This window comes from Bacillus sp. FSL K6-2869 (assembly GCF_040869405.1).
GTDB lineage: Bacteria > Bacillota > Bacilli > Bacillales > Bacillaceae > Bacillus > Bacillus altitudinis.
On record NZ_CP152035.1, the window covers coordinates 690,368 to 805,710 of the forward strand.

General features: G+C 41.8%; 106 protein-coding genes (2 of these 106 running past the window's edge). 68 read left to right on the plus strand and 38 right to left on the minus strand.

Annotated elements, in window-relative coordinates; genetic code table 11:
• The 3 genes from ligA to MHI58_RS03435 form a co-directional block, all read left to right on the plus strand.
• Nucleotides 1–1,902: the 3' portion of an NAD-dependent DNA ligase LigA gene (ligA, locus tag MHI58_RS03425; protein WP_330547069.1), read on the plus strand. Its footprint begins 105 nt before the window's first position; 1,902 of the gene's 2,007 nt are visible here — the last part of the coding sequence; its start codon lies off the left edge, out of view; the stop codon is at nt 1,900–1,902.
• A gap of 42 nt (nt 1,903–1,944) precedes the next feature.
• Nucleotides 1,945–3,105 carry a CamS family sex pheromone protein gene (locus MHI58_RS03430; RefSeq protein ID WP_223255677.1) on the plus strand — a complete coding sequence of 387 codons (1,161 nt, stop codon included), beginning with the start codon at nt 1,945–1,947 and terminating at the stop codon, nt 3,103–3,105.
• 359 nt (nt 3,106–3,464) lie between these two features.
• Nucleotides 3,465–4,472: a phosphotransferase enzyme family protein gene (locus MHI58_RS03435; RefSeq protein ID WP_368004371.1), complete on the plus strand. Its 1,008-nt coding sequence runs from the start codon at nt 3,465–3,467 to the stop codon at nt 4,470–4,472.
• A 44-nt stretch (nt 4,473–4,516) separates the two neighbouring features.
• Here MHI58_RS03435 and MHI58_RS03440 read toward each other — a convergent pair whose 3' ends face one another.
• Nucleotides 4,517–5,215 (minus strand): MgtC/SapB family protein, encoded by a 699-nt coding sequence (locus MHI58_RS03440; RefSeq protein ID WP_169476135.1) that lies wholly within the window; start codon nt 5,213–5,215, stop codon nt 4,517–4,519.
• Nucleotides 5,216–5,377: 162 nt separating this feature from the next.
• Nucleotides 5,378–6,859, minus strand: coding sequence for a sodium/proline symporter PutP (gene putP / locus MHI58_RS03445; RefSeq protein WP_039168534.1), 1,482 nt, complete (start codon nt 6,857–6,859; stop codon nt 5,378–5,380).
• A gap of 410 nt (nt 6,860–7,269) precedes the next feature.
• Between putP and gatC the strand changes: the two genes are divergently transcribed.
• Genes gatC through gatB form a run of 3 tightly spaced genes read left to right on the plus strand, consistent with a single transcriptional unit; the run spans nt 7,270 to nt 10,476 of the window.
• Complete coding sequence (gatC, locus tag MHI58_RS03450; RefSeq protein WP_003213898.1) at nt 7,270–7,560, plus strand: Asp-tRNA(Asn)/Glu-tRNA(Gln) amidotransferase subunit GatC; 291 nt, start codon at nt 7,270–7,272, stop codon at nt 7,558–7,560.
• Between the two features lie 14 nt (nt 7,561–7,574).
• Nucleotides 7,575–9,032, plus strand: coding sequence for an Asp-tRNA(Asn)/Glu-tRNA(Gln) amidotransferase subunit GatA (gene gatA, locus MHI58_RS03455; RefSeq protein ID WP_007496857.1), 1,458 nt, complete (start codon nt 7,575–7,577; stop codon nt 9,030–9,032).
• 13 nt (nt 9,033–9,045) lie between these two features.
• Nucleotides 9,046–10,476, plus strand: a complete 1,431-nt coding sequence (gene gatB, locus MHI58_RS03460) for an Asp-tRNA(Asn)/Glu-tRNA(Gln) amidotransferase subunit GatB (protein WP_007496855.1) — start codon at nt 9,046–9,048, stop codon at nt 10,474–10,476.
• A 183-nt stretch (nt 10,477–10,659) separates the two neighbouring features.
• Here the strand turns inward: gatB and MHI58_RS03465 are convergent, their stop codons facing one another.
• The gene (locus MHI58_RS03465) at nt 10,660–11,505 is read right to left on the minus strand and encodes a TetR/AcrR family transcriptional regulator (protein WP_368004372.1); all 846 of its coding nucleotides are present in this window, start codon (nt 11,503–11,505) and stop codon (nt 10,660–10,662) included.
• A gap of 131 nt (nt 11,506–11,636) precedes the next feature.
• Here MHI58_RS03465 and MHI58_RS03470 point away from each other — a divergent pair, with 131 nt between their 5' ends.
• Nucleotides 11,637–14,861, plus strand: a complete 3,225-nt coding sequence (locus MHI58_RS03470) for an efflux RND transporter permease subunit (RefSeq protein WP_368004373.1) — start codon at nt 11,637–11,639, stop codon at nt 14,859–14,861.
• Between the two features lie 231 nt (nt 14,862–15,092).
• Here MHI58_RS03470 and MHI58_RS03475 read toward each other — a convergent pair whose 3' ends face one another.
• Nucleotides 15,093–16,046, minus strand: coding sequence for a nucleoside hydrolase (locus MHI58_RS03475; protein ID WP_368004374.1), 954 nt, complete (start codon nt 16,044–16,046; stop codon nt 15,093–15,095).
• 181 nt (nt 16,047–16,227) lie between these two features.
• Between MHI58_RS03475 and MHI58_RS03480 the strand changes: the two genes are divergently transcribed.
• The 6 genes from MHI58_RS03480 (at nt 16,228) to MHI58_RS03505 (ending at nt 23,800) form a co-directional block, all read left to right on the plus strand.
• Nucleotides 16,228–17,136: a diacylglycerol kinase gene (locus MHI58_RS03480; RefSeq protein WP_007496845.1), complete on the plus strand. Its 909-nt coding sequence runs from the start codon at nt 16,228–16,230 to the stop codon at nt 17,134–17,136.
• A gap of 61 nt (nt 17,137–17,197) precedes the next feature.
• Nucleotides 17,198–18,574 (plus strand): 23S rRNA (uracil(1939)-C(5))-methyltransferase RlmD, encoded by a 1,377-nt coding sequence (rlmD, locus tag MHI58_RS03485; RefSeq protein WP_249855815.1) that lies wholly within the window; start codon nt 17,198–17,200, stop codon nt 18,572–18,574.
• Between the two features lie 336 nt (nt 18,575–18,910).
• A complete protein-coding gene (locus MHI58_RS03490) occupies nt 18,911–20,698 on the plus strand; it encodes a hypothetical protein (RefSeq protein WP_249855816.1) in 1,788 nt (595 codons plus the stop codon).
• A complete protein-coding gene (locus MHI58_RS03495; RefSeq protein WP_024718619.1) occupies nt 20,691–21,629 on the plus strand; it encodes a hypothetical protein in 939 nt (312 codons plus the stop codon). The genes MHI58_RS03490 and MHI58_RS03495 overlap by 8 nt, the downstream gene beginning before the upstream one ends.
• Nucleotides 21,630–21,865: 236 nt before the next feature.
• On the plus strand, nt 21,866–22,840 hold the full coding sequence (locus MHI58_RS03500; RefSeq protein WP_035391414.1) for a tRNA-dihydrouridine synthase: 975 nt from the start codon (nt 21,866–21,868) through the stop codon (nt 22,838–22,840).
• A gap of 105 nt (nt 22,841–22,945) precedes the next feature.
• Nucleotides 22,946–23,800: an SMI1/KNR4 family protein gene (locus MHI58_RS03505; protein ID WP_203144173.1), complete on the plus strand. Its 855-nt coding sequence runs from the start codon at nt 22,946–22,948 to the stop codon at nt 23,798–23,800.
• 53 nt (nt 23,801–23,853) lie between these two features.
• Here MHI58_RS03505 and MHI58_RS03510 read toward each other — a convergent pair whose 3' ends face one another.
• Nucleotides 23,854–24,225: a hypothetical protein gene (locus MHI58_RS03510; RefSeq protein WP_007496834.1), complete on the minus strand. Its 372-nt coding sequence runs from the start codon at nt 24,223–24,225 to the stop codon at nt 23,854–23,856.
• 180 nt (nt 24,226–24,405) lie between these two features.
• On the opposite strand from MHI58_RS03510, the gene MHI58_RS03515 reads away from it, so the two are divergent.
• Together MHI58_RS03515 and MHI58_RS03520 are read left to right on the plus strand one after the other, a co-directional pair.
• Nucleotides 24,406–24,843 (plus strand): Rrf2 family transcriptional regulator, encoded by a 438-nt coding sequence (locus tag MHI58_RS03515; RefSeq protein WP_024718615.1) that lies wholly within the window; start codon nt 24,406–24,408, stop codon nt 24,841–24,843.
• A 64-nt stretch (nt 24,844–24,907) separates the two neighbouring features.
• Complete coding sequence (locus MHI58_RS03520; RefSeq protein WP_173407831.1) at nt 24,908–25,822, plus strand: NAD(P)/FAD-dependent oxidoreductase; 915 nt, start codon at nt 24,908–24,910, stop codon at nt 25,820–25,822.
• A gap of 10 nt (nt 25,823–25,832) precedes the next feature.
• On the opposite strand, the gene MHI58_RS03525 is transcribed toward MHI58_RS03520, so the two are convergent.
• The gene (locus MHI58_RS03525) at nt 25,833–26,033 is read right to left on the minus strand and encodes a hypothetical protein (protein ID WP_160758099.1); all 201 of its coding nucleotides are present in this window, start codon (nt 26,031–26,033) and stop codon (nt 25,833–25,835) included.
• 113 nt (nt 26,034–26,146) lie between these two features.
• Here MHI58_RS03525 and MHI58_RS03530 point away from each other — a divergent pair, with 113 nt between their 5' ends.
• Complete coding sequence (locus tag MHI58_RS03530) at nt 26,147–26,794, plus strand: DUF3885 domain-containing protein (protein ID WP_138278198.1); 648 nt, start codon at nt 26,147–26,149, stop codon at nt 26,792–26,794.
• A gap of 33 nt (nt 26,795–26,827) precedes the next feature.
• Here the strand turns inward: MHI58_RS03530 and MHI58_RS03535 are convergent, their stop codons facing one another.
• Nucleotides 26,828–28,156, minus strand: coding sequence for a 6-phospho-beta-glucosidase (locus tag MHI58_RS03535; protein WP_056408143.1), 1,329 nt, complete (start codon nt 28,154–28,156; stop codon nt 26,828–26,830).
• A 204-nt stretch (nt 28,157–28,360) separates the two neighbouring features.
• On the opposite strand from MHI58_RS03535, the gene MHI58_RS03540 reads away from it, so the two are divergent.
• Nucleotides 28,361–29,092 carry a MurR/RpiR family transcriptional regulator gene (locus MHI58_RS03540; RefSeq protein WP_045034443.1) on the plus strand — a complete coding sequence of 244 codons (732 nt, stop codon included), beginning with the start codon at nt 28,361–28,363 and terminating at the stop codon, nt 29,090–29,092.
• 13 nt (nt 29,093–29,105) lie between these two features.
• On the opposite strand, the gene MHI58_RS03545 is transcribed toward MHI58_RS03540, so the two are convergent.
• Nucleotides 29,106–30,308, minus strand: a complete 1,203-nt coding sequence (locus MHI58_RS03545) for an MFS transporter (RefSeq protein ID WP_268382438.1) — start codon at nt 30,306–30,308, stop codon at nt 29,106–29,108.
• 146 nt (nt 30,309–30,454) lie between these two features.
• On the opposite strand from MHI58_RS03545, the gene MHI58_RS03550 reads away from it, so the two are divergent.
• Nucleotides 30,455–30,934, plus strand: a complete 480-nt coding sequence (locus MHI58_RS03550) for an aminoacyl-tRNA deacylase (RefSeq protein WP_073414509.1) — start codon at nt 30,455–30,457, stop codon at nt 30,932–30,934.
• Between the two features lie 32 nt (nt 30,935–30,966).
• Here MHI58_RS03550 and MHI58_RS03555 read toward each other — a convergent pair whose 3' ends face one another.
• The gene (locus MHI58_RS03555; protein WP_058336478.1) at nt 30,967–31,875 is read right to left on the minus strand and encodes a LysR family transcriptional regulator; all 909 of its coding nucleotides are present in this window, start codon (nt 31,873–31,875) and stop codon (nt 30,967–30,969) included.
• Nucleotides 31,876–31,978: 103 nt separating this feature from the next.
• On the opposite strand from MHI58_RS03555, the gene MHI58_RS03560 reads away from it, so the two are divergent.
• Nucleotides 31,979–33,178 (plus strand): MFS transporter, encoded by a 1,200-nt coding sequence (locus MHI58_RS03560; RefSeq protein ID WP_368004375.1) that lies wholly within the window; start codon nt 31,979–31,981, stop codon nt 33,176–33,178.
• Between the two features lie 63 nt (nt 33,179–33,241).
• Here the strand turns inward: MHI58_RS03560 and MHI58_RS03565 are convergent, their stop codons facing one another.
• Nucleotides 33,242–34,321 (minus strand): DUF3900 domain-containing protein, encoded by a 1,080-nt coding sequence (locus MHI58_RS03565; protein WP_017360425.1) that lies wholly within the window; start codon nt 34,319–34,321, stop codon nt 33,242–33,244.
• A gap of 200 nt (nt 34,322–34,521) precedes the next feature.
• A complete protein-coding gene (locus tag MHI58_RS03570; protein WP_008344201.1) occupies nt 34,522–34,671 on the minus strand; it encodes a DUF1540 domain-containing protein in 150 nt (49 codons plus the stop codon).
• 354 nt (nt 34,672–35,025) lie between these two features.
• Between MHI58_RS03570 and rfbF the strand changes: the two genes are divergently transcribed.
• From rfbF to MHI58_RS03600, 6 genes are all read left to right on the plus strand, one after another.
• Entirely contained in the window at nt 35,026–35,790 is a 765-nt protein-coding gene (gene rfbF / locus MHI58_RS03575; RefSeq protein WP_368004376.1) for a glucose-1-phosphate cytidylyltransferase, read from the plus strand.
• A 4-nt stretch (nt 35,791–35,794) separates the two neighbouring features.
• Nucleotides 35,795–36,766: a GDP-mannose 4,6-dehydratase gene (locus tag MHI58_RS03580; RefSeq protein ID WP_025092661.1), complete on the plus strand. Its 972-nt coding sequence runs from the start codon at nt 35,795–35,797 to the stop codon at nt 36,764–36,766.
• Between the two features lie 12 nt (nt 36,767–36,778).
• Nucleotides 36,779–37,690, plus strand: coding sequence for a putative nucleotide-diphospho-sugar transferase (locus tag MHI58_RS03585; RefSeq protein WP_045034449.1), 912 nt, complete (start codon nt 36,779–36,781; stop codon nt 37,688–37,690).
• Complete coding sequence (locus tag MHI58_RS03590; RefSeq protein WP_025206894.1) at nt 37,687–38,877, plus strand: glycosyltransferase family 2 protein; 1,191 nt, start codon at nt 37,687–37,689, stop codon at nt 38,875–38,877. Before MHI58_RS03585 ends, MHI58_RS03590 begins: the two co-directional genes overlap by 4 nt.
• Complete coding sequence (locus MHI58_RS03595; protein WP_212361123.1) at nt 38,878–39,807, plus strand: putative nucleotide-diphospho-sugar transferase; 930 nt, start codon at nt 38,878–38,880, stop codon at nt 39,805–39,807. It abuts the gene before it with no gap.
• Between the two features lie 127 nt (nt 39,808–39,934).
• Nucleotides 39,935–41,287 (plus strand): IS1182 family transposase, encoded by a 1,353-nt coding sequence (locus MHI58_RS03600; protein WP_045035328.1) that lies wholly within the window; start codon nt 39,935–39,937, stop codon nt 41,285–41,287.
• Nucleotides 41,288–41,411: 124 nt separating this feature from the next.
• Here MHI58_RS03600 and MHI58_RS03605 read toward each other — a convergent pair whose 3' ends face one another.
• Both MHI58_RS03605 and MHI58_RS03610 read right to left on the minus strand, forming a co-directional pair.
• Nucleotides 41,412–42,650, minus strand: a complete 1,239-nt coding sequence (locus tag MHI58_RS03605; RefSeq protein ID WP_039168572.1) for an MFS transporter — start codon at nt 42,648–42,650, stop codon at nt 41,412–41,414.
• A 146-nt stretch (nt 42,651–42,796) separates the two neighbouring features.
• Nucleotides 42,797–44,836 (minus strand): penicillin-binding transpeptidase domain-containing protein, encoded by a 2,040-nt coding sequence (locus MHI58_RS03610; RefSeq protein ID WP_255816935.1) that lies wholly within the window; start codon nt 44,834–44,836, stop codon nt 42,797–42,799.
• A 231-nt stretch (nt 44,837–45,067) separates the two neighbouring features.
• Between MHI58_RS03610 and MHI58_RS03615 the strand changes: the two genes are divergently transcribed.
• The gene (locus tag MHI58_RS03615; protein ID WP_024718600.1) at nt 45,068–46,498 is read left to right on the plus strand and encodes a DASS family sodium-coupled anion symporter; all 1,431 of its coding nucleotides are present in this window, start codon (nt 45,068–45,070) and stop codon (nt 46,496–46,498) included.
• Here the strand turns inward: MHI58_RS03615 and MHI58_RS03620 are convergent.
• Nucleotides 46,430–46,834: a hypothetical protein gene (locus MHI58_RS03620; protein ID WP_056705609.1), complete on the minus strand. Its 405-nt coding sequence runs from the start codon at nt 46,832–46,834 to the stop codon at nt 46,430–46,432. The genes MHI58_RS03615 and MHI58_RS03620 overlap by 69 nt on opposite strands.
• A gap of 91 nt (nt 46,835–46,925) precedes the next feature.
• Between MHI58_RS03620 and MHI58_RS03625 the strand changes: the two genes are divergently transcribed.
• A complete protein-coding gene (locus MHI58_RS03625; protein WP_056705606.1) occupies nt 46,926–47,153 on the plus strand; it encodes a hypothetical protein in 228 nt (75 codons plus the stop codon).
• Here the strand turns inward: MHI58_RS03625 and MHI58_RS03630 are convergent.
• Nucleotides 47,134–47,613, minus strand: a complete 480-nt coding sequence (locus tag MHI58_RS03630; protein WP_008344182.1) for an Hsp20/alpha crystallin family protein — start codon at nt 47,611–47,613, stop codon at nt 47,134–47,136. The genes MHI58_RS03625 and MHI58_RS03630 overlap by 20 nt on opposite strands.
• A gap of 65 nt (nt 47,614–47,678) precedes the next feature.
• Between MHI58_RS03630 and MHI58_RS03635 the strand changes: the two genes are divergently transcribed.
• Nucleotides 47,679–47,936: a hypothetical protein gene (locus tag MHI58_RS03635; protein WP_008344180.1), complete on the plus strand. Its 258-nt coding sequence runs from the start codon at nt 47,679–47,681 to the stop codon at nt 47,934–47,936.
• A gap of 6 nt (nt 47,937–47,942) precedes the next feature.
• Nucleotides 47,943–48,176, plus strand: a complete 234-nt coding sequence (locus MHI58_RS03640; protein WP_008344178.1) for a hypothetical protein — start codon at nt 47,943–47,945, stop codon at nt 48,174–48,176.
• A 35-nt stretch (nt 48,177–48,211) separates the two neighbouring features.
• Here the strand turns inward: MHI58_RS03640 and MHI58_RS03645 are convergent, their stop codons facing one another.
• A complete protein-coding gene (locus tag MHI58_RS03645) occupies nt 48,212–49,603 on the minus strand; it encodes an amino acid permease (RefSeq protein WP_061418304.1) in 1,392 nt (463 codons plus the stop codon).
• A 179-nt stretch (nt 49,604–49,782) separates the two neighbouring features.
• Nucleotides 49,783–50,856, minus strand: a complete 1,074-nt coding sequence (locus tag MHI58_RS03650) for a glycosyltransferase family 2 protein (RefSeq protein WP_041090656.1) — start codon at nt 50,854–50,856, stop codon at nt 49,783–49,785.
• 132 nt (nt 50,857–50,988) lie between these two features.
• On the opposite strand from MHI58_RS03650, the gene MHI58_RS03655 reads away from it, so the two are divergent.
• The gene (locus tag MHI58_RS03655) at nt 50,989–52,881 is read left to right on the plus strand and encodes an ABC-F family ATP-binding cassette domain-containing protein (RefSeq protein WP_041506629.1); all 1,893 of its coding nucleotides are present in this window, start codon (nt 50,989–50,991) and stop codon (nt 52,879–52,881) included.
• A 28-nt stretch (nt 52,882–52,909) separates the two neighbouring features.
• On the opposite strand, the gene folE2 is transcribed toward MHI58_RS03655, so the two are convergent.
• A complete protein-coding gene (gene folE2, locus MHI58_RS03660; RefSeq protein ID WP_368004377.1) occupies nt 52,910–53,806 on the minus strand; it encodes a GTP cyclohydrolase FolE2 in 897 nt (298 codons plus the stop codon).
• A gap of 143 nt (nt 53,807–53,949) precedes the next feature.
• Between folE2 and MHI58_RS03665 the strand changes: the two genes are divergently transcribed.
• The gene (locus MHI58_RS03665; protein ID WP_017366797.1) at nt 53,950–54,375 is read left to right on the plus strand and encodes a MerR family transcriptional regulator; all 426 of its coding nucleotides are present in this window, start codon (nt 53,950–53,952) and stop codon (nt 54,373–54,375) included.
• A gap of 260 nt (nt 54,376–54,635) precedes the next feature.
• On the plus strand, nt 54,636–55,826 hold the full coding sequence (locus tag MHI58_RS03670; RefSeq protein WP_251185451.1) for an MFS transporter: 1,191 nt from the start codon (nt 54,636–54,638) through the stop codon (nt 55,824–55,826).
• A 46-nt stretch (nt 55,827–55,872) separates the two neighbouring features.
• On the opposite strand, the gene MHI58_RS03675 is transcribed toward MHI58_RS03670, so the two are convergent.
• The gene (locus MHI58_RS03675; RefSeq protein WP_024718592.1) at nt 55,873–57,426 is read right to left on the minus strand and encodes an ABC-F family ATP-binding cassette domain-containing protein; all 1,554 of its coding nucleotides are present in this window, start codon (nt 57,424–57,426) and stop codon (nt 55,873–55,875) included.
• Nucleotides 57,427–57,578: 152 nt separating this feature from the next.
• Between MHI58_RS03675 and MHI58_RS03680 the strand changes: the two genes are divergently transcribed.
• Complete coding sequence (locus tag MHI58_RS03680) at nt 57,579–58,721, plus strand: DEAD/DEAH box helicase (RefSeq protein ID WP_045034456.1); 1,143 nt, start codon at nt 57,579–57,581, stop codon at nt 58,719–58,721.
• A 36-nt stretch (nt 58,722–58,757) separates the two neighbouring features.
• Here MHI58_RS03680 and MHI58_RS03685 read toward each other — a convergent pair whose 3' ends face one another.
• Both MHI58_RS03685 and MHI58_RS03690 read right to left on the minus strand, forming a co-directional pair.
• Nucleotides 58,758–59,762 carry an NADP-dependent oxidoreductase gene (locus MHI58_RS03685; protein WP_045034457.1) on the minus strand — a complete coding sequence of 335 codons (1,005 nt, stop codon included), beginning with the start codon at nt 59,760–59,762 and terminating at the stop codon, nt 58,758–58,760.
• 121 nt (nt 59,763–59,883) lie between these two features.
• The gene (locus MHI58_RS03690) at nt 59,884–60,261 is read right to left on the minus strand and encodes a YfmB family protein (RefSeq protein ID WP_045034516.1); all 378 of its coding nucleotides are present in this window, start codon (nt 60,259–60,261) and stop codon (nt 59,884–59,886) included.
• 221 nt (nt 60,262–60,482) lie between these two features.
• On the opposite strand from MHI58_RS03690, the gene MHI58_RS03695 reads away from it, so the two are divergent.
• From MHI58_RS03695 to MHI58_RS03750, 12 genes are all read left to right on the plus strand, one after another.
• Entirely contained in the window at nt 60,483–60,830 is a 348-nt protein-coding gene (locus tag MHI58_RS03695) for a general stress protein (RefSeq protein WP_017360406.1), read from the plus strand.
• A 934-nt stretch (nt 60,831–61,764) separates the two neighbouring features.
• Entirely contained in the window at nt 61,765–62,421 is a 657-nt protein-coding gene (locus MHI58_RS03700) for a class I SAM-dependent methyltransferase (protein ID WP_008343184.1), read from the plus strand.
• Nucleotides 62,422–62,938: 517 nt separating this feature from the next.
• Nucleotides 62,939–63,664 (plus strand): GTP cyclohydrolase II, encoded by a 726-nt coding sequence (locus MHI58_RS03705; protein WP_017360404.1) that lies wholly within the window; start codon nt 62,939–62,941, stop codon nt 63,662–63,664.
• A 32-nt stretch (nt 63,665–63,696) separates the two neighbouring features.
• Nucleotides 63,697–64,500 (plus strand): SUMF1/EgtB/PvdO family nonheme iron enzyme, encoded by an 804-nt coding sequence (locus MHI58_RS03710; RefSeq protein ID WP_024718589.1) that lies wholly within the window; start codon nt 63,697–63,699, stop codon nt 64,498–64,500.
• A gap of 4 nt (nt 64,501–64,504) precedes the next feature.
• A complete protein-coding gene (locus MHI58_RS03715) occupies nt 64,505–66,262 on the plus strand; it encodes a WD40 repeat domain-containing protein (RefSeq protein WP_035391378.1) in 1,758 nt (585 codons plus the stop codon).
• Between the two features lie 281 nt (nt 66,263–66,543).
• Nucleotides 66,544–67,626: a bifunctional diaminohydroxyphosphoribosylaminopyrimidine deaminase/5-amino-6-(5-phosphoribosylamino)uracil reductase RibD gene (ribD, locus tag MHI58_RS03720; RefSeq protein WP_255816938.1), complete on the plus strand. Its 1,083-nt coding sequence runs from the start codon at nt 66,544–66,546 to the stop codon at nt 67,624–67,626.
• 116 nt (nt 67,627–67,742) lie between these two features.
• Nucleotides 67,743–70,436 (plus strand): exosporium glycoprotein BclB-related protein, encoded by a 2,694-nt coding sequence (locus MHI58_RS03725; protein WP_368004378.1) that lies wholly within the window; start codon nt 67,743–67,745, stop codon nt 70,434–70,436.
• Between the two features lie 142 nt (nt 70,437–70,578).
• Nucleotides 70,579–72,174 carry a sensor histidine kinase gene (locus MHI58_RS03730; protein ID WP_045034458.1) on the plus strand — a complete coding sequence of 532 codons (1,596 nt, stop codon included), beginning with the start codon at nt 70,579–70,581 and terminating at the stop codon, nt 72,172–72,174.
• Nucleotides 72,175–72,177: 3 nt separating this feature from the next.
• On the plus strand, nt 72,178–72,876 hold the full coding sequence (locus MHI58_RS03735) for a response regulator (RefSeq protein ID WP_045034459.1): 699 nt from the start codon (nt 72,178–72,180) through the stop codon (nt 72,874–72,876).
• Between the two features lie 4 nt (nt 72,877–72,880).
• Nucleotides 72,881–73,858 carry a tripartite tricarboxylate transporter substrate-binding protein gene (locus MHI58_RS03740; protein WP_045034460.1) on the plus strand — a complete coding sequence of 326 codons (978 nt, stop codon included), beginning with the start codon at nt 72,881–72,883 and terminating at the stop codon, nt 73,856–73,858.
• A 191-nt stretch (nt 73,859–74,049) separates the two neighbouring features.
• Complete coding sequence (locus MHI58_RS03745) at nt 74,050–75,348, plus strand: citrate:proton symporter (RefSeq protein ID WP_017366804.1); 1,299 nt, start codon at nt 74,050–74,052, stop codon at nt 75,346–75,348.
• Between the two features lie 181 nt (nt 75,349–75,529).
• Entirely contained in the window at nt 75,530–77,161 is a 1,632-nt protein-coding gene (locus tag MHI58_RS03750) for a M14 family metallocarboxypeptidase (RefSeq protein WP_045034461.1), read from the plus strand.
• Between the two features lie 73 nt (nt 77,162–77,234).
• Here MHI58_RS03750 and MHI58_RS03755 read toward each other — a convergent pair whose 3' ends face one another.
• Complete coding sequence (locus MHI58_RS03755) at nt 77,235–77,720, minus strand: phenolic acid decarboxylase (protein ID WP_008341777.1); 486 nt, start codon at nt 77,718–77,720, stop codon at nt 77,235–77,237.
• Between the two features lie 113 nt (nt 77,721–77,833).
• Here MHI58_RS03755 and MHI58_RS03760 point away from each other — a divergent pair, with 113 nt between their 5' ends.
• The 3 genes from MHI58_RS03760 to MHI58_RS03770 all read left to right on the plus strand — a co-directional run bounded on the left by MHI58_RS03760 (nt 77,834) and on the right by MHI58_RS03770 (nt 80,128).
• On the plus strand, nt 77,834–78,391 hold the full coding sequence (locus MHI58_RS03760; RefSeq protein ID WP_045034462.1) for a PadR family transcriptional regulator: 558 nt from the start codon (nt 77,834–77,836) through the stop codon (nt 78,389–78,391).
• A gap of 104 nt (nt 78,392–78,495) precedes the next feature.
• On the plus strand, nt 78,496–79,602 hold the full coding sequence (locus MHI58_RS03765; protein ID WP_045034463.1) for a nitric oxide synthase oxygenase: 1,107 nt from the start codon (nt 78,496–78,498) through the stop codon (nt 79,600–79,602).
• 100 nt (nt 79,603–79,702) lie between these two features.
• Nucleotides 79,703–80,128: a hypothetical protein gene (locus MHI58_RS03770; RefSeq protein ID WP_045034464.1), complete on the plus strand. Its 426-nt coding sequence runs from the start codon at nt 79,703–79,705 to the stop codon at nt 80,126–80,128.
• Nucleotides 80,129–80,142: 14 nt separating this feature from the next.
• On the opposite strand, the gene MHI58_RS03775 is transcribed toward MHI58_RS03770, so the two are convergent.
• Nucleotides 80,143–80,415, minus strand: coding sequence for an acylphosphatase (locus MHI58_RS03775; RefSeq protein WP_045034465.1), 273 nt, complete (start codon nt 80,413–80,415; stop codon nt 80,143–80,145).
• A 123-nt stretch (nt 80,416–80,538) separates the two neighbouring features.
• Between MHI58_RS03775 and MHI58_RS03780 the strand changes: the two genes are divergently transcribed.
• Nucleotides 80,539–81,189, plus strand: coding sequence for an MOSC domain-containing protein (locus MHI58_RS03780; protein ID WP_045034466.1), 651 nt, complete (start codon nt 80,539–80,541; stop codon nt 81,187–81,189).
• Between the two features lie 41 nt (nt 81,190–81,230).
• On the opposite strand, the gene MHI58_RS03785 is transcribed toward MHI58_RS03780, so the two are convergent.
• From MHI58_RS03785 to map, 3 genes are all read right to left on the minus strand, one after another.
• Nucleotides 81,231–81,368 (minus strand): YflJ family protein, encoded by a 138-nt coding sequence (locus tag MHI58_RS03785; protein ID WP_008341771.1) that lies wholly within the window; start codon nt 81,366–81,368, stop codon nt 81,231–81,233.
• A 134-nt stretch (nt 81,369–81,502) separates the two neighbouring features.
• Entirely contained in the window at nt 81,503–81,664 is a 162-nt protein-coding gene (locus MHI58_RS03790) for a hypothetical protein (protein WP_017366810.1), read from the minus strand.
• Between the two features lie 262 nt (nt 81,665–81,926).
• Complete coding sequence (map, locus tag MHI58_RS03795; protein ID WP_008341769.1) at nt 81,927–82,676, minus strand: type I methionyl aminopeptidase; 750 nt, start codon at nt 82,674–82,676, stop codon at nt 81,927–81,929.
• A 190-nt stretch (nt 82,677–82,866) separates the two neighbouring features.
• Between map and nagE the strand changes: the two genes are divergently transcribed.
• Complete coding sequence (gene nagE, locus MHI58_RS03800) at nt 82,867–84,231, plus strand: N-acetylglucosamine-specific PTS transporter subunit IIBC (RefSeq protein WP_045034467.1); 1,365 nt, start codon at nt 82,867–82,869, stop codon at nt 84,229–84,231.
• A gap of 18 nt (nt 84,232–84,249) precedes the next feature.
• Here the strand turns inward: nagE and MHI58_RS03805 are convergent, their stop codons facing one another.
• Nucleotides 84,250–85,008: a DUF817 domain-containing protein gene (locus MHI58_RS03805; protein ID WP_045034468.1), complete on the minus strand. Its 759-nt coding sequence runs from the start codon at nt 85,006–85,008 to the stop codon at nt 84,250–84,252.
• Nucleotides 85,009–85,203: 195 nt separating this feature from the next.
• On the opposite strand from MHI58_RS03805, the gene MHI58_RS03810 reads away from it, so the two are divergent.
• Entirely contained in the window at nt 85,204–85,707 is a 504-nt protein-coding gene (locus tag MHI58_RS03810) for a DoxX family protein (RefSeq protein WP_045034469.1), read from the plus strand.
• Between the two features lie 42 nt (nt 85,708–85,749).
• Here MHI58_RS03810 and MHI58_RS03815 read toward each other — a convergent pair whose 3' ends face one another.
• Together MHI58_RS03815 and MHI58_RS03820 are read right to left on the minus strand one after the other, a co-directional pair.
• Nucleotides 85,750–86,337: a YjgB family protein gene (locus MHI58_RS03815; RefSeq protein ID WP_045034470.1), complete on the minus strand. Its 588-nt coding sequence runs from the start codon at nt 86,335–86,337 to the stop codon at nt 85,750–85,752.
• 94 nt (nt 86,338–86,431) lie between these two features.
• Nucleotides 86,432–88,414, minus strand: coding sequence for an LTA synthase family protein (locus MHI58_RS03820; protein ID WP_017358781.1), 1,983 nt, complete (start codon nt 88,412–88,414; stop codon nt 86,432–86,434).
• Between the two features lie 578 nt (nt 88,415–88,992).
• Here MHI58_RS03820 and MHI58_RS03825 point away from each other — a divergent pair.
• From MHI58_RS03825 to MHI58_RS03855, 7 genes are all read left to right on the plus strand, one after another.
• Nucleotides 88,993–90,651, plus strand: a complete 1,659-nt coding sequence (locus tag MHI58_RS03825) for a pyridoxal-dependent decarboxylase (protein WP_008341763.1) — start codon at nt 88,993–88,995, stop codon at nt 90,649–90,651.
• A 31-nt stretch (nt 90,652–90,682) separates the two neighbouring features.
• Nucleotides 90,683–92,407 (plus strand): methyl-accepting chemotaxis protein, encoded by a 1,725-nt coding sequence (locus MHI58_RS03830; protein ID WP_024720238.1) that lies wholly within the window; start codon nt 90,683–90,685, stop codon nt 92,405–92,407.
• A gap of 82 nt (nt 92,408–92,489) precedes the next feature.
• Nucleotides 92,490–92,876: a DUF1992 domain-containing protein gene (locus tag MHI58_RS03835; RefSeq protein ID WP_035391356.1), complete on the plus strand. Its 387-nt coding sequence runs from the start codon at nt 92,490–92,492 to the stop codon at nt 92,874–92,876.
• 162 nt (nt 92,877–93,038) lie between these two features.
• Nucleotides 93,039–94,472, plus strand: a complete 1,434-nt coding sequence (gene treP / locus MHI58_RS03840) for a PTS system trehalose-specific EIIBC component (protein WP_017358785.1) — start codon at nt 93,039–93,041, stop codon at nt 94,470–94,472.
• Nucleotides 94,473–94,487: 15 nt separating this feature from the next.
• Nucleotides 94,488–96,188, plus strand: coding sequence for an alpha,alpha-phosphotrehalase (gene treC / locus MHI58_RS03845; protein ID WP_045034472.1), 1,701 nt, complete (start codon nt 94,488–94,490; stop codon nt 96,186–96,188).
• 19 nt (nt 96,189–96,207) lie between these two features.
• Nucleotides 96,208–96,924, plus strand: coding sequence for a trehalose operon repressor (gene treR / locus MHI58_RS03850; protein ID WP_017358787.1), 717 nt, complete (start codon nt 96,208–96,210; stop codon nt 96,922–96,924).
• A gap of 82 nt (nt 96,925–97,006) precedes the next feature.
• Entirely contained in the window at nt 97,007–97,441 is a 435-nt protein-coding gene (locus MHI58_RS03855; protein ID WP_045034473.1) for a hypothetical protein, read from the plus strand.
• Nucleotides 97,442–97,688: 247 nt separating this feature from the next.
• Here MHI58_RS03855 and MHI58_RS03860 read toward each other — a convergent pair whose 3' ends face one another.
• The gene (locus MHI58_RS03860; protein WP_045034474.1) at nt 97,689–101,969 is read right to left on the minus strand and encodes a multifunctional 2',3'-cyclic-nucleotide 2'-phosphodiesterase/3'-nucleotidase/5'-nucleotidase; all 4,281 of its coding nucleotides are present in this window, start codon (nt 101,967–101,969) and stop codon (nt 97,689–97,691) included.
• A gap of 254 nt (nt 101,970–102,223) precedes the next feature.
• On the opposite strand from MHI58_RS03860, the gene MHI58_RS03865 reads away from it, so the two are divergent.
• Nucleotides 102,224–102,742 carry a type 1 glutamine amidotransferase domain-containing protein gene (locus tag MHI58_RS03865; RefSeq protein ID WP_007496591.1) on the plus strand — a complete coding sequence of 173 codons (519 nt, stop codon included), beginning with the start codon at nt 102,224–102,226 and terminating at the stop codon, nt 102,740–102,742.
• Between the two features lie 107 nt (nt 102,743–102,849).
• Here MHI58_RS03865 and MHI58_RS03870 read toward each other — a convergent pair whose 3' ends face one another.
• Together MHI58_RS03870 and MHI58_RS03875 are read right to left on the minus strand one after the other, a co-directional pair.
• Complete coding sequence (locus MHI58_RS03870) at nt 102,850–103,065, minus strand: DUF1128 domain-containing protein (protein WP_008341757.1); 216 nt, start codon at nt 103,063–103,065, stop codon at nt 102,850–102,852.
• Nucleotides 103,066–103,140: 75 nt separating this feature from the next.
• Nucleotides 103,141–104,496: a sodium:alanine symporter family protein gene (locus MHI58_RS03875; protein WP_045034475.1), complete on the minus strand. Its 1,356-nt coding sequence runs from the start codon at nt 104,494–104,496 to the stop codon at nt 103,141–103,143.
• A gap of 174 nt (nt 104,497–104,670) precedes the next feature.
• Here MHI58_RS03875 and MHI58_RS03880 point away from each other — a divergent pair, with 174 nt between their 5' ends.
• Genes MHI58_RS03880 through MHI58_RS03895 form a run of 4 tightly spaced genes read left to right on the plus strand, consistent with a single transcriptional unit; the run spans nt 104,671 to nt 106,506 of the window.
• Nucleotides 104,671–105,141, plus strand: a complete 471-nt coding sequence (locus MHI58_RS03880; protein ID WP_008341755.1) for a low molecular weight protein-tyrosine-phosphatase — start codon at nt 104,671–104,673, stop codon at nt 105,139–105,141.
• A 20-nt stretch (nt 105,142–105,161) separates the two neighbouring features.
• Nucleotides 105,162–105,494, plus strand: a complete 333-nt coding sequence (locus MHI58_RS03885) for a hypothetical protein (protein ID WP_163116203.1) — start codon at nt 105,162–105,164, stop codon at nt 105,492–105,494.
• An 18-nt stretch (nt 105,495–105,512) separates the two neighbouring features.
• A complete protein-coding gene (locus MHI58_RS03890; RefSeq protein WP_008341753.1) occupies nt 105,513–106,331 on the plus strand; it encodes a YihY/virulence factor BrkB family protein in 819 nt (272 codons plus the stop codon).
• 31 nt (nt 106,332–106,362) lie between these two features.
• Nucleotides 106,363–106,506, plus strand: a complete 144-nt coding sequence (locus MHI58_RS03895) for a hypothetical protein (RefSeq protein WP_162484020.1) — start codon at nt 106,363–106,365, stop codon at nt 106,504–106,506.
• Between the two features lie 32 nt (nt 106,507–106,538).
• Here MHI58_RS03895 and MHI58_RS03900 read toward each other — a convergent pair whose 3' ends face one another.
• Complete coding sequence (locus tag MHI58_RS03900) at nt 106,539–107,720, minus strand: MFS transporter (protein WP_041506600.1); 1,182 nt, start codon at nt 107,718–107,720, stop codon at nt 106,539–106,541.
• A 75-nt stretch (nt 107,721–107,795) separates the two neighbouring features.
• On the opposite strand from MHI58_RS03900, the gene MHI58_RS03905 reads away from it, so the two are divergent.
• From MHI58_RS03905 to MHI58_RS03915, 3 genes are all read left to right on the plus strand, one after another.
• Nucleotides 107,796–108,173 carry an OsmC family protein gene (locus MHI58_RS03905; protein ID WP_324657819.1) on the plus strand — a complete coding sequence of 126 codons (378 nt, stop codon included), beginning with the start codon at nt 107,796–107,798 and terminating at the stop codon, nt 108,171–108,173.
• 65 nt (nt 108,174–108,238) lie between these two features.
• Nucleotides 108,239–109,306, plus strand: coding sequence for a calcium/proton exchanger (cax, locus tag MHI58_RS03910; protein WP_041506598.1), 1,068 nt, complete (start codon nt 108,239–108,241; stop codon nt 109,304–109,306).
• An 88-nt stretch (nt 109,307–109,394) separates the two neighbouring features.
• Nucleotides 109,395–110,156: a YfkD famly protein gene (locus MHI58_RS03915; protein ID WP_223255680.1), complete on the plus strand. Its 762-nt coding sequence runs from the start codon at nt 109,395–109,397 to the stop codon at nt 110,154–110,156.
• A gap of 366 nt (nt 110,157–110,522) precedes the next feature.
• On the opposite strand, the gene MHI58_RS03920 is transcribed toward MHI58_RS03915, so the two are convergent.
• From MHI58_RS03920 to yfkAB, 4 genes are all read right to left on the minus strand, one after another.
• Complete coding sequence (locus tag MHI58_RS03920; protein WP_007496614.1) at nt 110,523–111,242, minus strand: YebC/PmpR family DNA-binding transcriptional regulator; 720 nt, start codon at nt 111,240–111,242, stop codon at nt 110,523–110,525.
• 132 nt (nt 111,243–111,374) lie between these two features.
• On the minus strand, nt 111,375–111,776 hold the full coding sequence (locus MHI58_RS03925) for a nuclear transport factor 2 family protein (RefSeq protein ID WP_017366831.1): 402 nt from the start codon (nt 111,774–111,776) through the stop codon (nt 111,375–111,377).
• A gap of 100 nt (nt 111,777–111,876) precedes the next feature.
• On the minus strand, nt 111,877–112,713 hold the full coding sequence (locus MHI58_RS03930; protein ID WP_061418371.1) for a mechanosensitive ion channel family protein: 837 nt from the start codon (nt 112,711–112,713) through the stop codon (nt 111,877–111,879).
• Nucleotides 112,714–112,720: 7 nt separating this feature from the next.
• Nucleotides 112,721–113,842: a radical SAM/CxCxxxxC motif protein YfkAB gene (gene yfkAB, locus MHI58_RS03935; protein WP_061418374.1), complete on the minus strand. Its 1,122-nt coding sequence runs from the start codon at nt 113,840–113,842 to the stop codon at nt 112,721–112,723.
• A gap of 147 nt (nt 113,843–113,989) precedes the next feature.
• Here yfkAB and MHI58_RS03940 point away from each other — a divergent pair, with 147 nt between their 5' ends.
• Both MHI58_RS03940 and pdaA read left to right on the plus strand, forming a co-directional pair.
• Nucleotides 113,990–114,181, plus strand: a complete 192-nt coding sequence (locus MHI58_RS03940; RefSeq protein WP_003218031.1) for an SE1561 family protein — start codon at nt 113,990–113,992, stop codon at nt 114,179–114,181.
• A 102-nt stretch (nt 114,182–114,283) separates the two neighbouring features.
• Entirely contained in the window at nt 114,284–115,075 is a 792-nt protein-coding gene (gene pdaA / locus MHI58_RS03945) for a delta-lactam-biosynthetic de-N-acetylase (RefSeq protein ID WP_039168013.1), read from the plus strand.
• A gap of 231 nt (nt 115,076–115,306) precedes the next feature.
• On the opposite strand, the gene MHI58_RS03950 is transcribed toward pdaA, so the two are convergent.
• A protein-coding gene (locus MHI58_RS03950; RefSeq protein ID WP_041506596.1) for a DUF2716 domain-containing protein crosses the window boundary here: on the minus strand, nt 115,307–115,343 show its 3' end. 287 nt of this gene lie beyond the right edge of the window; 37 of the gene's 324 nt are visible here — the last part of the coding sequence; its start codon lies beyond the right edge, outside the window; its stop codon occupies nt 115,307–115,309.

Sequence of the window (115,343 nt, forward strand, 5' to 3'; positions counted from 1 at the left end):
GAATATGATGCGCGGATGCGTGAGCTGATTTCTCTGGAGGAAGAATACCCTGATTTAAAAGCAGCGGATTCACCCTCGCAAAGAGTAGGAGGAGCTGTTTTAGACGCCTTCCAAAAAGTACGTCATGGTACTCCGATGCTCAGTCTCGGCAATGCGTTTCATGAACAGGACCTTCTTGATTTTGACCGCCGGGTTCGTCAAGCAGTCGGTGACGACGTCGCTTACAATGTCGAGCTGAAAATTGACGGACTCGCTGTTTCTCTCCGTTATGAAAATGGTGTGTTTGTCCGGGGTGCCACGCGGGGTGATGGGACAACAGGTGAGGATATTACCGAGAACCTCAAAACCATTCGTTCCATCCCGCTCAAAATCAATCGGCCTCTGTCGATTGAAGTGAGAGGCGAGGCATTTATGCCAAAACCTTCTTTTGAAGCCCTTAACGAAAAAAGATTACAAAACGAAGAAGAGCCGTTTGCGAACCCGCGTAATGCGGCTGCTGGCTCACTTCGTCAGCTCGATACGAAAATTGCAGCGAAACGAAACCTTGATATCTTCGTCTACAGTATAGCGGAGCTTGATGAAATTGGTGTTGAAACGCAAAGCGCAGGACTTGATCTTCTCGATGAGCTTGGCTTTAAAACGAACAAAGAAAGACGGATGTGCCAAACCATTGAAGAAGTGATCGACCTCATTGAAACACTGAAAACAAAGCGTGCTGATTTCTCATACGAAATCGATGGCATTGTCATTAAAGTCAATTCATTGGCTCAGCAAGAAGAACTAGGCTTCACAGCAAAAAGTCCACGCTGGGCTGTTGCGTACAAATTTCCGGCCGAAGAAGTCGTGACGAAGCTGATTGATATTGAACTAAGTGTGGGGCGTACTGGCGTCATCACCCCAACAGCGATTCTTGAGCCTGTAAAAGTGGCAGGGACGACAGTGCAGCGTGCTTCTCTTCATAATGAAGATTTAATCAAAGAGAAGGATATCCGCCTTTTTGATCAAGTGATTGTCAAAAAAGCGGGCGATATTATCCCAGAGGTTGCAGGGGTCCTTGTTGATCAGCGAACAGGAGAAGAAAAGCCGTTTCACATGCCGACTGAATGTCCAGAGTGTCAAAGTGAGCTGGTCAGAATTGAAGGAGAAGTGGCGCTTCGGTGCATCAATCCACAATGCCCCGCTCAAATACGTGAAGGACTCATTCACTTTGTGTCTCGTAATGCGATGAATATTGATGGGCTAGGCGAGCGAGTTATTACACAACTTTTCAAAGAACAGCTTGTCTCTCGTGTATCAGACCTTTACCGTTTAACAAAAGAAGAGTTGATTCAGCTAGAACGAATGGGCGAAAAGTCAGTCGATAATTTACTGCGTTCGATCGAGCAATCGAAAGAAAACTCTCTTGAACGTTTATTATTTGGACTTGGTATTCGATTTATTGGTTCTAAAGCAGCGAAGACGTTGGCCATGCACTTTGAGGATATCGATCAGTTAAAACAAGCAACGAAAGAACAATTACTTGAAGTAGATGAAATTGGTGAAAAAATGGCCGATGCAGTCGTCACGTACTTTGAGAAAGAAGAAATACTAGATCTGCTAAATGAACTAAAAGAACTTGGGGTCAATATGACCTACACTGGGCCAAAACCGGTGAAAGTAGAAGAAAGTGATTCCTACTTTGCAGGAAAAACGATTGTGCTGACGGGGAAATTAGAAGAAATGTCTCGTAATGATGCAAAGGCAGCGATCGAAGCATTAGGTGGCAAGTTAGCAGGTAGCGTAAGTAAAAAAACAGACTTAGTCATTGCCGGCGAAGCAGCTGGAAGTAAGCTGACAAAGGCAGAAGAACTCAATATTGAAATTTGGGACGAAGCCAAAATGCTCGAGGAGCTAAAGAAATAAGAGGAGTGTTTTCTATTGAAAAAGTTGCTATTGCTGCTGACAATGCTCACACTGGTATTGTCAGCGTGTGCACCTTTTGGGGGAAAGGATGAGGAAGAGGTCACACAAAAAACGGATGAAACGAAAGAAACAGCGATCATCCCAATGTACAACATCTCTGATTCCTATTACAAAATGGTGCTGCCGTTTAAACAAGGAGCGGCAAGAGGACTAACAGCAGAGCGTCTCAATACACGCTTAGACATTGATGAATTTGAAACAGGACTCATGCGCCTGGCAACAGAATCATTCAATACAAACGACTATCTGTTCCAAGAAGGACAGCATTTAGATGAAGATACTGTTCTCAGCTGGCTTGCCCGTAAAAAAACAGGCAGTGATCTGAAAAAAGCTGAAAAAGAAGACAAAGACTTTAAGAACTTAGGCTTAAACCCTGCTCTTCCAAACTCAGGTTCAACAAAGTCAAAAAATGAAAATAGTCCAATCTACTTAGCTTCCATGCTAGAACATAATTACTTAATCAGAAAAGATAAAAATAGCTTACAGCTTGGCGGGGTTGTCATCGGTCTTGCGCTTAACTCTGTCTATTATTATCGCGAAAATATCGGGGATCCTCAGCAAGAGGTGACCATCGATTCATCGAAGAATTCAAAGAAACTTTTAGCAGAGGGCGAAAAAATTGCGGAACAAGTCATTAAACGACTTCGTCAAATGGACGGACTGCAAAAAGTCCCAGTCATGATTGCCCTTTATAAACAAGCACCAAAATCATCTATTGTTCCAGGAAACTTCATCGCTAAAACCGATGTAAAAGCAGGATCAGCTGATATTGGTAGTTGGGATACGATTAAAGAAGAGAATGTCTTCTTCCCTTCAGATAATGCCAAGAGCAGCTACAAAGATGATTCAGAGCGATTTGACCGCTTCAAGACAAAGGTAGAAGACTACTTCCCGAATTACACAGGTGTGGTAGGCAAAGGTTTCTATAAAAACGGGAACTTGCAAAAAATGAAAGTAGAAATTCCAATGCAATTCTACGGAAAAACAGAAGTCGTGGCATTCACGCAATACTTAACAGGTGAAGTCATGGATTACTATAAGAGCACCAATATAGAAATCAACATCACCTCTTCTGATCAGCAAGAAGCCCTCATCACAAAAAATGCTGAAGACAAAGAACCAACGGTCCATATATATGACTAAATAAAAACCGCCTTTTGGCGGTTTTTAGCGTGTAGACAAACCCTCGCATTCTTTGTCAGTCCTGCGTGCTGGTGCTCACGAATGTGAATTCGCTCCGCGCCAATACTCGTCCTTCCTAGACTGCAAAGGTTTTCTATCACGCTGAAAAGAAGACAAAGGGCTAAAATCAAGTTCATTTTAGCCCTTTGTCAACAATCTGAAAACCGCCTTTTGGCGGTTTTTTATTTATAATTAGAGGAATTTTTCAACTTTTGTCAAAGTATGTGAAGAAACCAAAAGGAAAGGCAGGTATGTTGATGCTCGTATAAATGCTGATTACCGTCATGTATAAGTAAAAAGACGATAAAAGGAGAATCAGCATGCATAAAGAAGTAAAAGCACGATACGATGAACAAATGGTCTTAAAGAAAGCGGCTCTACTCTATCATTTTCAGCCAGAACAGGTCACATTTCTAGCCGATGCAGAAAATTATGTGTATGAATATACGGATGAAAAAGGGTCAAGTTATATATTGAAAATTACCCATACCATTCGCCGCTCCCGCACTTATATTCTAGGAGAAATGGACTGGATTCGGTATTTATCTCAACATGGAATCTCAGTAGCTAAACCGGTTTTATCCGCAAGAGGAAAAGATGTTGAAGCGATTCCCGATCAAGCAGGAGGCGCTTTTTTGCTGAGAGTGTACGAAAAGGCGCCTGGCAGAAAAGTGACCGACGCAGATTGGAATGGACAGTTGTTTCAAGCGTTAGGAGCCTATACTGGGCGTATGCATCAAACGACTAAACAATATCAAGTGAAAGATCCTCGCTATAAGCGTCAAGAGTGGTATGAGGAGGAGCAATTAAAGCTTGAAACGTATATTCCTTCTGATCAAACGGTTGTGTGGCAGAGAAAAGATGAACTGATGCAAAAGCTTCACCAGCTCCGAATATCCAAGGATGTCTATGGACTGGTGCATGCGGATTTACATCACGGGAACTTCCATTATCATCAGGGAGAAATCATTGCATTTGATTTTGATGATTGTGGGTATCACTGGTTTATCAATGATATAAGCATTTTGCTATACAACGTTCTTTGGTATCCGGTGATTCCGTATGAGGATAAAGCTGAATTTACGGGTGAATTTATGAGCCATTTTCTCAAAGGCTATCGACAGGAGAATGAGCTTGATGACGCATGGCTGGCGACAATACCAGATTTCCTTATGCTGCGTCATATGCTTATTTATGGGCTTTTACATCAAGCATTTGATCTCCGAACACTAAGTGCTGACGAAAGTGCCATGCTGGCGCGTTTTCGAAAGGAGATTGAGGACAAAACCCCAATTACGCCTTTTGACTTTCATCAGCTAACAACATAAATAGAAAGCCCCTTGCTGTTTCACATAGCAAGGGGCTTTTTATCCTACACCGTATCACACTTCACACCAACAACGCCTTCTAAATCTTTAATATCAAAGTACACATCGGTTGTATAGCGGTCTTTATGTACGCGAACACGTACTTCCATGATCGGATAGTCTTTTTCCTTTAAATCATCAATACGTACAGAATGAATACGAATATTGAGTGCTTTCATTTCTTTTAAAATCTCTGTCATGCGGTTTCGATCAGAAAGTGACATTCTGATGCGGATTTCTTTTTCCTGTAAGCGAATGGGTCCAATCCGCTGGAACAGCCAAGGTAAAAATTCCACACTGACAAGAATAAAGAAAAGACTAAGGAAGGCTTCTTTATAAAAACCTGCACCTGTTGCAACCCCAAGTCCTGCTGCTCCCCAAATCATCGCAGATGTCGTAAGTCCTGAGATGACGTCATTGCTTTTGCGAAGAATCACACCTGCTCCAATAAAACCAACACCAGATATAATTTGCGCCGGTAACCTGAGTGGGTCCATTTGAAGCTTAGAGACTCGAGGGAAATTGTAGGCTGCATCAATGCTGATGATGGTTAATACGCAGGAGCTGACAGCAATGACAATACACGTTTTCAGCCCAAGCGGCTTTTTCTTAAGTTCGCGTTCAAGACCGATGATCAAACCGATTAAGGTGGCAACGGCTAATTTTAAGACCGTATCCCATTCAATTGTCCAAAACATGCGTATCGCTCCTTTCACTTCATGTACGTTTCACATCATGTATATGATCTTCTCACAGCCCATATGGCTGCACAACTTCTATTTTATTCAGAAACGGGAGAAAGAAAAGCATTTTATTTAAAAATAAAGAGAGTCATCCGCATAATGCAGATGACTCCTCATGTCTAGTTATTTTGTTTCTTCTTCGAGATGGTCTTCCATTTTGCTAAACAGCTTTTTAGAAGCTTTAGACGGTTTATTTGTTAAGAGGCTGACAATAATAGCAGTCAAACCACTTAAAATAAATCCAGGAACCATTTCGTACAATCCAGTCGTGTTGTTTAAGCCTGTTGAAATCCAAACGAGAACGACAACAGCCCCAACAATCATTCCGGCTAAAGCGCCATGATGATTCATTCGTTTCCAGTATAGACATAACAAGATGACTGGACCGAATGAAGATCCAAACCCAGCCCAAGCATAACCGACAAGGTCAAGAATAGTATCACTTGGGTTTAGAGAGAGACCAATGGCAACAATCGCTACGACTAGTACAGAGATACGTCCAATCATCACAAGTTCTTTGTCAGAGGCTTTTCTTCTAAAGAATGTACGGTATAAATCCTCTGTCATCGCACTTGCAGTGACAAGCAGCTGAGAAGAAATTGAACTCATAATTGCAGCTAAAATGGCAGAAAGTAAAAATCCAGTAATATATGGATGGAATAACACTTTAGAAAACACAATAAAGATGGTTTCTGGGTCTGCCAAAGTGGTGCTTGTTTCATGAACATACGCCACGCCGACTAAACCGACAGATAGTGAACCAATGACAGACACAATCATCCAGCTCATACCGATACGACGTGCTGGCTTTAAATCTTTTACAGTCGTAATCGCCATAAAGCGAACAATAATGTGCGGCTGTCCAAAGTAACCGAGTCCCCAAGCGAGGAAGGAAATAATGCCAATGACGCTCGTTCCTCTAAAAATATCAAGCAATTTAGGGTCAATCTGTTGAATATCATTGAATGTGGCAACAGGTCCACCTAATTGAGTAAAGGCAACGATCGGCACGAGCACTAATGCTAAAAACATAATAGCTCCTTGAACAAAATCAGTTAAACTAACTGCCAAAAAGCCGCCGAATAGTGTGTACAAAATCACGATACTAGAAGTTAAGATTAAACCAAACATATAATGAGCACCAAACGCTGATTCAAATAAGCGTCCGCCTGATACCATACCTGATGAGGTGTAAAGCGTAAAGAAAATCATAATGATGACAGCTGAGACAGCTTTCAATAAAGTAGATGAGTCTTTAAACCGTTTGTCAAAAAAGTCTGGAATGGTAATCGCATCATCAGCAACTTCTGTATACGATCTCAATCGTGGCGCTAGGAATAGATAGTTTAAGTAAGCCCCACTAATTAAACCAACAGCAAGCCATCCAGATGAAAGACCAGTTGTATACATAGCGCCTGGAAGCCCCATCAGCATCCACCCACTCATATCAGCTGCACCAGCAGATAGAGCCGTTACATAAGGACCTAACCCGCGTCCGCCTAACATATAATCATTCAAGTCATTTGTTTTTCTGAATGCATACCAGCCAATAGCAAGCATTCCAATAAAATAAATAGATAGAGAAATTACAATCTCAATACTCATGTTTCCATATCACCTTTTTCGTATTAATTTGACATCACCTCAATCAAAATATACAAAGAGCAGCCTATTGAACTGTCTGCTCACTGCTATGGTTACTTAACCTATCAGAGTATTCCCAAGTGATCAACCTTCTTAAACATCCTCATCAGACAAAAAAATACGTGTATGCGTGATAAGCGTCTATATGTAAGCGCTTACTAAATTAAATAAAAGAAAAAATTTTCTGAAAAATAAAAGTCACCTTGATGAATATTTTAGACAATGGCTGCACCACAATGACATATTAGTGGACAAAGCCTTTCTGGGCGACCTCGTAAAGTTGCTTTAGAACAGTAAAATTTGATATGATAAAGTGTATATGACTTATGATCATGACCACGAACACGTATCATTTTTGGAGGTGAACCTGCATGTCAAGAATTTCAATAGAAGAAGTAAAGCATGTTGCGCATTTGGCACGGCTTGCGATTACAGAAGAAGAAGCTGAGATGTTTACAGAACAGCTTGATAGCATCATTTCATTTGCAGAGCAGTTAAACGAGGTAGATACGGAAAACGTTGAACCAACAACACACGTATTAAAAATGAAAAACGTCATGAGAGAAGATGTTCCGAATAAAGGTCTTTCCATTGAGGCAGTCATCAAAAACGCGCCTGATCATAAAGACGGCTATATTCGTGTGCCATCAATTTTGGACTAAAGGAGGCCTGAGGCATGTCACTGTTTGACCACAAAATTTCTGAATTAAAAGAGCTTTTACATAAAAAGGAACTGTCTGTTTCTGATTTAGTGGACGAGTCTTATAAACGAATCCATGAAGTAGACGGGAAAGTACAAGCATTCCTAGCGCTGGACGAAGAGAAAGCACGTGCGTACGCAAAAGAATTGGACGAGGCCGTTGGTGAAAAGGACGAGCTTGGTCTATTGTTCGGTATGCCGATCGGTGTCAAAGATAACATCGTGACGAAAGATTTACGTACAACGGCATCAAGTAAAATCTTGCAAAACTTCGATCCTATTTACGATGCAACCGTTGTGAACCGCTTAAGAGAAGCGGAAGCTGTCACAATCGGTAAATTAAACATGGACGAATTTGCGATGGGATCTTCTACGGAGAACTCAGGCTTCAAAGCAACGAAGAACCCGTGGAATTTAAATACAGTTCCAGGTGGGTCAAGTGGTGGCTCAGCAGCATCTGTTGCAGCTGGAGAAGTACCATTCTCCCTTGGATCAGATACAGGCGGTTCTATTCGCCAGCCGGCATCATTCTGTGGTGTTGTTGGTCTTAAACCAACGTATGGCCGTGTATCTAGATACGGTTTAATCGCATTTGCTTCATCATTAGATCAAATTGGGCCGATTACGCGTAATGTTGAGGACAACGCATATGTTCTTCAAGCGATTTCTGGTGTTGATCAAATGGACGCAACGAGTGCAAATGTCGATGTCCCAGATTTTCTTTCTTCATTAACTGGCGACATCAAAGGCTTGAAAATCGCTGTGCCAAAAGAATATCTTGGTGAAGGTGTTGGCGAAGAAGCAAAAGAGTCTGTTCTTCAAGCGTTGAAAGTATTAGAAGGACTTGGTGCGACATGGGAAGAAGTGTCTCTTCCGCATTCTAAATATGCGCTTGCGACTTACTACTTGCTTTCATCTTCAGAAGCATCTGCAAACCTTGCGCGTTTTGACGGTATTCGCTATGGCTACCGTACAGACAATGCAGACAACCTGATTGATTTATATAAAAATACCCGTTCTGAAGGCTTTGGAGACGAAGTGAAACGCCGCATCATGCTTGGCACATTCGCTCTAAGCTCAGGCTATTACGATGCATACTATAAAAAAGCGCAAAAAGTCCGTACGCTGATCAAAAAAGACTTTGAAGATGTTTTCGAAAAGTATGATGTCATTGTAGGACCAACAACACCAACTCCGGCATTTAACATTGGTGAAAAGACAAGCGATCCACTCACAATGTATGCAAACGATATTTTAACGATCCCTGTTAACCTTGCAGGCGTTCCAGGAATCAGTGTGCCTTGTGGATTTGCAAATGGTCTTCCGCTAGGACTGCAAATCATCGGTAAACACTTTGATGAAGGAACGGTTTACCGCGTGGCTCACGCTTTCGAACAAGCAACAGATCATCATAAAGCAAAACCTGAACTGTAAGGGGTGAATCAGAATGAACTTTGAAACGGTAATTGGACTTGAAGTCCACGTAGAGCTCAAAACACAATCAAAAATTTTCTCAAGCTCACCGACGCCTTTTGGTGCGGCTGCCAATACGCAAACAAGTGTCATCGATCTTGGTTATCCTGGCGTACTGCCTGTGCTGAACAAAGAAGCGGTGAACTTTGCGATGAAAGCAGCAATGGCACTGAACTGTGAGATTGCAACTGATACAAAATTTGACCGTAAAAACTATTTCTATCCTGATAACCCAAAGGCGTATCAAATTTCTCAATTTGATAAACCGATCGGTGAAAACGGCTGGATTGAAATTGAAGTAGACGGCAAAACAAAACGAATTGGTATTACACGTCTTCATTTGGAAGAGGATGCAGGAAAACTGACGCACACAGGCGACGGTTATTCACTCGTCGATTTCAACCGTCAAGGAACACCACTTGTTGAAATCGTATCTGAGCCTGACATTCGTACGCCAGAAGAAGCGTATGCTTACTTAGAAAAATTAAAATCCATTATTCAATATACAGGCGTCTCTGACTGTAAGATGGAAGAAGGCTCACTGCGCTGTGATGCCAACATTTCTCTTCGTCCGATCGGCCGTGAAGAATTTGGAACGAAAACAGAGCTCAAGAACTTGAACTCATTCGCATTCGTCCAAAAAGGTCTTGAATTCGAAGAAAAACGCCAAGAGCAAGTATTGCTTTCTGGCGGCTTGATCGAACAAGAAACTCGCCGCTATGACGAAGCGTCTAAAAAGACGATCCTCATGCGTGTCAAAGAAGGTTCTGATGATTACCGCTACTTCCCAGAACCAGATTTGGTGGAGCTGTATATTGATGATGAGTGGAAAGAACGCGTAAGAGCATCGATTCCAGAGCTTCCAGACGAGCGCCGCAAACGCTACATTGATGAACTTGGACTTCCTGCATATGACGCAATGGTACTGACGCTGACAAAAGAAATGTCTGATTTCTTTGAAGCGACCATTTCAGAAGGTGCTGAAGCGAAGCAAGCATCAAACTGGCTCATGGGTGAAGTATCTGCCTACTTGAACTCGGCTCAAAAAGAGCTGGAAGATACGAAGCTAACGCCGCAAGGACTGGCTGGCATGATCAAGCTTATCGAAAAAGGAACGATTTCTTCTAAGATTGCCAAAAAGGTATTCAAAGAACTTATTGAAAATGGGGGCGACGCAGAAACAATCGTCAAAGAAAAAGGACTTGTCCAAATTTCTGACGAAGGTGCACTGCTCAAACTTGTCACAGAAGCTCTTGATAACAACCCGCAATCCATTGAAGACTTCAAAAATGGAAAAGACCGCGCAATTGGTTTCTTAGTCGGACAAATCATGAAAGCATCGAAGGGCCAAGCAAACCCGCCGATGGTCAACAAGATTCTTCTTGAAGAAATCAAAAAACGATAAATCGCAAAAACCGCCTCATGGAAGAGGCGGTTTTTTTTGTTGATGGATATGACAGGGTCTTATCACAGATTCAGACCACCGCCGTATATCAATTCATTGGTTCTTTTTTTATAATGAAGCATAAGCTTTAGCACATATTCGAAGGGGATAAAGGTGAACTAAAGTGAACATCGCCACGTATTGTCATTGGAGGAATAGCTTCAATTGTTCCACAGCTCTTTGGACAGCGGAGTCCTCACACGTTTCTAAATTTGTCAGCATCCCTTGAATGACCGGCTTGCGAGGCTCAGCTTTGGCCAATTCTTCTTCAATAACTTCAATGGATACAAGGGTATCATCCGAAAGCAGAAGCTCAGATTTTAACAATCGAAGCTCTTCTTGAAGAGTAGCGACATTTGGCGCTTCATCATCCCAAATGTTTTGCTTTAGAATCGGCTTCGCATGAGAACGGAGAAGCCCATGAACCAAATCATCAAATCGGTCGAGAATAAAGGATGAGAGCTCATCACATGATAATTGCATCTGATCTTGCAAAAGCAGTACCTGCACATAAGATTGGATAATTCCTTGAATCATGACTGACAGGTCAGTTATATATGGTTCGATCTCCTGTCCATACGTGGTCAAAATAGAAATTTGGATTTCATCATTCATCTGTTTTTTAACCGTTTTGGAATACTTTTTAATTTGCTGGTTTTCCGGAATAATGTTCTCGCTGAGGATCAAAATGATAAAATCCTTGTTCTCAGCAAAGTGCTGGAACTGTTCAGCGATTTGTTTCTGAAAGATATCTCTAGGCGCAAGATGTTGATTTTCTTTTCGAATCTTTTCAATACTTTGCATAGACGTGTCGATATAATATTCAAACGCTCTGTTGAAAAGCTGTTCTTTTGATTTGAAATGCAAATAAAATGCACCTTTAGAAATTCCGCATTCATCTGCAATTTCCTGAATGGTCGTAGAAGAAAAACCTTTTTTCGCAAACAACTGAATGCTTGCTTTAATGATCTTTTCTTTTTTTTCGTTCATGAAATAAGGCCCCTTCAGCTTTAGAATGTTACGTCAAACGCAAGTGAAATGGTTGACGGCATTGTATATCACCGTTTATTATGATATAGAATGACCAGTCAGTCAATACATAAAGGAAAATGGAGGACATAATGAATTCGATCATCAATTTTGTATTAAAGAACAAGTTCGCTGTATGGCTCATGACGATTATCGTAACAGTTGCTGGTCTATATGCCGGATTGAATATGAAACAAGAATCAATCCCAAATATCAACACTCCAGTCATTACGGTTTCTACAACGTATCCTGGCGCAACGCCGGACGAAGTATCAGATAAGGTGACAGATCCAATTGAGAAGTCGATACAAAATCTCAATGGGGTGAATGTGGTCACTTCTAATTCTTTTGAAAATGCCTCATCGATTCAAATCGAGTACGATTACAATAAAGATATGGATGAAGCAAAGAAGGAAATTGAAGATGCCATTAGCAATATCAATTTCCCAGAAAATGCAGAAAAACCAAAAATCGCACGTTTTAGCATCAATGCGATTCCAATCTTAGCTCTTAGTGTCTCTGGTGATAAAGAATCATTACAAGACCTGACACAAAAAGTGGAAAATGACCTTATTCCTTCTCTTCAAGGCTTAGATGGTGTCTCTTCTGTCGAAGCTTCTGGACAACAAATCAAAGAAGTAGAATTTTCTTTTAAACAAAAGAAATTAAAGGAATATGGTTTAGATGAAGAAACTGTCCAAAACATGATTAAAGGCTCTGATGTCAATGTACCTTTAGGGTTATACACATTTGGCAACAAGCAAAAATCAGTCGTAGTGGATGGCAATATTTTAAGTGTTAAAGATTTGAAAAACATGCGAATTCCTGTTACACCAAGTGCAAGCGGCGGTGCGGGAAGCGCAGGAGCTGGAGCGCCTTCTAGCGGCTCAGGAAATGCAGGAGTTCAAGGTGCTGATCAACAGGCTGGAAGTGCAAGTCAGCAGCAGGCAGCAGCTCAGCAGCAAACTGGTGCAGATGCAGCAAGCGGTCAATCGGTAGAGCTGCCGACGATCAAACTTTCTGAGATTGCAGATATTAAAGTCGTAAAAGATGCAGAATCGATTTCTAGAACGAACGGAAAAGACAGTATCGGTCTGCAAATTGTCAAAGGCTCTGATGCCAACACAGTGAGTGTAGCAGAAGCAGTCACAAAAGAACTTGAAACATTCAAAAAAGACAATAAAGGAATCAAAGTCAGCACGACATATGATCAAGCAGAGCCGATTAAAGAATCTGTCAGCACAATGCTGAACAAGGCGATCATCGGAGCAATCTTTGCGATCATTATCATCATGTTGTTCCTTCGAGATATCAAATCAACATTAATTTCGATCATCTCCATTCCGTTATCCCTGTTGATTGCTGTTTTATTATTAAATCAGCTAGATATCACATTAAATATCATGACACTTGGTGCCATGACAGTCGCCATTGGACGTGTTGTCGATGACTCGATTGTCGTCATAGAAAACATCTATCGACGAATGGCGTTAAAAGATGAACCGTTAAAAGGCAAAGCACTCGTTAGAGAAGCAACAAAAGAAATGTTTATTCCGATTATGTCTTCGACGATTGTCACAATTGCGGTATTCTTGCCATTAGCGCTAGTGGGTGGAATGATTGGTGAACTATTCATCCCATTTGCATTAACCATTGTGTTTGCTCTAATGGCTTCACTACTTGTCGCCATTACAATCGTTCCAATGATGGCTCACAGCCTATTTAAAAAGAACCTGTACGGCAAAGCGAAAAAGGTAAAAGAACACAAACCAAGCAAACTTGCTGGTGGTTATAGACGTGTACTCAATTGGACATTGAACCATAAATGGATCACGTCAGGAATTGCGATTTTGATGCTGATCGGAAGCTTATTCCTCGCACCACTTGTCGGTGTCAGCTTCTTACCACAGGAAGCAGAAAAAACGGCAATGGTGACATACACGCCAGAGCCTGGACAAACAAGAGAACAAGCCATTGCTGAAACGAAAAAGGCAGAAGATTACTTAATGAAACGGGATCATGTCAATACGGTTCAATATTCATTAGGCTCTTCAAATGCACTGACAGCAAGTGTTGGTGGAAACTCTAACGGTGCATTATTCTTCGTACAATACGACGATGACACACCGAACTTTGATAAAGAAAAAGATCGTGTGGTTAAAGCCCTGCAGGACAAAACGTCTAAAGGGGAGTGGAAATCACAAGACTTCTCATCTGCTGGCGCAAGCAATACAGTGACGTACTATGTGTACGGTGACAAAGCAAGTGATATTGAAGGCACAGTCAAAGATGTCGAGAACATTTTAAAAGATGAGAAGAACTTGAAAAACGTCAGCACAAGCTTATCTGAGAAGTATGACGAATATACGTTTAATGCAGATCAAGAAAAACTGGCGAAACTAGGCTTGACCGCTTCACAAATCGCACAGGCGATCGCTCCTCAAAGTAATGAAACAACGTTGACGAAAGTAACAGAGGACGGCAAAGAACTAGATGTGAAGCTTCAAACGGAAAAAGATGAATACAAGAGTAAAAAAGATCTAGAGAATAAAAAGATCACAACACCAACAGGACAACAAGTCCGAATTGGCGATGTGGTGAAAGTGAAAGATGGCACAACAGCAAACACTGTGACAAAGCGTGATGGGAAGATTTACGCTGAAGTATCTGGTGACATGACAACAGACGACGTATCAAGTGTGACACAAGATGTCCAGAAGAAAGTTGACAAGCTTGATTTAAAATCTGGCGTTACGATTGATACAGGCGGTGTAAGTGCGGATATTGAGGAATCCTTTACACAGCTAGGACTCGCAATGCTTGCAGCGATTGCTATTGTATACCTCGTTCTCGTCATTACATTTGGCGGAGGTCTTGCACCATTTGCGATTCTGTTCTCACTTCCATTTACGATTATTGGGGCACTCGTTGGATTGTTTGTAGCGAAAGAAACCATCAGCTTAAATGCCATGATTGGATTGCTGATGCTGATCGGAATCGTTGTAACAAATGCCATTGTCTTGATTGACCGAGTGATTCATAAAGAAAAAGAAGGACTTTCAACAAGAGAAGCCTTACTTGAAGCAGGTACAACAAGATTACGCCCAATCTTAATGACGGCACTTGCGACAATTGGTGCATTGTTGCCACTCGCATTAGGTTTTGAAGGCGGAAGTCAGATCGTATCAAAAGGACTTGGCGTCACCGTTATTGGCGGTTTAACAAGTTCTACACTTCTCACATTGGTCATCGTGCCAATCGTGTATGAAATCTTAAGCAAGTTTAGACGTAAGAAAAAGTACGCTGAAGAAGAGTAAGAGGAAGCCCCGCTCATGAGCGGGGCTTTCAGCGTGTAGACAAACCCTCGCATGCGGTGTCAGTCCTGCGTGCCGGTGCTCACGAATGTCAAATTCGCTCCGCGCCGGTACTCGTCCTTCCTAGAGGCTGCAAAGGTTTTCTATCACGCTGAAAAGAAGCCACAGGGCAAAAATCAAGTTCATTTTAGCCCTGTGTCAACAATTTGAGCCCCGCTAATAAGCGGGTCTTTTTTATGATGAAATCTGACAAACCGCTTTTCTCATAAGCTCTTCAAAGGCCTCGAAAAAGCCATCTCGATCAACGTGGTCAATGACTTGAATCGATTTTCCATCTGGATGTTCTTCAGTACGTCCTTGTCTTGGTGTTTCGGTATAAACAATTGCATTCATTTCTTTTGAACGGGTAAATGAGGTGGATGCAAGAGTGATCGTGGTCAGCACATCCCATAAGTAGTAAGTCGAGTTCGTTTCGTGATGAATGAGAGGCGGACAAAAGGCATAACATTGTCCAATAAAGTCAATCCCGATGTGAGAGCGAAGGGAAGCCCATCGTTGACGGACATCGAGTGTGAGCGGGACTTGATTCGTGCTTTCCAGTGCGACCATTTCAATTGGAAAACGCTCTTGAAATACGGTGCTCACAGCATAAGGGTCCCAAAAAGCATTCCATTCTGCTGTTCCATCATGCTCTGGTTCTTCGACATTGCCTTTTTCAAGGAATGTGCCGCCCATCCACACCAGTTTCTCAATTTTATTTGAGGTGGAAGGATCTTCCTCTAACGCGCGTGCAAGGTCTGTAAGCGGTCCTGTAAAGAGCAGCGTAACAGGTTCGGTTGACTTTTTCACCGTTTCAATCAGGTGAAGATGTGCAGGAAGCTTAGATACTTTTGTATCAATAGCGCCTTTTTCATTTAAAATCGGCAGGGCATCTACATAAAAAGCATGCATGCGCCATTCCTTTGGAAATGGATTCACACCTCTAGAATTGGAAGCGGCTACTTCAATCTCATATGGGCTAAAACGATCAATAATTTTCTGAGAGGCGCTCAGCGCAGGCTCTAAATAACAATCAGCAGGAATCACAGACATCCCGATCACTTTCAGGTGTTCCATTTGAAGAAGTAGAAATAAGGACACAAGATCATCAACACCGCCGTCATGGTTGAAATAGACAGGCTTTTTCATGGCATACCATCCTTTTCATCGTTTTCTTTTATCTTATCAGAATGCTGATCTGCTGAGGGAAACGTACCGTGAGATTTCAAATATTAGGGGGTTGTTCTGTTGCCATTTTCAAATCTCATAGTATAATTAAAGGTTGTTAGTGGTGAAAATAGATTGCATAATGATAATAGGATGATGATGAATGAAACGTGCTCGAATTATATACAATCCGACATCTGGACGTGAACTCTTTAAGAAGAATTTACCGCAGGTTTTGCAAAAATTTGAACAGGCTGGTTATGAAACATCTTGTCATGCGACGACATGTGCAGGAGATGCAACACAAGCAGCCGAAAAAGCCGCACAGAGAGATTTTGATTTAATTGTAGCAGCTGGTGGAGACGGCACGATTAATGAAGTCGTCAATGGATTAGCACCGCTTGAAAAAAGACCAAAATTAGGAATCATTCCAGTTGGAACGACCAATGACTTCGCAAGAGCACTTGGTATTCCAAGAGAAGATATTTTAAAAGCGACAGATGCCATCATTGATGGTGTAGCAAAGCCGCTTGATATTGGTAAAGTGAATGGACAGTATTTCATTAATATTGCGGGAGGCGGCCGATTAACAGAGCTGACCTATGAAGTGCCTAGTAAGCTGAAAACCATGCTAGGACAACTTGCGTATTATTTGAAAGGCATGGAGATGCTTCCTTCCATTCGCCCGACAGAAGTCGAAATTGAATATGACGGCAAATTGTTTCATGGAGAAATCATGCTGTTTCTTGTTTCACTAACAAACTCAGTAGGCGGCTTTGAAAAGCTCGCACCAGATTCCATTCTAGATGATGGGATGTTTGACCTGATCATTCTAAAGAAGGTCAATCTAGCAGAAGCCATTCGAGTGGTCAGTCTTGCACTTCGAGGCGAGCATATTCATGATAACAATGTCATCTACGCAAAAGCGAATCGCGTAAAGGTAGATGTAAAAGATAAAATGCAATTAAATTTAGATGGTGAATACGGCGGCATGCTGCCAGGTGAATTTGAAAATCTGTATCGCCATATTGAATTTATTGTGCCAAAAGCAACAGCTGAAAAAATAGGGTGAAGACTAAACTTGGTTCCTTATGGCGACCAAGTTTTTCTTTGCAAATGAGGTGATAAAATTGGTGAAAATGAAACCGCCTGTTGAAAAGAATGAATACTACAATGTAACCTTCGAAGATTTAACGCACGAAGGTGCAGGGGTAGCGAAAATCGAAGGGTTCCCTGTCTTTGTACCGAATGCCCTCCCTGAGGAACAAGGAAAAATCAAAGTCACACGTGTCAAAAAAGGATTTGCTTTTGGACGACTCATGGAGCTGACAAAGGAAAGTCAGCACAGGCAAGATGCACCATGTCCTATCTATAAGCAGTGCGGAGGCTGTCAAATTCAGCACATGAGCTATGAAGGCCAGCTGCTTTTTAAACAGAAACAAGTAAAGGACGTATTGGAGCGGATCGGCAAGCTTGATATGAGCCGTGTAAAAGTTCATCCTGTACTCGGCATGGAAGACCCTTGGAACTACAGAAACAAAGCACAAGTACCAGTTGGCGAACGGGAAGGCGGACTTGTTGCTGGATTTTATCAGCAGCGTACCCATGAAATCATTGATATGGAAAAATGCTTGATCCAGCAATCAGAAAATGACGAAGTGGTACAGGCAGTAAAAGACATCTGCAATGCGTTTGGCATCAAAGCATATAACGAAGAGCGGCATAAAGGCTGGCTGCGTCATGTCATGGTTCGCTACGGCATGGCAACAGGTGAAATGATGGTTGTGTTTGTCACAAGAACGGCTGATTTTCCGCAAAAGCAGCAAGTGATTGAGCAGATTATAGCACGCTTCCCACACGTTCGGTCAATTGTGCAAAACGTGAATTCAAAGAAGACAAATGTCATTTTTGGAGACGAAACGACCGTTTTATGGGGAGAAGAATACATTTATGACACGATTGGCGACATCAAATTTGCTATTTCAGCCCGCTCATTTTATCAAGTGAACCCAGCCCAAACAAAGGTGCTTTACGACAAAGCGCTTGAATATGCAGAGCTGCAAGGAGAAGAAACCGTGATCGATGCGTATTGCGGAATCGGTACAATTTCCTTATTTCTCGCACAAAAAGCAGGCAGAGTCTATGGCGTAGAAATTGTGCCAGAAGCGATTGAAGATGCAAAACGCAATGCTGCCTTAAACGGAATCAACAACGTTGAATTCGCAGTCGGCGAAGCAGAAACCGTTATCCCAAACTGGTACAAAGAAGGCATCAAAGCAGATACGCTAGTGGTCGATCCACCAAGAAAAGGCTGTGATGAAGCACTGCTTGATACGATTTTAAAGATGAAACCGAACCGTGTTGTGTATGTTTCCTGTAATCCTGGGACGCTTGCTCGTGATTTGCGTATTCTTGAAGATGGTGGGTATGTGACGGAGGAAGTGCAGCCTGTGGATATGTTTCCGCATACGAGTCATGTGGAGTGCTGTGCGTTGCTTGTAAAAAAATAGAAGAGTATATAAAAGTCCGAGAAAAACAGTAATGGATTCTCGGACTAACTTTTTTATTTCAATTCTTTCAATAAGTTTTTCTTCTCACGAATGAATAATATTACTTTCCCAGTTATTGATAAAAATTACTCAATCGCCTTTTTGTGAAAGTACTAAATGGAAAACTGGACATAATTTTAGAATTCCAAAAGTGGCAGAAATTTATTGAACATTCTGATATAGATTCACTTAGTTATGAGAAAGTATATAATAGATGATACGAATAAATTTAGTGATCTCGAGAGTTGAAGAGGGAGAAGTTTTGACGTTAGTTGATATAAAAGGAGAAGGTAGTAAATGATAAACCCACTTGACAAAACACTCTTTTTAAATAAGTATAGCTTCCCATACAACGGATTTGAAAATAATGAGTTGATTTTATCAATGCTATTTTCTAAAGGAAGTATTCTTTTGAATTATTTGGTGCTTAAGCAGAAAAACAAAGAAAAATATATGATATGTGGTTTTGATTTCATCAGAGATTCTATTATTCCTGTAGAGATTAGAAATTTAGGTAGCGTTCTTAAAAATCTTAGCATTTTCTTAAGTAGTGAATATAATACTCTGAAAATAGTTATTGAGCCAGTTGATGAAATTATAGAATATATTGAAAAAAATAAAATAAAAAAAGGTATTTATACTTATAAAAATTTATCTATTCTGACATCAACACAGCGAAATATAATAAGTGGAAGCTGTGAGGTATTAAGTAAAGGTAAATTATTTAGTCCACATAAAGCTTTACTTATATCAAGTAGTCTAGGTTTGATTTTTGGGAAATTTGATTTTGAAAGTAACCAAAATGTTATTCAGGAGTTGAAAAAAATACATCTTTCTGCTGATTGGGTTATCAGGTATTGGATAAATGATATTTCTATAGAGTATACAGGAACAATATATGAATTGAAAAAAAATACAAATGGAATAACAATTTTTCTAAGCTCATTTATACATGAATTAAGCAAGAAGAAGATGGATGTTCTTTCTTTTCAAGGTTCAGACCCGCATTCGCCATTACAAGCGATATTGAGGAGTTCAGGAATATTAAAGGAAGATATTAAAATAGAGGGTTTTGGAGTAAAATCTGGTCCTTATCTTGTGTTGCTGCCAATAGAAAACCTATTATTAAATACTCTTGAATTTGGTTTGGGAGATGTAACATTCTTAACTAAGAATCAAGCTTTAGATATGTATAAGGGATTTGAAGAGAAATACAATCATAATGCACTCGATAAGTTTGATACTTTTGCCCAAACAATAGTCGAATCAGATAATGCATATGATGCCTTTTTATTGGGTAGACAGAAAATTCAAGATGCAATTGATATGATAATTTTGCTATCCAAAAATGAAAGAGTGTTTAATTTATACAACTTAGGTAATGAGATAAATGAATGGAATAGATTAAGATTATATCAAAATCCTAAATGCTCTTCACTCTATTATGCGGAGAGTTTAATAGGGATAGAAAACATTTTGGGGGATTCTAAAGACACCTGGGAAAATAATTCTTTAGACGTCGATTCTAAATTTGTAAAGGTTTTTAACGAATTGGATTGGTATGAAGAAATATTGTACAAAAAACAAACCGAGGAGCTATCAATATTAGATAAGCAGTTATTTAATGCCTTAAAGTGGTTAAATAGAAGTTGGAAAGCAGAAGATTTGGAAGATAAGGTTATTTATACAAACATATCTATGGAGTTTTTGGTTGATAAAATTGAAACCGATCCTTTTTTGCCTGATGAAATTATTAGGGAATTCAAAAAATTGTTAAAGCAATTATTAAAAGAACAAAGTGATACTTTTACAGAAGAATATTCAAAAAAAATAAAAGAAAAGAGTTTAGGTATGCTTAAAGAGCCTCCTTTAAAAATTAAAGTTCAAACCTTGATCAGTCAACTATCTATTCCAATAACTGATAAAGATTTCAGTAATTTTTGGAAGGTCAGAGAATATCGTAATGATTTGGTACATGGAAAAAAGGATAAATTGGAGATAAATCCAGGGGATGTTTTGGTTGCAAATATACTTTTAGGAGAGTTTATTGTTTATAGGTTAAGAAGTTTGGAAGAAGGTGAATGATATAAACACGTTATTAGACTCTTATCATTTTGGAAACAAATTATCTAAATCCGCTTTTGGACAGACTCTCTTACTAAGATATAACGACATAAAGAGTAAATTATCACCGGAAGCATGGTCACTGTATCAAGATGCGATTAAGACTTGTTCATTTCAACACTATTATAGTTTTGGACTTGCCTATAAAAAAATTGAATCTTTATGTTCAACACAAGAGAGTTATTTTCAAGAAAGTTTTACTGAATTACATGATTGTAAAGAGGTGTTTTTATTAATTGAGGAGAGCACTCAACTCGGAAGAGATTTGGAAAATTCATTTCTTCAAATGTTTTCAAGACTACCTTCGAAGAGTATTTCTGGAAATTTTAATTCTTTTGATTTATATAGAGCTTGGATGAATGTTTTTTACCGGTTGCACAGTACCAAAATGATACCTTATCTTCATCAGCACAAAGCTATTATAGAAAATCAACAGAGAAATGTTCAAGAATTCATGCAATCAAAAGAGAATTACCCTTTTTCAAAAAATAACAGAGCACTTATTCAAAAATTAGCGATGAAAGGAAAAGACAAAGATATCATGTACTCTGTAGAATTCTTTGATGGTCTTAGAAATTCAGTCCTACAAGTTATTTTTGAAACCCATTTCAATCGACTTTTTAAGCTATGCAAAAAAGAGATAGTTAGTTACAGAGAAAAGCAACAAAATAAAATTCGTGTTTTTTCTACAAAAGCATTCGGCACAGAGTTTTTTAAACTTCAAGGAATTTTTATATTGATATTAGAAAATAATACACCACAAGAAATTGGATTCATCAAAAGAAGAGTGGTGAAAAATTTCGATATGGGTAAAAAAACCATATCGAAAATTGAGGGACTATTATATCCCAAAAACGATTATAACCTCTTTATACCAAAAATCCCAAACTGATAGAATTTACATTCGGAATGAGTAAAAAGTCAATAATGTATTTAGATTTCCCGATTTCGTGAAAAACATCGATATCGGGATATTTTTATTTTTGCTTCCCGCATTTAGTTATGAAATGTCCTTTTTTGCAATTTTGCCTAGTTCATATTAAAGTATATAATGATAAAAATTGCTGAAAGAATTTACAGAAGGACATGCCCATAAGGCGCTATGTCATGAGAGGAATTGGATGAAAGATGAGTAAAAATTTCTGGCGTGATTTACCACGGCCATTTTTTATATTAGCACCAATGGAAGAAGTGACAGATGTTGTGTTTCGTCATGTTGTGAGTGAGGCGGCGAGACCGGATGTGTTTTTTACAGAGTTTACGAACAGTGAGAGCTACTGCCACCCTGATGGCATTCAAAGTGTGAAAGGCCGTTTAACGTTTACAGAGGATGAGCAGCCGATTGTTGCTCATATTTGGGGAGATAAGCCTGAGAACTTTAGACAAATGAGTATTGGAATGGCGGAATTAGGATTTCAGGGACTTGATATTAATATGGGCTGTCCTGTCCCAAATGTCACGCAAAATGGGAAGGGTAGTGGATTGATTCTTCGTCCAGACGTTGCGGCAGAGCTGATTCAAGCGGCAAAAGCAGGGGGATTACCTGTTAGTGTGAAAACAAGACTAGGGTTTACAGAGGTCGATGAATGGCGTGGTTGGCTCAGACACATTTTGGAGCAAGACATTGTGAATTTATCGATTCATCTTCGTACTAGAAAGGAAATGAGCCAGGTAGATGCGCACTGGGAGCTTATTCCTGAGATAAAAAAACTGCGTGATGAAGTAGCACCTGATACGCTTTTGACGATCAATGGTGATATTCCTGATCGTCAAACGGGCTTAAAGCTCGCTGAGCAATATGGAATAGACGGAGTGATGATTGGGCGCGGAATTTTCCATAACCCATTTGCCTTTGAAAAAGAGCCGAAAGAGCATACGAGTGACGAACTGTTAGGTCTTTTAAGATTACATCTTGATCTTCATGATCAATATTCTTCATTAGGTTTGCGTCCATTTAAGGCACTTCATCGTTTCTTTAAGATTTATGTGAAAGGGTTCAGAGGAGCGAGCTTCCTAAGAAACCAATTAATGAACACATCATCAACAGATGAAGTGCGTGCAATGCTAGATGAATTTGAAGCGAGAAATCAAGAACAATCATGATCAACAAGAGGAGGGGTAACCCTTCTTTTTTTTATGAACAGGACTATTAAACTAGTTTTCTCAAATGGTAAAATGAGATAGAAATAACAATTGGAGGTATTTTATTTGAAACCATTTTGGGACACAGACAGAGAAAGTGAAGAGACATTTAAGAAAATCAATGAAAAAGGCATTGCAAAAGCAGAAAAGAAACTAGGCGTCACCTTGCCTGATACATATAAGAAGCTTATCCTCGAACAAAATGGCGGTTATACCCTACATAATGCTTTTCCAACAGACCAGCCGAATGGATGGGCAGAGGATCATGTGTCATTTGATCATTTAAGAGGAATTGCCAAAGGCGAAGGTATTATGGATAGTGATTATTTAATAGAAGAATGGGAATTGCCAGAGGGGCTTGTACTGATTTGTGGGGATGGTCATACGTGGATCGCATTGGATTATAGAGAAACAAAGGAACATCCGTCAGTTCATTACTTTGATCTAGAATATGAAACGGATTTTAAATTAACGGATTCGTTTGATGAATTGATTGCGGGGCATTATACCGCAGAGGATAGTGAAGAAGATGAAATGTCAGATGAAGAATGGCTGGCTGAATATGAAAAACAGAATAAACCATTATCAAAAGAAGAAGTGAAAGATATCTTTTTAACCAAAGACCCTGAGCAACTTTCAAAAATCGCGAATTTCCAAGTGGAACAAATTGATGATATCAAGTGGATTTTTTCTGAAGTAGAAACATATATGGATACCCTTCAGGACGAAGAAATGTTAACGACTGTTGGCTGGGCAATCAATACGATCTTTATAATGAATGACGAAATGATTAAGCAGCATGTTGATGTTGTCGAGCATGCACGTCGTTTTGCGAAGCGTTTGAATCAATCAGAATTAGATGAAATGCCCCAAATTGTCTTTAATATATCAATCGCATTGGAATTTGATTTAGAGGAATAAGATCTATCAATTTTAAAATAGACCCCCTCACCAAAAGGGGGTCACCAATTCCTTTACTCTGCACTCTCCTCAACATCACGGCTATCTTCTGTTTCACCAATATAAATAGGGCCGTTTGCATGGTCGATTCGGATTGGCCATTCGTATGGGACTTGCAGGCGTCGGGCGATGGCTCTCCAAAATTTTGCAGAATCAAATTCTAGTTCTTGAAAGTCTTTAAGCAATTCTTTATAAGAAGAACCATCAAATTGAATGTACGAGTCTTGCAGACGCATAAAGGCGTAATGTCTCACTTCTAATGCTGCCGCAGCTTCCATTTCTTCTTCTGTTGCTTCGCCAATGATTGTTCCTGCGGGTGGAAGCATGTCGTATACGTTAAATTCCTCTTCTTCTTCGTGTGCTGCATTGTGCTGTTGATCTGACATTTTGTTCACTCCTTCTAGTCTTCATCAAGCTTTTATTCGTGCTTACTTCTATTATCGGAAGGAAATGCGAAATGTGGAATGAAAAAGAAGCAGATCCACAATACTTGCTTTTTCTTCTTGAATCTTTTATGATCAATTACAGATATAAAAGGTCTACAATAGATAGAAAGGAATGTTTCTATGAAATATTCTAAAGCGACCAACTATGCGCTTCATACGATGGTCTTTTTAACCCTTGCACCAAAGGGGAAAGCAATAGGCGTTGAGCCTCTCGCCAAGATGCAAGATCTTTCACCTACCTATTTATCTAAAATTTTAACAAAGCTTGTGAAGGCGGGATTGATTGAATCAACACCTGGCGCAAAAGGTGGTTACACCATTCTGAAAAAGAAGGAGGACATTTCGTTTCTAGACGTCATTCAGGCGGTAGAAGGACAAACCCATTTATTTCGTTGTTCCTTAGCACATGATTCTTTCATGCCTCACGATGGCTGTTTAATTGAACAAGTCATGCAGGATGTTGAAACGAAAATGCAGGAGACGTTAAGTCAAAAGCGGTTAGTTGATATTGCAAGCCAAATAGAGCAGACAGAAAAAAATCCATTTTTCAACATGTGATTTTTTTGAACCAATTATAGATATTAAGAGTCTTTAAAGTCTTGGATGAAAAGGAGCGGTTTATATGATATTAGATTGTGCCATTATCGGAGGCGGGCCAGCCGGATTAAATGCAGCTCTTGTTGTGGGGCGGGGCAGAAAACAGGTCATGATATTCGATGACGAGATGCCAAGAAATCGAGTGACTCATGAATCACATGGATTTATTACAAACGATGGAATGACACCGTTTGAGATCAGACAAGCGGGAGAAGCGGATCTTCAAAACTACCCCAATATCCAAATCAAACGAAGCAGAGTTGTGGAGATACAAAATCATGAGGATAACTTCGCGTTACTGACACAAGAAGGAGAAAGATTCGAAGCGAAAAAAATCATTTTGGCCACAGGACTTCAGGACATATTACCAAAGATCAACGGGATTCATGAAGTGTATGGAAAGACGTTGTTTAGCTGTCCTTTCTGCGATGGCTGGGAGCTGAAGGACAAGCCACTTGCCCTGATTGCAGAGAACCAGCGCGCTTTGCATATGGCGAAACTTCTTTCGAATTGGACACAGGATTTGATTGTGTTTACAAATGGACAGCAAGTGTTAGCTGAAGAGGAGAAAGCACTGCTATCAGCACATTCTATTCAAGTTATTGATGTGCCAATTGTAGCGATCCATCATGACAATGGTCAGCTACGCTCTCTTCAGCTTGTAAATGGGGAGATAGTGATAAGAGAAGGCGGATTTGTCGCAAGTGATTTCAAGCAGTCAACCCCTTTTGCTGAAAAACTAGGCTGTCAAATGACGAAAAATGGGGGCATTGAAACAGATATTCTTGGGCGTACAACCGTCAGCGGTATTTTTGCATGTGGTGATAATTTAGGCGGACCTGCTCAGCTTGTTCTTGCAGCAGCAGCCGGAAGTCAGGCAGGAATGGGCGTCATTCATGAACTTGTGCAGGAAGAGTTTCAACAAAAAACATCTCTGTAAAAAGAGATGTTCAGCGATGAGCGATTTTCCGTTTTACTAAGACGTGAGCAGTCCATTCAAAAAGTGCGTAGATGACAAAGAAGATTAGGATCCAGCTGCTGACATCGACCCATACATTGTTGATTTGAATGATGTTCGCCTGATCAAGTCCAGTCTGTATCCACATCGTGATCAATGCGGTGAGGAATACCTGTAAAAACCATTTTTTCAATTGGTCACACCTCCATCTCTTTCTATCATATAAGAAATGACAGTTTATTTCCAATTGAATTTCCATCAGTTTCAACGGTAAAATAAGAAATAAAACCAATGGAAGGACATGAGATGAGCGATCAAACCAATCGTTTTTTAAAAAGTCATTTTCCTGAACTTGTCCTCGCGCCGCCTCTTTTTTATAAGTGGCCTTTTGGTCTTCGCTTTGAAGTGGCAGATTGGTCATTAGGAGAAGAATCGGTTGTATTAGAAAAAGCAGGCGATCGGGCTTTAAAAATTATCAGATATGCTTTTGATCCAGAAGACGATATTCTACTTGTCACGGATGTCTATACGCAGCATGAACATGAATTAACGAAGCAAAAGCTCCTAGTTTATCAGAAATATGCATACCGACAAGTGCGTCACCGATTGCGTCACGAGCGTTTGACCTATATACAACCAAAACAAGAAGAAACAATGAAAATAGAGAGATTTACACTCAAGTGTCAGTTGCAAGATATTCGATTGCGCCCGCTATTACAAGCCATATGCCAAGAGGATTTCTACAAACCGAATCAAATCATGAAAGGAAAGCTTGGTTATGACATTTATCTCATCAATCTCTCAAAACAGATGATTTTCCACTTATATGATGATCGAGGTTGTGATCTTATTGCGGCAGATCCAGAACATCTGCGTCCAGTTTATGAAGGTTTACAGCACTGGCTCTTAGACTATGACCGTGCTCAGATGGATCAGTTGTTTGCCGGGAAATAAGAAAAACCGCACTTTGACAAGTGCGGCTTCTTTTTATGCTTCGACTTTATTGAAAAACTGTGGTAGATATTCTTTGTGTGCTTCTAGCATTTCATCTAGGATGCTTTTTGCAATGGCATCTGATGGGACGAGCGGGTTGATGGTCATGGCAACAAGAGCTGTGTTGTAGTCGCCTGTCACGGCTGCTTCAGCGGCTACACGTTCAAAGGATTTAATTTGAGAAATAAGTCCTTTGACAGCGACCGGCATTTCACCAACAGCAATTGGTTTTGGTCCGTCTTTTGTGATGACACAGTTCAGTTCAACGGCAGAATCATTTGGAATGTCACTGATGGCGCCATTGTTGATTGTGTTTACAGGCTGAATGTCATGCTTGTCGTTATAAATGGATGCGATCAAGTTACATGCTGCATCACTGTAGTAAGCACCGCCTCGTTTTTCAAGTTGTGGCGGCTTAATATCAAGATCAGGATCTTTGTAAAGCTCGAACAGGTCATTTTCTAGTGCACGGACGACTTCTGCACGAGTTCCTTCATTCTCTGCTGCTTTCTTTTCTTCAGCCAACATATCACTTGTTTTGTAATAGTAGCGGTGGTACGGACAAGGGATTACGCCAAGCCCTTTTAAGAAATCTGCATCCCACGGAATGGCGTGAATGTTGTTCATCGACATCGTAGAGTTTGGATCTGCCATGTCTTCGATCACTTGATCCATGATGCTTTTGCCATCTAAGAACACGTTCAGTCCAAATACCATATGGTTTAATCCAGCAAAGCTGACTTCGACTCTGCTTGCGTCGACATCAAGTCCTTTGGCGATGCCCATGCGAATGCCGATTGGTACGTTACATAAGCCAACGACTTTGCGGTGGTTTGAATAGCGAAGTACGGCTTCTGTGACCATACCAGCTGGATTTGTGAAATTCACAAGCCAAGCATCCGGGCATAATTCTTCAATATCTTTCACAATCTCAAGAATGACAGGGATGGTGCGCAGACCCTTGAATAGACCGCCTGGACCGTTTGTTTCTTGACCAATGACATCATATTTTAAAGGAATACGTTCATCCTTCATACGTGCTTCCAGTAATCCGACGCGGAATTGTGTTGTGACGAAATCAGCGTCTACCAGTGCTTTCCGGCGATCTAAAGTTAAATGAACCTCGATTGGAAGTCCCGCTTTTTTCACCATACGTTTTGCAAGATTTCCGACGATCTCAAGCTTTTCTTTACCTGCTTCGATATCGACGAGCCAAAGTTCGCTAATTGGAAATTCCTCGTACCGTTTAATGAATCCTTCAACAAGTTCTGGTGTATAGCTTGATCCTCCGCCGATTGTGACAACCTTTAATCCTTTTGCCATGTTCTGCACCTCCGAATAATGTAACGCACAATGTTATAATAGAGTGAATCAATCTTTTATCATTTGTTTGTACATCTATAGCTTATCGTGAGAGTACCTTGTGCGTAAACGGTTTCAGCGTCTTTAGGCAAGGGTGCCCTATTTAGAGATTTGTTACATAAAAGAAACGTGTTGTGTCATGTTGTTGGAGAAAGGGGAAGTCAGATGTTTTCAAGTGAGGTCATTTCCAGCTTTAATGAACTAGAAAGCGCTTTATACCGATACATTATGGAAAACAGTGAAAAAGTCGTCTATATGAGAATCCGTGATTTGGCAGATGCCGCACATATATCGACCTCATCTGTCCTTCGCTTTTGTCGAAAAGTGAATTGTGAAGGCTTTTCAGAGTTTAAGGTGAAGCTCAAAATGTATTTAGAAGCAGAACAAACACCTTCTTTGAAAAGCACGCAGCATTTCCTGTATGAATTTATCGAACGGACACTTAAAGGAGATTTTGAGGAGAAGATCAAAGAGGCAGCGAAGCTCATTGCGGGTGCAAAGAATGTGCTGTTTATTGGGACGGGCAGTTCTGGTATTTTGGCGCAGTATGGGGCAAGGTACTTTTCAAGTCTGGAGAAATTTTCGTTTTACATCAACGATCCGTTTTTCCCGATGAATATGCAGTATTTAGACAATAGTGTCACCATTGTGCTGTCGGTATCAGGAGAGAACAGTATTACGATTGATCATATTTCGAAACTTAAAAGAGAAGGCAGCACGATCATTAGTATTACAAACAATCAGCACTGTACAATTTCTCGTATTTCTGACTTAAATATTGCTTATTACGTTACAGACGAACGAGTCCATAGAGCCAACATTACTACACAGACACCCGTTGTGTATATCCTAGAAGCAATGGCGCGTGACATGTTTGCGATGTTAAAAGAAAAGTAAAAGAGCCGCTGCTTTAAACAGCCGCTCTTTTTTTCTGCATCATGAAAGTGGTGATGGCAATGCTTGAGCAGATGAGTACAAACAGTCCGCCTAACAAATAAACAAATCTCGCTCCGAATGTATCCGCAATTAATCCAACAAAGAAAATAGATAAACTGACAGACATAGAAGAGAGAACGTATTGAGCCGAATACACCTTTGATAACTCATGGACTGGCGTTTCCGTTTGGAGGATGGTTTGCTGCGAAACATCCCGAATTTGATAGGCAGGCCCCATTAAAATACAAAGCAGCAATGCAAGCCATGGCAGGCTGTTTAGTGAAAATAGGATCGTCAGCACTGCATAAATAAAAGAGCCCGCTGCCATAAAGAGGAGAAGTTGTTTTTGAATAAACTGACTTAGCCATGCAGCCATGAGTCCGCCTATAATGGCACCTATATAATATGCGGCATTGATATATCCCCACCATTCCGCACCTTCATTTAAAACAAGTGTGACAAAGGCAAGCGTAACCGGTCCGACCCACAAAGCACCTGCAATATTTTCACTAACATCCATGAAAGTCAGGATGCGAACCGTTTTGTTTGTCCAAATGATCTTCCAGCCATCCTTGAACCCGTTCATCTTATTTTCTTTTTGAACCGTGTCTTCTTGCTTGAGTAGAGAAAAAACAGGGATGATCAATAGATAGGACAACACAATCATGAAACAAGAGGCCCACATTAAATAAAATGGACCAATCAACAGGACGAGCATTCCAGTAAACGAATAGCCGGCGATTTGAACAGATTGATAAAAAACGGAGGCTGTACTGTTCGCTTTCACAAGCTGATTTTCTGGCACAAGCATCGGCATGATGGCCTGTAATAAAGGGCTGATGAACCCGCCTGTGATGGAAATCAAAACGAACGCACTAAACAGCCAGATCAGGTGCTGCTGAAAGAAATCAAATTGGGTCGTGAATACGACGAGCATTCCAATACGTAAAAGAGGGACCCATTTCAATAGACGCTTGGCTTGAAAGAGTTCTGTCAAAACAGGAGAGAGGAGCCCAGCCAATAGCTGACATAGTGTTCTTATGAGCGGAAATACAGCTGCATAGGCGACAGATTGTGTATCTTGATAAATAACCAATGTGACTGTCATCAAAAATAGAATATCACTTAGCATGAGAAGGCTTTTACTGCCTGTATAACACCAAAACTTATTTCCCATATCCAACCGACTCCTTTTCAAAAACAAGTTCAGTATAGCATGTTGACGAAGTGTGCAGAGGTTTTCCATTGAAAAATACATCTTAAGGATGAGAGGATTGTGATAAGCTAAATGAAAGAACATCGTAAGGAAAGGGGTTCAATCCATTGAAAAAATTACCAGCACATGACTTTTTGGACAAGCATGGCATCCCGTATGACATCAAAACATTTTCTGCCGACACAGAGAAGGGTGCAGCGAATGTAGCTGCAGCACTTGGTTTTAGAGAAAGACAAATGATCAAGACATTGATCTTTGAAACAGGGGAAGGGGAGCAGCTGCTTGTAATGGTGGGTGCTGACCAGCACATCAAATCAGGGAAACTAAAGAAAGCCGCAGGCTCTCGCAATATCAAAATGGCATCACCTGACACGGTGCTTGAAGTGACAGGCTATCGGATTGGCTCTATTCCGCCATTTTGTTGGCAGCCTGAAGGGTTCCGCACGATTATCGAAGCATCGCTATTAGAAGAAGAGATATTAGGCGTTGGAGCAGGAGAATGGGGAAATGAAATACTCATCACACCAGAACAATTAGTGAAAGCCTCAAAGGCGGTCCCATTTGATCTAGTTCAACCATCCGAATAGAAAAAGTGCCTGTTGCTGAAGCAGGCACTTTTCTAATTGGAGTCAGGTGCTATAAAGGGTCCGATGTCTTTCATTTGCAGAAAAGCATTCACCGTCCTATTTTCCTCAAGGTCATTCGCCCGTTTGCAGACCACAACAGGTCTGATAATGTCAATTCCTTCGATATACACGCGCCCAATCTCTCCACGTTCTAAGCTTCGCTGAACAGCGTCACGAGGAACAAGGGTGATGCCATAGCCAGCTTTGATCATTTGAATGGCTTCGTGGACACCACTGAATTGTAAATCAACGGTCGGTTTTTTAATTCCTTTAGCGGTAAAAAGGGAAAAAAGCTTGTCTCTCGTTGAACTGCCTTCTTCTCGCATTAAAAAAGGTTCATGGCTCAGTCGTTCTAGTGGGACGGTTGTTCCATTTAACGGGTGATCCACAGGCACGATAAAGTCATAACTTAAATCAGTCAAGTGAGAGGTGTGAAGATCTTCGTGGTGCAGATCCTCTATTACGGCGATCGCCACATCTGATTGATATTGAAGCAGGCTTTCGATCACTTGAGCGGAGTTTCCGCTTTTTAATTCAATGTCTGTCTGTGGCGATGATGTTTTAAAAGAGGCAAGCCAATCAGGCAGTAAAAAGTTAAGTGGTACGTAGGTAGAAGCAATTCTGAGTCTTCCTTTTTTTCCGTTTTGCAGAAGGGTGATCTGATATTCTACTTCTTTTTCCGCCTCGAATACTTGCCGGGCATATGGATACAGGATCTTCCCCATCTCCGTCAGGGTAATCCCCCGGCCGTTTCGTTTGAAAAGACGAAAGCCGATCTCTCGTTCAATGCTTCGTAATTGTGCTGTCACAGCCGGCTGTGTCAAAGACAGCACGTCTGCCGTTTGTGTGACACTTTTTGTTTCGGCTACCTTTGCAAAAATACGGAGGGCATGTAAATTCATCTTTGCACCGCCTATCAATTATTTTGATGATTCAATCAAAAACATTCATTAGATTTATTATAAGGTATCCCTTATCGTAAAGGTAGCGAAGGGGGAAGAAAAAATGGATCGTCGTCAAAAGCAAGTGGTGTCAATTGCGCTCATCACAGCATTTGCCCTTATTGGGGATTCAATGCTCTATATTGTTCTCCCGGTCTATTGGAAAGAGATTGGTTTATCATCCATTTGGGAGGTGGGGTTACTGCTGTCTATCAACCGATTCATTCGTATCCCGCTAGCACCTGTCGTATGGTGGCTTTATCGATATATCCCAATGAAGACCGGTGTACTGATCGCAATTATGATCGCGTCAGTGACCACGATATTATATGGTATGAGTGGATTTTGGCTGCTATTGATTTGCCGCTGTGCATGGGGTCTCGCTTGGACGTTACTCCGTATGAGTGGGATGAGGGTCTTGGCTGAAATAGACGAAGGCTCACAAGGACATTTGACGGGTCTTTATAATGGGCTTTACCGGCTTGGCAGTTTATTTGGCATGTTATTTGGTGGAATCCTTGCCAGCTTGATCGGTTTTCAGTCCATGACGCTTGTCTTTGGCTTACTCACATTAATGGGCTGCATTTTTTATGTATCGTTGGATGAAATTGAAAAGAGAGAAGGCACGCAGGTGTATCATGGCATCAAACAGAAGTGGTTTACACGAGATGTGGTAAAAGTACTGATAACAGGCATGCTGATCGCACTGATCATCCAAGGTTTATTCGCATCCACGCTGAGTCATGTCATTGAAGCAAAGATTGACCAAGATGAATTGACTCTGTTTGGCTTTGTCATCGGAGCTTCAGCTTTAAGCGGTGTTATTCAAGCACTCAGGTGGGGATGGGAACCATTTCTCGCACCGAGAACGGGCAAATGGTTTGATTGTCTTGTGATGAAGGAACGAATGTTATGCTGGATGTTTCTTTCATTTGGAGGTCTCAGTTTTCTTGTGATCATGCTGAAGGTAAGCGGCTGGTTCCTATTGATGCTGCTTTTGATGCAACTGATGGCAACAATTGTCACAACGTTCACCGATACACTTGCCTTTCAAAAAGCTTCTGCTCAAACAGATAAGAACCGCTTTCTCGCCAGTTATTCTTTTGTTCAAGATATGGGGGCTGCTTTAGGACCTTTGTGTGGGTATACGTTGATCCAGTTTTTCGGAACAAACAGCGTCTTTTGGCTGATGCTTATCATAAGTTTCATGCTCGTCAGCATGTGGATAAGAAGCGGGCAGCATGTTTCTTCTAGTGCAGTGTAAGAAATAAAGCGTTATATAAAAAACTGCCTCATGCAGCTGATCGCAGGAGGCAGTCATATTCTCTTATTCTAAGTCTGAATCATAGGCTTTTTGCGTGAGTTGGCTGACGACCTCTTTCAAGCCATTGGGTTTATGGAATTCAACAGGTGTGCTTCCTTTTTCAAATACAATTTGATCTGCTTCAACGAGCACGACATATCGATTGTTGACCTTTGCGATATGAATCGAGTGGCCGAAGTCGGCTAAAAGTCCTTTAATTTCTGTTTCGCCTAGACGCATCTTCATCGTGATATCAGGGGTTTGTTCAACAATGTGTGAAGCGGCTAGCGTGACCTGTTCTGTATCGAGTGTTTCCCGAATCTCTCGCTTTTCACTTGCTTCCCATATTTCAAGGTCCTCTTCAAATTGTTTTAATTCTTCACTTTCATCCTGAAATGTTTCAAATACATGTTCCTGCACCATATTCATGACCTGTGATTTCATGATTTCAGGCATCGATTCCCCGTATTCGACGAATTTTAGAAAGTCTTCAAAATAACGAGCGTGTGAGGATTGGTGAATTTTCACTTCGGCTTCCTCTGTCATACCTTCTTCTGGCATGAACGGGTATTGAATCGATTTCATGTTTTTGGTTGTAATCGCCATTTCTACTTTTTTGATCAAGGTAGATGTATCAGCAATAGAAGCGACTTTCTGTTCAAAATCGCATTTCATGATAAAGACAAAAGAGTCATCGAAATACTTTTTAGGAACCGCAGATGCAACCAAAAACACGCCGCCTCTGACAGCACTTGTATCTAAATAAGTGCGAACAAATTGTTCACTGCATTCGTTAAATACTTCTTTTGTATCTGCAAATCTCGTCTGATGAAATAAATTGTAGTTTGGATTTGAATCGAGTTCATGCCCGGGTTCGACAATAAATCGGCCAATTTTAGTCGGTACTTGCTCAGACTTAGGGTGTCTGTCCACTTTTCGTTTGACGATTTTTTTAAGCTCACCGTCTAGAAAGTCTTTCAGCTCACTTTGTTCAAATTCCTCTTGGTCTAATGTTTGGTAATGTTTAAACCGTTTATTTGCTTGTTCCTCTTTGCCTTCTATTTCAACCACATAGAATGATAGAAAACGTATCGTAAAATCCACTGATTGGTCACCACTTTTTCTTCTTTGGATATGTTGAGTATAGAAAAAGGAGTGAAAATCGTCAACGAATGGAGAAATATCGTGTCATTATTTCCCGAGAAATGTTTCGTGAAAAACGCTTGATAATAATTATCATTCTTGATAGAATGATAAAAGAAAAGAAGGAACCTGCCAGTTCCTTCATCTCAGAAAATCATGTATTATTTTGTTTCAAATGTTTCGCAATCCGTTTCAGCATTGCGAGTCACGTCAGTCATTGTGCTTTTACCAATTTTAATGGTAGAAGCTGTACAGCTGTTGTCAGCCCAAAAACGGCAAGAGTTCACTTCACAAAGTACATTTTGTGCCATGGGAATTCACCTCCGTGATTCATATTAAGAATGAAGCAAGCTGCCACTTGAGTTCATTCAATCTAGTAGTCTCTTTATCGAAAGAGGCTGTTTGTGCTGTATATGCACATGTTTATCATACCATCTACCCTGAAAATATACAATTTAAACTTTGAAAGAGCGAGAATGCAAATCTCGCTCTTTTTTGTTTGTAAAAATAGTTAAATGCTAGGTGGCACCCTCTCTTATTCCGACATATGAATAGAGTAGATTCAAAACCTGATGTCGGACAAAGTATAAGGGTACATGTACTGATTTTCCGCATGAAGATAGGGTTTTCAATCAAAAATTTTCATAGAGAGATGAGGGGAGAAGATGAAAGCAGTCATTCTCTGCGGAGGAAAGGGAACGAGAATGAATGAGGTCACACAAGCGCTTCCTAAACCACTTGCTATGATCGGAGATCGGCCTATTCTATGGCATATTATGAAAATCTATCAGTATTACGGTGTAGACGAGTTTATCTTATTGCTTGGATATAAAGGAGAGAAAATCAAAGAGTATTTTCTCAACTATGACTGGCGGCATCACAGCATGCAGCTGGATATGTCGACAGGGGAAATGAAGCTTTTAGGGAAGTCGGAGAACTGGAAAATCACTTTTTTAGATACGGGTGAGAATACGATGACAGGCGGGCGGTTAAAGCAGGTACAGGATTATATTGGTGATGAGACATTTATGATGACGTACGGGGACGGACTTGCCAATATCAATATGTTTCATTTGCTCAAGCGCCATCAAGAGCTTGGAGCAGCTGCCACTGTCACAGGAATTGAAAAGAAATCACAGTACGGCACGCTGAAGGTGTATAACGGGATGGCACAATCCTTCTCTGAGAAGACAGACAGTATCGGGATGATCAATGGAGGATTTTTTGTGTTGTCTCCAAAGGTTTTTGATTATTTAACAGATGATGATCAATGCGTCTTTGAAGCAGAGCCTCTTCAAAATCTGGCGAATGATGGTGAACTTGCAGTCTATGAGCACCACGGATTTTGGACAGCAATTGATACGTATAAAAACTTGAAAGAAATCAACGGCATGTGGGCAGATGGAAAACAACCATGGAAGGTTTGGTGACAGCATGAGCGGATTTTGGAATGGGAAAAACGTATTTGTGACCGGGTGTACGGGATTGTTAGGGAGTTACCTCGTCAAGGAATTGATTGATCAAGGAGCAAACGTAACAGGGCTTGTACGTGATCAGGTGCCAAGATCGAACTTATATCAAGGCAGTCAATTTGAAAAGATGAATGTCGTCCAAGGCGCACTGGAGGACATGCAAACGATAGAACGTGCGTTAGGAGAATATGAGATTGATACAGTCTTTCATTTGGCCGCCCAAGCGATTGTTGGGGTCGCAAATCGTCACCCAGTTTCTACATTTGAAGCCAATATTTTAGGAACATGGAATGTGCTGGAGGCATGCAGAAGGCAGCCGCTTATCAAACGAGTGATTGTGGCATCGAGTGATAAAGCATACGGGGATCAAGAACAGCTTCCTTATGATGAAGACATGCCGCTTAACGGCAAGCACCCATATGATGTGTCAAAAAGCTGTGCAGATTTAATTTCTCACACGTACTACAACACATATGGTCTTCCGGTTTGTATTACGCGCTGCGGTAATTTATATGGAGGCGGGGATTTGAATTTTAACCGAATCATTCCGCAAACCATCCAGCTTGTGTTAGAGGGAAAGGCGCCAGAAATTAGAAGTGACGGAACCTTTATCCGTGATTATTTCTATATTGAAGATGCGGTCAAGGCTTATTTACTGCTAGCTGAAAAAATGGAGGAAAAAGGGCTTGCAGGAGAAGCATTTAACTTTAGTAATGAAATTCAGCTGACTGTGCTTGAGCTCGTTGATAAAATCTTAAAGGCGATGGGCAGTGAACTAAAACCTCGTATTTTGAATCAAGGAACGCATGAGATTAAGCATCAATATTTATCAGCAGAAAAGGCGAGAAAGCTGCTTGATTGGAAGCCTGATTACTCCATTGATGAAGGGTTAGAAAAGACAATTGAATGGTATCGCGAATTCTTTCAAAAATAGAGGTGTATACAGATGAACAGCATATATTGTACGGTTCTATCAAGTGGAAGACTTTATCAAGCTATTGCGTTTTTCTTATCGTTGAAGCAAGTAGAAGATGATGCTGTCATCAAGACGTTATGTATGGATGATGCTGCATTTGATTTGCTTCATCAAATGAATTTCCCGCATGTCGATCTTGTTCATGTGCGTGAGCTTGAAACGCCGGAGCTTCTAGAGATCAAAAAGGAACGAAATGATTCGGAATATTGCTGGACATTAAAACCGATTTGGATTGAGTGGCTATTTAAGCAGGACCAGGCGGAGGAAGTGACGTATCTTGATGCGGATTTGTTCTTTTATGAGAGTCCACAAGTGATTTTTCAAAACCAGCCTGATGCCTCTGTGCTTCTATCAAGAGGGGATATTGTCATTCCAAGCTTTGATCCAGAGGAAGTGAAGATGCTTCAGAAACTTTTAGGGCGCTATAATTCAGGCTTCCTGCATTTTAAAGGAGATGAAGCCGGCCGAAAGTGCCTGAGCTGGTGGAAAGAAGAATGTCTAAAAGAATGCAAAAATGCGCCTGGAGAAGGAAAATTTGGCGATCAAGGGTATTTGGATCATATGCCGGTGCTGTTTGAAAAAGTAGAGGATATTCAAACAAAGGGTGTGAATATTGGTCACTGGAATTATGGCCAGCATTCTTATCAGGAAGAGAATGGACGTATTTTGCTTGAGGATGGAAGCCCACTCATTTGCTATCATTTCAGTGGTTTTCGGATCTTAAGCAAAGATGATATGCAGCAAATCCATGAAAAAGGAAGAGATGACTTGCCATTTTTCCAAGAAGCCTATCGGGAAGTGCTGCGTCATGTGATTGAATCGGTAGAACAAGTCAATCCGATGTTTAACGGCTATGCCAAACTGGAGGAGGATGGCGCATGAATGAAAAGCCGAAGGTCAGCGTCATTATTCCGAGTTATAATGCGAAAGAGCGTTTAGAAGGGAGCCTCTTTTCCTTAACGCTTCAGGAAACCGATATTCCATTTGAGGTCATTGTCGCTGATAATGGGTCAACGGACGGCACGATGGAAATGCTCGAACACATTGAGGTGAACTTTCCATTCAAAAAGGTGCGTATTCCTGTCAATCAAGGAATTGCCAAGGGGCGCAATCATGCCATTCGAGAGGCAGAGGGAGACCTTTTAATATTCCATGACAGCGATATGCTGGCAGAGCCCCAATTTATTCAAAAGCACGCAGAGGCACATGCTGATCATGAGGACCGTGTCATTTGCGGTGTATGCTGGAAGCGAATCTACCGTTATTTTTACACCGGTTTTGATCAAGATCATGTGAAACGATTAAAAAAACAAGGGCTGTATCAGCGGAAAATGAAAGACAAAACGTCTCTTGTGTCGATGGAGGAAGTGAAAAGCGGCGCATTTCTAGAGAGAAGCTTCGACTTGCAGTCCGAATTTATTGATATCCTGAAAGACATTTTAAACACGTACGACTATGATTTAAGTTCTTATCAATTGCCGTGGCGATTTTTTATCACAAATAACTCTTCCGTCAAGCGAAAGCATGTCATGGAACTAGGGATGTTTGATGAAAAAATCGTTCGATACGGGTTTGAGGATTATGATTTAGGCATTCGTCTGCATCAGCTTGGCCTCTCATTTGAGCTGCGTGAGGATATTTTAAGTGTGCATCAGGAACATCCAAGTAATTTAACGTCATTCGATGACATCAAATATAACATTTTGTATATGTGCGAGAAGTACAACAATATTGATTCGATTGATGTTCATTTGGCTTTCTCTGGACCATTTTCTCATACCGTGACAAATGATATCGTGAAAGACATTCGCCAGCTGCGTAAGAATGAAGCATATGATGATCTGCTCGCTTATTTTTTGGAGCTGCTTCATATGATCACAGAGCGGAATGTGGGCATTAAACGTGATCAAAAGGACGTGCTGACGGCAAAGCATTTCCCTTTGAAAAAGCTGTCAGAGGCGGTCCAGCGTGCCAAGCAGGAACATGGATGCACGGTGCTGGCAGAAGCCATTCAAGGGCTCACAAAAGAGCTGCTGCATGTTGACTTGTTCCAAGTGGATGTGTTGTAGATGGCATCCTATCATTTCACAACCATTGTGTCGAATACCCATGTATTTAAGCTACTGGCGCTGATTCATTCACTTGAGCAGACGGCTCAATCATACAAACTTTCTGTCTTATGTGCTGATCCTTTGGCTTACAAGGTGTTAAGTCAGTTTCCTCATCCACATGTCCAATATGAACAGCTTGAAGATGTGGAAGATGATTCGCTGCGAAAAGCAAAGGCGGATCGTACGTTCCACGAGTATTGCTGGACGCTTAAGCCTGCGTTTCTACTCAAAATTCTTGAGTCCTCTGATGCAGATTATCTCGCTCATTTGGATACAGATTTGTATTTTTATCATGATCCAGAGGCGATATTTGCAGAAAATCCACTTGCTCATGTATTTTTGACAGATCATATGAATTCCAAGCGATTCTATCACTTTTATGAATTATCCGGCCGTTTTAATACTGGGTTTGTAGGCTGTCGAAACACAGATGTGGCCAAACGGGCTGTGACGCAGTGGAAAGAGAACTGCATTGCGCACTGTACAGTAGAAATGGATACGGAAAAAAAGACATATGGTGATCAGCGGTATGTTGAAAGATGGGTCGATGATTTTGAGGGTGTCCATGTGGTGACATCTAAAGGTGCCAATGCAGCGATTTGGAATATTGAAAACTATAAGCTCTCCGTTGTGAAAGGAGATATGTATCTCGACGAATGTCCACTGCTGTTCTATCATTTTTCTGCCTTTACGATCATTGATGAAAATACCTTTAATCTGAATTGGTATTACTATATGACAGAACACACTCTTGTGGATCATTTGTATATTCCGTATGCGGATTTGATTCATCTGAAAATTAAACAGGTGCAAAAGGTCTTTCCAGACTTTCAGCAGGGGTTTATTGCAAAGAAGCATGTTCCTGACACGCATTTTTATGAGATATGAAAAAACCGCTCATTTATTGAGCGGTCAGGCTGTCGAGAAAATCTCGACAGCTTTATTTTTTCCCTTAAATTTTCCACTACCCCATTTTATAATAGAGAAAAGCATACTAAAGGAAGGTGTTTTTCTCATGTTCCACACTAGAAATTCTTCTCAGCACGAAGCCGAATTTGTATTACTAGATCAACTGGTCGAAGAGGATCACCTGCTTCGTAAAATTGATCAATACATTGATTTTTCATTTATCATAGACAAAGTAAAACCATATTATAGTGAGAATAAAGGTCGTCCTTCTCTCGATCCACTCATTTTGTTCAAAATGATGTTCATCGGATACCTGTATGGTATCCGTTCTGAAAGACAACTTGAAAAAGAAATTTACTATAACATGGCGTATAGATGGTTTTTAGGTTTGAACATCAATGACCCCGTTCCTCATCACTCGACCATTAGCTGGAATCGTCGTACTCGATTCAAAGATACAACGATTTTTCAAGACATTTTCGACGAGATCGTGCTTCAAGCTATCAATCATGATATGGTAGGAGGCCGCGTTCTTTTTACTGACTCCACTCATCTTAAAGCCAATGCCAATAAACATAAATATACGAGAAAAACGATTGAGCAGGATACCCAGAACTATATAAATGATTTAGAAGAAGCGATCCAAGAAGATCGGGTGGCACACGGAAAAAAGCCCTTAAAGGTAAAAGAGGAGGTGAAAACGGAAAAAGACATTCGTCAAAGTACGACTGATCCTGAAAGTGGCTATCTTTATCGTGAAAACAAACCGGAAGGCTTTTTCTACCTAGACCACCGTACAACGGATATGAAGTACAATATCATCACGGATGCCCACATCACGCCCGGTAATGTCCATGATTCTGTTCCGTATCTTGATCGGTTGGATCACCAAATCGCACGATTTGGTTTTCAAGTAGAAGCTGTTGCCCTTGATTCTGGTTATTTGACGACCCCAATCTGTAAAGGTTTATCAGATCGCCGTATTTTTGGTGTCATCGCACATAGACGCTTTCATCCAACAAGAGGTTTATTTGAGAAGTGGAAATTCAAGTATGACTCTGAACATGATCATTACATATGCCCAAATGGTGAGAAGCTATTATATACAACAACTGATCGAAAAGGTTATAGGTTCTACAAATCAGATCCTAAAAAATGTACATCGTGTCCTTTCCTTGAAAGATGCACAAGGTCGAAAAATCATCAAAAAGTCATCTCAAGACACATATGGGAAGAACATAAAGAAAAGATCAGACAAAATCGTCTATCTGTCTCTGGAAAAGAGCTATATAAAAAAAGAAAAGAAAAAATAGAGCGAAGCTTTGCAGATTCAAAACAACTGCACGGGCTTCGCTACTGCCGGTTGAGGGGAAAACAAAATGTGAGTGAGCAAGTTCTTCTCACAGCTGCCTGTCAGAACATGAAGAAGATTGCCACACATCTAGCGAAGCTAGGTTAGGTGTGTGGGAGGCCTTTTTCATTCAATCTCATCCATCATCATTACGATGAAAATAAAAAAGATTGTAGAAAAACATGAGTTTCTCTACAATCTGACCGCTCATTTATTGAGCGGTTTTTACCTTTTATGATTCATTCCATTTCGCTATGGTCTGATCGCTTGGCAGTAAGAAGGCTAGGATGCCTAATATCGGTAAAAAGGCGACACCGATCATGGTAGGCGTTAAACCGACTGCATCAATTAATGAGCCGAGGGCAACGGATCCAATCGCTCCCATACCAAACGCAAGCCCAACAGTTAAACCAGACATTGTGCCAATTTTCCCGGGAAATAGTTCTTGGGCATAGACCACGGTGACAGAGAAGCTTGAGGTCAGAATGATCCCAATGAGTCCAAGTAAAACATAAGCAAAAACTGGTCCGGCAAATGGGAGAAGCAGGGCAAGCGGAAAGGATGCTAATAAAGAAATTAAAATGACGGTTTTCTTGCCGAAGCGGTCTGCAAGCGGCCCGCCTAAAAACGTCCCAATCGCACCCAATATCAGAAATAAGAAAATATAAGTTTGTGATTCTTTAATCGTCAAACCATATTGCTCAATCGCATAAAACGCATAGAAATTCGAGATCGCATTTCCATACCAAGAACGTGCGAAAATAAGAAAGACGATAATGCCGAGTGCTGTGAGCGCTGACTTGCGGTGAAGTTCAGATCTTGCTGCTTTTGCAGGCGCTTTTTTCGCTTGTGCTCGAATGGTTTGAAGCTTTCTTGCGTACCATCTCGAAATATAGAGAAGGAAACCGACAGCAATCATTCCAACAATCGTAAACCAAGCCACACCTGGCTGACCGAGAGGGACGAGCATTAATGCAGCGATTAGCGGAGCAAAGGCTTGACCTGTATTTCCGCCGACTTGATAGATGGATTGAGCAAGACCCCGTCTAGGACCAGCTGCCATGTTGGCAACCCGTGAGCCCTCTGGATGGAAAATCGCAGAGCCGAGTCCAATAAAGACGACGCACAGTAGGATGGTCGCAAATGATGGCGCAAACGCAAGGCCGAGAATGCCGACAGCACTTGAAAATAATGCGATAGGCAGTGCATAGGGCATCGGCCGTTTATCTGTGTACCACCCGATCGCAGGCTGCATGACAGAGGAGACCATATTTAATGTAAAGGCGATTAGCCCTAATTGAGTAAAGGTCAGCCCCATTGAGCGTTCTAAAATAGGGAACATGGCAGGAATCACGGCTTGCAATGTGTCGTTGAGCATATGGCAAATACCAATAATCAATAAAATAGGATAAACCGTTGAACCGGTGACCGCTTTTTGAGGTTTATTCTTTGTTTGAGCAGCAATAGCCAATGAGACTTCCTCCTTTCATTCAACTTGTTTTCTTTTTTTCATTCTCCTCATTTTATTCATAAGGTGAACTATAAAACAATAGCAAATTGTCATGATTTAGAAAAAAAGAGACACATGCGCTTGATGGAGCGTGTGTCTCTTAAGGGTTATTTATAGAAAGAAGCGATGACAGGCTTCATTTTTTGAATGACAAGTCCACTGCCTCCACGGTTTTTCACACCTTCAATCATGCCGACGAGGACGTAATCTTCTTTTTTAGGATTAAACGCAAGTAAAAATCCATTTTCAGTACCGTCTGTCGCACCTTGTTTGCTCTTTAGTTCCGCTGTTCCCGTTTTAGCGGCTATATCAGCCCCTTTTATTTGCAACGAGTGAGCGGTTCCGTTTGAATTGGTGACGACTTGAGTTAGTGCGTCCTTCACCGTATTTGCTGTATCTTCTTTGATGATCTGTTTTGGTGATGCTGTTTTTTCATTCTGAATGACTCGAGGGTACACAAGCTTTCCTCCTGTTGCAAATGGAGAATAGGCATGTACTTGTTCAATTGGAGACATGAGTAATTCTCCTTGGCCATATGCTGAGTCGGCAAGTAAGATGTCTGATTGAATCCCGTCGTTAGACACTTGTGCTGGCTTCATTGTAAACGGCATGTTTAAATCATCACCAAACCCAAATGTTTTTACTTTTTTCTCGTAAGTATCTTTGCCGATTTCAAGGGCTTCCTGTCCAAAATAAATATTATCTGAGTACACGAGGGCATCGACCATATTGACTTGTTCTTTGTCATGAACCCGTGTAATGCGATAATTTCCCCATGATTGATCCTTTTGCCATTTCAGCCCATGAATGGTGCGCACTTTATTAGGTTTTGTGACACCTGTTTCCAGTCCAATCGCTGCTGTAATGGTTTTGAATGTAGATCCTGGTGCATATCTGCTCGCATACCGAGCTTGGAATGGGAGATCAGGATTTTCACTGTATGCTTGGTATTGTTTTGGCGTGATCCCATTGGTCATTAAATTGACATCGTAAGAAGGGGTGCTAACAAGCGCTAATAAATCACCTGATGATGGATTCATAATGGTGACAGCCCCTTTTTCACCTTTCAGCTGTTGATAGGCTTTTTTCTGTAAAGATGCATCAATGGTCAGTTTGACTGTTTTTCCGTCTTTTCGGTCTGTTTTTTGTAATGTTTCTTCAATACCTGTTTCATCATGGATAATGAGGATGCTTCCGCCATCTTGTCCTCTTAAGTTCTTGTCAAATGTGAATTCAAGGCCGGTTTTGCCGATGATTTGATCCGCCTTTAAAGCTGGATTTCTTTTGATATCATCCGCATTTGCTTTTCCCACATAGCCTGTCAGATGAGCAGCGGCTTCGTTATATGGATAGTAGCGCATTTCCTTCGTTTGATAGGTGACGCCATTTATGTCTTTTGGAATCGGCTTTTGCTCTAACATAGACTTTAGCGGGACAAATGTGTCATCTGTGACCCATGCTTGTTTCAACTGATTTTGAATCAGCTCTTCATCTATATCAAAAGCGCTGCTGATTTTTTTGATGTTGCTTTCTTTTTCCGTACCTGTCCCGAGCTTTCCAGGGATGATGCCAAGTGCGTGTCCACCAGTTGTTTCTGCTAACGTGCGCCCTTTTCGATCTACAATATTTCCGCGTACCGCAGGATCCGTTGTCACTTTGATGGTGTCACCCTTTTCCATTTGCGGGAAGATGAGATTTGGTTTCCAGTCTACTTTCCACTCGTTATCCTCTTCGGAGAGAACACCTTTGTAAGAGAGTTTGTTCAGTTTTCCAAGTGACGTTTTCATCGTGACTTCATAGGTGAATTGATACCCATTTCCTTTATCCTGTTTTTCTACGTTGACGTTTGAGACGTTTAGATCATTCGCACCGATGCCGCTAAAGATATGATCGTATTTTTCGGCAAGTTGTTTTTTAGAAAAGTCATTGGCTTTCAGAGAGCCGCTTGTGACCTCATCTGCCAATTTTGTGAATTCTTTTTTCTCCAGATGTTTCGTAAAGGATTCAGCGGCTTTCAGCGCCTCTTTTTCTTTGGAGAAAAGCGTATCTTTTAAGAAAAAGAGAGCAGCAGCAATCGCGATGATGCTAAGAAGGGGAATGATGACTTTTTTCTGTTTCCAAAATGATTTTCGTTGATCTGTATACAATGAAAACACCTCAATTTTTGATTAGATCCTCTATAGTTTACAGTTACTGTGTAGGATTTGTATAGTTTCTCCTTTGAAAATAGACCAAGACATGAAGTGGAAATATGAAGCAAGACACAGTTGCTGCTTAAGGATCTCTTCATTTTTTCTTATGATTTAAAGGATTTTTGATGTGATCATCGAATGTGAAAAATTAGAAAAAATTAAAAGCGTTTTCATGAAGGAGGAATTGTGATCGTTTATAAAAAAGTGAATCTGACTGGACTTGTTCTTGGACCGATCTTCTTTTTGCTTATTTTTTTGCTCATTCCAGAAAGTGAATTAACCTATGCACCAAGAGTGGTACTGGGCGTTACGGCTTGGACTGCGACATGGTGGGTCACAGAAGCTTTGCCTATACCGGCTACCTCTTTATTGCCCATCATCCTTTTGCCAACACTTGGCGGGCTATCGATGGAGCAAACATCAAGAGCTTATGGAGACCCGATTGTTTTTATGTACATGGGCGGATTTATGATTGCCATTGCTATTGAAAAATGGAATTTACATAGAAGAATGGCCTTACATATTTTAAACATCATTGGCACAAGAAGTGACCGCATTGTATTAGGGGTTATGATGGCAACGGCCTTTTTATCTATGTGGATTTCAAATGCAGCCACAGCACTAATGATGCTGCCTGTGGCACTGGCTGTGATTAAAGAGGTGAAGGCGAACGATATTTTGTCTGGTGCATCTCTTGACCGATTCAGTAAAAGCATTCTATTATCGGTCGCTTATTCAGCCTCTATTGGCGGACTGGCGACACTCGTTGGGTCTGTGCCAAATGCTGTTTTTGCAGCGATGTCAAAAAAGCTATTAGATCGAGAAATTATGTTTTTTGAATGGTTTTTGTTTGGTTTTCCGGTGGCGGCTGTTCTGCTTATTCTCTTATTTCTGTATTTGACCAAGATACAGTTCAAGGTAGAGCACACAGGTGAAATGGGAGCGGCGTTTATACGGAAGGGTTTAGAGGATTTAGGCAAAATGAAACAAGAAGAAAAATGGGTTTTTGCTATTTTTCTTATGACGGCTTTTTTATGGATTTTTAAAATCTTTTTGTTTGGCGGGCTTCCTGTCTCGGATACGTCGATCGCAATCTTTGGGGCGATGCTGTTATTTCTCATTCCAGCGACAAATGGAGAGAGAATACTAGAATGGCAGGATATGAAGCAGTTGCCATGGGGGCTTTTGCTTTTGTTTGGAGGCGGGCTTTCGCTCGCTACAGGATTTGCGGAAACGAATCTAACAGGATGGATCGGGGAAAATTTACAGCATTTAAATGGGCTGTCTTACCTCATGCTGCTAATTATTTTAACGGCTTCTATTTTATTTATGACCGAAATTATGTCTAATACAGCAGTTGCGAACATGATCATTCCGATTACAGTAGGGCTTGGACTTGCAATTGGCATGGAGCCGTACGGCTTAATGGCTGCGGCTGCGTTAGCTTCCTCATGTGCGTTTATGTTGCCAATTTCCACACCGCCAAATGCGGCTGTCTTTAGTGCGGACGTGCTGAAAATATCTGATATGGTCAAGGCTGGCTTTTGGCTAAATGTGATCAGTATTGTAGCGATTGTGCTTGCGGTTTATTTCTGGCTTCCGGTCGTGCTGAGATGAAGACTTTGATCGAATGGAGACTTTTGGTGTTTTTGTTTCTTTTGGCTTCGGTACTGAAGCTGCCTTTTTGAGGTGCGGGTCCTTTGGCGTGTAATAGGTGGCTCCAATGTTGAGTCTACCTTTAAGCTGATCAATGGAAAGCTCACCAAACTCTAAATGGTAGTCAATTTTGTCCACATGCAGTGATTCAATGTGAATGTGCGTATCCTCCGAGACAGGCGGAGCAGGTGCAGACATTTTCTGCTCAAGAGCGGTGAGTCTTTTTTCCAGCTCGACGACAGATGGGGATGGACTGGCTTCGGTTTTTTTAAAGAGTGATTGAATGAAATGTTTCAAGTGGACCACAACCTTTTCTTTCGCCTTGCTCTAGTCTATGGAAAAGCTGCCCGGTATATACTTATAGAGATACATGAAAGGGGAGAAGTGCATGCTGCCTACACGCATTCAGATTACACATATGAAGACGAATACGATTGGTACAGGGTCCACGATGACATTCGGTTCGACGATCGTACGAAATCACTGCTCGACGATCAAAAGAAACAATGGTTTTGGTGAACAAAATGCCGATGGCGTGATCACGATCTTGCCGATTGAAACGATTGATGATCGTGATCTAATAGACGCAGTCAGTATCAATATTCGTCATCTATGATTATCGCAGTTGCTTTTCCTTCATCCTTTTGCAGGCGAATGTATAGCACGCCGTCTTTAAAGGCCGCATTCATTTGACCAAGAATCATATCTGGGAGCCGAATTTTTCTTTCAAACGGACCATACTTCCCTTGTTTTTGGCGAAAATCCTGTTCGTTAAAAAAGGAAAAACGCTGTCCTTTTACAACTAAATATTCACCATATGACAGCACCTGAACATCTTCCTTCCGGTAGCCAGGCAGATAAATTAAGTACTGAAATTCAGTAGGGGTTTCCACAATGTCGACTGGTGGAAACGATGCATCTGTTCCTCGCTGATCTTGCTGCGAGAATGTAAAGGGAGACGGACCATTTGCCATAAAGGGAGATCTTTGCTCATCATCGAATATCATTTTCCAAAAATCATCTCCATGCATTTGCTGGGCAATGTCCATCCACTGCTTCATTTTTTCGAAGTCCATGTGAAGACCTCCTGTTAACATACTTGATGGGTGCTCGCATATACCTATAAAAAGGAGGTTTATCTGTGGTTCAACCAACTCCGTATATCAATATTAATATTTTCATGTTAAAAATTAATTCCTTTGAAAATGCGTCGGCGGTGAATGTCGGACAAAATTTGTTAGCAGAGTGGCAAAACTCAGATAAAAAAAATCAGGGGTACGGACAGAATTTTGGAGATGCCAGCGGTTTTGTCGGAACAAAGAGCCATGTAGATGATCGAGATCAAGTGGACTCACCTGCCTCTTTTTCGCCAGCAGCTAAACCTATTCCAAGGAAGTGATGTGTGATGTTATTCTCACCCTCAGTCGTCAATGTCGGTGCTTTTAAAATCAATGCAATGGATCGGGGGGCATCACTGACGCTAGGACCTTATCAGCAGATCGATTATTTTCTCTCGATGAAATTGAACCAGGGTTTTGGTGAGGACAATGGAGATTGTTCACCGCTTGTCATTCCGATTTCAAGCGTACTCGATCCAGATATGGTGGATTCGAATTCAGTGAAAAACAGTGTGATTTAAACAAAAAAGAGACCGGGATACCCCGTGTCTCTTTTCTATTGTGTTTGATTCAGATGGCTTTTGCGTCTTGCATAGGTGAAGTACACAACGACACCAATGGCTACCCAGATGAGGAAGGCTCGCCATGTCTCCCATTTCAGTGTGGCAGCCAAGATCATACAAATGACCGCACTAATGATGGGAAGGACAGGAACAAAGGGTACTTTAAACGCTGTTTTCATATTCGGATGTTTTTTCCGGAGTATGATCACAGCGATCGAGATCACCGTAAAGGCCGCAAGTGTACCGATGCTGACTAAATTAGCAAGTGTTGATAAGTTGACGAAACCAACGATACATGCCGCAACAGTGCCTGTCAGCCAAGTGTTGGCAACCGGTGTCTTCGATTTTGGATGAACGTTTGAAAAGATTTTCGGCATGAGTCCATCTCGGCTCATGGCAAAGGTTAAACGAACCTGAGCGTAGACAAGTGCAATTAACACTGTCGTAATCCCGATAATAGCACCTGCCGATATAATACCAGCGACACTGTTCAAGCCAACCACTTGTAAAGCAAAAGCGACAGGGTCACTGACATTCAGCTTCGTGTAGTGAACCATGCCTGTTAAGACAAATGAAACCCCGATGTATAAAATGGTACAAACACCGAGCGCACCAATGATTCCGATTGGCATCGCTTTTTGTGGGTTTTTGACTTCTTCAGATGCATTAGCGATTGCATCAAATCCAAGGTAAGCAAAAAAGACAGTGGCCGCTCCAGCAATCACGCCATGGAAGCCCATTGGCATAAAAGGTGTCCAATTTTCAGGTTTAACGTAAGCAAAGCCTGAAATGATAAAGAGGAGGACAATGGCAATTTTGATGAGCACAATGATGTTATTCAGCTTTGTGCTCTCTTTTACGCCTCTTGAGACAATAAAGGTAATGAGTAAAATAATGAGTGCGCCTGGCAGGTTAAAGATGGCCCCATCAGCGGCTCCGGGTGCAGCCGATAAAGCCTTCGGTATGTGCAGACCAAATCCACTGAGCAGTGATTGAAAATAGGATGACCATCCGCTTGCCACAGCAGAGAGCGCAACAACATATTCAAGCATTAAATCCCAGCCCATTAAAAAGGCGAGGAATTCTCCAAGTGTTGCGTAAGAATACGTATAGACACTTCCTGACACTGGAATGGACGAGGAAAATTCAGCGTAGCAAAAAGCAGCAAGGGCGCATGCGATCGCAGCCAAAATAAAAGATATAATAATCGCAGGTCCCGCATCTTTCGCAGCCGCAACCCCCGTTATCACAAAAATGCCAGTCCCGACCACACAGCCAATGCCAAGCAAGATTAAATCAAATGTATTCAAAGAACGGCTCAGCCGCTTCGTTTGACTTTCAAGCATGAGCTGGTCGAGAGACTTTTTTCTAAATAAAGAACTCATGTTGACCTCCTAATGGATAAATCTTTTCGTAAGACGAATGTTAGTATATGCGTAAATGACAATTTAGTCAATTGGTTGAAAAACGCTTTAAATCACTAAAGTATTAAATGTCACAAAAGGCTAATGTGTATCAAAAGACATCCGCCGGCATGTGACAGGCGGATGTGATAACAGGAGATTTACGTTTGTTCAGCAAATATTTTTTCGTTGTACAGCACACTCGGATGGGTTGGGTAATGGGCTGAGGATGCAAGATGATGGGTTTTGGCTTGAGCCAAATCACCGAGCTGATAATAACAATAGCAAAGCTGAAGGTGAGGATACCATGTTTTATATTGTGTCAGTGTAAAGGCTGTTTCGATTTCAGGTGCCTTCAGTGCCTGCTCATACCAATAGATGGCCGCTTTGTATTTATTTTGTGCTTTGAAATGATCCCCAATCCGGCAGCAAAATTCTGGACGGGGCTGATCATATAAGAAGGATCGCAATAAGGAGGATAAGGCGGCTTCCTCAAAACCGACTGCATAATAGCAGTCAGCTAAATTTTGGCATGTGCGAATTTCATCCTCAATCCAGCATTGTTTTGTGGCTAAAAATTTGTGATAAAAGCGAATCGCCTTCACATGCTGCTTGTTATCTCGTAATTCATTAGCGAAGTAAAAGAGATCGCGAGGCGTCATCTCTTCGCCTTTTGCAAGCATGTTTTCATAAATGCGCAGATTGCGTCCAGGCTCTCCAGCGGTTGTTTTCTTGCGCTTTTGATGGGTGACGGCGATATCAGCCGGTAAGATGTTGCCATACACCTGAAGAAACTCATGAACGGCCCCATACCACTGAAAGTTCAAGGCACGCTTGACGAGCCGATTTCTTCTATATTTAAAATTCACCTGACCGTCCTCACTAAATCCAACGTGGTAAAACATCGAGACGGCATCTACTGCGGGATCAAGCGTCTGTTTGAGCTGAAGCAGTTTTTGCTGGTCCTCTTCAAGTAGGACATCGTCGGCATCCAGCCATAAGATATACTCTTTTGTCGCATGGGAAAAAGCGAAATTGCGTGCTTTGGCAAAATGCTGGACCCATTCAAAGTCGAGTACCTTTGCTGAAAAGGAGTGAGCAATGTCCTTTGTTTGATCCGTTGATCCTGTATCAACAATGATCATCTCATCTACAATGTCTTGAACAGAAGACAGGCAGTCAGCCAAAACCTCCTCTTCATTTTTCACAATCATACATAAACTAATGGTTATCATCTTTAGATCACCTCTTCATAGTGTATCGAGCATCAAAAGGAAACATTCTTTTCAGAAGCGGGTTTTTTAAAACTAGTTTTCTGCTACTGGCTGATTTAAAATAAAGGAAGAATCTATGTAAGGGCTGATAAAATGAGTTTATTGAATGTAGAAGGATTATATAAAACCTATGGCGAAAAAACGCTGTTTGACCATATCTCTTTTCATATAGAACCAAAGGAACGCATCGGGTTAATTGGACCGAATGGAACAGGGAAGTCAACGCTTTTAAAAGTCATTGCAGGACTTGAATCATTTGAGGAAGGCGACATCACAAAGGCAGGGACACTTGATATCGAATTTCTCGAGCAAGATCCTGAAATGAGCGGGGATGAAACGATTCTCGACTATATTTTTTCAGGAACAGCACCGATGATTCAAACGATGAAAGCCTATGAAAAGGCGCTGGCTGATTTAGAGCATGATCCACAAAACGAGGCAAAACAAGAAGCGCTTATGCGTATGCAAAATAAAATGGATCAGGACGACGCATGGGATGCGAACCTTTCTGCGAAAACGATTTTGACAAAGCTTGGCGTTAAAGATGTGAGCCGATCTGTTCATGCGTTATCAGGCGGACAGAAAAAGCGTGTGGCGATCGCCAAAAATTTAATTCAGCCTGCGGGTTTGCTGATTTTAGATGAGCCGACAAACCATCTAGACAACGCAACCATTGAATGGCTTGAAGGGTATTTGAGTCAATACAGCGGGGCTGTCATTCTTGTCACCCATGATCGTTATTTCTTAAACCGTGTCGCCAATCGGATTTATGAATTAAATCAGGGGCAGCTTTACACATATAAAGGAAATTATGAAGTCTTTTTAGAAAAAAGAGCGGAACGAGAAGCAGAAGCTCAAGTAAAAGAAACGAAACGTCAAAACCTGCTTAGACGTGAGCTTGCATGGCTCAGAAGAGGGGCAAAGGCTCGAACGACAAAGCAAAAAGCACGTATCGGCAGAGTGGAAGAGCTGAAGGATCAAAAGGGACCTGATGCAAAGGGAGAGCTTGATTTTGCGATCGGTTCTCACCGGCTTGGAAAACAAGTGATTGAGGCAGAAGAGATCAGCATCACATTTGCTGGTCAAACCCTTGTGGACCAGTTCAGCGATTTAGTCGTGCCAGGGGATCGCATCGGATTTATCGGACCGAATGGAGTGGGCAAAACGACTTTACTCAATTGCCTGGCGGGTAAAATCGAACCGACGAATGGACAATTGACCATTGGACAAACAGTTCGCATTGGCTATTACACGCAGGACCATAACGAAATGAATGAAGAGCTGAATATCATTGATTACATCAAAGAAACAGCTGAAATTGTCAAAACGGCAGATGGCGTCATTGTGACAGCAGAGCAGATGTTGGAGCGATTTTTATTCCCTAGATCCATGCAGCGCACGTTTATCCGCAAGCTGTCAGGGGGAGAGCGCCGCAGATTGTATTTATTGAAGGTATTGATGGAAGAGCCGAATGTTCTCTTTTTAGATGAGCCGACGAATGATCTTGATACAGAGACGCTCAGCATTTTAGAGGATTATTTGGAGCAGTTCCCAGGCGTAGTCATCACCGTGTCGCATGATCGTTATTTCTTAGACCGAGTCGTCCATCGTCTGCTTGTGTTTGAAGGAAATGGACGCATTTCACACTTCCAGGGTGCTTACAGCGATTACATGGAGCAAGAAAAAGAACAGAAGCGGACAGAGACAAAACCAGCTGAAAAACAAGTAGAAGCTGCACCGAAAAAGAGGAAAAAACTATCCTATAAGGACCAGCTTGAATGGGATGGGATTGAAGATCGGATACAAGCACTAGAGGACAAACACCAGCAGCTCGAAGCCAGCATTGCTGAGGCTGGCAGTGATTTTGGGAAAATTCAAGAGCTGATGGACAAGCAAAAAGCCGTCGCTGAAGAATTAGAACAAGCGATGGATCGCTGGACAGAACTGTCGATGATGATTGAGGAATTAGAAAGTAATGAAAAATAAAGGTTGGCAAAAAAACTGTAGAGACATTCTACAGTTTTTTTTGATAAGAACATTTGGCATAAGCATCGTGCTGATGAATGGATTCTTCATTTCGACACTCAATTTGAAAGCCTTTAATCCAGTTTTGTTCATATAGCTCTGCTGCAATTAACCTCGCAACATCCTCTACAAAACGTGGATTTTCATAGGCCTCTTCTGTCACGTGTTTTTCATCTGGTCTTTTGAGTACAGGGTAAAGGGGCGCACTCGCATTAGACTCGATGATCTGCAGTAGATCTGCTTTCATGTCATCAGGGAGTTGACCTTGTTCAAACAGCTCTACCTGAATAGATACAGTGCCGCGCTGATTATGTGCGCCGTATTCACTGATTTCTTTTGAACAAGGACATAACGTTGTCACTTGAGCAGTGCAGCCAATATGACAAATCCATCCGTTTTCTTCATGAAAGTGGATGTCGTATTGCACGTCTGCATGCATCAAACCGGTCTTTCCGCTGATGGGACTCTTTTTTTCCATGTACCACGGAAACGAAACTTGAATCGAGGCAGAAGGCTGATTCATTTGCGTGGCAAGCTGTGCGGTCAATTCTTTTAAGGAATCCACATCAACCGGCTTTCCGCTCTCATAAAATGAGTGAAGCTGCTCGGTGAGACGGCTCATATGAATGCCTTTTTGATGAGCTGGCAAATGTGTACTCAGCGTAAAATTAGCGGAAGCGGTTTGGTGCTGTGGAGCCGTTTTAGACAAAATATGTACAGGGTACGACACACGGCAAATTCCGACCTGTTCCAGATCAAAATAATAGTCTTGTTCGGTTTGTTGGATGTCTATCATGTTCTCTTTTTGACAAGGTTTTGTTCTAGCGCATGGCGGGACAGAACCGAATTGTGCGTGTCGTTCTTTTTTGGATGGAAATGAACGCATAGGGTACCTCCTTTAAAACGTAATGATTCCTATTTATTCTGCATCAAACCTCAATAGAAATCAAGTGATCAAACATTAACGTTTACGTTAAGGTCATAAAGGTGTATAATAAAACATGAATTGATGAGCAGGAGGCACTGGTGATGGAATGGATGAAAATTGATCAAGTGGCGAAAAGAAGCGGTCTGACGAAACGGACCATTCGTTTCTATGAAGAGATTGGTTTATTATCAGCACCAAAGCGGACAGAGGGCGGTGTCAGACTTTACTCAGAGGATGACATGGAAGAACTGGAGAAAGTGATGCAGGCCAAAGAAGTACTTGGCTTTTCTTTACAAGAGCTTCAATCGTTTATGGAAATCGGAAAACAGCTTGAGCTGAATAAAGAAGGCTACTTGCTGTCACTTGACCCGAAGGAACGATTAGAGAAACTGTTAGATATTGATGCGCAGCTGACTGTGCAGCATCAATTGATTACAAAAAAGCTAGAAACGATTCAATCCTTTAAAAAGGATCTTGAAATGATGAAAGAAAGAGCGGCTCATGCCATTGAGCAATTACAAAAATAAACACCTCAGCGTGTTTATTTCAGCGTGTAGACAAACCCTCGCATTCTTTGTCAGTCCTGCGTGCCGGTGCTCACGAATGACAAATTCGCTCCGCGCCAGTACTCGTCCTTCCTAGACTGCAAAGGTTTTCTATCACGCTGAAAAAAGAAGACAAAGGGCTAAAATAAAGTTCATTTTAGCCCTTTGTCAACAAAATAAAATAAACACCTCAGCGTGTTTATTTTATTTTGTTAAACAACTGTAGGAAAGGTTCTGATGGAATGAAGGAAGAAGAAGTGTTGAAACAGCGTACGAGTCTGCTTAGACAGCCAAAGGCCGTCTGGGCGGTGGCCTTTGCTTGTGTGATTTCATTTATGGGGATAGGACTTGTGGACCCGATTTTGCCTGCCATTGCATCACAATTAGATGCATCTCCAAGTCAGGTCTCTCTTTTGTTTACGAGCTACTTACTTGTGACTGGCTTTGTGATGTTTTTTACCGGTTTTATTTCTAGTCGTATTGGTGCCAAATGGACGTTATTATTAGGACTCATCTTTATTATTGTTTTTTCTGCTTTAGGCGGTACTTCTTCAACCATTAATGAATTAATTGGTTTTAGAGGCGGATGGGGCATTGGGAATGCCTTATTTATTTCAACGGCATTATCAGTGATTGTCGGTGTGTCTGTTGGCGGAAGTGCGAAAGCCATCATTTTATATGAGGCGGCACTAGGTCTTGGGATTTCTGTTGGGCCGCTCCTTGGCGGTGAGCTTGGAACGATCTCTTGGCGCGGGCCATTCTTTGGTGTGGCAGTGTTAATGCTCGTTGCTCTTTTAGCCATTACCTTTATGCTGCCACCTATGCAAAAGCCGCAGAAAAAGGTGAAGTTATTTGAAGCTGTTGGAGCCTTGAAATATAAGGGGCTTTTAACGATGGCATCTGCTGCTTTCTTATATAACTTTGGATTCTTTGTTCTTCTAGCTTATTCGCCATTTGTGCTTCATCTGGATGAGCATGGTCTTGGCTATGTCTTTTTTGGATGGGGATTATTTTTGGCTGTGACATCTGTCTTCTCAGCGCCGGTCATTCATCGCAAATTGGGTACATTAACAGCTCTTGTTGTTCTCTTTGCTTCGTTTGCTGTGATTTTATTCGGCATTGGAATATGGACATCACATGTGGTCGTGGTCATTTGCGGTATTGTCATTGCTGGGGGAATCCTCGGCATGATCAATACGGTGCTTACGACGGCTGTGATGGGATCAGCTCCTGTTGAGCGTTCAATTGCATCATCTTCATACAGTGCTGTACGATTTATTGGTGGTGCGATTGCGCCTTGGATTGCGGGAGTACTCGCTGAAACTTACACAGCAAGCACCCCTTATTATGTAGGGGCGGCTGTCGTTCTGTTAGGCATGATCATCCTGCTAATTGGCCGGAAACATCTCATCAATATTCAAGCAGGTCATTAAATAGAAAAAGCCTTATATCTGCATGAGATATAAGGCTTTTTTGTGATTATAATACTTTGGTTGTCCAAGATTCACAATTCCAAGTTTCAGTGGCCACATCTTGATAAAATTCAGGTTCGTGGGAAATCAATAGGACGCTGCCTTTATATTCTTTTAACGCGCGCTTTAATTCTTCTTTGGCATCGACATCCAAGTGGTTTGTCGGCTCATCGAGAACAAGTAGATTGGTTTCTTCATTGATCAGCTTACAAAGGCGGACCTTCGCTTTTTCACCACCACTTAAAACAGACACACGGCTTTCAATATGTTTTGTCGTTAAACCGCATTTGGCAAGGGCAGCTCTGACTTCATATTGTGTGTATGATGGGAAGGTGCTCCACACCTCTTCGATACAAGTGTTGCTGTTTTGTTCTTTTACTTCTTGTTCAAAGTAGCCAATATGCAGGAATTCTCCGCGTTCCACCTCACCAGAAAGGGGGGAGATTTCTCCAAGAAGACTTCGGAGCAGTGTCGTTTTTCCGATACCGTTGGCACCGTATAATGCAATTTTCTGCCCGCGTTCCATTTTTAAATTCAATGGACGAGAGAGCGGTTCGTCATACCCAATGACTAAATCCTTCGTTTCAAAAATCAATTTCCCTGATGTGCGTGCAGGTTTAAAGTGGAATTCTGGTTTTGGTTTTTCTGCCGCTAATTCAATCATGTCCATCTTATCGAGTTTCTTTTGACGAGACATCGCCATATTTCGAGTGCTGACACGTGCTTTGTTTCTCGCGACAAAATCCTTTAATTCAGCCACTTCTTGCTGCTGCCTTTTATACGCTGCCTCTAGTTGCTGCTTTTTCACTTCGTACACTTGTTTAAATTGATCATAATCACCAACGTATCGCGTGAGTTCTTGATTTTCGACATGATAAATCAAGTTAATGACACTGTTTAGGAACGGAATATCATGTGAAATGAGGATAAACGCATTTTCATATTCCTGCAAATAGCGCTTCAGCCACTCAATATGCTGTTCATCTAAATAGTTGGTCGGCTCGTCAAGAAGAAGAATTTCAGGCTTCTCTAACAGCAATTTCGCAAGCAGTACTTTTGTACGCTGTCCGCCGCTCAGCTCTGTCACATCACGATCGAGCCCGAGATCTGTTAACCCAAGACCTCTTGCAATTTCCTCTACCTTGGAATCAATGATATAAAAATCATTGTTCGTCAGGGCATCCTGAATGACGCCTACTTCTTCTAAAAGCTTTTCCAGCTCATCAGGATCTGCTTCACCCATTTTTTCGTAAATGTCATTCATTGCGGCTTCCATTGAGAATAAATAATGGAATGCATCTTGAAGGACTTCACGAATGGTTCTTCCTTTTTCAAGCACGGTATGCTGATCGAGGTAGCCGACACGGACATTTTTTGCCCATTCGACTTTTCCTGCATCTGGCTCAAGCTTGCCAGTAATAATATTCATAAACGTTGACTTTCCTTCACCGTTGGCGCCGATCAAGCCGACATGCTCGCCTTTTAATAACCGGAAGGAGACTTCGTGGAAAATGGCTCTGTCGCCAAAGCCATGACTTAAATCTTTAACAGATAATATCATTTTTTACACCTCAAATAGATTCAAAACGGCTAGTGCCTCTCATGATTATATCGAACTGTCCGGCTCGATAAAAGCATCAAAAGAAAAATTGCGTTTCAAAGCTGATTTTGAGATACTTAAGGATAGATTGAATGAGGATAAAGGAGATCAACATGACGGAAAATTGGGCATTTTTGAAAGAAGCAAAGCCATTTATTCAAAAGAACTTTGAAGCGGCTGGCTTTGAGAAGCCAACAGCGATACAAGAACAAACAGCAGAGTGGATTACGGAAAAACGCGATGTGATCGCAGAATCACCGACTGGAACAGGGAAGACACTTGCGTATGTTCTGCCGCTTTTAAATAAAATTGATGTGAGTATCAAACACCCGCAAGTCTTAATCTTGGCACCTTCAAGAGAGCTTGTGATGCAAATTTTTGATGTCGTGCAAGAATTCAAACAAGGTTCAGACATCAAAGCTATTTCCTTAATAGGTGGGGCAAACATCAAGAAGCAGCAGGAAAAGCTAAAAAAACACCCGAATATCGTGGTGGCGACACCGGGTCGCGTACAAGAGTTAATCAAAATCAAGAAACTGAAAATGCACGAAGTGAAAACGATCGTGTTAGACGAGGCAGACCAGCTTCTTGTCCCAGAGCATATGAAAACGATCCAAGCGATCATTAAATCCACATTAAAAGAAAGACAAATCCTTTGTTTCTCTGCGACGTTGAAAGAGGAAACCGTTCAACTGATCAAAGACATTGCATCTGAACCAGAGGTATTGAGAATTAGCAGAAGCCAAGAAGAAGCGCAGAAGGTAGGGCATTATTACCTGTTATGTGATCAGCGTGACAAGGTGAAATTACTGCAAAAGCTATCACGGCTTGAGGACATGCAGGCACTCGTCTTTGTGCGAGATATTACGAATTTGAGCATTTATGCAGAAAAATTAGCGTATCACCATGTCGACCTTGGTGTGCTTCACAGTGAAGCGAAAAAAGCAGAGCGAGCTATCATCTTAAAGGAATTTGAACAGCGTGAATTTCCGCTTCTTCTTGCAACAGATATCGCAGCAAGAGGGATCGATATTGAAGATCTGCCTTACGTAATCCATGCCGACCTGCCAAACGAAGAAGGCTATATCCACCGTTCAGGCAGAACCGGCCGCGCAGGAAAAGAAGGGGCTGTTATCAGCCTAGTCACATCTCAAGAGCATTCAATGCTTAAAAAAATGGCGAAAAAGCTAAATCTTTCGCTTCAGGAAATTGTTTATAAGCAAGGTCAGCTGCACCTTGCGCCCAAGCAAGCATAAAAAAAGGACCCTGCCGTTTGGCGGGTCCTTTTTGTGTTATGAAATTTTGACAAGTTGTTTTCCGACATTTTCCCCTTTGAATAGTCCAAGGAATGCATCTGGAATATGGTCAAAACCTTCGATAATGGTTTCTTTGTAAGTCAGTTTGTCTTCTTTTACCCATTGTGCGAGATCTTTTGCCGCCTCTTCAAAACGATCAGAGTAGTTGGCAACAATGAAGCCCTGCATCAATGCACTTGTTTTAATGAGTTTTGTTTGCACACGAGGGCCAATGTCTTCGCTTGCACTAATGTTATAAGAAGAAATGGCGCCGCAGACTGGAATACGTGCAAAACGGTTCAAATGATTCATCACAGCATCAGAGATTTCGCCGCCCACATTGTCAAAGTACACATCGACACCGTTTGGACAGGCTTTTGCAATGGCTTCATCTAAATCATTTGTTGTTTTATAATTAATGGTTTCATCAAAGCCCAGTTCTTTTAAATAAGCCAGCTTATCATCAGATCCGGCAATTCCAACGACGTGGGCACCTTTGATTTTAGCGATCTGTCCGACAACAGAACCAACGGCACCTGCGGCTCCAGAAATGACAACAGTTTCGCCTTCTTTTGGCTGACCAATCGCAAGAAGTCCAAAATAGGCGGTTTGTCCTGGCATGCCCAAAATCCCTAAGTAATAAGATAGCGGCGCAATGGATGGATCAATTTTTGTCAGAGACTCTGCTTTGGCAGTAGAATATTCCTGCCAGCCAAGGAATCCAAGTACAAAATCACCTTTCTCAAATTGAGGAGATTTGGACTCGACGACTTCTCCGACCACTCCACCCTGGATCACTTCATTGAGTTTAAACGGAGGTGTATAGGATTTTGTATCTTGCATTCGTCCTCTCATGTAAGGATCTACAGACACATATTTCGTTTGAATCAAGACTTCGCCATCTTGCGGCGTTGGTATATCAACTGTTTCAAAATGAAAAACATCTTTAGTAGGTAACCCTTTTGGACGTTTTGCTAATTGAATTTGTTTTTGTTGACTCATGTCAAATCCTCCCTTTCACTTGCAACCTAGATTTACATTAACATGATGCTTCTTTTCGTTCAAAACATACGGTCTTTTCCAAGCACATACAAAAAAGCAGCCACCATCTAAAAGAAGGGGACTACTTTTTTTGAAGAGAGACAGAAAGGAGCGGCGGGAGACAACCAAACAGTTGATACTCATCCGCATCACGTTCTTTTAATAAATATTCATTTGCATTTTGAATGGAGGCTTTCATCATATCGTGCGTCACAAAAGGAAAAAGGATATTTAAATATGAGGACAACAGGTCTTGTGGATCTTGTTCGATTGACTCGATATCTCCAATGTTAATAATAATAGAAAAGAGATAATCGATGCAGATGTGAAAGTGCTGTTCAGCAAACAAAGTAAGCGGCTTTGCTTTTGATTCTTCAGGATTCCATTTTTGAAAAAGCTGTTTCACCAAATCACTGACAACCCATGCATTAAACTGCTGCTCAGCTGAAAAATAATACATCAGCTCCACCCCATTTCTAGCCTCCAGTATAAGAATTGTACAACAAATGACAAGGAATGAATACAATTTTTCAGAAAATTTAGTCATTTTTACAGTCTTTTTGTCAAAAATAAGTCCATAGACGCATTAAGTTCACAGAGTAAAATGGATGTGCTGGAGGAAGGTTTAATGACAAAAGTGACGGGTAAAAGATTCGTAAGACGTTAAAGGAGGAATAATAAATGAAACCTGTTGTAAGAGAGTATTCAAATGATGAAACACTTCAAAGAGATGTGGAGCAATTAAAACAACTCGGTGTTGCAAGAGAGGACATTTATGTTCTGTCCCATGACGATGATCGAACTGAGCGTATTGCAAGTAACACAGATGCCAATACGATAGGTCCAAAAGAAGTTGGACTCAAGCATGCGGTTGGAAACATCTTTAGCAAAAAGGGAGATGAACTCCGCAATAAGATTCACGAAATTGGTTTCTCAAAAGAAGAAGCTGAGACATTTGAAGAACATTTAGACGAAGGAAAAGTTCTTCTCTTTGTGACTGACCATGAAAAAGTGAAAAATTGGGCATAAACGCCATTGTAAAAAGCCTCTTACTTTTGTAAGGGGCTTTTTTTCATGCTGCGATAATTAAAATCTATCATCTGTCTTTTTTACTATAATAAGAAAGGTTGAAAAATTGGGATAAACAGTAAAATGTCTAATTGAAAATATAGAAATATCAAAGGATACCATCAAAAAAATGAAAAAAGTAGTGAAAATATCACAAAAAACCATTCGGGAAATAATTATGATATCTTTATTTTTATTTCAAAATGAAATAAAAATCTTGTGTAATTTAGTAGATAAATTTCTTAGTTCTATTGGTTTAAGTTGTATTTTTGTGTAGAAATAAGTGTTTTAAGGTCAAAAAACCACGAAATATACCTGTATTTTCAATTAGAAAATCATTCTAATGTTTAGGAAATAATTTGTTGACAAAATAATCTAAAAACAATATATTTGGCTTAATCAAGTCATTATGGAAGTAGTTGTTAAATTTTCGATAGGTGGATTTCAGGATCAATTCGGTAAATGATGATGCATTAAGACCTAAGGGAGAGCGCTTCTGAGGCAGAGCGATACTGAAGAAATATCTATTAGACAAAAAAGAATAGATGAAAGATAGCTTAGAATGGTAGATTCGTCTTTCTACTATGCCTATTTCTCAATGATATTGTTCAAGGTATTCAGAGGATCATCATAAAGAAAGCGCTTTCTTAGCGCTGTTAAGGAGGTGAATTCATATGAAGAAAATGTATAACAAACTGAGGCGCTGTAACAGTTGAATGGCTGTGGTTGTATGTGAAGATGAGTGCTGAAAAAGAAGAGTGACATGTGGGATGCTTCTCTCCTTTTTCAGAAAACAGATTTCCTAAAAAATCCATCTTTCATTTTATCATAAGGCTTTTTGCTTGAAAACCACCTTTGTTAGGAAAGGTGATTGTGAATTGAAGGAGGTCACGTGATGAAAAAGGCTTTGTATCATGAAGACAGCGGGTTGTATTTAGAGAAAATGCGCATGGCTTTTCAAGAACACTATGAGCAAAGAACAGATATGTGGTCCACTGATCCATCATTAACAGATGCTGCTGTGATGTCTCTCAAGGCATGGCGTTCCAGGGAAAAGGATGCACTTGCTTCTGTGCTGGATATCGGCTGCGGGAACGGCAGGGCTCTTGAACATTTACAAGGACTGTCGGCATATACCGGCATTGACCTTTATGAGCATGAGGAATGGCAAGGATTAAAGAAGAGAAAAGAGGTTCCTGTCCATTTTTATCATCAAGATTTTATGTCCTGGTCGATGAATCAAGGGCGCGAGCTGACGTTTGATCTGATTTTAGATCATGGCTGCTTTCACCATCAGCACCCTGATGACCACGAACGATACTTAAAGCAGATTTCCTCGCTGCTTCATGAAGGTGGTGTGTTTTCCCTTGTTGTATGGGGAGAAGAGTGGAAAACAGGCTTAATCGGAGAAGATGGACGCTTCCATTTTTCATTCTCAGATACTCAGCTTGGAGAAAAGATTTGTACATCAGGACTTGAGCTCGTTTCGATTACACCATTACAAGCGAAGGCTGGGATCAGCCAGCATCATGTCATTGCTGTCAAAATCTAGTGCAAAGGAGGATAAACGCGATGTTTGATGTGATGGTTCTTGGTGCATACCTAGGCGGGTGTCATGCTTCAATCAATGTAGCTGAATTGAAGTACGGACTATTCATCCAATCAAAGGGTACAACCGGATGACGTGCATTTGAAGGACCAGAGCTTCTAGTAAAGGAGAAAGCAGCTCGAAGCTAGCAGAGATATTCTTTTAGAGAAAGAGCATGTCAGTTTCCATTCAAGAATCATCCAATGGTGTTGCTCTCTTACAGAGAATACAGCGTATGAAGCTCGATTTCTGCTCCTTTGTACTGGACAAGTGACAGTCTAAAAAGAGTCTTTATGAAAGGTACTGATGGATGATTGGCATCGCACATCTATTCAGCCAGTATGACAGGAAATTTCTCCTGAGCCATGATTCTAGCTGGAACCGGTGCTCAGGATGCAAAGGGAGTGCATACACATATTCATCACGCCATCACTGCGCTGAGAGAGTTCAATGGGGTGCAGTGATGAATAGGGGGAGACAAATGAACAAGTTTGTAGCTGAACTACAATCAATGATTCATCATTTTACATTTCAAGAAAAACACTATTTGCTCGTGGGGCCAGTGAACCTGCCGATCTCTATTGAACATGAAGAAGTGCAGTTTACATGGTATGCCTTTGCGTCTGTAGAAGCTGATACAACGCCAACGGTTGAGTCTATTGTACAAATGAGTACCGAGCAGCAAACATTTTCCTCTTGTCTCCTTTTTGGCGACTTTGAAAATGAAGTGCCGCCGCTTGTGCGAATTCATAGTGTCTGCCAAACAGGGGATGTGTTTGGGTCACTGAAATGTGATTGCGGTCCACAGCTTGCATCATCGCTAAAAAAAATCACCGATTACGGAAAAGGCATGCTTGTGTATATGGCCAATCAAGAAGGGCGCTCTATTGGGCTAATGGCCAAAGCCTTCACGTATAAATTACAGGAAATGAAACTGGATACATTTGAGGCGAACAGGTTGATCGGCTGCGGAGATGATGATCGGCATTACGAGGAAGCAGCGGCTGTCTTGCACTATTTAAACAAAGGGAAACCATTGCATCTCTTAACCAATAATCCAGATAAAGTCGATTCCATTGCTGCTTACGGCCTTCCGGTTTTACGGTTTGATCATACGGTAGAAGCCTCTCTCTATAATGAGGCGTATTTAAAGGCAAAAGCAGCATCAGGGCATATGGTCGATGAGAAGAAATTAATTAATCAGTAGATGAGTTTATTTAAAGAAGGCGGGAGAAAAGCGTGAAACCTGATATCAATTGGATTCAAATCCCAAGCGGCTATGCGACGATTGGAAGTAATGAAGAAGATATGAAAAAGGCATCAGAATTTTGGAAGGACAAACTTCTGAATCCAGCCTATGGCCGTGAGAAAAAATTTCAAAAATGGCTGTACAAAGAATTTCCATCTTATCAGCCGTATATGAGCGAATTTTTCATTTCAGATACGGTCGTCACCAATGAATGGTATCAAAGCTATTGCGACGAGACAGGAAAGCCTTATCCAGAGAGCTTGACGAACCTAGAACTTGGCGGGGGAAAAGACCATCCAGCTTGGGGCATGGACATCGAGGAAGCTTTCTCATTTTGTCAGTGGCTGAGCGGGAAGCTTGGATATGAGGTATCGATCCCTACTGAGGAAGAATGGGAATATGCTGCCAGGGGTAATACGAGACATCAATATCCTTGGGGAGATGAGTTTGATCCCTCTTACTGTAATACGCACGAATCAAATATTGAAAAAACGACACCTGTCCGTCATTACGAAAAAGGAAGATCTCTATTTGGACTATATGATATGGGTGGCAATGTCGAAGAATGGGTCAACACCAAGTATCACATATATGAAGGCGGAATTGAGGTTGTAGATGATTTAACCGAGACACTCGGCAGTGATTACTACATTTTAAAAGGTGGCTCCTTCGCAAGAGGCGGAGATTTATGCAGAGTCGCAAGAAGACACGGGAAACACCCAGACCCTGTTTTTCGATTTACTGGTTTTCGTGTAGTTACTCGTCAAAAACAACATATAAAGGTGGGAGTGTAAAACCATGCATAGAGGACCGATTACATCCGTTTTATCAACTCAGCATGACCAAATTGTCTACACAGGTGGCTATGACCGCTGTATTTATAAATGGGACCGTGCCACGGGAGAAGGAACATTCATTGGTAGTCACGAGCATATCATCAACTCTTTATCCCTTTCGGAAAATGGAACGTATTTAGCGAGTGCATCGTCAGACTATACCATTCAATTATATGATACTAGCACACATACAAGAATTCGTACGCTATATGGTCATGCGGATGACGTGGAAGCTGTCGCATTTGCAAAGCAGGATACGCTTCTTGTATCGGTGTCCAGAGACAGAAGATGCTTAGTTTGGGATATTGAAACGGGAGCCATTTTAAGAGAATTTCATGGACATAGCAAGGATGTATTAGCTGTATGGATTCATGAGGATAAAGCTTATACAACTGGTGACGATGGCTATGTCCTTGTATGGCTCTATGAAACAGGAGAAATTGTAGGTGAAATTGGCCCGTTTGATTATGAGCTGGATACCATCAGCGGCAGCAATCAAAAAGAAGTATTCGCCCTTGGTAGAGACGATGGCACAGTTATCATTTATGATGCCGCTACATTACAGGAGAAAAAAATCATTAAAGCTCATTTACAAGGTGTGAAACGTGTGAATTTTTCTCCGAGCGGTAACTACTTGCTTACAGCGGGTTATGACCATTTAATTAAGCTGTGGAATTATGAAACCGGTGATTTAATTGATACGCTGCTGCCTCATAAATATCAATGGGAGCGCTCGCTTGTTTGGACAGAAGACGAGCAGGCCATTTTAGGAGCCAGCTTTGGGAAAACGTATTGTGAATGGTCAATTCAAGAAGGAAAAGTGATCTCTGATGAGCAGGAATTGGCGACACCTTCTATTAATGATATTGCGTTGACTGAAGCGGGTGATATTATCACTGCATCAGATGACGGAAAATTCAGAAAGAATGGAATCGAAATCGCAAAATCAACAGGTGTTCTCACAAATGGAGTGGCTGTTGCACGGGATGGAAGCTATTATGCATGGGGCGATCATGCGAGTCAGGTGCATATTGTACACGAGTCATTGCAGCAAATGGTCTCTTTTGATCTCAACACAGGTCCTGTCAATAGTGTGTATTTTCATGAAGAGGATCGTCAATTTTATATCGGCACTTATGGCGGTTATGTGCATGTCATTTCGACAGAACACTTAAAGGAAATCGGCCGTTCTAAAGCACATGATTGCGCGGTCAAAGCATTAAAGGTAGAAGGAGATCATATCATCACAGCGGCAGTTGAAGGAACCATCTGTCTTCTCGATAAAAAGAGTTTGTCCTTAACAGCAGAATATATCGGGGCGACAGAGCTGTTAAATGATGTATTTATTGATAGCAAAAGAGATCGTATTGCCATTGTCAGCCGTGATAAAAACGTCCGATTGTTTGATTTGCATACAGGCAGAATTTTAAATCAGCACAACGAGCATCAATATTCCATTAAATCCATCACTGTGACAGACTCTGGCTATATTGTGAGCGGAGACTATTGGGGGTATATTGTGGTCTGGAATCCAGAGCTAGATGTCAATACAGGTCCGATTCGAATTGCTAAGAATGGCATTAGTGCTATTAGACAACTAGGAAATGATGTGTATGCAAGCTCATATGACGGTGGTATTTATCATATTCGAGAAGATGGCACACATACGGAAGTACTGCGCTTATTTGAACAATTTCCGAAAGAAGTAATCTCTCATTAAGAAAAAGAATGTAAGCGGGGGATTCTCATGATAAGTGTTTGCAAGGAACATATGAAAAAAGGTCTGACTGTACTCAATTGTCCGCATGTGCTCCTCATTAATAAATATGAATGTCGCAAATGCTGTTTTTGTAAACAACGAGCATCATATAAACTGTTTTATTCCTTGCCTTACTATGATCGATCTGAAAAGAAACGGCTTGAGAAAGTATAGCACATGAGAATAGAACTCCTTCATTTTCTGAAGGAGTTCTTTCCCTTGAGAGAAGAAAGGAGCCCGAGATGAAAGACGATGTTTTTTATATGAAGCTGGCGATTGCCAACGCGAAGGCGATGAAAGGACAAACCTCACCCAATCCGCTTGTTGGTGCAGTGATTGTTCAGAGCGGTGAGATTGTTGGGATTGGTGCGCACATGAAGGCTGGCGAGCCTCATGCTGAAATTCATGCGCTGCAAATGGCAGGAGAAAAGGCGAAGGGAGCTGACATGTATGTGACACTCGAACCTTGTACACATCACGGAAAAACAGGCCCTTGCACCGAAGCGATCATCAAAAGTGGTGTGAAGAAAGTGTTGATTGCCACCCAAGATCCGAATCCGGTTGTTGCAGGAAAAGGAATTGCCTTTTTGAAAAAGGCTGGAATTGAAGTGGAGCAAGGTATATGTAAACACGAAGCAGATCGTTTAAATGCTCCTTTTTTTCATTTGATGCAAACAAACCTTCCTTATGTCATCTTAAAATCAGCTATTTCGATAGATGGGAAAATTGCCACGGCTGATCAAGAAAGCAAATGGATCACTGGAATAGAAGCGAGAACAGAAGTGCAGCGCTTACGTCAAGAAGTAGATGCGGTGCTGACAGGAGTGGAAACGATTATTCAAGATGATGCCGGCTTAATTGTAAAGGATTCATTCAACCATCAGCCCATTCGTGTCATTTTAGATTCAACATTAAGGATACCGCTTCATGCCAAATGCTTAACAGATCATAGGGCAGAAACCATAATTTGTACATCACAAGATTATGATCATCAAAAGTATCAACAGTTGATACAAAAAGGTCATCAAGTATTTGTCACAAGCGGAGAACACCGGACAGATCTTCAGGATGTGTTACACCTGTTGAAGAAGCGCTCTGTGATGTCAGTGCTTGTAGAGGCAGGGGGCAGTGTGAGTGCGTCATTTTTAGAAGCATCACTTGTGAACGAAGCTGTTATCTATATGGCACCTTTATTAATCGGAGGGAAAGATGCACCTACTTTTTTTGAAGGAGAAGGTGTGAAGAAACTAAAAAAGGCGATCCGTCCAGCGGATATTGAATATAGTATGGTAGGAAAAGATTTGAAAATGACGATGACATTTTAACGATGGAGAGAGGTCCTTGCACGCAGAGTGCAAGACCTTTCAAATTTTTTGATAAAAATAAAATTGTACATACACCTTTATCGATCATGATGAATACGATGGATGGGGGTGATTCTATGAGAAAATGTAGACAATGCGGAAAGATATACCCAACTCATTCGACAGACCACTACCAAAAAGGAAGCTGGTATGATGCGTATAAGGATGATGGCTGGGAATGTGATAGTTGTAAGAAAGGTAAATCAGACAAACCAAGGAAACCAGTAAAAAATCCATGCTGCGGAAAAGATCCTTGTGTGTGTGTCATTCAAGGACCGCCAGGGGGAAGAGGAAGAAGAGGCCCAGCAGGTCCGGCGGGTCCAGTGGGTCCAGTAGGCCCTGCGGGTCCAGCAGGAGCAACGGGCGCAACGGGCGCCACCGGTGTAGGCTTAACCGGTATCGTGGCATTTGATCCAGCGGATGCCCCAACCTATCCAGAAGGTCAAGTGGTGACATTTGATGGAAGTACGTATGTGGCGAATACAGCTTCACCAACAGGTACGCCAGGTACGTCTCCAGATTATACATTGTTAGCAGCTGCGGGAGATACGGGCGCCACGGGTGCCACAGGAGCAACAGGAACAGGAGCGACCGGTGCTACAGGAGATACCGGCGCAACCGGAGCGACCGGAGCCACAGGAGGTACGGGTGCCACAGGAGCCACAGGAACAGGAGCGACCGGTGCTACAGGAGATACCGGCGCAACCGGAGCGACCGGAGCCACAGGAGGTACGGGTGCCACAGGAGCAACAGGAACCGGAGCGACCGGTGCTACAGGAGATACCGGCGCAACCGGAGCCACCGGAGATACGGGTGCCACAGGAGCCACAGGAACAGGAGCGACCGGCGCTACAGGAGATACCGGCGCAACCGGAGCGACAGGAGCCACCGGAGATACGGGTGCCACAGGAGCAACAGGAACCGGAGCGACCGGTGCTACAGGAGATACAGGCGCAACCGGAGCGACAGGAGCCACCGGAGATACGGGTGCCACGGGAGCCACAGGAACCGGAGCGACCGGCGCTACAGGAGATACAGGCGCAACCGGAGCGACAGGAGCCACCGGAGATACGGGTGCCACGGGAGCCACAGGAACCGGAGCGACCGGCGCTACAGGAGATACAGGCGCAACCGGAGCGACAGGAGCCACCGGAGCCACGGGTGCAACGGGAGCGACCGGAGCCACAGGAGCAACAGGAGATACAGGTGCAACCGGAGCCACGGGTGCAACGGGAGATACAGGAGCGACTGGAGTAACCGGAGCCACGGGTGCAACGGGAGCGACCGGAGCCACAGGAGCAACAGGAGATACAGGTGCAACCGGAGCCACGGGTGCAACGGGAGATACAGGAGCGACTGGAGTAACCGGAGCCACAGGAGCAACGGGAGATACAGGAGCGACCGGAGTAACCGGAGCCACAGGTGCAACGGGAGATACGGGAGCGACCGGAGTAACCGGAGCCACAGGTGTAACGGGAGATACAGGAGCGACTGGAGTAACCGGAGCCACAGGTGCAACAGGAGATACGGGAGCGACCGGAGTAACCGGAGCCACAGGTGTAACGGGAGATACGGGAGCGACCGGAGTAACCGGAGCCACAGGTGCAACAGGAGATACGGGAGCGACCGGAGTAACTGGAGCAACAGGTGCAACAGGAGATACGGGAGCGACTGGAGTAACCGGAGCCACAGGTGCAACAGGAGATACCGGAGCCACCGGAGTAGGGTTAGCTGGTATTTTGGCATTTGACCCAGCAACAGCTCCAACCTATCCAGTAGGTCAAGTGGTGACATATGAAGGTGGAACTTATATCGTAAATACAGCACCACCAACTGGCACACCAGATACGTCTCCAGATTATACGTTATTGGCAGCCGCAGGTGTGACAGGCGCCACGGGAGATACAGGAGCGACCGGAGTAACCGGAGCCACAGGTGTAACGGGAGATACGGGAGTAACCGGAGCGACCGGAGTAACCGGAGCTACAGGAGCTACGGGAGATACAGGAGCGACCGGAGTAACCGGAGCCACGGGTGCAACGGGAGATACAGGAGCGACTGGAGTAACCGGAGCCACAGGTGTAACGGGAGATACGGGAGCGACTGGAGTAACCGGAGCCACAGGTGCAACGGGAGATACGGGAGCGACTGGAGTAACCGGAGCCACAGGTGTAACAGGAGATACGGGTGCAACAGGGGCTACAGGAACAGGTGCCACGGGAGCAACCGGTGCAACAGGCGTCACAGGTGCGACAGGATCAAGTGCGATTATTCCATTTGCATCTGGTACGCCAGCTGTTTTAACCACAATCGCAGGCGGTCTCGTTGGAACATCTAGCTTGGTCGGATTCGGTAACTCGGCGACAGGTGTCAGTATTGTAGGAGGAATCATTGATTTAACCGGAGCAGCAGGAACATTGTTAAACATGGCATTCTCCGTTCCAAGAGCTGGAACCATTACGTCATTTGCCGGCTATTTTAGCACGACTGCAGCCCTTTCTTTAGTTGGCACGAGTATTACTGTAACTGCTAGTCTGTTTGCTTCACCGACACCAAATAACAGCTTCACTCAAGTAGCGAGCGTCACATTGGCTCCAGCGTTAACCGGGATTTTAACGCTAGGGGCTATTACAAACGGCATCGCTACTGGTTTAAATGTACCAGTCACACCAGAAACAAGATTACTTGTCGTATTCTCGGCATCAGCTACAGGTCTTTCTTTAGTGAATACTGTAGCAGGCTATGCAAGTGCTGGTTTATCCATCACGTAATAGGCCACACAGGGATGACTCAATACTGAGTCATCCTTTTTTGTCTGTGTGAATTTTCTCTTAACTTCATGAGAAAAAATGATATGATTTTCTTAGAGTCTATTCGGGTGAATCTACTGAATTAGGGGTTGTGGCGGTGAGGATGGGCAAAAGGAAAGTCACTTTACAAACAAAAATTTTGGGGTTAATTATTGGTCTTTTACTTGTTGTTATTGCCTTATTGACCATTTGTTTTGGTTTTTTGCAGACATCAGAAAGGCAGAGCCAAGCTGAACAGCTGGCGGTGCAAACTGCTAGAACGATATCTTATATGCCGCCCATTAAAACATCGGTGGCCACGGGAGATTCGCAAAATGAAGAGCAGGCTGTGCTTGAACAAATGAAGGAGCAAGTAAGAGCGCATGCCATTTTTATTACAAATCAAAAAGGAAAGGTTCTTTTTCATACGAATCATGAGGATGTAGGGAAAACCATCAGTGTGTCGGAAGGAAGAAGTACACTGCTATTTGGAGGAACTTCCATATCAACGGGTGATTCTGATGGTGAAACCGTTGTCAGAGGCAGTGCCCCGATTATGAAAGAAACAGGCAGTCATGAAGAAATTATTGGGACCGTCAGCGTCGAATTTTTAAAAAGAGATATCGATCAAGCGACAGCTCATCAACTATTCAAATTAAGTTATATTGCCCTTCTTGTGCTCTTGCCTGGGGTATTTGGAGCGATTTTTTTAACAAGGAGTATTCGAAAAGATATATTAGGGCTTGAACCGCATGAAATTGCTTCATTATATCGAGAAAGAGAAGCGATGCTGCATGCGATTAAAGAGGGAATCATTGCATTTGACCGTAAAGGTGCCATTACGATGATGAATACGTCAGCTGAACAGATGCTACGCGTCTCTTCAACGCTGCCTCTTCATATTGATCAAGTGTTGCCAAATGCCAATCTTCTATCCTATCTAAAAGAAGAGATGATAAAACCTAACATAGAATCAGTCGTCAATGATAAAACCTTCGTGTTAAATGTCAAAAAAGTGGTGCAGGACAATCGAGTATTTGGAGGAATTGTGAGCTTTAGGGAGAAAACCGAGCTGACAAAGCTGCTGGATACATTGACAGAGGTCAGTCAATATTCAGAAGACCTTAGAGCACAAACACACGAATTTTCGAATAAGCTGTACGCTATTTTAGGCTTGCTTGAGTTGAAACAAGTGGATGAAGCCATTGAGTTAATTAAAGAAGAGTATACACTTCAAAATCGCCAGCATGATTTACTCATGAAGCAAATTCGCTCTCCGAAGATACAAGCCATTTTACTTGGGAAGTTAGGAAAGGCATCTGAGAAAAAGGTTCATTTTCACATTGATGAAAATAGTTCATTGGAGCCGCTCCCAGCCCACTTGAGTTTATCTCACTTTATCACCATCATTGGCAATCTCGTAGACAATGCGTTTGAGGCTGTATTGAATAAGGAGAAAAGAGAAGTCAGCTTGTTCATCACAGATATTGGATTTGATATTATCATAGAGGTATCTGATTCAGGGGACGGTGTAGATGAAGGAGCCATTTCACAACTTTTCACAAGAGGACATTCATCAAAGGGAGAAGGGCGAGGTTATGGACTTGCCAATGTCAAAGAAGTGCTAGATGAACTTGGGGGCTGGATTGAAGTTGCGAACCAAAAAGAAGGCGGTGCCATCTTCACTGTTTACATACCGAAAGGCACAAAGGGGGAATAGGTTGTGATCAAGGTACTCATTGCGGAGGACGATTTTCGAATCGCTGCGATTCATGAATCTTATATACAAAAGGTACAAGGCTTTCAAGTTGCCGGCAAGGCAAAGAGTGCAAAGGATCTGTGGGGGGCACTTCAAAAAGAACAAGTGGATCTCATTTTACTTGATGTCTACATGCCTGATGAGCTCGGCACGAACCTTTTGCCGCTGTTAAGAGAGCGCCATCCTGAAGTGGATGTGATCATTATCACGGCTGCAACGGAAACGATGCTGTTAAGAGACGCACTGCATTATGGAGTGGTTCATTATTTAATCAAACCAGTGACCGCCCAAAAATTCACGCAGGTTTTAACCGAATATAAAGAGAAGAGAGAGTTAATCAATTCAAAAGATGAAGTCAATCAAACGATGATTGATCTGTTTTTTGGTCAAATACAGGAAGAATCGCAGCAAAAGGATGAGCGAGACTTGCCAACAGGCATTAATTCACTGACTTTGGACAAAGTGAAAACATTCATGACAGCAGAGATGAACGGAATTACAGCGGAAGAACTCGGAGAAAAAATGGGCGCATCACGTACAACAGCAAGACGATACGTAGAGTATCTTGTGACAACGGGAGAATGCCGGGCAGAGCTGGCGTATGGAATCATTGGTAGACCAGAACGAAAATATTATCCCGCCAAAAAACAAACGGAGTCATAAAAAAATGAAAAAAGGAATACTCCTACTCATTTTGGTCTGCCTTTGTACAACGCTCACCTTTAATGAAAAAACAGCAAAAGATTCTTTCCTGGAGCACAGCCCATTATACATTGTGGTATCAGGTGTACCTGATGGCGGATTTGACCAAACAGCTCAAGTGATGAAAACCGTGCTAGAACAAGAAAAGCTAGTGGAAGAGCCTGTGCATATTCTTTATCAAAGAGGCGGAACGGTTGATAAAGGATGGACCTATATGATGGAGCGAGATGCCAATTATATCAGTTTAAATTCAAGCTTATTATTAAGCCGTAATTTGCTGGGCAGCAGTAACGTGACCATGAATGATGTCACCCCGCTCGCTATTCTTGCGGAAGAGTGGCAGGTAGTCGCAGTGCCAGTTGATTCTCCTTTCTCAGATGGAAAGGAGCTATTACACGCATTAAAAAAGAAACCAGATTCCTTAAAAATTGGGTTTGCCCCGGATTTTGGAAATGATGATCAAATATCATTTGCACGGGCTGCCGAAATGGCAGGGATTGATCCATACCGCATTCAGTTTTTGAAATTTGATAGTGCAGATGATTTATTTCAAGCGCTCATTGACCATGAGGTAGATGCGGCAACTACGACCATTACAGAGGTTCGCCATGATTATGAAAAGAAAAGACTGAAGCTCGTCGCAACCACAACGAATCAGCGTTTAGAGGGATTTAAAGACGTGCCCACTTGGAAAGAACAGGGGATTCCGCTCATCTTCTCTCATTGGCGTGGTGTGATGGGACCAAAGCAAATGAATCAGCACGACATTCGAGCATGGGATCAACTTCTTCAAAAAATGACGCAAACGAAGTCATGGAAAAAGCAGTTAAAACAAAAAGGCTGGACAGGCCGTTATATGAACAGTAAAGAAGCAAAGATCTATATGGAAGATCAATTAAGGCGTTATGAGCAATTTATACAAGGAGAACAAGCGGTCAAATGAGACCGCTTTTTTTCATGTAACCAACAAACAACAACGATTGCACAAAATGAACAAAAAGCATTTATCGACCAAAAAAGAATTAAAATTCATAATATTTACTTCAATTCAGGCGTCAGATATCATGACAGAAAGGGTTGGAAATGGGATACCAACATTTAATGAAAGCGTATACAACATAAGGGGTGAACGAAATGTTAGCGATCTTAGGATTTCTTATGATGATTGTATTTATGGTTTTAATTATGACGAAACGTATGTCTGTTTTAACGGCATTGGTATTAACACCGATTGCATTTGCTCTTATTGCAGGTTTTCATTTTACAGAAATTTCAGACATGATTGTCAAAGGTGTACAGCAAGTTGCACCAACGGCGGTCATGATCATGTTTGCCATTTTGTACTTCGGGATTATGATTGATGCAGGTTTATTCGATCCAATGGTGGCGAAAATTTTAAAGATCGTCAAAGGCGATCCATTAAAAATTGTTGTCGGAACAGCCGTCCTGACGATGCTTGTCGCACTTGACGGTGATGGAACCACAACGTACATGATTACAACAACAGCCATGCTTCCACTATTTACACTGCTTGGCATTCGTCCGATTATTTTAGCGGGTATTGCCGGAGTCGGCATGGGGATTATGAATACGATACCATGGGGAGGGGCAACACCTAGAGCGGCAAGTGCACTTGGCGTTGATCCATCACTTTTATTTGGCCCGATGATTCCAGTCATTGGCGCAGGGGTTCTCAGTATGATTGTAGTCTCCTATTTTCTTGGAAAATCCGAAAGAAAACGTCTTGGTGTCATTGAGCTAGAACAGCCGATTCATGCAAATGAAATGGCAGCAGCGCTGCAAGATGATATTAAGCGACCGAAACTTTGGTGGTTTAACCTGACACTGACTTTGCTATTGGTTCTCTTGCTTGTGTCTGGAAAAGTAAGCTTAACGGTACTGTTTGTTCTTGCCTTCTGTGTCGCCATTATCGTGAACTATCCGAATTTAGAACAGCAGCGTGAGCGGATTGCGGCTCATTCCACAAATGTTTTGGCGATTGCTTCGATGATTTTTGCGGCAGGTGTTTTTACAGGCATCTTAACTGGGACGAAAATGGTTGATGAAATGGCGATTTCAATTGTTTCGGCTATTCCAGAGCAGCTTGGCGGGTTTATTCCAGTCATTGTTGCGCTAACAAGCGGGATCTTCACATTCTTTATGCCGAATGATGCATACTTTTATGGGGTACTGCCGATCCTATCAGAAACAGCGGCAGCATACGGTGTCGATAAAATTGAGATTGCGAGAGCATCTATCATTGGTCAGCCGATTCATATGTTAAGCCCACTTGTTCCATCGACTCATTTACTTGTTGGACTCGTTGGGGTATCACTAGATCAGCATCAGAAATTTGGCATGAAATGGGCGGTTCTTGCAGTCGTCGCCATGACAGTGATGGCGGTTCTAATTGGGGCCATTTCGATCTGGTAATGAGAAGAGTGTCTGCTGCTCATGCAGGCGCTCTTTTTTAGGTCCTATTGCAGGGCAACATCCATTCATTTGCCCTATATAAAGACATGCATGATTCCTCCAAAAGATATATTTTTGAAAAATGCTGACACTTTTGCTGTTTTTTTCTTTATAATGCAAATCAACGAAGGGAGAGGATAGCATGTCCAAACAGAAAAGTACCATTCTTTTTGCTGCTGTATGCCTCATGGCAGGAAGTTTGTCGATGGTGACACCAGCTTCAGCGAATGCAGAGACCCCTTATTATGGAAAAAGCTATGAGCAGCCAGCCTCGGTTCAAAAACTGTATCCTGAGCCTGACGAAACGTTTGATACCCCTGCCTTTCAGAAAAAAGGAGAAGCATTTACCACACAAGAAGAGCTTCAAGATTTTTTACGTGACATTGTCAGTAAAAGTCCTTACGCCACGCAGAAACAGATTGGAACATCCATTGAAGGCAGGTCCATTCCAGCCCTCTATTTTACAAAGGATCGCCACATCTCTCCACTGTCAAAAAAGCCAACGATCTGGCTTCAAGCACAAATACACGGAAATGAACCAGCCTCCGGTGAATCTGCCCTTGTCATCGCCAAACGACTAGCAGGTGATGAAGGAGAGCGTATCCTGAGCCATGTCAACGTCATCATTGTTCCAAGAATCAATCCAGATGGTTCTTATGCATTTGACCGCAGGCTTGCAAACGGAATGGATGGCAACCGTGACCACATGACACTAGAATCTCCAGAGCTGACAGCCCTTCATCAAGAATTTAATCGCTTTGCGCCCGAGGTCGTCATCGATGCCCATGAATATGATGTTGGTCAAAAGCAGTTTGAAGACATCGGTGCATCAGGTGCACTCAAGTATCACGATTTGCTGATATTATCCGGTAAGAATTTGAACATTCCTGAAAGCATTCGTTTAACGTCAAATGAATTGTACGTCAACGGAGTGCGTGAAACATTGACGAATAAGGGATTTTCCAACGATTTATATTATACAAACACAAGAGGGAAGGACGGAAAAATCGATCTTTATGAAGGCGGAACTGATGCACGAATTGGCCGAAATGCCCTAGCGCTTTCACCAGCTTTATCCTTTCTTGTAGAAAGTAGGGGGATTGGAATTGGCAGAGAGGACTTTACCCGGCGTGTGGCAGCACAAGTCACCACTCATGAAAAAATCATTGAGACAACAGTGAAGCATGCTAAGCAGGTGAAGCAGCAAATGGTGACGGAGCGGCTGAAACTTGTGAAAAAAGGTCTTCAACCAAATGATGATGATCAAGTAGTCATTCAAGATGCTTTCAAGGCGCCTGTGAACGATTCACTTGAAATGGTGGATATTGAGAAAGGACAAACCACTAATGTCCCGGTACGTTTTCATAGTGCAAGTGATGCGGTTCCTGTCTTAACAAGAGAACGGCCGACAGCTTATCTCATTCTCCCAGGGCATGAAGGGGTAGATAGAAAGCTCAGAACTTTAGGATTAAAAAGTGTGACACTGCCTGTTGGCATGAAAGTGCCAGTTCAAGCCTATGAGGTGACAAAACGAGTGGAAACAAGCAAAACAGATATTCAGCTTGAAACGAGACTGGTTGAAAAGAAACGTCAGCTGCCAAAAGGAACAAAGGTATATGTGACTGCGCAGCCAGAGACCAATTTGCTATCGCTTGCCCTTGAACCAGAATCAAAAGACAGCTATATGTCGTCAGGTTTTATTGCATCGAAAGTAGGCGATGAACTACCAGTTTACCGATTCTTGTTATCTCAAAAGACGTTAGGTATGAAATAAAAAGGGCTAAAATGAAGTAACTTTTTAGCCCTTTGTCAACCATCTAGAAGCGGCACAGTGCGTGCCGCTTTTTCTATTTTCGTCCAGCTCTGATCTCATCGGTCATGCCTTCATACGGTGCTTCTGCGATAATCGTTTCATCGTTTACCCCAGCATGGTGGATGTACGTAATGTCTGCGAATTCTGGTACGACATACTTCGGATAGGTTTCATATTTTTCACGGGATTCTTTCATGAGGTCGATATAGTCATTTTGATAGCAAACGGTGATATCTGGACGTTCATGCACCCATTTTGGGAAGAAAATGACGCCATGCATGCGTTTCTCCTCAGGCATAAAGTTCAAAGACACGTCTGTCCCAGTCGGTTCCGTCCAGGAAACTTTGTATACCCCTTTTGTCAGTTTCACAATATTCACTTCTTGATCACGAACCCAGCGGCCTCCAACCATTCCGCTATGAATGCGGTAATCGATGGTGTGATCGTTTTTAATGTAAATCTCATATTCCCAGCCATTTTCATACGTATAAATCATATGAAGTCCAACGAATTGATCCATGTTTATTCCTTCTTTCAATTAAAATGATGTTGTTTCAAACATGTCATGATTTACATGTTTATTTTAGGGTGTATGGTATACTATTGTCAAAGAATATGCGTTGGAGGCATGTCATGAGAGTACTGAAATATGCCATTCTTGGCTTACTAGATCAGCGTGAGCTGACAGGATACGATATGAAGAAACACTTTGAAGATTCCCTTGGACAGTTTTGGAGTGCGAAGCATAGTCAAATATACCCTGAATTAAAGCGGCTAACAGAAGAGGGTTTTATTGAATTTGATATTCACATACAAGGACAGAAGCTAGAGAAGAAGGTTTATCAAATCACTGATGCAGGAAAAAGAGAACTGCATGAATGGTTAAGGGAAAAAGGCCCGATTCCAGACACAACAAAAGATGAATTTATGTTAAAAACGTTCTTTATCTCATCTATGGATCAAAAAGAAGCGGCCGGTCTGTTCGCACATCAGCTGCTGGAGCGAACAAAGAAAGTAGAGATGCTTGAACAGAAACTGAACGTTTTAACAGAAGAAGATCCATCTGCCCAATCACTGCATTCAACACAATTCGGGCATTATTTAGTGCTGACAAGAGCAATTGAAAGGGAAAAAGGGTATGTTCGCTGGCTCCAAAAGACCCTTGAAGTCATTGATTCATCCTTTGTCTAAGGACAATCGTCGCACGATATGATAAAAAATGGTTTGAAACAAGTGAATTTATCAATAGAAACCGCTACAATGGATATATTCGTATTAAAGTGAGGCGAGTATGTTTGAGTAACCAAGAAGCGTTGTGGAATGAAGCAGAAGCTTTTATTTCTGTATGCTATGAAGAATTAGGCAAGTCAAATGAAGAAAAAGCAGCACGTCTGCATGAAATAAAAAAAGAAATCGAGTCTGACGGTATGTATACTCATACGCAGGAAGAATTAGCTCACGGGGCAAAAATGGCATGGCGCAACAGCAACCGGTGCATTGGGCGCTTGTTTTGGTCAACACTGCATGTGCATGACTGCCGGCACGTGACAACAGAAGATGAGGTGAAAGAGGCACTCTTTCATCATATTGAGTATGCGACAAATGGCGGTAAAATCAAACCGTCCATTACCATCTTCCCACCAGAGAATAAGGGACGGAAGGAAGTCGTTATTTATAATCATCAGCTCGTTCGTTATGCGGGATATGAGTCGGAATATGGCATCATTGGGGACGAGGCATCACTTGAATTAACCAAGTTTTGTGAAGCGCATGGCTGGAAAGGCGAAGGCACGCATTTTGACCTTCTGCCACTTATGTTTCAGCTAAAAGATCAGCCGCCGGTTCTGTATGATCTTCCGAAAGAGATTGTTCAAGAGGTAGAGATCACTCATCCTGAATATGATGGATTCGGTGATTTAGGACTGAAATGGTATGCTGTTCCGATTATTGCTGATATGAAATTAGAAATTGGTGGCATTCATTACAATGCGGCACCCTTTAATGGATGGTATATGGGAACAGAAATTGGCGCACGAAATCTAGCTGACGAAAACCGCTACAATATGTTGAAAAAAGTCGCATCTATTTTAGGGCTCGATACAACAAAAAATTCGTCACTTTGGAAAGACAAAGCCATTGTCGAATTGAATGTCGCGGTTCTGCACTCTTATCGCGAGGCAGGGGTAACCATTGTGGATCACCATACAGCAGCCCATCAATTCAAGCAGTTTGAAAAACAGGAAGAAAAGGCTGACCGTAAGCTGACTGGTGATTGGACATGGCTGATTCCGCCAGTATCACCAGCTGCTACGCATATCTTCCATCGTCACTATGACAATACGATCGTGAAACCGAATTATTTTTATCAGGAAAAACCCTACCACGGGACGGAAAGAGCCTAGCGAAAAGCTAGGTTTTTTTGTATGAAATGAGTCTTTTGTATGTTGTTTAATTTGGAAAATTATGGTTTAATGGCGGTGAAATCAAAAAGGGGGAATATAGATGAAAAAAATGACGTTGCTCATATTTTTGGCTGTATTCAGTTTCAACGGATTTCTACCACTAGGTGATGAAAGAGCTAAAGCAACGACTGGAGCAATGGTTCAGAATGACATCGATTTAAAGGTGACAACCGATCATTCAACTTATACTTCGCTTCATCCTCAGGTCAACGTCAACATGACAGCAACAACAAATGAAACACTTTATTATACAGCTGCTGTTCGAAAACTTACTTTCCCAGTGACACCAGTCTTTACACACGAAGGGTCTATCTCTGGACAAAACGCTTTCGCAGCACCTACTCGTTTATTACTTCCTAACAGTGGATCAGCCAATTATGATGTTCATGTGAGTCTCTACAAAGATGCTTCACGTACAACCTTGATTGGTTATTATGTTGCAAACCCATTTACTGTTGTGAAATAAAGGATACACATCAACTATCCTCTAATCCGAAAGTCTTGATAATGGGCGAACTTGGTGAGCGGCTTCATGTCCAAATGTGTGACTTTTGAAAAAGGACTACCTTTACGAACGGTCTCTAAAAAGTCAAACACCTCCTGCTGCTCTCCTTCTACTTTTAACTCCACGTGACCCTCATCTGTGTTGCGTACCCAGCCTTTTATCCCTCGATTGACGGCTTCTCCTTGAACAAAATATCGAAAACCGACTCCTTGCACTCGTCCTTTTACAATAGCGTGATAATGAACCAATGTCATCTCTCCTTTTTTCTCATCGTACCATAACCTGCCTCATTCCTTCACGTACCGACTATGATTTGACTGTCAAACCATGTAAAATAAAAGGCAATCAGACAATCAAAGGAGATGGCGAGAGTGGGGCAGACAAGGTACGACATCGAAGGAATTCAAGTAGGACAACCTATCACCACCTATGTGAATGGTAAAGAAATCAAAACAGCCATCAACAAAAAGCGTATTCACGAGCCTGTTTATTTGAGTAAGCTCAATTTTGATGGAGATGGCCAAGGTGATTTGGTCCATCACGGAGGTGATGATAAAGCCATTTGCGTCTTTCCATATGATCACTATACTTATTTTGAGCAATTTTTAGGAGTGTCGTTACAGGAGGCAGCTTTCGGTGAGAACGTGACCGTGCATCAGCTTGTAGAGACAGAAGTCCGTATTGGAGATGTATTTCAATTTGGTGAAGCGATTGTTGAGGTCAGCCAGCCAAGACAGCCGTGTGTGAAGCTCTCTCTTAAGCATGGAAACATGAAGCTTGTGAAGGAAGTGCAGCAAACGGGATATACCGGTTTTTATTTGCGTGTGCTGAAAGAAGGAATGGTCTCTCCTGATGAAGCTCTTGTGTTAGTCGAAAAAGCGCCCCATCCCATCACTGTCCACGAAGTCAATGAAGTTAAATACCGTCAAGTAGATCAAAACAGGCTGAAAGCAGTTCTTGAAGTAGATGCCTTAGCAGATGTGGTCAGGAAGTCTTTAGAAAAACGTGTTCAGCCCATATAAAAAAGCCGTACATCTGATATGGATGTACGGCTTTTCAACATTTAAGAGCTCGTTTTCTTTTGCTCAAGAAGATTTGCAAGGAAATAAGTTTTAAAGCTTTGAAGCTTTCTTCCTTCATGCTTGGTCACACCAAGCTTCTTTAATTCTTCGACATACCAGCCTTTGCTACCATAATGCATGATAGAAAACTCCTTTCAATGGAAACTGCCTGCATTGTAACATCTCAAAAAAGGACGTGAAAAGTGTGCAGGTGTTTAGAAATGAAAACTGATTCTATCTGCCTATGATCCATGTATATGCTGGAAATGATCATTTATGAATTTGGCGGGTTGAGGGTAACGATGATCATGCCCACTGTCATAATCATGATGACAATACCGAGGTAGGTCATCATGGATTGTTTTTTCTTAATACCTACAACCGTTAAAATAATACTTTCAATAAAGAAGATAATACCGATGATGATGAACCACATATCAAATAAGACCCCTTTCGCATATCTTTGCCTATTTTACCACAGGCATTTTTGTTTAGTCGTGACAGATTCGTGAAAGGGATTGCAGATTGTTGAGAAAGGGCTAAAATGAACTTGATTTTAGCCCTTTGTCTTCTCTTCAGCGTGATAGAAAACCTTTGATGTCTAGGAAGGACGAGTACCGGCACGCAGGACTGACACCGAATGCGAGGGTTTGTCTACACGCTGAAATCCCCTCCAGTGAAGGAGGGGACCCGCTTGCTTACAGCTTTGTTAAAATAATCGGTTCGTCTTTTGTGATCACAATCGTATGTTCAATCTGTGCGACCAGGCTCTTATCAGGTGTTTTAAATGTCCAGCCGTCATCCGCTTGATAAATCGATTCAGCATTTGTTGAAATAAAAGGTTCAAAGGCGATGACTGTCCCATTCTTAAACAAAGCATTATCGAATGGATCATAATAGTTCAAAATATGGTTAGGTGCTTCATGCAGGCTTTTCCCAATACCGTGTCCTGTCAAGTTCTTAATGACGGTAAATCCTTGTTCTTTCGCTGTATTGTAGACCGCACGGCCAATTTGATTTTGTCTTTTACCGGCTTTCGCATGCTTTAATCCTTCAAGGAATGCATCCTCTGCACACTGGCATAATGCTTCAAGACGAGCATCTCCTGTACCTAAAACGAATGAAATCCCAGTATCGGAATAATATCCATCAAGCTCTGCTGAGATATCAATATTAATGAGGTCGCCCTCTTGTAAAATGGTTTTTTCACTTGGAATGCCATGTGCGACTTCATCATTGACACTGATGCAAGTCGTACCGGGGAAATCATATTCTTTTTCAGGAGCTGAATTGGCTCCATGTTCTTCTAATATTTTTTTCCCAATCAAATCTAATTCTTTTGTAGACATGCCTGGTTTCGCTTGGCTTTTCATTTCTTCTCTTGCCAAAGCGACAATTCGGCCGACTTTTTTTAAGGCTTCTAACTCATGATCATGTTTGACAATCACTGTTCATTCCCGCTTTCTATAACTTCATTCTATTCAATAGCTTACCACATTTTACGCCAAAAGAGTAAAGGCTGAGATTCGGGTGAGATGTGGACAAATTGGTATAGATAACTAGATGTGCATATGATATATTTTTTATGAACATCATGAGAGATTTGTTCATGATGATGACGAAGGGGGGAGAAATAAGATGGTGTTTCAGTTTTTTCAAAAGTTAGGAAAATCATTTATGCTTCCAATCGCTGTGCTTCCTGCAGCGGGTATCATTTTGGCTATTGGGCGTGAAGATGTATTCAACATCCCGTTTATTCATGCGGCAGGAAATGCAATTTTTGCGAATTTGGCTTTAATTTTTGCTATGGGTGTAGCGATTGGTATTTCAAAGGACGGTAACGGGGCAGCGGCGTTATCTGGAGCGATCTCTTATTTTATTTTGTCAGCTGGTACCACGTCGATCAATTCGACCAACAATATGGGGGTATTGGGTGGTATTTTGTGCGGACTTTTGGCAGGTTACGTTTACAATAAATTTAAGGACACGAAACTGCCGGAATACTTAGGTTTCTTTAGTGGAAGACGGCTTGTGCCAATTATGACAGCACTTTTTACCATTCTATTAGCAGCCGTTTTTGGATATGTATGGCCTCCAATTCAAAGTGTGATCAATGATTTGGGAGAGTGGATTTTAAGTCTTGGAGCAACGGGTGCCGGGCTGTTTGGCTTCTTTAACCGCTTGCTCATTCCATTAGGACTTCACCATGTGTTGAATAATCTATTTTGGTTTCAATTCGGTGAATTTAGCGGAGCGACAGGTGATTTAGCGCGGTTCTTCAAAGGAGATCCAAGTGCAGGTGTCTTTATGACTGGTTTCTTCCCAGTGATGATGTTTGGGCTGCCGGCGGCATGTCTCGCGATGGTTGTAACCACAAAGCCTGAAAAACGAAAAGCAACAGCCGGTCTTATGATTGGAATGGCACTGACGTCATTTATTACAGGAATCACAGAACCAATTGAATTCTCATTTATGTTTTTATCTCCACTTTTATATGGTGTTCATGCGATATTAACTGGTCTTTCGCTCTTTATTGTCAACACCTTAGGCATTCATAGCGGTTTCGCTTTTTCAGCTGGTGCGATTGATTACGTTTTAAGTTTTGGAATTGCGCAAAAGCCCATTCTGTTACTTGTGGTTGGGGTCATCTATGGCGTGATTTACTTTGTTGTTTTCTATTTCCTGATTAAATTGTTAAAGCTAAAAACACCGGGCAGGGAAGATGATGACATCGAAGATATCCCAGGGGATGATACACATACTGCCGGAGCAAGTATGCTCGTAGAGGGACTAGGCGGCAAAGACAATATCACCACAATTGACCATTGTGCGACCCGTCTTCGTTTAACAGTAGAAGATACCAATTTATTAAATGAAGGTACATTGAAAAAAGCAGGTGCCAAAGGGGTACTGACGTCAGGAAAAACTTCCGTACAAATCATCATTGGAACAAATGTCGAATTTGTCGCCGATGATCTTCGCAAGGAAGTCGCTCGGGACTAAAAAAAACGTTCAGCCAGATCAAATGGGCTGAACGTTTTTTTGTTTTCGCTGTTCGATTACCAGTACAATGCTGATGACAACAAGTAAAAACCATGAACTGATTTTACCAAGATGGACGAGAGACCAAGCATGCTGCTGATTTGGATATTGCCATGCTCCTAAAAAGGTCGTGACATTTTCGGCCACCCAAATAAAAAAGCCAATTAGCAAAAACGAGATAACAAGCGGCATACGAAAGGTCGATGAACCGACCTGAAAGGAAACGGTTGTTTTTCGAAACACAACCACTAGGAGTAATGTCAGCCACCAGCGTAGATCATAAATCCAGTGATGAGTAAAGAAATTGAGATAAATACATAAACTGGTCCCCACTGAAAGAAACGGGTGAGGCCACGCATTTACCTTCACGCGAAGGCGAGTCAGTGCCTGATAAATATAGCTTGCCACGCTCGCATACATAAAGCCGCTATAGAGCGGAACCCCAAAAATTTTCGTATAAGCTTCTTCAGGATAGGACCATGAACCCATATGTACTTTGTAGATTTCTAAGCCTATTCCAATCACATGAAAGAGACAAATAACCTTCAACTCTGTCAGCGTCTCAAGCCGTAGTATCAGCATGAGAAGCTGTGCCATAAGGCAAAGCAGAAGAATAAAATCATATCGATGAAGAAAAGGAATAGACACGACCTTTGATAGGGCAAGCGCCGTAAAGATCATGACAGGAAATAGACAAGAGATGGCCTGTAAATAAGCAAAATGAAATAATGTTTTCATACAAAATGTAACCCCTTTTCACTGTCTGAAATAACTTAGACGGTGATAACAAGGGAAAAGTTTACCTCAACTAGATATTCATGAACAATTTGTGAATATATATGTGAAAAGTATCACAAATGATATTTTACATAGTATAATAAGATCATAAAGAGAATGTGAAATATTTCACATAATTTAAAAGGAGGCATCATCATGTTTACAAAATTCTTACAAACGAATGTATGGGCAGCCGTTATTCTCTTGGCAGCAAGACTTTATATCGGATGGACTTGGCTGACATCTGGTATTGGAAAACTAACAGGCGGATTCGATGCATCTGGATATTTGCAATTTGCCATTGCTGAACCTGTTGTGAAAGATGGACATCTTGTTTATCCGTTCTATGTCTGGTTTTTAGAAAATGTCGCGTTGCCAAATGCCGGACTCTTCAGTGCCATGGTCATGTGGGGAGAAATCTTAGTTGGTCTAGGACTAATTGTTGGATTGTTTACAACAACGGCAGCCTTTTTTGGAAGCGTGATGAATGTCTCTTTCTTACTAGCTGGAACCGTCTCTGTTAACCCGCTTCTTCTTCTAATCGCCGTCTTCATTATGGCAGCGAAAGGAAATGCCGGAAAACTTGGCCTTGATTATGTAGCAGGTCCAGCCCTTAAGCGAAAACTGAAAAGAAAGCCGCATTTAGAAGTGGCATCATAATAAAGAAAAGCATCCTGAGCGAAAACTCAGGATGCTTTTTATTTAAGAATCACTTTTTATAAGGTTGATATGCAAGACTGTTAACGAGTGCTGACTGATATCTGGATCATGTCCGACGATAAATTCGAGCTCATAATCACCGGTCTGATAAACGTATTTCTTCTCTTTTGTTTGTGGGATGGTGCTGACTGAATCTGCTGGTCCAAGCTGTTTCTTTAATAGGGAAGGAGTCATTCCTCCGATATTCGTTTCTTTTTCTACATTTGTTCCAAAATAACGGATTTCGTTAATCTTGCCTTTTTTGTCATAGTGAAAAGCAAATCCAGGGTTGCCCATTTCGGCATGATACAAATCAAAGCCGCTTTGACCCGTTTCTGGATAAGGCTGTCCTAGTTTATGCCGAACGTCTTTTTTTGTTTGAACCCCTATTTTGAGTCCTTCTGCATAGTATGGCATTTGTCCTTTATGCGCCAGCTGATAGATGCTGTTTAGCGCTGCATTCGGCCCTTGAGGAATGGACTGTTCTGCCTGCGTTTGGGTCATGGCGTGCGCTGAAATCGATGGGCTGAAAGCAAATAAGGTGGAAGAAGCGAGTGAAGCGGTCACGACAAAAGCTGCTGTTTTTTTCATGATTAATCAATCCCTCCTTCTTCAACTATACCCGGTGTCATGCGGATCAAACGTAAAAAGCCCCAGCTGACGGCTGGGGCCTTAAATGAGAAAGTTATTTGGAAGACGAGCTGGATTCATCTTTGGCGGAAGAGGAATCTTTTTCATCCTGTACTTTCTTTGTATAGTCATAATCATTGCGCTCAATTGGTGTAAAGCCTTTAGGTTTGTAGAAACGGAGTAAATCTTCCGTGACAATCTTATCAGATGTCTCTAACATCTTTTTCACCGTTTCGTTTTCTTGTGATGCCTTTTCAGTCGGCTCGATTTTTTCACCTGTTTTGTTGCTGTAATAGTTGTTGCCTACTTTCGTGTAGTCCTTCGACACGAAGTCTCCATTTCTAAATGGCACAAGCTCTTTAAAGTTCTTCGATAAGATATCAGAACCAGACATTAAATAGTTCTTCGTATCATCTCCGAGCAGGTGGAGAAGGGTAGGCGCAACATCCACTTCACCAGAGTATTTATGAATCTGTCCGCCTTTTACGCCTGGCACATGGATAAAGAGCGGCACACGCATAAGCTGGGCATTTTCATAATCTCCAATTTTTTCGCCAGTCACTTTTTCCATCGCTTCATTATGGTTTTCTGAAATGCCGTAGTGGTCACCGTACATAATGACGACGGTATTGTCATAGAGACCAGATTTCTTCAAGTCATTAAAGAACTGTTCAATGGCTTCATCTAAATAATGAGCAGATTGGAAGTAGTTATCAACGACGGAGTCTCCGAAGTCGCCAGGTTCAAAATCAGTATCACCTTCATCCATACCAAATGGGAAGTGGTTTGACAGCGTAATGAATTTTGAATAAAACGGCTGTTTCAGATTTTCAAGCATTGGCATGGATTCTTTGAAGAACGGTTTGTCTTTCAATCCATAGTTCTTCGTATCTTGTTCATTCATATCGTAGTATTCAGAATCGTAAAATCTGTCATATCCAAAGGACTTAAACATTTCATTTCGGTTCCAGAACGTTTTCGTATTCCCGTGGAATTCTGCGGACGTGTATTGGTCCTTTTTCAAAATGCCAGGAAGCGCCTGATATGTGTTTTGAGCTTTGTTAATAAACACAGAGCCTTGTGATAATGGGAAAAGCCCCGTATCCATCATAAATTCCGCATCAGATGTCTTTCCTTGTCCTGTTTGATGGAAGAAGTTATCAAAATAAAACGTTTTGTTGTCATGGGCTAATGAATTTAGAAAAGGAGTGACCTCTTTTCCATTCACCTTGTAATCAATGACAAAGTTTTGCAGTGATTCAAGAGAAATCGTAATGACGTTCATGCCTTTCGCTTTCCCGTAATAAGCTGGGTTAGGATCAGCGCTGTTCGCCTTTAGATAATTCTCTACATCTGTTACATCACTTGAATTTGCCAGGGCACGCTGGCTGTTTGATTTCACATTTTGAATGGCATCAAACACCGTAAAATTATAAGCACCCAAGTATTTGACTAAATAATTGCGGTCGAACGATCTTGATAAAAGCTCTGGGCGATCAATTTCTGCTGCGATTAAGTTGACAACAAAGATCAGAACAGAGGACACAAGAACGAGTCTAAACGATTTTGTTTTTTGAACAGGTACAGTCGCTGTACTTGTTTGCTGCTGTCTTTTCATGCGGACTGCGAGTACGATCAAGATGATGGTATCGAGAAAGTAAAACATATCAGTCCAACGCATGAGTGAAAATGCACTATCACCTAATTGTCCGCCATTCGTTCCTGCCTGCATCACTGTAGGCAGCGTGATAAAGTCATTGAAGAATCGATAGTACACGATGTTTGCGTAAAGTAAAAAAGACATGAAAAAGTGAATCACAATGATAGCGGCAGGCTGCCATTTTTTCTTGAACAATAAAGCAAAGCCAAGAAAGAACAAGCTGGAGCTAATAGGATTCACAAAAAGCAAAATATGCTGAAGCACATTTGATATACCAAGTTTAAATTCGATTAAATAAGCTGTATACGTCTTGAGCCATAACAAGATGGCTGCAATTACAAAGAAGCCGAGGCCCCTTTTTTGAATAAATGTTTTCATTTAAACACTCCTTTTCTCCGTTAAACGGAAGAGGCGGAACGAAAGAAAACGAACCATTAGAATATACCATGAAATGCACAAATAGAAAAGTCATAACCGATGAGCCGGTAAAGCAGCCTGTCCGCGCTAAAAATGGGAAGACATCGGAAATGTTCGATCTTCGAAAAACTTTTTATGAAATTCATCCTATTATTGACAGAAAATTCTGGTATTTTCCTGTTGCTATATCAATAAAACAGGTAAAAAGACACAAGTCTAAAGAATTAATTTGATTTCTACAATGGTGCTTTTAGGTGAATTTCCAGTGTTTATTAATGTTTATGCAGGTTAAGTATAAAAAATGAGGGAATGAATGGCTGAAATCACTGGATAATAATTCCTTTATGAAAATATATTGATATATTTTATTGCTTCATAAACATAAAGGTTTTGATGTGTAGTGTAAGGGTTTTATTCGTTTTGACGAGCGAACAAATTATCTAAATATACTTAAGCGAACAGTTCGACACTATAAACTTTTGAAACGGGGTCGATATAGACAGTGACAGGAAATCTTCCATTGAAAGGATTGATAGTATATGACTGTACGAGCACAGAACCTCGTTCAGAACTGGTTTCCGAGTGAGGACGGAAATGCAGAAGAGCGGAAAGAACTCATTAAATTAATGGAACAGATCATTTCAGGGGTCGATGACCTGAAGGATCCGAACCGTGCTCACCTAAAAGGTGAAAAGAATCGCGAGGAGGACTTTTACAAAAAGCTCACTGAAACAAGTCAAATTCCGATGAACGGACAACAAGCGGAACTTGTGAATGAAGAATTACTGAAGCTTTTACATAATCATCCATACCACACGAAGTATTTCTTCACGAACATTTTGCCAATGGCAAGTACACCAGGAATTCTAGGCATGCTGACGGCTATGCTGGTTAACGGAAACAACCTATGGGATGTGTATGGACCAGCAGGCGCAGAAGCTGAGGTCAGAGTGGTCTCAATGATGTCTAAGCTCATCGGATATGATCCAAATGTGAGCGGGGGCTACACAACATGGGGAGGTCAAGGGGCTATTTTCTCGGGGCTTCGTTTAGCAATTTCGAAAGTTGCACCGGAGTCATTACGAAAAGGTGTCCCGCAAAATCTTTATGCGTTTTGTTCTGATGCAGCACATTACAGCTTATTTAAGTCAATGGAAGCAACAGGGCTTGGCACAGACAACTTAATCAGAATTAAGACGAATAAAGATCATTCGATGGATATGGAAGATTTGCGTTGTCAAATGGAACGTGTTGCCCAAAATGGCGGAATTCCCGTTTATATTGTGGCAACAACCGGAACAACAGATGCCATTGCAATTGATGATGTAAAAGGGGTACGTGAAACGGCAGAAGCCATTGCTGAGGAGTATGGTCTCAAGGTGCCGCATATTCATGCGGATTCGGCGCTTGGTGGATTCTTTGCTTTCTTTAATGAGTATGATGTATCTGAAAACCCGCTGCAATTCTCAGACGGTGTTCTTCGTATGCTAAAAGAAATCAAAGCGAAATTCCAGCATCTTTCTCTTGCTGACACGATGTGCTTTGACTTTCAAAAGCTCGGACAAACACCGTACACATCTAGTTTATTCTTGGTGAAAAACGCTGCTGACTTAAAGCGCTTGGACCTAGAAGAACAAGAAACACCATACGTTGGACATAGAGGATACGGGGAATACCATACCGGTTATACACTGGAATGCTCAAGAATGGGAAGCTCCATCAGCATGCTAAGTGTGCTGCTAACGTTTGGAATTGAAGGATACCAGCGCTTGCTCGGTCAATTTTTAGAGGTGAACCTTGCATTTAGAGAAGCACTTCGTCAGGAAATTCCACAAGCAGAAGTCGTCAATGATGACAATGTCGGAATGGCTACATTGTTTAGAATTTACTTAGACGGCTCTCCTCGTTTTAAGGAAGAAGTGTCTGGTGAAGCAACTGCTATGGAAATTGAGCGCAACAATGATTTGAACAAAATCCTCTTTGAAAAGCTTGGAGAGAAAAGAGACGAAATGTTCTTTGGCGATACAACGAAGTTTTTACAAGTCAATGCCAAAGAAGGTCAAGAATTCTATCTAAGTGTGAGTAAATTTTTTGTGATTTCACCTTATACGTTACCGGAGCATATCCCTCATATCGTATCTTATTTAAAAGATGTCATTGCATCTGTTTGTGGACAATTTGAAAGTGTAGAGGCTTAAATTAAAATTGAGAGTGGAGATGTAGAAAAAAATGGCGAAACAAAGGAAGTTTGGGGGACTTACGATATCCTCCAAAATCATGTCAGTCGTTGTCGTAACATTACTCGCAACCGTTGCATTATTCGTTCTAACATTTTATTTAGTTAGCCAGGATTTATCTTCCCAATTATTAAAGCAATTTGATTATCGATTAACAACAGATATTGATACAGCGAAAAAAGAAATCGATAATATGGATGGAAATGTCCTTAGCATTAGCGGGAAGGATGATCCTATTTATGTGGAGATCAAAAAGAAATTCACAGAACTGAAAGAAGATCATACGCTTGAGAACTTATACGTGTTATCAAATAAGGGCGGCAAAGAAAGAATCATCGTACTAACAGGGGAAGACAATGATTTTGATCAAGATTATGTCTTTTCAGATGAAATGAAACAAGCTCTTTCTGAAGATAAAATGGTCAAAAGCGACATTTACGTTGATTCGTATGGGACTCATAAATCCGTCTTTTTACCAATTAAAGATTCAGGCGGTGAACTCACGGGGATTTTAGGAATTGACTTAGATGCGTCTGTTGTTCCAGCAACAACGAAAAAGCTGACAATTTATATTACAGTAGCATCTGCGATTGTGCTCATCGGTGGATTACTCTTCTCATTCTTCATGGGAAGAAGAATTGCAAAACCAGCACGTTCATTAATGGAATCAGCAGATCGAATTGCAGATGGTGATTTAACTGGCATGGTAGAAGTTCAAAGTAAAGATGAGATCGGTCAATTAGCAGCTTCCTTCCAGAAAATGCAGGGACGGATCAAAGAGCTTATTGGAAAGATCTCAAACTCATCAAGTGAAGTGTCGAAAATGTCTTCACAGCTTCGCACAGTGACAACAGAATCTAGTCAAAGTGCACAACAAGTGTCAGAAGCGATGACGAATATGAGTGAAGGAATCAATGATTCAGTCGCAAACATTACAGACTGCACAACATCTGTTGCGGAAATCGATACTCAAATCGAAGGCGTGACAAAAGAAGTGGATGAAATGAAATCTGTTTCATCAGAAGTACAAGAGCAGTCAGAATCTGGTCAAAAATTGGTGCAGCATGTGCTTGAACATCTCAACATGTTACACGACATGATGACAAGCTCAAAGCAGGCGGCAGAAGAATTGCAATCACATTCAACAGAAATTGAAAGTGTCATCTCCATTATTACGGACATTTCAGCGCAAACGAATCTGCTTGCACTGAATGCTTCTATTGAAGCCGCACGTGTAGGAGAAGAAGGAAAAGGATTTGCTGTTGTGGCTGATGAAGTCCGTAAGTTAGCTGAACAGTCAGCTGATGCAGCTAAAACGGTCTCAGACTTAGTCATTGGCACACAGGAAAATAGTCAGCGTGTCCTTGAAAGCGTGGAGGAAAGCAGTAAAGCAGTGGAAGAAGGCCGTGAGCAAATGAAAGGCACCTCGCAGAACTTCGCTGGTATTTATGATGGAGTGTCTCAATTTGCAAGCAGAACGAACAATTTGCTTCAATCTATTAAGCAGGTAGAACGCGCTTATCAAACAATTTCTACATCGATTGAACAAATTTCGGTCGTGTCAGAAGAACATGCGGCAAGCTCTCAAGAAGTAGCGGCAGCAACAGAACAACAAAGTGCTGGCATGCAGCAAATTTCAAGTGCGATTGAACAGCTCTCTGACATGTCAGAGGACTTGGCACAAATGGTATCTACTTTTAAAATCGACAAAAAATAACGAGAAAGCTGGCTCTTGTGAGAGAGTCAGCTTTTTTGCTATGCTTAACCAAAATATCAGACGATCTGAAAGGAGACGTGTCATGGATTTTGCGCAGAGATTGTCAGAAGAACGGATCAAAAAGGCGATGGACCATGGAGCTTTTGAAGGACTATCAGGCTTTGGGAAACCTCTGCCAAAGGATGATGCTGCTCATGTACCAGAAGAGCTGAGGATGGGCTATCGAATCATGAAAAATGCTGGCTTTGCCGGGGAAGAAACAGCTTTGAAAAAAGAACTAATGACGGTTAAAGAGTTACTGAAAACGAGTATAGATGGAGAAGAAAGAAAAAAACTCTCTCTCGTATGTGAGGAAAAACAAAAACGCCTTGATGAACTCACATCCAAGCGCCAAACGTTTGCTCGACCAGCCTCCTCCTTTTATAAGAATAGGGTCTATGAAAAACTAACGGAGCATAAAAAAAGATGATGACACGCTGCCTCTTTGAGCACATTGAGGGAGCTTTTTTTATGAAAGCGCTACATTTTCTTATTGACTACATGTATATACAAATATAAAATATGAAGTGAACATGTATATACAAGTTTTGATTCTTTTTTCTTATAAAAAAACGATCTCGGAGGGGATAGCATGGCTGATTATCAGGCAGCGGCAGATCAGATTGTGAAAGCCATTGGCGGCAAAGAAAACATTGATCAAGCCACACATTGTGTGACAAGACTTCGTTTTGTGCTAAAAGATGAAGGTAAGGTGGATGAGAAAGCACTAGAACAAATTGATGAAGTGAAGGGATCTTTCTCAGCGAATGGCCAATACCAAGTGGTCATTGGTCAAGGAGTGGTGAATCGGGTTTATGCCGAAATGGTCAAACAGACGGGAATCGGCGAAGCGACAAAAGAGGACGTCAAGCGTGCCTCTGATCAGAAATTAAACCCACTTCAGCGAGCGGTGAAAACGCTTGCAGATATCTTCATTCCAATCCTTCCAGCTATCGTGACAGCCGGTTTATTGATGGGGATTAATAATATTTTAACAGCTCCTGATATTTTCTTTGATCAAAAATCCATTGTGGATGTGTATCCGGCATGGGCGGATTTAGCGAATATGATCAACTTGATTGCAGGTACTGCCTTTACCTTTTTGCCAGCATTAATCGGCTGGTCGGCTGTCAAGCGGTTTGGAGGAAATCCGCTTTTAGGGATGGTCCTCGGACTGATGCTTGTACATCCAGATCTGTTGAATGCGTGGGGGTATGGAGCGGCGGAAAAGACAGGTGACATACCTGTATGGAATTTGTTTGGACTTGAAGTACAAAAGGTAGGTTACCAAGGACAGGTTCTTCCGATACTTGTCGCTTCCTATTTACTCGCAAAGCTCGAATTATTTATTACAAAGCGGACACCTGAAAGTATTCAGCTGTTAGTTGTTGCACCAATTACATTACTACTCATTGGATTTTTATCATTTATCGTCATTGGTCCCGTTACATTTGCGATTGGAAACGTATTAACATCTGGACTCGTCACTGTATTCCAGCAATTCGCAGCACTTGGTGGCCTTTTATATGGCGGATTATATGCAGCGTTAGTCATTACAGGCATGCATCATACGTTCCTAGCAGTCGATATTCAGCTGATTAACTCAAAACTGCACGGCACGTTCCTATGGCCAATGCTCGCGCTATCTAATATTGCTCAAGGGTCGGCGGCACTTGCGATGATGTTTGTCTTAAAAGATGAAAAGCAAAAAGGGCTCTCGCTGACATCAAGTATTTCTGCTTACTTGGGTATTACTGAACCGGCGATGTTTGGGGTGAACTTGCGCTATAGATTCCCGTTTATTTTTGCCCTGATCAGTTCAGGGATAGCTGGTATGTTTATTGCCTCACAAGGGGTACTAGCAAGTTCAGTCGGCGTTGGAGGCATTCCAGGAATCTTCTCGATCATTCCGAAATATTGGGGGGCATTTGCCATCGGAATGGTGATTGTGCTGATCGTCCCATTCATTGGTACCCTTTTATATGCAAAACTTAAGAAGAAGGATGTATCACAAGAACTTAACTAGTGGTGGTGAAGGAAATTGAATCAACAAACAAACGAACCGTGGTGGAAAAAAGCCGTGGTCTATCAAATCTATCCGAAGAGCTTTTTAGACACAACAGGCTCTGGTACAGGTGATATCAATGGTGTGACGAAAAAGCTCGACTATATCAAAGAGCTAGGGGCGGATTGTATTTGGCTGACCCCTATGTATGAGTCACCACAGTATGACAACGGTTATGATATTAGTGATTATACAAAAATCCATGACATGTACGGCACAATGGCCGATTTTGAGCACATGCTGAAAGAAGCACATGAACGAGGGATTCGTGTCATCATGGATCTAGCCGTGAACCATACATCTATTTTCCATGAGTGGTTTCAAGCCTCCCGAGAGTCGAAGGAAAACCCGTATCGAGACTATTATATTTGGAAGGAGCCGAAAGCGGACGGCTCTCCTCCGAATGACTGGCAGTCTAAGTTTGGCGGGCCAGCGTGGGAATTAGATGAAGCGACAGGTGACTATTATCTTCATTTATATGATGTTACCCAGGCAGACCTCAATTGGGAACATGATGAAGTGCGCAGGCAAGTATATGACATCATGCACTTTTGGTTTGAAAAAGGGATCGATGGATTCAGACTGGATGTCATCAATAACATTTCAAAGGATCAACGCTTTTTAGATGATGCTGGGCAATCAGTGCAAGGTGACGGGCGTATGTACTATACAGATGGGCCGAGAATTCATGAATTCTTGCATGAAATGAACCAGGAAGTGTTTTCGAAATACGATAGCATGACCGTGGGGGAAATGTCTTCAACGAATATTGCAGACTGCATTCGGTATACAAGACCTGATCGGCAGGAGCTGGATATGACGTTTAATTTTCATCATTTAAAAGTTGACTATCCTAACGGTGAAAAGTGGGCCATTGCGCCATTTGATTTTCTAGAGTTGAAATCAATTCTGTCAGAATGGCAGACGAAAATGCATGAGGGCGGCGGCTGGAACGCACTCTTTTGGTGTAACCATGACCAGCCGCGCATCGTGTCAAGATACGGTGATGATGGCACGTACCATCAGCAATCAGCGAAGATGCTGGCGACCACCATTCATTTGATGCAAGGCACTCCTTATATTTATCAAGGTGAAGAAATTGGGATGAAGAATCCTCGTTTTGAGGACATTTCGTCATACCGCGATATCGAATCACTGAATATGTACGAAGTCATGCTTGAAAAAGGGAAAACAAAGGAAGAAGCTTTGGCGATTTTACAGGTCAAATCAAGAGATAACGCAAGGACACCTATGCAATGGACGTCGGAAAAAAATGTGGGGTTCTCAAAAGGTACGCCTTGGATTGAACCAGCTCAAAACGGCATTTCAGTAGAAGCTGCCTTAAAAGATGAGACGTCGATTTTTTATCATTATCAAGCCCTTTGTAGACTTCGCAAAGAACTTGATGTAATCACCTATGGGAGCTTTACTTTACTGCTTTCAGATGATCCAAAGGTGTTTGCGTATGTCCGAGAAGGCAAAGATGAGAAAATCCTCGTGATCAACCATTTTTATGCAGGCGAGACGGACTTTACACTTCCAGATGAGCTTGCAAAGGATGTCAATGAAATAGAAGGGCAAGTCCTGTTGTCCAATTATGAGGATGTGCCGGCAGATATCAAGGGATTTACATTGCGTCCATATGAGTCAATCGTTTATCATTTAACCAAACGCTAGTAAATGGGGCGGAGGGAAAATGAAAGAGAATAAGTTTCGAGTGATTTATGATCAGCTCGCTAGACGGATTGAACAAGGTGAATGGCAGGATAAAGGCATCCTCCCATCAGAACATGAGCTGTCTGTCATGTATGACACATCCCGTGAGACGGTGAGAAAGGCATTAAACATCCTTGTGCAAAATGGCTATATCCAAAAAATTCGTGGGAAAGGCTCAGTATTGCTGAATCGAGAGAAAATGCAGTTCCCAGTTTCGGGTCTTGTCAGCTTTAAAGAGCTTTCCCAAACGCTTGGGCGAAAGACGGTAACAACGGTTCATGAGTTCGGTTTAATCAAGCCAGATCAGTATATTCAGTCTCAGCTGAAAATCAGTGGGCAGGAGGACGTTTGGGAAGTCATTCGCTCTCGCAATATTAGCGGAGAAGAAGTCATTTTAGACAAAGATTACTTCTTGCAAAAACATGTGCCGTTCTTGTCTAAGGACATTTGTGAAGGATCGATCTATGAGTATATTGAAGGAGAACTTGGGGTCTCGATTAGTTACGCTCAAAAGGAATTTGTGGTCGAGCCATGTACTGAAGAAGATGAGAGGTATCTCGATTTGAACGGGTTTGATCATGTGGTGGTGGTGAAGAATTATGTGTTCTTGGAGGATACGAGTCTATTCCAATACACCGAAAGCCGCCACCGGCTAGATCGTTTCAGGTTCGTGGATTTTGCTAGAAGAGAGAAGTAGACAGGGACGAGGCCCTGTCTATTTCAGGTTGTAGGGAAACAAGGGATTAAACAATAACGAGAGCAACATCTCAGGAGGAAAAATGATCAGACTGAATAGACCACTCAAATTACGAGATTTAGAAATTTTTAGCGTGATGAAAGGTCACAGGATTTTATGTTATGTCATCATTGAAGACACGCGAAAACCGTTTACGGAAGAAGATAGAAAATTAGAGCCATTATGTTATATGGATGAAGAAGACATTCAAGCGATTTTGAATGTATTTCATATTTCAATTATCAGTGATGAAACATTAAATGAAGAAGATTTAACCCTTGTGCAATCGTACTTTGCTGAATTTGTGAATAACACGAACTTAACGAATTTCATTACGAGAGAATATGTTCAAAAGGATTTATATGCCGTTGATGATGAAGATGATATCACGTTCTTTAATAGAATGCTGCGTCATATAGGGTCAGATGATGTGAAAGAATTTGATGATCGTCATTGGATGTATTTATCCCAAGATTAATAGTGAGATGCAAAAAAGGACAGAGCCGAAGCTCTGTCCCCAGCGTGTAGACAAACCCTCGCATTCGTTGTCAAATCTGTGCTCCGGTGCTCACGAATGTCAAATTCGCTCCGCTCCGGTGCTCGACTTTCCTAGACTGCAAAGGTTTTCTATCACGCTGAAAAAAAGACAAAGGGCTAAAATCAAGTCCATTTTAGCCCTTTGTCCTCAATCTGAAAGGACAGAGCCAATGCTCTGTCCTTTTCTATTAAGATGATACTTTGTTTCGTGTACGCTTGCGCTGGTAGTAATAAAGGATACCGCCTGAGGCGAGCATGAGCAAGCCAATTAATACCGCTGTATACATCATCGTTGCGGTATTCGGCAGTGTGCCGCCTGGTAAGCCGCTTCCATCCTGACTTGGATCCGAACCGCCTGGAGCAGAAGTTCCACCGTCTCCGCCATTTTGGTCTGGAGCTGTTCCAGCCGCTTCACTTTGATTGAGTACGGTGTATTCACTAAAGTGCTCCGTTTTACCTGAGACAATCCCGTTTTCGAATGAACCGTTACTTGTTTTGGCATAGCGGTTTTTCTCACGATCGACATAATAGACACCTGGTTTTTTCGCTTTTTCAGGCGCATCTAATGTAAAGAACAGTGTGACGGGATCTTTAAAGGTAGACACATTTTTCTGATCTTGTTTGATTTGGAAATCGTATGTGTCGGTTAATGCGTTTTTCACCTTATTTGTTTTTGCCATCGATATATCTGCTTGTTGCTCTGACAAATTGGAGAGCGGTAATGCTAGACCGACTTTGTCATGATAGATGGTGACGTTTGGATCTTGCTCTCGTTTCTTCAGTTCAGCTACTTGCCCTTTTGATAGAGACAATTGAACCTTTTTCGCTTCGGTTGCTTTGTCTAAATAGAGCAATGCTTTGTTCGTATGCTGCACATACGTTTGGAATTTCTCATCATCTTGAATGTCATAGACGCCTTTTCCTTTCAAGCGAGGAAGGAATACTTCTTTCACTCGATGGTCGATGACTGGAGAAATATGACCGTCTGCCTGTTCAATTTGCTCTTTGAAAATTTCATAGTCAACATAGCCTAAGTCTTCACCATGAGACGCTTCTGTAAAGACGCTGTAGCCATCACCGCCTGTGCCGACAAATGCGTTAGTCGCCACGCGGTATGTTTTCTGATCATCAATGTCAGTCAGATTGCCCTTTTGATCTTTCAATTTGACATCAATCAGTCTACTGCCAGCCGGTTTACTCAGTGTAAACGTATATTCAATACCAGCTACATGAGGGAATGCGCCTCCGCCTTCTTCAATGCCTGAAAGACCTTGTTCAAGCGCTTTTTTAATTTGACTGCCTTTTAAATCTGCGACATATAGTGTGTTTCCAAAAGGCATCACGGTTAAAATATCCCCTAATGTGATATCTCCTTTTTCAATGCTGCCTCGAATACCGCCGCCGTTTGTAATGGCAAGGTCAGCCCCAGCAGATTCTTGTGCCTTCTTTAACATGCCATCTGCAATAAAGTTTCCAAGGTTCGTTTCCTTTGCACGGACGTGTTCACGCTGTCCATCTAAGAAGACATCTGACGTCCCGACTTTTTCGGTTTTTAAATCTTGGATATCTGCCTTGTACTGATCAAGAATCGCTTTTGCGTCCGCATCTTCTTTCACAGAGTCGTCGATCGTGATGAGGTCAAAAGTAGATTCTTTTGGCTGTACGACGCCTTTTTTGTCAAAGGCCACGTCTACTTTTCCTAAAAATTGTCCGTAGTCTTTTACTTGTGCAACAATCGTTGGTTCTTTTTTATTGATGACCTTTAATTTTTCAACAAGGGTGTGGGTATGACCACCAATGATGAGATCAATGCCATCTACTTTTTGAGCCAGTTCTAGATCACGGTTATAGCCAATATGTGTGAGCGCAATAATTTTATTGATTTTTTCTTCAGTTTGAATGGTTTTGACTGTTTCTTTTGCTTTTTTGTATGCATCTTGAAATTGAATGTTGGGACCACTGCTGGATGTAATCGCTGTGTCTTCAGTGGTTAGACCGAATACAGCGACCTTTTCACCATTTACATCAAGTAGAATGTAAGGGTAAATGCCAGCTTCTTTTTTCTCACCAGCTTTAAATGTTGCTGGTTTTTTCACTAAGTCGCTTAACTGTTTTTCTTTAGAGACATCTACGTTTGATGACACGATCGGGAAGTTCGGTTTTTCAAATTGATGACGGTTTTTAGCATCTACGCTGGATGCGTCACCTGTCAGGAATTGACGAAGGACAGATGGACCTTTGTCAAATTCATGATTCCCAAACGTCATGGCATCGTATTTCATTAAGTTCATCAGTTTCAGATCGGCAAGTCCTTGCCATTTTGTGAAATAGAGATCACCAGAGAAGACATCTCCAGCGTCTAATAAAATATTGTTTTCGCTTTGGGCGCGAACTTCTTTGATCTTGGTTGCGCGTCTTGCTGCATCATCCAGATGGGCATGTGTATCGTTTGTATGCATCACCGTTAAATGCCAATTGTCTGTTGCAGGTGGTTTTGTTGTACCATCATCTTTAAACGCTAGCTTGTATACGCCAAGTCCGTCTGTGCTGGCATTCCGAATAAAGTCGACGCTGTTTGATTTCTCTGCGAACGGTTTTGCAAGTAGAGAAGATTCAAAGGTGACTGTTGCGCCTTTTACTGGTGCAATGGACCAGTTTTGATCTGCGCTTGGGTTAATGGTTTTTTGTTCAATAATATAATCCATCAGCACTTGGCGGTTCTCATCTGCTGAGGCAAGCACGACTTTATCTTGTGTGAGGTGCGGGAAGCCTCCGCCGCCAGATGCACGGTAGTTGTTTGTCACGACTAAAAATTCTTGATTGTCAGAAACGGGTTTTCCGTTGTAAGACAAGTTTTTGATGCGGTTCGCACTAGCGTTAACAAGTGTGCCTGTTGTGCTGTATTTAGCAGGCTGTGTGACATCTACTTGGTACGTCACACCATCGATCACATCAAAATTATATGAGCGGTATTCTTCGTTTAAAATAGGCTGTTCATTTGAAGTATTTGGTTTGATTTGGTTAAACTGACCAGCAGACATTTCAAGCCAGTCTTTTACTTCACTGCCTTTTAGTTTTACAATCTGTACGGTGTTATCGTAAAGATAGAGATCGCCGATGTTTTTAATCGCTAAATCACCTTTTGCGATATTTGTATAATAGTTCACACCGTTGCGTCCACCGGCTTTAAATGGCGCACCCGCAGAGAGAATCGGCAAGTTTTTGTACGAAGTATCTTTCATTTTTTCTTGTGCATACCATTTCTGGGCATCTGTCACGATTTGAATAGAAGGGTCATCCATCACTTGAGCGAAAAAGCTGTTAATGTCTGCTTCTGTTTTTCCAACTGGCTTTCTGACGTAATCTAGGGTGTTTTGGTGAGTTGTTTGAATGGCATTTTTCACTGTGCTGTTTTGAGATGTCACCCCGGCAACGGATTCAATTTTGCCTGTTCCGTCTGTGACTTTCCAGTTGCTGCCGTCTGGCTCTAGTGTTAAATCAATGACTCCGAGGTAGCTTCCCCAGTTTTTTGACATGACGACAGGAATGCCATTAATGGTTCCCTTCGCGACATCAAATTTGTCTACGCCGCTATATTCAGCGCTAGGGAATGTGCCATGCTGGTGGCCAGACACAATCGCATCAATGCCTTTTGTTTTCGTGGCAAGGTCAAAGATCATATTTTCTGATCCTTTAGGTGAAGCTGTTTTTTCAATTCCTGTATGAGCAAGAGCGACGATGACATCTGCGCCTTTTGCTTTCATTTCTGGAATGGTTTCATTGGCAGACTCCACAATATCCTGCACTTGAACTTGTCCATCTAAATGCTTCTTATCCCACGTCATAATTTGTGGTGGTACGAATCCTATGTAACCGACTTTCACAGTTTGGGAGGCTCCGTTTGCATCTTTAAAGGTTTTATCCTGAATGACATAAGGAGTAAATCGGTGTTCTCCGTTTAACTTTTTGACGTTCGCATTGACAATCGGGAAGTTGGCGCCCGCAATGGTACCGTCAAGAAAAGATAAACCGTAGTTAAATTCATGATTGCCGAGTGTACCTGCATCATATTTTAATTTGTTGAGTGTATGAATAATGGGGTGAACCTTTGTTTGATTGATGATGCTGTCTTTTTCATTTTTATAAACGTATTCTCCAAGAGGGGTTCCTTGAATCAGGTCTCCGTTATCAACAAGGAGTGTATTGGGATTTTGTGAACGGTGCTTGTCAATCAGCTCGGCTGTTTTTGCCAAACCGAATTCATTTGTGTCTTTGTCGCTGTAGTAATCATAATTCATCATGTTCGCATGAACATCCGTTGTGGCTAAGATACTGACCTTTACGGCGCTGCCGCTTTCTGTTTCTGCATGAGTAGGTACTGCTGGGAGAATGAGACTAATCAACATCATGGAAGTGAGCAGAATAGACAGGTTTTTCCTTCGTTTAGACCTATGTGCTTGCTTCTTCACCTGATCTCCGCCTTTCTAATTTTTTTGACCACAATACCTATTGTAGAAATGTTTCGTTAACTTTTGTAGTTATTTTTTGCAGATTATTGTAAAGATAACATAAATCATACGAATTACCTTGTTAAGGGAATGTGAATGAGTCTAAATGCTTATTTTTCTGAAAGGGGGTTTTCTCATAGGGATAGGATGTTTGATTTCAATTGGCGGGGGTATAGTGTGTAGTGTAAACGATAATCAAGCAGGAGGGTTTCTACATGGGTAAGAAAATTGCAGTTGTCTTAACAGATTACTTTGAGGATGTTGAATTCACCGAGCCTGCAAAAGCCTTTAAAGACGCAGGCCATGAGATCACAGTGATTGAAAACGAAAAAGGAAAAACAGTGAAAGGAAAGCAAGGAGAGGCAGAAGTAAGAGTCGATGCGTCTATCGATAACGTGAAACCAGAAGACTTCGATGCACTTCTGATTCCTGGCGGTTTCTCACCAGACATTCTGCGTGCGGATGATCGCTATGTGCAATTCACAAAAGCCTTTATGGACGAGAAAAAACCAGTATTTGCGATCTGTCATGGACCGCAATTGCTTATTACAGCGAAGACGCTGGAAGGAAGAGGCGCAACCGGCTATACATCCATTCAAGTAGATATGGAAAACGCAGGCGCCAAATTCAAAGATGAAGAAGTTGTCGTTTGTCAGGATCAGCTTGTCACAAGCCGTACACCTGATGACATTCCAGCATTTAACCGTGAATCATTAAAACTGCTTGCAAAATAAGTAGTTTTGACAGGATAAACAAAGCCAGCACCTTGCGAGGTGCTGGCTTTTTCTGTGCATGGATGTAAGAAAGCGGCGTCAACCGCAATTCAGTATCAGGTGCACGATTATTTTCTTAAGCTTTTCAGCTCGCTTGCAATGGCTTGCATTTCACTTGGGCTGAATGAAGATTTTTTCATCACCATTTGGTGAAGAAATTCAATATCTTCATACTTATCTGGACTGAAGTCTTCGGCTTTGATGACTCCAATATTCAGCATATTGAGCTTTTGCGAAATGTCTTCAATCAGCTGATTGACTTCAGCCGCTTTTTGCTGTGACAAGGGCGGCACGTCCTTTCCTGCATGTGTCGAATAATATGTCTATTTTAACAGAAAAGCAAAAGAATAAAAGGGCTATTATGACGACACTGAAATGTTTTTTTCCTTTTTCTCCTCTTTGATCTTATCAATGATTCGTTTGGATTCAAACACCACAACACCTGATAAACCGATGAGTCCAATTAAGTTTGGAATGGCCATCAGCCCATTGAGCATATCTGCCAAGCCCCAGACAAAGTCATTTTTAAACACGGCACCGAAAAAGACAGCTATCACAAACACGATGCGGTAATACATGACGTACGAATCCTTCGCCAAATATGTAAAGCATTTTTCCCCGTAATAGGACCACCCAATGATGGTGGAATAAGCAAACAAAAGCAGCCCGATGGCGACAATGGTTGAGCCGATTGGTCCAAGGAAATACGCAAAAGATAAAGAGGTGAGCGCATCACTTTTTTCTGTTAAATACATATCTGCCATGACAATGGTAATGCCAGTAATGGAACAAACAATGATTGTATCAATAAATACTTGTGTCATAGACACAAGAGCTTGCCGGGCAGGCAAATCCGTTTTGGCAGCAGCTGCGGCGATTGGTGCGGAACCAAGACCTGCTTCGTTCGAGAAGACGCCTCGTGCCACACCCCAGCGAATAACGGTTCCAATCGCACCACCTGCCACGGCTTGACCTGTAAAGGCATCTGAGAAAATAAGACTGACTGCACCAGGAACAAGATCAGCATTCATGACAAGAATGATCAGACCACAAATGACGTAAAATAAAGCCATGACTGGTACAAAAATAGATGTCACTCGGCCGATACTTTTAATTCCTCCTAAAATCACGAGCGCCGTAAAGGCGGTAATGATGATACCTGTTACCCATGTTGGAATTTGAAAAGTAGAATTCATGACGCCTGAGATGGAATTAGACTGTACCAGGTTGCCGATCCCAAAGGCAGCACTGGCACCGAAAACAGCAAATAGCACCCCTAGCCATTTCTGCTTTAAGCCATGCTCTAAATAATACATAGGTCCGCCAGACATTTCGCCTTTTTCGTTTTTGACCCTGTATTTCACAGCAAGAACAGCTTCTGCAAACTTGGTGGCCATCCCGAAGAATGCAGCAAACCACATCCAAAATACTGCACCAGGACCACCTGCAATGACAGCTGAGGCAACACCGACGATATTCCCTGTACCGACAGTTGCAGCAAGAGCCGTCATTAATGCTTGGAAATGGGAGATATCTCCCTCTGATGTTTTGTCTTGTTTTGAAAAAGCGAGCTTTAAAGAATAAGGAAGTAATCTAATTTGAATGAAGAGAATGCGAAAGGTGAGGTAGATTCCAGTACCAACAATTAAAATCAACAGGGGAGGCCCCCACAAAAAATTGTTCATCGTCGTGACAAACTGCTCAATGATTCCCATCTAATGTCCCCCTTTGTTTGTGTAATTCTCCTAAAGTTTCTCCTGTTTTTGTGTAATTTGTCAATGCCGATGGAAGTTTTTCTTGCAAAGTTTCCAAAAGAAAAAGGGCTTGATATGATAGAGAAAAGGTTTTCCAAAGGGATTCTTAGGGAAAAGATAGGAGGAGAATGAAGGATGATTCATGTATTATTTGTATGCCTCGGCAATATTTGCAGGTCACCGATGGCAGAGGCGATGTTTAGAAAACGAGTCGAAGACGAAGGGCTGAGTGAACACTTTGTGATTGATTCAGCAGGCATTGGCGGCTGGCATCAAGGCAGTCCTCCGCATGAAGGAACACGAAAGCTGCTTGATGAAAAGGGCATCAGCTATGAAGGAATGACGGCAAGACAAATCATGGATAAGGATATCACCACATACGACTATATCATTGCGATGGATGCTGAAAATGTAGGCGCCCTCCGCAGTTTAGCCGGCTATGGAAAACATCACTTTATTGGCCGTCTTCTTGACTTTGTAGAAGACGACGATCGAGACGATGTGCCAGATCCTTATTACACTGGGAACTTTGAGGAAGTACATGATTTAATTGAAACAGGAATTGATCGTTTTTTGACGTATGTAAAAAAAGAGAAACACCTTTAACTGAAAGGAGATCAGATGAGATGGAAGAGAACAAACAAATCGTGCTTCGGGGAGCTGTTATAGGCGCGGCCTGCGGCATATTGCTGACATTATTTCATCGTCCAACAAGAACTGCACTGAAAGAAAAATGGAATGACTGCCAGCAAAAGCTGGATGAATACCGCCTGGAGCCTAGCAAGATGTCTGCTTGCATGAAGGAAAAAATGGAAGAAACGAAGCAATTGATGAGAACGGTCTCAGATGATTTGTCTTTTCTGAATGAACAGGTGAATCAGTTAAAGGAAACAACACCAAAGGTATTAGAGATTATTGAAGAAACAAAGGATCACTTTCAAAAGAAACAGAAAGATTGATCATTGGAGATGAGGCGTATGGGTTTTGTTAAAGCGTTAATTGGACGCTTTTTGCTGCATGAAGGACCGGCAAAATCAGCTGAACTTGCGTATTTCTTTTTGCTTTCATTATTTCCATTTCTCATCTTCGTGCTGACGCTTGTTGGTTATTTGCCGCTGACATCAAAGGATGTTCTAAGCGTCATTTCTGGTTATGCGCCAGAAGGAGCGCTTTCGATGATTGAATCCATTGCCGAAGAGACGCTGAATAACCGTAACGGCGGATTGTTGTCATTCGGGATTATTGCGGCACTCTGGTCTGCATCCAACGGTATTAATGCGGTGGTCAGAGCATTTAACCACGCCTACGAAGTTGAGGAAAATCGTTCCTTCATTCTCGTACGTTTAACATCGATCATCTTAACCATTGCGATGGTGCTTACGATTATTTTTGCCTTGATGCTGCCTGTCTTTGGAAAAGAGCTTGGCTTATTTGTCGCTAAATTAGTTGGACAGTCAGATGCCTTTCTCACCATTTGGACCGCCATGAGATGGATTATTAGTCCACTGATTTTACTGATTGTTTTTACATCCCTATATTATTTTGCCCCTAATATCAGGCTGAAATTGAAATTTGTGCTACCTGGTGCCATATTTGCTTCTGTTGGCTGGATTCTCGTCAGCATGCTGTTCTCATTTTATGTAGGCGAATTTGCTAACTATAGTGCGATGTACGGAAGCATTGGGGGAATCATTATATTAATGATCTGGTTTTATTTAACCGGCATTATGATCATCCTCGGCGGCGAGCTCAATGCGCTTTTACATAAGCGTAAAATCGTACCAGGCAAGGTGTGAAGAAATCCGGGCATCCTAAAGGAGAACGAACATGTTCAATCTTGACGGATGGGGGAATAACGAATGTCTAAACAATCGAAAAAAGGCGGAAGCAACACAAAACAAAACAAAGGCCATCAGCCAAAGCACAAAACAAGTGGAAGTGCGAATGGGCAAAATGGGTATCACTAGATGAAAAAACTCCTCTGCATAGATGCAGGGGAGTTTTTAATGAGAAATGGATTCGTTTGGAGTGTCGACCACTGACTGTGTACGCCCAAATCGAACACAACAAAACACAAATAAAATCACAATGCTGACAAGGTAAAGTAAATTCATGCCCTCGAACGTCTGCACAAAGAATCCGCCAAGAACCGGACCGAGAATACTTCCTGCACTAAACGCCATCCCGCACATCAAATTCCCAGCAGGCAGCAGATGCTTTGGTAATAAGTCCGTCATATAACTGATGCCAAGTGAGAAGGTCGAACCTACAGCCATACCTGCGATAAAGAAACAGATCGCAACAGCCAAAACGGACTGAATGAAAATCCCGGCTAAAAGGAAAAAGAATGAACCGACGAGTGTCACAACTAAAATCATGCGTCGTCTGCCGAAACGGTCACTCAGCATCCCGAGAGGAAGCTGAAAAACAATACTCCCAATCGCAAACGCAGGTAAAATAAACGCAACAGCATCTATCGTCACCCCGCTTCTCAGCGCATACACAGGGAAGTTACTATTGAGCGTCGTTTCTAAAAAGCCATAGCAAAACGGCATCATAAAGGCTACCCAGCCAAATTGAAACGCCTTCTTGAAGCGCTTCAAACTATTTGTCTGCTCTGACGTCTGCATTTCACCTGTATCAGGATATGTATTTTTTAAAACAAACACAAGCAGCCAAATACACAAACTAACTGCACCAGACACAATAAACGGCAAGGATGGATTGATTTCAATGAGTGGTGTTAAAAAAGGGCCAGCGGCAAAACCGAGTCCAAAGGATAACCCATACAATGAAATATTTCGCCCGCGATTTCTAGATGATGAGGCATAGGTTACCCACGTCTGTGTGGAGAAATGAAGCATATGATCACCGATGCCGATCATCAGCCGCAAGAAGAACCAGACGACATAAGATTCAATAAAGACAAAGCTAAACAAACTTAAAAAGACAGCAGCGCCCCCAATGACGATCAATGGTTTAAATCCGAAGCGGCGCAGCGGCGCTTCCATAAAAGGAGACGCAAGCAGCACGCCGAGATATAAGCCAGTGGCATGCAGTCCGTTTAACGTCGGGGAAGTGCCGGCATGTTCGAAAATAATCGAAATAACTGGCAGTAACGCTCCCTGCGAAAAACCAGATACGGATACAAGTAAAATTAAAATCATAAAATGAATTCTCGACATAAGAAGCTCCTTACAAGTTCATGCTTTCATCGTACAATGGAACCATAGGGGTTTCAATAGAAAGGTGGAAAAGGAATGAAGCTGATATACGAAAATGGTCGGTGGGTCGCAAATGCTGATCAAAGGCAGCTGCCTATTTCGGGAAATGAAGAAGCGGGATACAGGCCGTATCAATTGTTCACCTCGGCTATTGCGGGCTGTTTTGGAGAAATGGTCATTCATGTATGCCGGAAAAAACGAATATCCTATCAAGGGCTGACCATTACGCCTGAAACGACAAGAGAAGGAACTGTAAACAAAATCACTCATATTCATTTACATATGATCTTTGAAAGCATCAGCACCTCTGATGAACAGCTGGAAAAAGTAATGAAACTTGCGTTGAAGCATTGCTCCATGGTGCAATCCGTGAAAGGAACGATTGATATCACCCTTTCACACGAACGAATCTAAATGTATATGATGCCGGCACTCACGAAAGAATAACAGTCAGATATGATGTAAAGGAGATTGGCTGTATGAATCGTTTGTTTCTTGTGATTGTCGCAATTGGTGTTCCATTATCTGTAATTGGCAGTTTTCTTCATTTCCCGCAGGCTGTCATGTTCGCCGTCTATTGTATCGCCATCATCGGTCTTGCAAGTTTTATGGGAAGAGCGACAGAGAGTCTTGCCATTATAGCGGGACCAAGAATTGGTGGGTTATTAAACGCTACTTTTGGAAATGCAGTGGAATTAATCATTTCATTTTTTGCATTAAAACAAGGACTCACCGCTATTGTCCTTGCTTCACTCACTGGCTCAGTGATCGGCAATTTACTGCTTGTGGCTGGACTGTCTTTTTTCGTTGGCGGATTGAAATTTAAACGACAAGAGTTCAATGTCCACGATGCAAGGCATAACTCTGGGCTTCTTATGTTTGCGATTATTGTGGCATTTGTCATTCCAGAAGTCTTTTCCATGGGGATGGCAGAAGATCGTCAATTTGTTTTAAGTATCGGCATTAGCATTGTGATGATTTTGCTTTATGTTGCAGCACTCTATTTCAAACTGGTCAGCCACAGAGGTGTTTATGTTGCCAAGCAGGAAATTGCGGAAGGGGAATCAGCGACGGAAGAAGAAACACCAGAGTGGTCGGGGAAGTTTGCCACGGCGATTTTACTCCTTGCGACAATTGCTGTGGCGTATATTTCAGAGCGGCTCGTCCATACATTTGACACAGTCGGAGAACAGTTTGGCTGGAGTGAGCTGTTTATTGGGGTCATCATTGTTGCGATTGTCGGTAATGCAGCAGAACACGCTTCTGCTGTCATCATGGCGTATAAAAACAAAATGGATGTCGCGGTCGAAATTGCTTTCGGTTCCACGCTTCAAGTCGCCATGATGGTCGCACCGATCCTTGTGATCAGCTCTCTGTTTTTTGAAAAGCAAATGCCACTGATCTTCTCATTACCAGAGCTCATTGCCATGGCATCCTCTGTTTTACTAACGGTGATCCTTTCAAATGATGGGGATACGAACTGGTTTGAAGGTGCTACATTGCTCGCTGCCTATTTCATTATGGCGATTGGATTTTTCCTTTTATAATCTTTTGTGGATAAGGGACGTCTTTCGGGAAAATACTATGGAAAAATGAATGAGAAAGAGTGATGATATGAAAAAGATGCCCCGCATCATGTTTGTTGTTCTCTTATCCTTAAGTTTTCTATACAGCTTTCCAGCCGAGGCAGCAAAGCCGTTTAAGGTGCCATCGTCTGTCGCCAGTATCTCAAAGGAAAATACGTATCCAAATGCGTCACAAGATCAACCGCTGCTACAGCCGAGCGAGCTGACGGCCGAATTATTTAAAACAACAAGTGTACCAATTGAAAATACACATTTAATTAAAATGCTGAATGAATCCAGTATCTCAGGTACACCGCTAGCAGTTGGCTACAGGGCAACGATTTTTCTTGGAAGATGGGCACTCAGCTATGATTCAAACGAAACCGTCGCCAATTGGGAATACAAAAAAGTGAACACGAATCACATTGATAATAGAGGCGGAAACAAAACAGCCATCGGCAAATATGTGCAAAAGCAACAAGTAAAAGTAAGTGGAGGGCTCACAGCAAAAGTACCAAACCCAGAAGATGTGAAAACATTGATGATGCAAAAAGCCATCCAAAAAACAAAACTTCCGCTCGCCTTCGACACAGTGATTGGTGCAGGAACAAAGCGAGATCAGTCCTACCACGTCTCTCCGAAAAAAGCAGCATCCCTGCATGCATATGCTCCAGCCATTAACGAAAAAGGAAAGGTTACTTACGGAGAAGTGTATCTTGTGCTCAAGGGAAATAAACGCAAACTTGTCGTAAAAAATGTGACCTCACAAGGAATCGGCGCTTGGATTCCTGTTCAGGATCACCTGACGTTTGGGTTTCAAGGGATGAATTAAAACAGTCATCTCCTCTTACCAAGGGGAGATGACTGTTTTTTGATTAAGATGTCCTATCTTTTTTCTTTTTCATTTCATGAATGTAAAAATCAAAGGCGTTATATAAAAACCATACAAAGAAAAGAAAGAGAAAGACTTTAGTGAATATCGTCAAATTGTTGAAAATTAAGCATAGGCCAATAAAAGGGAGGATCATAAAGCCATAATACGAAAACCACCATGTTTTAAAAATGAAACTTGGTTATTTGTGGAAACGATTCTTTCTTCATATTACATGGTCTTGAGTAGAACGTAAACCTTACCTAGACAATAAAAAAAGCCAACGCGGAAGTTGAATGAATCCAACAACTACGATGGCTTAGCTGATTATTCCCCTAAATCCACATTATGATAAACTTGCTGCACGTCTTCAAGCTCTTCTAATACATCGATGAGTTTTTCAAATTGTGCTTTCGATTCATCATCTAATGTCACTTCGTTTTGAGGCAGCATTGTGATTTCAGCGACAGTAAATTCTTCTACGCCTGCCTGTTTGAACGCTTCTTGAACTTGATGGAATTGATCTGGTTCAGCGTAGACGATCACCGTATCATCTTCTTCCATAATGTCACGTACATCAATGTCTGCTTCCATTAAAAGTTCAAGCGTTTCTTCTTCGCTTTTCCCCTCGACACCGATCACCGCTGTTTGGTCAAACATGTAAGCAACAGATCCACTGACGCCCATATTTCCGCCGTTTTTCCCAAATGCTGCACGAACATCTGACGCTGTGCGGTTGACGTTATTGGTCAGGGCATCAACGATCACCATAGATCCGTTTGGACCAAATCCTTCGTAACGCAGCTCATCGAAGTTCTCTTCTGCGCCGCCTTTTGCTTTTTCAATCGCACGGTCCACAATGTGTTTTGGGACACTATATGTTTTTGCACGTTCTAGGACAAAACGAAGTGCTTGGTTTGATTCTGGATTTGGCTCACCTTGCTTGGCAGCCACATAGATTTCACGCCCGAATTTTGCGTAAATACGACTTGTATTGGCATCCTTTGATGCTTTCTTTTCTTTAATGTTGTTCCATTTACGACCCATCTTATTCACTCTCTTTCAATTAGTAAATACACAGTATGAGGGTCCCCATGCTGCATGAAATCAATCTGCTTTCTATTATACATGAATCAGTCAAGAGGATAGAAGTAAGAGGGCTGAAAAGAAAAGAATTCCTTAGCTGATATGTCCAAGTTGTTCAAGCGTCTTATTTTTCTCATGCGGTCTAGTCAGCTCATCACACCGAATGATTCTACCATCTAATAAAGTAAATAACGCCATCACATCTATTAGACCGTGGTCTCCTGTGGACAGCTCAACATGTACAGTGTAACGAAAACACCCTTGCTGAGTCTCTTCATCAAACAACATATCATGAAAGGCGGGGATGTCGAGCTGTTTGGTCATGACTTTTAATGTGGAGAGATGCTTTTTAAATTCTTCAAGTGAAGAGACCTTTCCATCAGTGACTTGCTGATAATCTGAAGAAAAATAAGTCTCCACCTTTTCTATATCTAATTGGATTAACACCTCTTGATACATTTGCTTAATAAAAAAAATCGCTTCAGTTTTTCTCAATGTAAACACCCTTCCTTTTAGTTAACCGGTTAACTATATAATATTATAATTAACCGGTTAACTAAAAACAATCAAAAAAATAACCCCATCACAAATGAGGTTATTTTGCAGGCTGTGGATAGACGAGATCCTCAAGCAATTTCACATCATGCTGATGAAGTTGTGTGATCATTTCTTTTCGCACAGCGAGGGCGGCTTCGAAGTATTTTTCATCCTCGACCATTCCTTTTACGGTGATCTCAATCCCACGATTCAATTTATTGAGCCCCATAATGCCATGAACCTGAAAAGGTTCAATGGCGTTTTGGAATTCATCTTTTTTCAATAAATCATGATGCATTTGATTTAACTGATCACATGCTGTTTCTAGCGCCTTGAAAGCAATATCAGGATTTTGGTTTGCGCTGATCAAGACTGACTCTGTGATACGCATGTAGTGCATATTGTAGTTTTGGATTTGACGAATGTCTCCGTTTGAAATGGTTAAAAGCTTGCCGCTCCATTCTCTAATTTGCAAAGACCGGAGACCAATTTCTTCAATGGTTCCGTTAAAAAGATTATTGACCGTCACATAATCACCTTTATGAATTTGCCTTTCATAAATGAGGAAGATGCCGGCTAAAATATCACGAATCAAGGTCTGAGCGCCAAAACCAATGACAATTCCAGCAACACCAGCCCCCGCAAGAATCTTCCCAAAGTCATGAAAAAATAGAGAAATCACATATAAGACAAAACATATGGAAGCTGTATACTTTGAAACCGATTTGACCAAGCTCTCAATCGTTTTTTTCTTTTTATCTTCAATGAATTCAGTTCGTTTAAAGAAAATCTGAAGCGCTTTGTTGATCATAAAGACGGCAAGCCAAAGAATGAAGCCAACAAGGAGAATTTCAATGTATTTGTTCTTGACCACTGTCAGAAATGTTTCGTCCATCTATCGGTTACCCCCTGGCTGTACGAGAAGTAAAATCAACATCTTGATAATAACTGTTTTTCACAAGAACATTCGGACCAAGGCATTGCACACTTGGGCAATGACAATTCAGTTCTTTTGCCAATTTTGTGTTCATCCAGCATGTATAAGCTGATTGCAACGTATCGGTTTCAATATTTCCTAATGGTGGTGTATCGCCAAAGTCTGTCACAATAATATTCCCATCAAAAATATTCACATTCAACCGTGAACGGCCATCAGGGTCATTTCGTACTGTCACATTTTTCGCTTGACGCAATCGAGTCAAGAGGCGCTGGTCTTCTTCATCTGTGCTGCATGAATAAAATGGCAATGTGCCAAACAGCATCCATGTGTTCTCATCACGAACATCGAGCAGCTGATGAATCGCATCCCGCATTTGCGGAAGCGACAATGATTCAAGGGCGCTCGCAAAATCACTTGGATACATCGGATGAACTTCGTGGCGCTGGCATTTCATCTCGTCCACGATTTGACGATGGATGTGTTCAATATAAGGAAGCGTACGCTTATTCAGCATCGTTTCAGCAGATACGGTTACACCCGCTTTCACAAGTGCCTGACTATTCTCAATCATGCGGTTAAACAATTTTTCGCGCTGCTCAAAGGTTGGCTTTCGGTCCATCATTGCAAAACCAACCGTAGCAAACTCTTCGACTGTTCCCCAGTTATGTGAAATGTGTAGGACATCCAAGTATGGAATAATCTCTTCATATCGAGCCAAATCAAGTGTTAAATTCGAATTAATTTGGGTACGGACGCCGCGTTCATGGGCATACTTTAATAAAGGAACGACATATTCCCGTACAGATTTCAGAGACAGCATCGGCTCTCCGCCTGTGATGCTAAGGGAACGCAAGAGCGGTACTTCATCTAAACGGCGAAGCAGTAAATCGAGTGGCAGTGCATTCGGATCTTTTGGCTGCAAAGTATAGCCAACCGCACAGTGCTCACATCTCATGTTACACAACGTCGTTGTCGTCAATTCAATATTTGTCAGCTTCATTTCTCCGTAATCCTGCACATCGAGATAGGCTTCCCAAGGGTCGAATGCAGGTGTAATCGGACGAAGTGCTGTTTTTTGGTTCATGGTATCTATCTCCTTTTCATTCGGGCAAACATAGACCCGCCAACAGTTAATTTTAAGCCCCATCACCGTTATACGCAAGAGGGGACACAATTGATTTACAAAGGAAAAAAAGATAAGCTATAAACAAATGCTAAAGGGAGTGTATCTATGGGCAAGGCAGCAGACAGCAAAGAGCAGCAGGTTGATTATTTAAAGAACCGATTAGATATGTTTATGAATGTGATTGATTCATTAGATCCTGAATCCACAGACGTTGAGGATATAGACAGACTCATCCAGATGATTGACGACCTAGAAGCGAAATATGAACGGTTTAAAACCGATTGGAAGGAAGAATAGCTCGCGCTGATGCGGGCTTTTTTCTTTAAATTGGCAGGTCAAAAAGTGTATGAGTACCCGGTATATTCTGCACAATAGAAGAAAAACCGGGAAGTGACGTAAATGAAAAAATGCATACTGATCTGTCTATGTGCGCTTTTTGTATCGATGCCTTTTTCAAACTTAGAAGCCGTGTCTAATCAGCCGATTCATTGGGGATTTGCTAAAAGCAAAGAGCACAAGCCAGCAGATGCCGGCAAGGAACTGACGACACTCTTAAAGAAATATGATGCTTTCTATTTAGGAAATACGAAAAAGAAAGAGATTTATTTTACATTCGACAATGGCTATGAGAATGGATACACACCCAAAATCTTGGACGTGCTGAAAAAACATCAAGTACCCGGCACCTTTTTTGTGACTGGGCACTTCGTAAAGGACCAGCCTAAGCTCGTCAAACGTATGGCAGAGGAAGGTCATATTATTGGCAACCATTCCTATCACCATCCAGATTTAACAACAAAGAGCACGAAAGAAATCAAAGAAGAGCTAGATCGTGTCAATGAAGCGGTATACAAAATCACAGGAAAACAAGATAACCTCTACCTTCGTCCACCGCGCGGAGTGTTCAGTGAAAGGGTACTAAAGGAAACGAAACAGCTTGGCTACCAAACCGTTTTCTGGTCAGTAGCGTTTGTAGATTGGCACATCCACCATCAAAAAGGAAAACAGTATGCGTACAATCAAATGATGAAACAGGCGCATCCGGGTGCCATTTACTTACTTCATACCGTCTCAAGGGACAATGCCGAGGCACTTGATGATGCCATCACTGCTTTAAAAAAACAAGGATATACCTTTAAAAGCTTAGACGATCTCATGCTTGAAAAAGTATGGCATCTCCCTCAGCTATAGAAAAAGCTTGCAGACACTGCAAGCTTCAGCGTGTAGCCAAACCCTCGCATTCTTTGTCAGTCCTGCGTGCTGGTGCTCACGAATGTCAAATTAGCTCCGCGCCAGTACTCGTCCTTCCTAGACTGCAAAGGTTTTCTATCACGCTGAAACGAAGACAAAGGGCTAAAATAAACAACATTTTAGCCCTTTGTCAACAATCTGAGGCTTGCAGACATCTGCAAGCTTTTTGACTTATCCTTCTCTTATTTTACGCTGGAACAAAAGGGGA

What these genes read in the sequence shown, in the direction of transcription:
- MHI58_RS03430 (WP_223255677.1), top strand. Translation starts at nt 1,945, where the DNA reads ATGCTCACACTGGTATTGTCAGCGTGTGCACCTTTTGGGGGAAAGGAT.
- MHI58_RS03435 (WP_368004371.1), top strand. Translation starts at nt 3,465, where the DNA reads ATGCATAAAGAAGTAAAAGCACGATACGATGAACAAATGGTCTTAAAG.
- putP (WP_039168534.1), bottom strand. Translation starts at nt 6,859, where the DNA reads ATGAGTATTGAGATTGTAATTTCTCTATCTATTTATTTTATTGGAATG.
- gatC (WP_003213898.1), top strand. Translation starts at nt 7,270, where the DNA reads ATGTCAAGAATTTCAATAGAAGAAGTAAAGCATGTTGCGCATTTGGCA.
- gatA (WP_007496857.1), top strand. Translation starts at nt 7,575, where the DNA reads ATGTCACTGTTTGACCACAAAATTTCTGAATTAAAAGAGCTTTTACAT.
- gatB (WP_007496855.1), top strand. Translation starts at nt 9,046, where the DNA reads ATGAACTTTGAAACGGTAATTGGACTTGAAGTCCACGTAGAGCTCAAA.
- MHI58_RS03465 (WP_368004372.1), bottom strand. Translation starts at nt 11,505, where the DNA reads ATGAACGAAAAAAAAGAAAAGATCATTAAAGCAAGCATTCAGTTGTTT.
- MHI58_RS03470 (WP_368004373.1), top strand. Translation starts at nt 11,637, where the DNA reads ATGAATTCGATCATCAATTTTGTATTAAAGAACAAGTTCGCTGTATGG.
- MHI58_RS03475 (WP_368004374.1), bottom strand. Translation starts at nt 16,046, where the DNA reads ATGAAAAAGCCTGTCTATTTCAACCATGACGGCGGTGTTGATGATCTT.
- MHI58_RS03480 (WP_007496845.1), top strand. Translation starts at nt 16,228, where the DNA reads ATGAAACGTGCTCGAATTATATACAATCCGACATCTGGACGTGAACTC.
- MHI58_RS03490 (WP_249855816.1), top strand. Translation starts at nt 18,911, where the DNA reads ATGATAAACCCACTTGACAAAACACTCTTTTTAAATAAGTATAGCTTC.
- MHI58_RS03500 (WP_035391414.1), top strand. Translation starts at nt 21,866, where the DNA reads ATGAGTAAAAATTTCTGGCGTGATTTACCACGGCCATTTTTTATATTA.
- MHI58_RS03510 (WP_007496834.1), bottom strand. Translation starts at nt 24,225, where the DNA reads ATGTCAGATCAACAGCACAATGCAGCACACGAAGAAGAAGAGGAATTT.
- MHI58_RS03515 (WP_024718615.1), top strand. Translation starts at nt 24,406, where the DNA reads ATGAAATATTCTAAAGCGACCAACTATGCGCTTCATACGATGGTCTTT.
- MHI58_RS03520 (WP_173407831.1), top strand. Translation starts at nt 24,908, where the DNA reads ATGATATTAGATTGTGCCATTATCGGAGGCGGGCCAGCCGGATTAAAT.
- MHI58_RS03530 (WP_138278198.1), top strand. Translation starts at nt 26,147, where the DNA reads ATGAGCGATCAAACCAATCGTTTTTTAAAAAGTCATTTTCCTGAACTT.
- MHI58_RS03535 (WP_056408143.1), bottom strand. Translation starts at nt 28,156, where the DNA reads ATGGCAAAAGGATTAAAGGTTGTCACAATCGGCGGAGGATCAAGCTAT.
- MHI58_RS03540 (WP_045034443.1), top strand. Translation starts at nt 28,361, where the DNA reads ATGTTTTCAAGTGAGGTCATTTCCAGCTTTAATGAACTAGAAAGCGCT.
- MHI58_RS03545 (WP_268382438.1), bottom strand. Translation starts at nt 30,308, where the DNA reads ATGGGAAATAAGTTTTGGTGTTATACAGGCAGTAAAAGCCTTCTCATG.
- MHI58_RS03555 (WP_058336478.1), bottom strand. Translation starts at nt 31,875, where the DNA reads ATGAATTTACATGCCCTCCGTATTTTTGCAAAGGTAGCCGAAACAAAA.
- MHI58_RS03560 (WP_368004375.1), top strand. Translation starts at nt 31,979, where the DNA reads ATGGATCGTCGTCAAAAGCAAGTGGTGTCAATTGCGCTCATCACAGCA.
- MHI58_RS03570 (WP_008344201.1), bottom strand. Translation starts at nt 34,671, where the DNA reads ATGGCACAAAATGTACTTTGTGAAGTGAACTCTTGCCGTTTTTGGGCT.
- rfbF (WP_368004376.1), top strand. Translation starts at nt 35,026, where the DNA reads ATGAAAGCAGTCATTCTCTGCGGAGGAAAGGGAACGAGAATGAATGAG.
- MHI58_RS03580 (WP_025092661.1), top strand. Translation starts at nt 35,795, where the DNA reads ATGAGCGGATTTTGGAATGGGAAAAACGTATTTGTGACCGGGTGTACG.
- MHI58_RS03585 (WP_045034449.1), top strand. Translation starts at nt 36,779, where the DNA reads ATGAACAGCATATATTGTACGGTTCTATCAAGTGGAAGACTTTATCAA.
- MHI58_RS03590 (WP_025206894.1), top strand. Translation starts at nt 37,687, where the DNA reads ATGAATGAAAAGCCGAAGGTCAGCGTCATTATTCCGAGTTATAATGCG.
- MHI58_RS03595 (WP_212361123.1), top strand. Translation starts at nt 38,878, where the DNA reads ATGGCATCCTATCATTTCACAACCATTGTGTCGAATACCCATGTATTT.
- MHI58_RS03600 (WP_045035328.1), top strand. Translation starts at nt 39,935, where the DNA reads ATGTTCCACACTAGAAATTCTTCTCAGCACGAAGCCGAATTTGTATTA.
- MHI58_RS03625 (WP_056705606.1), top strand. Translation starts at nt 46,926, where the DNA reads ATGCTGCCTACACGCATTCAGATTACACATATGAAGACGAATACGATT.
- MHI58_RS03630 (WP_008344182.1), bottom strand. Translation starts at nt 47,613, where the DNA reads ATGGACTTCGAAAAAATGAAGCAGTGGATGGACATTGCCCAGCAAATG.
- MHI58_RS03640 (WP_008344178.1), top strand. Translation starts at nt 47,943, where the DNA reads ATGTTATTCTCACCCTCAGTCGTCAATGTCGGTGCTTTTAAAATCAAT.
- MHI58_RS03645 (WP_061418304.1), bottom strand. Translation starts at nt 49,603, where the DNA reads ATGAGTTCTTTATTTAGAAAAAAGTCTCTCGACCAGCTCATGCTTGAA.
- MHI58_RS03650 (WP_041090656.1), bottom strand. Translation starts at nt 50,856, where the DNA reads ATGATAACCATTAGTTTATGTATGATTGTGAAAAATGAAGAGGAGGTT.
- MHI58_RS03655 (WP_041506629.1), top strand. Translation starts at nt 50,989, where the DNA reads ATGAGTTTATTGAATGTAGAAGGATTATATAAAACCTATGGCGAAAAA.
- folE2 (WP_368004377.1), bottom strand. Translation starts at nt 53,806, where the DNA reads ATGCGTTCATTTCCATCCAAAAAAGAACGACACGCACAATTCGGTTCT.
- MHI58_RS03665 (WP_017366797.1), top strand. Translation starts at nt 53,950, where the DNA reads ATGGAATGGATGAAAATTGATCAAGTGGCGAAAAGAAGCGGTCTGACG.
- MHI58_RS03670 (WP_251185451.1), top strand. Translation starts at nt 54,636, where the DNA reads ATGAAGGAAGAAGAAGTGTTGAAACAGCGTACGAGTCTGCTTAGACAG.
- MHI58_RS03675 (WP_024718592.1), bottom strand. Translation starts at nt 57,426, where the DNA reads ATGATATTATCTGTTAAAGATTTAAGTCATGGCTTTGGCGACAGAGCC.
- MHI58_RS03680 (WP_045034456.1), top strand. Translation starts at nt 57,579, where the DNA reads ATGACGGAAAATTGGGCATTTTTGAAAGAAGCAAAGCCATTTATTCAA.
- MHI58_RS03685 (WP_045034457.1), bottom strand. Translation starts at nt 59,762, where the DNA reads ATGAGTCAACAAAAACAAATTCAATTAGCAAAACGTCCAAAAGGGTTA.
- MHI58_RS03690 (WP_045034516.1), bottom strand. Translation starts at nt 60,261, where the DNA reads ATGTATTATTTTTCAGCTGAGCAGCAGTTTAATGCATGGGTTGTCAGT.
- MHI58_RS03695 (WP_017360406.1), top strand. Translation starts at nt 60,483, where the DNA reads ATGAAACCTGTTGTAAGAGAGTATTCAAATGATGAAACACTTCAAAGA.
- MHI58_RS03700 (WP_008343184.1), top strand. Translation starts at nt 61,765, where the DNA reads ATGAAAAAGGCTTTGTATCATGAAGACAGCGGGTTGTATTTAGAGAAA.
- MHI58_RS03705 (WP_017360404.1), top strand. Translation starts at nt 62,939, where the DNA reads ATGAACAAGTTTGTAGCTGAACTACAATCAATGATTCATCATTTTACA.
- MHI58_RS03715 (WP_035391378.1), top strand. Translation starts at nt 64,505, where the DNA reads ATGCATAGAGGACCGATTACATCCGTTTTATCAACTCAGCATGACCAA.
- ribD (WP_255816938.1), top strand. Translation starts at nt 66,544, where the DNA reads ATGAAAGACGATGTTTTTTATATGAAGCTGGCGATTGCCAACGCGAAG.
- MHI58_RS03725 (WP_368004378.1), top strand. Translation starts at nt 67,743, where the DNA reads ATGAGAAAATGTAGACAATGCGGAAAGATATACCCAACTCATTCGACA.
- MHI58_RS03730 (WP_045034458.1), top strand. Translation starts at nt 70,579, where the DNA reads ATGGGCAAAAGGAAAGTCACTTTACAAACAAAAATTTTGGGGTTAATT.
- MHI58_RS03740 (WP_045034460.1), top strand. Translation starts at nt 72,881, where the DNA reads ATGAAAAAAGGAATACTCCTACTCATTTTGGTCTGCCTTTGTACAACG.
- MHI58_RS03745 (WP_017366804.1), top strand. Translation starts at nt 74,050, where the DNA reads ATGTTAGCGATCTTAGGATTTCTTATGATGATTGTATTTATGGTTTTA.
- MHI58_RS03750 (WP_045034461.1), top strand. Translation starts at nt 75,530, where the DNA reads ATGTCCAAACAGAAAAGTACCATTCTTTTTGCTGCTGTATGCCTCATG.
- MHI58_RS03755 (WP_008341777.1), bottom strand. Translation starts at nt 77,720, where the DNA reads ATGGATCAATTCGTTGGACTTCATATGATTTATACGTATGAAAATGGC.
- MHI58_RS03760 (WP_045034462.1), top strand. Translation starts at nt 77,834, where the DNA reads ATGAGAGTACTGAAATATGCCATTCTTGGCTTACTAGATCAGCGTGAG.
- MHI58_RS03770 (WP_045034464.1), top strand. Translation starts at nt 79,703, where the DNA reads ATGAAAAAAATGACGTTGCTCATATTTTTGGCTGTATTCAGTTTCAAC.
- MHI58_RS03785 (WP_008341771.1), bottom strand. Translation starts at nt 81,368, where the DNA reads ATGCATTATGGTAGCAAAGGCTGGTATGTCGAAGAATTAAAGAAGCTT.
- MHI58_RS03790 (WP_017366810.1), bottom strand. Translation starts at nt 81,664, where the DNA reads ATGTGGTTCATCATCATCGGTATTATCTTCTTTATTGAAAGTATTATT.
- nagE (WP_045034467.1), top strand. Translation starts at nt 82,867, where the DNA reads ATGGTGTTTCAGTTTTTTCAAAAGTTAGGAAAATCATTTATGCTTCCA.
- MHI58_RS03805 (WP_045034468.1), bottom strand. Translation starts at nt 85,008, where the DNA reads ATGAAAACATTATTTCATTTTGCTTATTTACAGGCCATCTCTTGTCTA.
- MHI58_RS03810 (WP_045034469.1), top strand. Translation starts at nt 85,204, where the DNA reads ATGTTTACAAAATTCTTACAAACGAATGTATGGGCAGCCGTTATTCTC.
- MHI58_RS03815 (WP_045034470.1), bottom strand. Translation starts at nt 86,337, where the DNA reads ATGAAAAAAACAGCAGCTTTTGTCGTGACCGCTTCACTCGCTTCTTCC.
- MHI58_RS03820 (WP_017358781.1), bottom strand. Translation starts at nt 88,414, where the DNA reads ATGAAAACATTTATTCAAAAAAGGGGCCTCGGCTTCTTTGTAATTGCA.
- MHI58_RS03825 (WP_008341763.1), top strand. Translation starts at nt 88,993, where the DNA reads ATGACTGTACGAGCACAGAACCTCGTTCAGAACTGGTTTCCGAGTGAG.
- MHI58_RS03830 (WP_024720238.1), top strand. Translation starts at nt 90,683, where the DNA reads ATGGCGAAACAAAGGAAGTTTGGGGGACTTACGATATCCTCCAAAATC.
- MHI58_RS03835 (WP_035391356.1), top strand. Translation starts at nt 92,490, where the DNA reads ATGGATTTTGCGCAGAGATTGTCAGAAGAACGGATCAAAAAGGCGATG.
- treP (WP_017358785.1), top strand. Translation starts at nt 93,039, where the DNA reads ATGGCTGATTATCAGGCAGCGGCAGATCAGATTGTGAAAGCCATTGGC.
- treR (WP_017358787.1), top strand. Translation starts at nt 96,208, where the DNA reads ATGAAAGAGAATAAGTTTCGAGTGATTTATGATCAGCTCGCTAGACGG.
- MHI58_RS03855 (WP_045034473.1), top strand. Translation starts at nt 97,007, where the DNA reads ATGATCAGACTGAATAGACCACTCAAATTACGAGATTTAGAAATTTTT.
- MHI58_RS03865 (WP_007496591.1), top strand. Translation starts at nt 102,224, where the DNA reads ATGGGTAAGAAAATTGCAGTTGTCTTAACAGATTACTTTGAGGATGTT.
- MHI58_RS03875 (WP_045034475.1), bottom strand. Translation starts at nt 104,496, where the DNA reads ATGGGAATCATTGAGCAGTTTGTCACGACGATGAACAATTTTTTGTGG.
- MHI58_RS03880 (WP_008341755.1), top strand. Translation starts at nt 104,671, where the DNA reads ATGATTCATGTATTATTTGTATGCCTCGGCAATATTTGCAGGTCACCG.
- MHI58_RS03885 (WP_163116203.1), top strand. Translation starts at nt 105,162, where the DNA reads ATGGAAGAGAACAAACAAATCGTGCTTCGGGGAGCTGTTATAGGCGCG.
- MHI58_RS03890 (WP_008341753.1), top strand. Translation starts at nt 105,513, where the DNA reads ATGGGTTTTGTTAAAGCGTTAATTGGACGCTTTTTGCTGCATGAAGGA.
- MHI58_RS03895 (WP_162484020.1), top strand. Translation starts at nt 106,363, where the DNA reads ATGTTCAATCTTGACGGATGGGGGAATAACGAATGTCTAAACAATCGA.
- MHI58_RS03900 (WP_041506600.1), bottom strand. Translation starts at nt 107,720, where the DNA reads ATGTCGAGAATTCATTTTATGATTTTAATTTTACTTGTATCCGTATCT.
- MHI58_RS03905 (WP_324657819.1), top strand. Translation starts at nt 107,796, where the DNA reads ATGAAGCTGATATACGAAAATGGTCGGTGGGTCGCAAATGCTGATCAA.
- cax (WP_041506598.1), top strand. Translation starts at nt 108,239, where the DNA reads ATGAATCGTTTGTTTCTTGTGATTGTCGCAATTGGTGTTCCATTATCT.
- MHI58_RS03915 (WP_223255680.1), top strand. Translation starts at nt 109,395, where the DNA reads ATGTTTGTTGTTCTCTTATCCTTAAGTTTTCTATACAGCTTTCCAGCC.
- MHI58_RS03920 (WP_007496614.1), bottom strand. Translation starts at nt 111,242, where the DNA reads ATGGGTCGTAAATGGAACAACATTAAAGAAAAGAAAGCATCAAAGGAT.
- MHI58_RS03930 (WP_061418371.1), bottom strand. Translation starts at nt 112,713, where the DNA reads ATGGACGAAACATTTCTGACAGTGGTCAAGAACAAATACATTGAAATT.
- yfkAB (WP_061418374.1), bottom strand. Translation starts at nt 113,842, where the DNA reads ATGAACCAAAAAACAGCACTTCGTCCGATTACACCTGCATTCGACCCT.
- MHI58_RS03940 (WP_003218031.1), top strand. Translation starts at nt 113,990, where the DNA reads ATGGGCAAGGCAGCAGACAGCAAAGAGCAGCAGGTTGATTATTTAAAG.
- pdaA (WP_039168013.1), top strand. Translation starts at nt 114,284, where the DNA reads ATGAAAAAATGCATACTGATCTGTCTATGTGCGCTTTTTGTATCGATG.